Origin of the sequence: Acetobacter fabarum, assembly GCF_040702925.2 — a bacterium.
GTDB classification, from domain to species: Bacteria; Pseudomonadota; Alphaproteobacteria; order Acetobacterales; family Acetobacteraceae; genus Acetobacter; species Acetobacter fabarum_B.
Map to the genome: position 1 here is coordinate 1 of NZ_JBFCXX020000002.1, position 115343 is coordinate 115343.

The 115343-nt window shown below is 56.3% G+C and carries 101 protein-coding genes, 3 tRNA genes, 1 pseudogene and 3 riboswitches (1 of these 108 running past the window's edge); of the genes and pseudogenes, 46 read left to right on the forward strand and 59 right to left on the reverse strand.

Features of this window, described 5'->3' with window-relative positions:
- Positions 1-149: 149 nt before the first annotated feature.
- The 3 genes from AB2L51_RS02400 to AB2L51_RS02410 form a co-directional block, all read right to left on the reverse strand.
- Positions 150-776 carry a hypothetical protein gene (locus tag AB2L51_RS02400; RefSeq protein ID WP_395581446.1) on the reverse strand — a complete coding sequence of 209 codons (627 nt, stop codon included), beginning with the start codon at positions 774-776 and terminating at the stop codon, positions 150-152.
- A 15-nt stretch (positions 777-791) separates the two neighbouring features.
- On the reverse strand, positions 792-1556 hold the full coding sequence (locus tag AB2L51_RS02405) for a nucleotide-binding protein (protein WP_395581445.1): 765 nt from the start codon (positions 1554-1556) through the stop codon (positions 792-794).
- Between the two features lie 177 nt (positions 1557-1733).
- The gene (locus AB2L51_RS02410; RefSeq protein ID WP_395581444.1) at positions 1734-2219 is read right to left on the reverse strand and encodes a hypothetical protein; all 486 of its coding nucleotides are present in this window, start codon (positions 2217-2219) and stop codon (positions 1734-1736) included.
- Between the two features lie 841 nt (positions 2220-3060).
- Here AB2L51_RS02410 and mobF point away from each other — a divergent pair.
- Positions 3061-6129, forward strand: a complete 3069-nt coding sequence (mobF, locus tag AB2L51_RS02415) for a MobF family relaxase (protein WP_395581443.1) — start codon at positions 3061-3063, stop codon at positions 6127-6129.
- A 27-nt stretch (positions 6130-6156) separates the two neighbouring features.
- Here the strand turns inward: mobF and AB2L51_RS02420 are convergent, their stop codons facing one another.
- The 3 genes from AB2L51_RS02420 to AB2L51_RS02430 all read right to left on the reverse strand — a co-directional run bounded on the left by AB2L51_RS02420 (position 6157) and on the right by AB2L51_RS02430 (position 9288).
- Positions 6157-6504, reverse strand: coding sequence for a type II toxin-antitoxin system RelE family toxin (locus tag AB2L51_RS02420; RefSeq protein ID WP_395581442.1), 348 nt, complete (start codon positions 6502-6504; stop codon positions 6157-6159).
- Positions 6476-6751: a type II toxin-antitoxin system RelB/DinJ family antitoxin gene (locus AB2L51_RS02425; protein ID WP_395581441.1), complete on the reverse strand. Its 276-nt coding sequence runs from the start codon at positions 6749-6751 to the stop codon at positions 6476-6478. Before AB2L51_RS02425 ends, AB2L51_RS02420 begins: the two co-directional genes overlap by 29 nt.
- A gap of 743 nt (positions 6752-7494) precedes the next feature.
- Positions 7495-9288, reverse strand: a complete 1794-nt coding sequence (locus AB2L51_RS02430; RefSeq protein WP_395581440.1) for a ShlB/FhaC/HecB family hemolysin secretion/activation protein — start codon at positions 9286-9288, stop codon at positions 7495-7497.
- Positions 9289-9874: 586 nt separating this feature from the next.
- Between AB2L51_RS02430 and AB2L51_RS02435 the strand changes: the two genes are divergently transcribed.
- From AB2L51_RS02435 to AB2L51_RS02460, 6 genes are all read left to right on the forward strand, one after another.
- Positions 9875-10594, forward strand: a complete 720-nt coding sequence (locus AB2L51_RS02435; protein ID WP_395581439.1) for a hypothetical protein — start codon at positions 9875-9877, stop codon at positions 10592-10594.
- A 6-nt stretch (positions 10595-10600) separates the two neighbouring features.
- Positions 10601-11059, forward strand: a complete 459-nt coding sequence (locus AB2L51_RS02440; RefSeq protein ID WP_395581438.1) for a hypothetical protein — start codon at positions 10601-10603, stop codon at positions 11057-11059.
- A gap of 55 nt (positions 11060-11114) precedes the next feature.
- Positions 11115-11258, forward strand: coding sequence for a hypothetical protein (locus AB2L51_RS02445; RefSeq protein ID WP_395581437.1), 144 nt, complete (start codon positions 11115-11117; stop codon positions 11256-11258).
- Positions 11259-11313: 55 nt separating this feature from the next.
- The gene (locus tag AB2L51_RS02450) at positions 11314-14109 is read left to right on the forward strand and encodes a TraM recognition domain-containing protein (protein WP_395581436.1); all 2796 of its coding nucleotides are present in this window, start codon (positions 11314-11316) and stop codon (positions 14107-14109) included.
- A gap of 170 nt (positions 14110-14279) precedes the next feature.
- Positions 14280-14825 carry a hypothetical protein gene (locus AB2L51_RS02455; RefSeq protein WP_395581435.1) on the forward strand — a complete coding sequence of 182 codons (546 nt, stop codon included), beginning with the start codon at positions 14280-14282 and terminating at the stop codon, positions 14823-14825.
- 104 nt (positions 14826-14929) lie between these two features.
- Positions 14930-15757, forward strand: a complete 828-nt coding sequence (locus AB2L51_RS02460) for a hypothetical protein (protein WP_395581434.1) — start codon at positions 14930-14932, stop codon at positions 15755-15757.
- A gap of 186 nt (positions 15758-15943) precedes the next feature.
- On the opposite strand, the gene AB2L51_RS02465 is transcribed toward AB2L51_RS02460, so the two are convergent.
- From AB2L51_RS02465 to AB2L51_RS02490, 6 genes are all read right to left on the reverse strand, one after another.
- Positions 15944-16840 (reverse strand): hypothetical protein, encoded by an 897-nt coding sequence (locus AB2L51_RS02465; protein ID WP_395581433.1) that lies wholly within the window; start codon positions 16838-16840, stop codon positions 15944-15946.
- A 198-nt stretch (positions 16841-17038) separates the two neighbouring features.
- Positions 17039-17671: a hypothetical protein gene (locus tag AB2L51_RS02470; RefSeq protein ID WP_395581432.1), complete on the reverse strand. Its 633-nt coding sequence runs from the start codon at positions 17669-17671 to the stop codon at positions 17039-17041.
- A gap of 40 nt (positions 17672-17711) precedes the next feature.
- Positions 17712-18626, reverse strand: a complete 915-nt coding sequence (locus tag AB2L51_RS02475) for a hypothetical protein (RefSeq protein WP_395581431.1) — start codon at positions 18624-18626, stop codon at positions 17712-17714.
- 29 nt (positions 18627-18655) lie between these two features.
- Entirely contained in the window at positions 18656-19351 is a 696-nt protein-coding gene (locus AB2L51_RS02480; RefSeq protein ID WP_395581430.1) for a hypothetical protein, read from the reverse strand.
- A 57-nt stretch (positions 19352-19408) separates the two neighbouring features.
- A complete protein-coding gene (locus tag AB2L51_RS02485; protein ID WP_395581429.1) occupies positions 19409-19783 on the reverse strand; it encodes a hypothetical protein in 375 nt (124 codons plus the stop codon).
- A gap of 60 nt (positions 19784-19843) precedes the next feature.
- Entirely contained in the window at positions 19844-20389 is a 546-nt protein-coding gene (locus tag AB2L51_RS02490) for a hypothetical protein (protein ID WP_395581428.1), read from the reverse strand.
- Positions 20390-20561: 172 nt separating this feature from the next.
- Between AB2L51_RS02490 and AB2L51_RS02495 the strand changes: the two genes are divergently transcribed.
- Positions 20562-21146, forward strand: coding sequence for a recombinase family protein (locus tag AB2L51_RS02495; RefSeq protein ID WP_395581427.1), 585 nt, complete (start codon positions 20562-20564; stop codon positions 21144-21146).
- 271 nt (positions 21147-21417) lie between these two features.
- Here the strand turns inward: AB2L51_RS02495 and AB2L51_RS02500 are convergent, their stop codons facing one another.
- The 5 genes from AB2L51_RS02500 to AB2L51_RS02520 form a co-directional block, all read right to left on the reverse strand.
- Positions 21418-21951, reverse strand: coding sequence for a hypothetical protein (locus AB2L51_RS02500; RefSeq protein ID WP_395581426.1), 534 nt, complete (start codon positions 21949-21951; stop codon positions 21418-21420).
- A gap of 202 nt (positions 21952-22153) precedes the next feature.
- Positions 22154-23296: a DUF4238 domain-containing protein gene (locus AB2L51_RS02505; protein ID WP_395581425.1), complete on the reverse strand. Its 1143-nt coding sequence runs from the start codon at positions 23294-23296 to the stop codon at positions 22154-22156.
- A gap of 61 nt (positions 23297-23357) precedes the next feature.
- Positions 23358-23573, reverse strand: a complete 216-nt coding sequence (locus AB2L51_RS02510) for a tyrosine-type recombinase/integrase (protein ID WP_395581424.1) — start codon at positions 23571-23573, stop codon at positions 23358-23360.
- 66 nt (positions 23574-23639) lie between these two features.
- Positions 23640-24743 carry a tyrosine-type recombinase/integrase gene (locus tag AB2L51_RS02515; protein WP_395581423.1) on the reverse strand — a complete coding sequence of 368 codons (1104 nt, stop codon included), beginning with the start codon at positions 24741-24743 and terminating at the stop codon, positions 23640-23642.
- Between the two features lie 123 nt (positions 24744-24866).
- Positions 24867-24956: transfer RNA gene (locus tag AB2L51_RS02520), tRNA-Ser, on the reverse strand.
- A gap of 510 nt (positions 24957-25466) precedes the next feature.
- On the opposite strand from AB2L51_RS02520, the gene AB2L51_RS02525 reads away from it, so the two are divergent.
- The 4 genes from AB2L51_RS02525 to AB2L51_RS02540 all read left to right on the forward strand — a co-directional run bounded on the left by AB2L51_RS02525 (position 25467) and on the right by AB2L51_RS02540 (position 30241).
- Positions 25467-26597, forward strand: a complete 1131-nt coding sequence (locus tag AB2L51_RS02525; protein ID WP_395581465.1) for a CDP-glycerol glycerophosphotransferase family protein — start codon at positions 25467-25469, stop codon at positions 26595-26597.
- A gap of 78 nt (positions 26598-26675) precedes the next feature.
- Positions 26676-27776: a glycosyltransferase gene (locus AB2L51_RS02530; RefSeq protein WP_395581422.1), complete on the forward strand. Its 1101-nt coding sequence runs from the start codon at positions 26676-26678 to the stop codon at positions 27774-27776.
- A 425-nt stretch (positions 27777-28201) separates the two neighbouring features.
- Positions 28202-29185, forward strand: a complete 984-nt coding sequence (locus AB2L51_RS02535) for a DUF1852 domain-containing protein (RefSeq protein WP_395581421.1) — start codon at positions 28202-28204, stop codon at positions 29183-29185.
- Between the two features lie 27 nt (positions 29186-29212).
- The gene (locus AB2L51_RS02540) at positions 29213-30241 is read left to right on the forward strand and encodes a methionine synthase (RefSeq protein WP_395581420.1); all 1029 of its coding nucleotides are present in this window, start codon (positions 29213-29215) and stop codon (positions 30239-30241) included.
- Between the two features lie 183 nt (positions 30242-30424).
- Here the strand turns inward: AB2L51_RS02540 and metF are convergent, their stop codons facing one another.
- The gene (gene metF, locus AB2L51_RS02545; protein ID WP_395581419.1) at positions 30425-31531 is read right to left on the reverse strand and encodes a methylenetetrahydrofolate reductase [NAD(P)H]; all 1107 of its coding nucleotides are present in this window, start codon (positions 31529-31531) and stop codon (positions 30425-30427) included.
- Positions 31532-31642: 111 nt separating this feature from the next.
- On the opposite strand from metF, the gene AB2L51_RS02550 reads away from it, so the two are divergent.
- A complete protein-coding gene (locus AB2L51_RS02550) occupies positions 31643-32536 on the forward strand; it encodes a LysR family transcriptional regulator (protein WP_395581418.1) in 894 nt (297 codons plus the stop codon).
- Between the two features lie 128 nt (positions 32537-32664).
- Here AB2L51_RS02550 and AB2L51_RS02555 read toward each other — a convergent pair whose 3' ends face one another.
- The 3 genes from AB2L51_RS02555 to AB2L51_RS02565 form a co-directional block, all read right to left on the reverse strand.
- Positions 32665-33795 (reverse strand): glycosyltransferase, encoded by a 1131-nt coding sequence (locus AB2L51_RS02555; protein WP_395581417.1) that lies wholly within the window; start codon positions 33793-33795, stop codon positions 32665-32667.
- A 9-nt stretch (positions 33796-33804) separates the two neighbouring features.
- Positions 33805-34866 (reverse strand): glycosyltransferase family 4 protein, encoded by a 1062-nt coding sequence (locus tag AB2L51_RS02560; protein ID WP_395581416.1) that lies wholly within the window; start codon positions 34864-34866, stop codon positions 33805-33807.
- Between the two features lie 208 nt (positions 34867-35074).
- Entirely contained in the window at positions 35075-36208 is a 1134-nt protein-coding gene (locus AB2L51_RS02565; protein WP_395581415.1) for a glycosyltransferase, read from the reverse strand.
- A 423-nt stretch (positions 36209-36631) separates the two neighbouring features.
- On the opposite strand from AB2L51_RS02565, the gene AB2L51_RS02570 reads away from it, so the two are divergent.
- The 6 genes and pseudogenes from AB2L51_RS02570 to AB2L51_RS02595 form a co-directional block, all read left to right on the forward strand.
- Positions 36632-37975: a lipopolysaccharide biosynthesis protein gene (locus tag AB2L51_RS02570; protein ID WP_395581414.1), complete on the forward strand. Its 1344-nt coding sequence runs from the start codon at positions 36632-36634 to the stop codon at positions 37973-37975.
- A gap of 66 nt (positions 37976-38041) precedes the next feature.
- Positions 38042-38959, forward strand: coding sequence for a glucosamine inositolphosphorylceramide transferase family protein (locus AB2L51_RS02575; RefSeq protein WP_395581413.1), 918 nt, complete (start codon positions 38042-38044; stop codon positions 38957-38959).
- A 500-nt stretch (positions 38960-39459) separates the two neighbouring features.
- Positions 39460-42651, forward strand: coding sequence for an efflux RND transporter permease subunit (locus AB2L51_RS02580; protein WP_395581412.1), 3192 nt, complete (start codon positions 39460-39462; stop codon positions 42649-42651).
- Positions 42651-43856, forward strand: a complete 1206-nt coding sequence (locus AB2L51_RS02585) for an efflux RND transporter periplasmic adaptor subunit (RefSeq protein WP_395581411.1) — start codon at positions 42651-42653, stop codon at positions 43854-43856. Before AB2L51_RS02580 ends, AB2L51_RS02585 begins: the two co-directional genes overlap by 1 nt.
- Positions 43853-45394 (forward strand): efflux transporter outer membrane subunit, encoded by a 1542-nt coding sequence (locus tag AB2L51_RS02590; RefSeq protein ID WP_395581410.1) that lies wholly within the window; start codon positions 43853-43855, stop codon positions 45392-45394. The genes AB2L51_RS02585 and AB2L51_RS02590 overlap by 4 nt, the downstream gene beginning before the upstream one ends.
- A gap of 78 nt (positions 45395-45472) precedes the next feature.
- Positions 45473-45670: pseudogene (locus AB2L51_RS02595) on the forward strand (transposase); the annotation flags it as partial.
- Positions 45671-45832: 162 nt separating this feature from the next.
- On the opposite strand, the gene AB2L51_RS02600 reads toward AB2L51_RS02595, so the two are convergent.
- Both AB2L51_RS02600 and AB2L51_RS02605 read right to left on the reverse strand, forming a co-directional pair.
- Positions 45833-46414 carry a suppressor of fused domain protein gene (locus tag AB2L51_RS02600; protein ID WP_395581409.1) on the reverse strand — a complete coding sequence of 194 codons (582 nt, stop codon included), beginning with the start codon at positions 46412-46414 and terminating at the stop codon, positions 45833-45835.
- Positions 46415-46772: 358 nt separating this feature from the next.
- The gene (locus tag AB2L51_RS02605; protein WP_395581408.1) at positions 46773-48920 is read right to left on the reverse strand and encodes a heavy metal translocating P-type ATPase; all 2148 of its coding nucleotides are present in this window, start codon (positions 48918-48920) and stop codon (positions 46773-46775) included.
- Positions 48921-48995: 75 nt separating this feature from the next.
- On the opposite strand from AB2L51_RS02605, the gene AB2L51_RS02610 reads away from it, so the two are divergent.
- A complete protein-coding gene (locus AB2L51_RS02610) occupies positions 48996-49451 on the forward strand; it encodes a MerR family transcriptional regulator (RefSeq protein ID WP_395581407.1) in 456 nt (151 codons plus the stop codon).
- A gap of 424 nt (positions 49452-49875) precedes the next feature.
- Here AB2L51_RS02610 and AB2L51_RS02615 read toward each other — a convergent pair whose 3' ends face one another.
- The 6 genes from AB2L51_RS02615 to AB2L51_RS02640 all read right to left on the reverse strand — a co-directional run bounded on the left by AB2L51_RS02615 (position 49876) and on the right by AB2L51_RS02640 (position 55943).
- The gene (locus AB2L51_RS02615) at positions 49876-50691 is read right to left on the reverse strand and encodes an SDR family NAD(P)-dependent oxidoreductase (protein ID WP_395581406.1); all 816 of its coding nucleotides are present in this window, start codon (positions 50689-50691) and stop codon (positions 49876-49878) included.
- Positions 50692-51101: 410 nt separating this feature from the next.
- Complete coding sequence (locus AB2L51_RS02620; RefSeq protein WP_395581405.1) at positions 51102-52418, reverse strand: outer membrane beta-barrel protein; 1317 nt, start codon at positions 52416-52418, stop codon at positions 51102-51104.
- 210 nt (positions 52419-52628) lie between these two features.
- Positions 52629-53180 carry a flavodoxin family protein gene (locus tag AB2L51_RS02625; protein ID WP_395581464.1) on the reverse strand — a complete coding sequence of 184 codons (552 nt, stop codon included), beginning with the start codon at positions 53178-53180 and terminating at the stop codon, positions 52629-52631.
- Between the two features lie 131 nt (positions 53181-53311).
- Positions 53312-53950 (reverse strand): ubiquinol-cytochrome c reductase iron-sulfur subunit, encoded by a 639-nt coding sequence (gene petA / locus AB2L51_RS02630; protein WP_166112654.1) that lies wholly within the window; start codon positions 53948-53950, stop codon positions 53312-53314.
- Positions 53951-53973: 23 nt separating this feature from the next.
- Positions 53974-54750 carry a cytochrome c1 gene (locus AB2L51_RS02635; RefSeq protein ID WP_395581404.1) on the reverse strand — a complete coding sequence of 259 codons (777 nt, stop codon included), beginning with the start codon at positions 54748-54750 and terminating at the stop codon, positions 53974-53976.
- Entirely contained in the window at positions 54750-55943 is a 1194-nt protein-coding gene (locus AB2L51_RS02640; RefSeq protein ID WP_395581463.1) for a cytochrome b, read from the reverse strand. Before AB2L51_RS02640 ends, AB2L51_RS02635 begins: the two co-directional genes overlap by 1 nt.
- Positions 55944-56294: 351 nt before the next feature.
- A riboswitch (FMN riboswitch) is annotated at positions 56295-56442 on the forward strand.
- 121 nt (positions 56443-56563) lie between these two features.
- Here AB2L51_RS02640 and ribD point away from each other — a divergent pair.
- The 6 genes from ribD to AB2L51_RS02670 all read left to right on the forward strand — a co-directional run bounded on the left by ribD (position 56564) and on the right by AB2L51_RS02670 (position 63837).
- Entirely contained in the window at positions 56564-57616 is a 1053-nt protein-coding gene (gene ribD, locus AB2L51_RS02645) for a bifunctional diaminohydroxyphosphoribosylaminopyrimidine deaminase/5-amino-6-(5-phosphoribosylamino)uracil reductase RibD (RefSeq protein WP_395581403.1), read from the forward strand.
- On the forward strand, positions 57598-58200 hold the full coding sequence (locus tag AB2L51_RS02650) for a riboflavin synthase (RefSeq protein WP_395581402.1): 603 nt from the start codon (positions 57598-57600) through the stop codon (positions 58198-58200). Before ribD ends, AB2L51_RS02650 begins: the two co-directional genes overlap by 19 nt.
- Positions 58185-59525 carry a 3,4-dihydroxy-2-butanone-4-phosphate synthase gene (gene ribB / locus AB2L51_RS02655; RefSeq protein WP_395581401.1) on the forward strand — a complete coding sequence of 447 codons (1341 nt, stop codon included), beginning with the start codon at positions 58185-58187 and terminating at the stop codon, positions 59523-59525. The genes AB2L51_RS02650 and ribB overlap by 16 nt, the downstream gene beginning before the upstream one ends.
- Positions 59526-59578: 53 nt before the next feature.
- Complete coding sequence (ribH, locus tag AB2L51_RS02660; RefSeq protein WP_395581400.1) at positions 59579-60067, forward strand: 6,7-dimethyl-8-ribityllumazine synthase; 489 nt, start codon at positions 59579-59581, stop codon at positions 60065-60067.
- A 55-nt stretch (positions 60068-60122) separates the two neighbouring features.
- A complete protein-coding gene (locus AB2L51_RS02665) occupies positions 60123-61133 on the forward strand; it encodes a lysylphosphatidylglycerol synthase domain-containing protein (RefSeq protein WP_395581399.1) in 1011 nt (336 codons plus the stop codon).
- A gap of 109 nt (positions 61134-61242) precedes the next feature.
- Positions 61243-63837 carry an MMPL family transporter gene (locus AB2L51_RS02670; protein WP_395581398.1) on the forward strand — a complete coding sequence of 865 codons (2595 nt, stop codon included), beginning with the start codon at positions 61243-61245 and terminating at the stop codon, positions 63835-63837.
- Positions 63838-63976: 139 nt separating this feature from the next.
- Here AB2L51_RS02670 and AB2L51_RS02675 read toward each other — a convergent pair whose 3' ends face one another.
- The 7 genes from AB2L51_RS02675 to AB2L51_RS02705 form a co-directional block, all read right to left on the reverse strand.
- Positions 63977-65236 carry an NAD(P)/FAD-dependent oxidoreductase gene (locus AB2L51_RS02675; protein ID WP_395581397.1) on the reverse strand — a complete coding sequence of 420 codons (1260 nt, stop codon included), beginning with the start codon at positions 65234-65236 and terminating at the stop codon, positions 63977-63979.
- A 108-nt stretch (positions 65237-65344) separates the two neighbouring features.
- On the reverse strand, positions 65345-65581 hold the full coding sequence (locus AB2L51_RS02680; protein ID WP_166112634.1) for a DUF3297 family protein: 237 nt from the start codon (positions 65579-65581) through the stop codon (positions 65345-65347).
- Positions 65582-65663: 82 nt separating this feature from the next.
- Entirely contained in the window at positions 65664-68999 is a 3336-nt protein-coding gene (locus tag AB2L51_RS02685; protein WP_395581396.1) for an efflux RND transporter permease subunit, read from the reverse strand.
- A 55-nt stretch (positions 69000-69054) separates the two neighbouring features.
- Positions 69055-69825, reverse strand: coding sequence for a DUF4097 family beta strand repeat-containing protein (locus tag AB2L51_RS02690; protein WP_395581395.1), 771 nt, complete (start codon positions 69823-69825; stop codon positions 69055-69057).
- A 45-nt stretch (positions 69826-69870) separates the two neighbouring features.
- Complete coding sequence (locus AB2L51_RS02695) at positions 69871-70833, reverse strand: HlyD family secretion protein (RefSeq protein ID WP_395581394.1); 963 nt, start codon at positions 70831-70833, stop codon at positions 69871-69873.
- Positions 70834-70848: 15 nt separating this feature from the next.
- Entirely contained in the window at positions 70849-71049 is a 201-nt protein-coding gene (locus tag AB2L51_RS02700) for a DUF1656 domain-containing protein (protein WP_395581393.1), read from the reverse strand.
- Position 71050: 1 nt separating this feature from the next.
- Positions 71051-73135, reverse strand: coding sequence for an FUSC family protein (locus AB2L51_RS02705; protein WP_395581392.1), 2085 nt, complete (start codon positions 73133-73135; stop codon positions 71051-71053).
- A gap of 280 nt (positions 73136-73415) precedes the next feature.
- Here AB2L51_RS02705 and AB2L51_RS02710 point away from each other — a divergent pair, with 280 nt between their 5' ends.
- Together AB2L51_RS02710 and AB2L51_RS02715 are read left to right on the forward strand one after the other, a co-directional pair.
- Positions 73416-74564 carry a metallophosphoesterase family protein gene (locus tag AB2L51_RS02710; RefSeq protein ID WP_395581391.1) on the forward strand — a complete coding sequence of 383 codons (1149 nt, stop codon included), beginning with the start codon at positions 73416-73418 and terminating at the stop codon, positions 74562-74564.
- The gene (locus AB2L51_RS02715; protein ID WP_395581390.1) at positions 74561-77239 is read left to right on the forward strand and encodes an AAA family ATPase; all 2679 of its coding nucleotides are present in this window, start codon (positions 74561-74563) and stop codon (positions 77237-77239) included. Before AB2L51_RS02710 ends, AB2L51_RS02715 begins: the two co-directional genes overlap by 4 nt.
- Here the strand turns inward: AB2L51_RS02715 and AB2L51_RS02720 are convergent, their stop codons facing one another.
- Positions 77240-78700 (reverse strand): carbohydrate porin, encoded by a 1461-nt coding sequence (locus AB2L51_RS02720; protein WP_395581389.1) that lies wholly within the window; start codon positions 78698-78700, stop codon positions 77240-77242.
- A gap of 215 nt (positions 78701-78915) precedes the next feature.
- Here AB2L51_RS02720 and moaB point away from each other — a divergent pair, with 215 nt between their 5' ends.
- Both moaB and AB2L51_RS02730 read left to right on the forward strand, forming a co-directional pair.
- Positions 78916-79470 (forward strand): molybdenum cofactor biosynthesis protein B, encoded by a 555-nt coding sequence (moaB, locus tag AB2L51_RS02725; RefSeq protein WP_395581388.1) that lies wholly within the window; start codon positions 78916-78918, stop codon positions 79468-79470.
- On the forward strand, positions 79463-80041 hold the full coding sequence (locus AB2L51_RS02730) for a DJ-1/PfpI family protein (protein ID WP_395581387.1): 579 nt from the start codon (positions 79463-79465) through the stop codon (positions 80039-80041). The genes moaB and AB2L51_RS02730 overlap by 8 nt, the downstream gene beginning before the upstream one ends.
- A gap of 95 nt (positions 80042-80136) precedes the next feature.
- Here the strand turns inward: AB2L51_RS02730 and folE are convergent, their stop codons facing one another.
- From folE to AB2L51_RS02760, 6 genes are all read right to left on the reverse strand, one after another.
- The gene (gene folE, locus AB2L51_RS02735) at positions 80137-80745 is read right to left on the reverse strand and encodes a GTP cyclohydrolase I FolE (RefSeq protein ID WP_395581386.1); all 609 of its coding nucleotides are present in this window, start codon (positions 80743-80745) and stop codon (positions 80137-80139) included.
- Positions 80746-80763: 18 nt separating this feature from the next.
- Positions 80764-81234 carry a Co2+/Mg2+ efflux protein ApaG gene (gene apaG / locus AB2L51_RS02740; protein ID WP_086645538.1) on the reverse strand — a complete coding sequence of 157 codons (471 nt, stop codon included), beginning with the start codon at positions 81232-81234 and terminating at the stop codon, positions 80764-80766.
- 228 nt (positions 81235-81462) lie between these two features.
- A complete protein-coding gene (gene metZ / locus AB2L51_RS02745; protein WP_395581385.1) occupies positions 81463-82671 on the reverse strand; it encodes an O-succinylhomoserine sulfhydrylase in 1209 nt (402 codons plus the stop codon).
- 116 nt (positions 82672-82787) lie between these two features.
- Positions 82788-82867: riboswitch (SAM riboswitch) on the reverse strand.
- Between the two features lie 106 nt (positions 82868-82973).
- A complete protein-coding gene (gene mutT, locus AB2L51_RS02750) occupies positions 82974-83951 on the reverse strand; it encodes an 8-oxo-dGTP diphosphatase MutT (RefSeq protein ID WP_395581384.1) in 978 nt (325 codons plus the stop codon).
- On the reverse strand, positions 83944-85050 hold the full coding sequence (locus AB2L51_RS02755; RefSeq protein WP_395581383.1) for a Rieske 2Fe-2S domain-containing protein: 1107 nt from the start codon (positions 85048-85050) through the stop codon (positions 83944-83946). The genes mutT and AB2L51_RS02755 overlap by 8 nt, the downstream gene beginning before the upstream one ends.
- Before the next feature lie 113 nt (positions 85051-85163).
- Positions 85164-86033: an ATP-binding protein gene (locus tag AB2L51_RS02760; RefSeq protein WP_395581382.1), complete on the reverse strand. Its 870-nt coding sequence runs from the start codon at positions 86031-86033 to the stop codon at positions 85164-85166.
- A 131-nt stretch (positions 86034-86164) separates the two neighbouring features.
- On the opposite strand from AB2L51_RS02760, the gene yajC reads away from it, so the two are divergent.
- A complete protein-coding gene (yajC, locus tag AB2L51_RS02765) occupies positions 86165-86509 on the forward strand; it encodes a preprotein translocase subunit YajC (RefSeq protein ID WP_395581381.1) in 345 nt (114 codons plus the stop codon).
- A 23-nt stretch (positions 86510-86532) separates the two neighbouring features.
- On the opposite strand, the gene AB2L51_RS02770 is transcribed toward yajC, so the two are convergent.
- Entirely contained in the window at positions 86533-88770 is a 2238-nt protein-coding gene (locus AB2L51_RS02770; protein ID WP_395581462.1) for a primosomal protein N', read from the reverse strand.
- 132 nt (positions 88771-88902) lie between these two features.
- On the opposite strand from AB2L51_RS02770, the gene AB2L51_RS02775 reads away from it, so the two are divergent.
- The 3 genes from AB2L51_RS02775 to AB2L51_RS02785 are packed head-to-tail and all read left to right on the forward strand — an operon-like array spanning position 88903 to position 91816.
- A complete protein-coding gene (locus AB2L51_RS02775) occupies positions 88903-89892 on the forward strand; it encodes a tyrosine recombinase XerC (protein ID WP_395581380.1) in 990 nt (329 codons plus the stop codon).
- Positions 89893-89897: 5 nt separating this feature from the next.
- Positions 89898-90863 (forward strand): prolyl aminopeptidase, encoded by a 966-nt coding sequence (gene pip / locus AB2L51_RS02780; protein WP_395581379.1) that lies wholly within the window; start codon positions 89898-89900, stop codon positions 90861-90863.
- Positions 90860-91816, forward strand: a complete 957-nt coding sequence (locus tag AB2L51_RS02785; RefSeq protein WP_395581378.1) for a retroviral-like aspartic protease family protein — start codon at positions 90860-90862, stop codon at positions 91814-91816. Before pip ends, AB2L51_RS02785 begins: the two co-directional genes overlap by 4 nt.
- A 111-nt stretch (positions 91817-91927) precedes the next feature.
- Here the strand turns inward: AB2L51_RS02785 and AB2L51_RS02790 are convergent, their stop codons facing one another.
- The 5 genes from AB2L51_RS02790 to groES form a co-directional block, all read right to left on the reverse strand.
- Entirely contained in the window at positions 91928-92419 is a 492-nt protein-coding gene (locus AB2L51_RS02790; RefSeq protein ID WP_395581377.1) for a hypothetical protein, read from the reverse strand.
- 233 nt (positions 92420-92652) lie between these two features.
- The gene (arfB, locus tag AB2L51_RS02795) at positions 92653-93075 is read right to left on the reverse strand and encodes an alternative ribosome rescue aminoacyl-tRNA hydrolase ArfB (RefSeq protein WP_395581461.1); all 423 of its coding nucleotides are present in this window, start codon (positions 93073-93075) and stop codon (positions 92653-92655) included.
- A gap of 110 nt (positions 93076-93185) precedes the next feature.
- Complete coding sequence (locus AB2L51_RS02800; RefSeq protein ID WP_395581460.1) at positions 93186-94529, reverse strand: ammonium transporter; 1344 nt, start codon at positions 94527-94529, stop codon at positions 93186-93188.
- Positions 94530-94900: 371 nt separating this feature from the next.
- Positions 94901-96541, reverse strand: coding sequence for a chaperonin GroEL (groL, locus tag AB2L51_RS02805; protein ID WP_395581376.1), 1641 nt, complete (start codon positions 96539-96541; stop codon positions 94901-94903).
- A 52-nt stretch (positions 96542-96593) separates the two neighbouring features.
- On the reverse strand, positions 96594-96887 hold the full coding sequence (gene groES, locus AB2L51_RS02810) for a co-chaperone GroES (RefSeq protein WP_086645528.1): 294 nt from the start codon (positions 96885-96887) through the stop codon (positions 96594-96596).
- A gap of 212 nt (positions 96888-97099) precedes the next feature.
- On the opposite strand from groES, the gene AB2L51_RS02815 reads away from it, so the two are divergent.
- Positions 97100-97768 (forward strand): dienelactone hydrolase family protein, encoded by a 669-nt coding sequence (locus AB2L51_RS02815; RefSeq protein WP_395581375.1) that lies wholly within the window; start codon positions 97100-97102, stop codon positions 97766-97768.
- Positions 97769-97908: 140 nt separating this feature from the next.
- The gene (locus AB2L51_RS02820; RefSeq protein ID WP_025827469.1) at positions 97909-98112 is read left to right on the forward strand and encodes a cold-shock protein; all 204 of its coding nucleotides are present in this window, start codon (positions 97909-97911) and stop codon (positions 98110-98112) included.
- 23 nt (positions 98113-98135) lie between these two features.
- On the opposite strand, the gene AB2L51_RS02825 is transcribed toward AB2L51_RS02820, so the two are convergent.
- From AB2L51_RS02825 to efp, 4 genes are all read right to left on the reverse strand, one after another.
- A complete protein-coding gene (locus tag AB2L51_RS02825; protein ID WP_395581374.1) occupies positions 98136-101087 on the reverse strand; it encodes an ATP-dependent DNA helicase in 2952 nt (983 codons plus the stop codon).
- 61 nt (positions 101088-101148) lie between these two features.
- Complete coding sequence (locus tag AB2L51_RS02830) at positions 101149-101946, reverse strand: class I SAM-dependent methyltransferase (protein WP_395581373.1); 798 nt, start codon at positions 101944-101946, stop codon at positions 101149-101151.
- A 53-nt stretch (positions 101947-101999) separates the two neighbouring features.
- Positions 102000-102830 carry an inositol monophosphatase family protein gene (locus tag AB2L51_RS02835; RefSeq protein WP_166112713.1) on the reverse strand — a complete coding sequence of 277 codons (831 nt, stop codon included), beginning with the start codon at positions 102828-102830 and terminating at the stop codon, positions 102000-102002.
- A gap of 47 nt (positions 102831-102877) precedes the next feature.
- Positions 102878-103444: an elongation factor P gene (efp, locus tag AB2L51_RS02840; RefSeq protein WP_048853086.1), complete on the reverse strand. Its 567-nt coding sequence runs from the start codon at positions 103442-103444 to the stop codon at positions 102878-102880.
- Positions 103445-103592: 148 nt separating this feature from the next.
- On the opposite strand from efp, the gene AB2L51_RS02845 reads away from it, so the two are divergent.
- Positions 103593-103682: transfer RNA gene (locus tag AB2L51_RS02845), tRNA-Ser, on the forward strand.
- Between the two features lie 254 nt (positions 103683-103936).
- On the opposite strand, the gene AB2L51_RS02850 is transcribed toward AB2L51_RS02845, so the two are convergent.
- From AB2L51_RS02850 to AB2L51_RS02860, 3 genes are all read right to left on the reverse strand, one after another.
- The gene (locus AB2L51_RS02850) at positions 103937-104383 is read right to left on the reverse strand and encodes a hypothetical protein (protein ID WP_395581372.1); all 447 of its coding nucleotides are present in this window, start codon (positions 104381-104383) and stop codon (positions 103937-103939) included.
- A 50-nt stretch (positions 104384-104433) separates the two neighbouring features.
- Positions 104434-105075, reverse strand: a complete 642-nt coding sequence (locus AB2L51_RS02855) for a LysE family translocator (RefSeq protein WP_395581371.1) — start codon at positions 105073-105075, stop codon at positions 104434-104436.
- A gap of 475 nt (positions 105076-105550) precedes the next feature.
- A complete protein-coding gene (locus AB2L51_RS02860) occupies positions 105551-106375 on the reverse strand; it encodes a hypothetical protein (RefSeq protein ID WP_395581370.1) in 825 nt (274 codons plus the stop codon).
- Between the two features lie 467 nt (positions 106376-106842).
- Here AB2L51_RS02860 and AB2L51_RS02865 point away from each other — a divergent pair, with 467 nt between their 5' ends.
- Positions 106843-107226: a hypothetical protein gene (locus AB2L51_RS02865; protein ID WP_395581369.1), complete on the forward strand. Its 384-nt coding sequence runs from the start codon at positions 106843-106845 to the stop codon at positions 107224-107226.
- A 66-nt stretch (positions 107227-107292) separates the two neighbouring features.
- Here AB2L51_RS02865 and nfsB read toward each other — a convergent pair whose 3' ends face one another.
- From nfsB to AB2L51_RS02880, 3 genes are all read right to left on the reverse strand, one after another.
- Positions 107293-107943: an oxygen-insensitive NAD(P)H nitroreductase gene (nfsB, locus tag AB2L51_RS02870; protein WP_395581368.1), complete on the reverse strand. Its 651-nt coding sequence runs from the start codon at positions 107941-107943 to the stop codon at positions 107293-107295.
- Positions 107944-108134: 191 nt separating this feature from the next.
- On the reverse strand, positions 108135-109199 hold the full coding sequence (locus AB2L51_RS02875) for a GGDEF domain-containing protein (RefSeq protein ID WP_395581367.1): 1065 nt from the start codon (positions 109197-109199) through the stop codon (positions 108135-108137).
- Positions 109132-109932: a CHASE3 domain-containing protein gene (locus AB2L51_RS02880; protein ID WP_395581366.1), complete on the reverse strand. Its 801-nt coding sequence runs from the start codon at positions 109930-109932 to the stop codon at positions 109132-109134. The genes AB2L51_RS02875 and AB2L51_RS02880 overlap by 68 nt, the downstream gene beginning before the upstream one ends.
- Before the next feature lie 721 nt (positions 109933-110653).
- Between AB2L51_RS02880 and AB2L51_RS02885 the strand changes: the two genes are divergently transcribed.
- From AB2L51_RS02885 to AB2L51_RS02920, 8 genes are all read left to right on the forward strand, one after another.
- Positions 110654-111397, forward strand: a complete 744-nt coding sequence (locus tag AB2L51_RS02885; RefSeq protein WP_400920640.1) for a LexA family transcriptional regulator — start codon at positions 110654-110656, stop codon at positions 111395-111397.
- Between the two features lie 156 nt (positions 111398-111553).
- Positions 111554-111654, forward strand: a riboswitch (yybP-ykoY riboswitch).
- A gap of 87 nt (positions 111655-111741) precedes the next feature.
- On the forward strand, positions 111742-112329 hold the full coding sequence (locus tag AB2L51_RS02890; RefSeq protein ID WP_395581364.1) for a manganese efflux pump MntP: 588 nt from the start codon (positions 111742-111744) through the stop codon (positions 112327-112329).
- Positions 112330-112468: 139 nt separating this feature from the next.
- A complete protein-coding gene (locus tag AB2L51_RS02895) occupies positions 112469-113695 on the forward strand; it encodes a GTP-binding protein (RefSeq protein ID WP_395581363.1) in 1227 nt (408 codons plus the stop codon).
- Positions 113692-114027 carry a DUF6525 family protein gene (locus AB2L51_RS02900; RefSeq protein WP_395581362.1) on the forward strand — a complete coding sequence of 112 codons (336 nt, stop codon included), beginning with the start codon at positions 113692-113694 and terminating at the stop codon, positions 114025-114027. Before AB2L51_RS02895 ends, AB2L51_RS02900 begins: the two co-directional genes overlap by 4 nt.
- A 94-nt stretch (positions 114028-114121) precedes the next feature.
- A complete protein-coding gene (locus tag AB2L51_RS02905; RefSeq protein ID WP_395581361.1) occupies positions 114122-114373 on the forward strand; it encodes a hypothetical protein in 252 nt (83 codons plus the stop codon).
- 163 nt (positions 114374-114536) lie between these two features.
- Positions 114537-115022 (forward strand): xanthine phosphoribosyltransferase, encoded by a 486-nt coding sequence (gene gpt / locus AB2L51_RS02910; RefSeq protein WP_395581360.1) that lies wholly within the window; start codon positions 114537-114539, stop codon positions 115020-115022.
- Positions 115023-115080: 58 nt separating this feature from the next.
- A tRNA-Pro gene (locus tag AB2L51_RS02915) sits at positions 115081-115157 on the forward strand.
- 22 nt (positions 115158-115179) lie between these two features.
- A protein-coding gene (locus AB2L51_RS02920) for an ETC complex I subunit (protein WP_395581359.1) crosses the window boundary here: on the forward strand, positions 115180-115343 show its 5' portion. 142 nt of this gene lie beyond the right edge of the window; the window shows 164 of its 306 coding nt (coding positions 1-164); the start codon lies at positions 115180-115182; its stop codon lies off the right edge, out of view.

Genomic DNA, 115343 nt, shown 5'->3' on the forward strand with positions numbered 1-115343 from the left:
CGACTGTGCCTGAAATAGCATCTGGCTGGGTCAATTCCTGATGAAAAACCCGGGTCAGTTCTCAGTGAAAATCAACAGACAGCAGACAGAAACAGCGTGCCTGCGGCTATGTTCAGTCCTGTTTTGATGATTTTCATTGTCGTGACCTTTCAGTAATCGCGTTCGCGCTTGCCCCAACGGCGCGTCACATCGCGAGGAGGCAGAGCAAGCAGGAAGCGGATGACTGGGCTATTTGACGTCCAGGCGAAGGCAAGGCGGATCACGAAGAACGCGACCGTGCCGACAAGAATGAGGAAGTAAGGCGATTGCGCCTGAAGCCATCGATTTAACTGATCATCAGGCACATTAACGTAACCTTCGCACGCCATGCCCAGATACAGCCCGATCCCGAAAAGGATCGCGCCGCACGCCCACTGCGTCGTTTGGGCATTATCAAGTTTTGCGTCCGCACGTTTTTCAAGCGTTTGCTCGATCATAGTCGCAATTCGTGCAGACACGGTCTGAGCTAATTCAGTCGTGCGCGTCTCCAAACGTGCTTGCGCCGCAGATTCACTTCGCGCTTGAGCATCATTAAAATCACTGATCGCCTTGCCTGCTGACACAGCTAGGTCAGCAGACAGTTTCTTGATCTGCGAATTAAGGTGTTCCGTGATCAGAATGCGAACGACTTCTGGATCGTCAGGACTTAACCCAGAAGCGCCAACCACAGCCCACGCGCGATTGCGAGCATCGGGATCAACGGAGAGGGCTGCGGCAGTGTCGTTGAAAATGGTCATTGCATCATCCTCCCATCACAGACCGAGGAAGCCGGCGGCAGGCTCGATGGCCTTACGGAATCCGCGCAGAAATTGCGATGCGATCGTGCGTTCGGTGATCGTCAATTCAGGATGCCGGGCGCAGTCAGAATATTTCAGATTGAGCGCGTTGATCTTCGCCCGCGCTCCGACCTGCATGCCGGGCATGGAGACCTCGATACCACCCGCAGCCAGCAGGCGATCGCGTCCCTTGCCATAGCGCCGTTCGCCGCCGGAAGCGTAACCGAACCAGTAGGGGAAGTCGGCCTTCAGGTCGCGGCTCTCACGCATATTCAGAACGGCGACATGATCGACGGACTCAGTCCCGAAAGCGCTCATATATTGACCGACGCTTTGTGCGCTTTCGATCTCGTTATCGATGACATGCACGAGCGTCAGGCGAACGTCGTTCTCCGCTAGTGCGGCCAGAAATCCCTCGACCTGTTCCCCGTCGCCGTTGTCCACGATTTTGCTGATCTCAAAACGAGAGCCGCCGGGCAGATCGTGCAGAATCACATCCGCGTCTGACGCAATCGAATTGAGAAGCGTGACACGTTCTGCGTCCTGCCGAAGATCGTAGAAATTAACGCCTGCATCGTGATAGACGCGCACCAGTCCGCCGATCTGTCCGTCCGCGTCGAAGATCGCGGCTTTCGTATTGCGTTCACGATAGATGTCCGTCATCAGGCGGCTGAAGGTGGTCTTGCCGACACCGCCCTTTCCTGAGACGACGAGGACGAGACGCTTTGTCTGGTCTCCCATGTTTATGCACTCCCTGTTCCGTTGGAACGCGATCTGCATTCCTTAAAAACATTATAGTGTGCATTTTTGAAAACCCCGGATCGTTGCGCGATCAGGTGCGTCAACGAGACACAAAAAAAGCGAAACCGGGTCTCCCCAGTTCCGCTTTTAATAACGACAAACGCCGCTGATAACGTGTTAAGCGTCCAACGCAGGCGGTTTGCGCGACGTGAATCCTGCCATCGAGGGTGACGCAGATGACGCGGGCGCGGAATCAGGTTTCGGACGCGAAGCCATCTGTGCGCTGGAATCCTCTTTGGAATCCGAGACAGATGTGTTGACGCGAGAATCTGGTGTGGCGCGTCGGCCTTCTTCCGGTTTCGGTTTGCGTGCTGGGCGAGGACGAGAGCCGCCGCGCATTTCTTTCGCGATGCGTTTCATATACGTCGCAAATGTCCCCGCGCTGATGTCCACGCGGCGTTTCGTCAACATGTCGCAGATTTCAGAATCCGTGCGACCGTCTTGTTTCATTTTCAGGAGCGGTTCGTAAATCTGTTTAACAAGATCGTAAACCGTCTGCGGTTTGTGCGACAGCCACTCTTCATGTTCTTTTACAAGGTCTGCTGTCAGTTCCTCAACGGTCATTGTCAGATTTACTGCTGATCGTTTTGCTGCTCGTGCCATGACAAAAATTCCCTTCGCTGATTAAGAGGCTGATGCCTTGATTGATAGTATAACGCAATCACGCATCTCTATCAGACAATGACGCCAGCTTCGCTTTCTCACGTCATACTGTCTGCCTGACCATGCTACATCCCAGATCGATAAAGATAGACAGAAACGTAAACAGAAAGAAGCATTGATTCCGCAATTTTAGTTTCGCTCAAAACGCAGAATCATCTACAGAAAATCCTTATCTTATTCCCTCCCTATTCCCTCATTATTCACTCAAATCTCTCATTCACAATTCCATCTCTCATTTCCCATTCTCTCTCATAATTCACAGACAGATATGATTACAAAACACAGTCACGAAAACGAAACCCTTAAACAACATAAAAGATAGAATAATTTACAAACACACCACGCATCTTCGACGCCCGCAAGAACTCGGAACGGCAGTAAACCGCCATTCCTTCGCAAAACTGTCGGGAACAATCTTGACGATTGCCCGACAGGATTCCCCGTTTCGGAAAACAAATCTGGATACGAAAAATACGCACGTTCAGGACGGAATCCGGTCGTGTCTCAGGAACAGCGATCGTCGCGTTTCAGGACAATAAATCTAATAACGAAAGACCTTCGGGGGGTTGAGAACGAGGGCAGCATCCCCGGCTCCCGCCGGAATCCGTCCCAGTCACATCCCGTCATTCTCCCATCCCGATTCCGCGCGGAACGAAACTCTATCTGCGATTATCCGCCATTCTTATTCGTAACAGGAATTCTCGCCCCATGGGAACAGGAGCCTTTCACAAATCGGAATTACAATCAGTGAACAGACACACCCTATCAGGGAACGAGAATCATGTTCACATGCACACCGCTTTCAAACGTAGAATATTATATTGAGTCCGTGAATCAGAAACTCACAAATAACGCAGAAGATGGGCTTAATACGGATCAGAATCCAGCCGTTCAATCGCAATCAAGGAAACGCGGAGACTGGTCTGATCGTGACCGAGCCGCCTATTATCTGGATAACGGCACCGGAGAAAAACCGGGGGTGTGGTGGACAAATGTTCGCGCTGATGCGGGACAGGTTCTGCCGTTCGTTTTTCACGGAACGGAAGTTAAACCAAAGGATTTTAGGAACCTTGCATCAGGCCGCGACCCACTCACACAGGAAACGCTAATTCAGACGGGAAAGAAGCGGCGTGTTGGATATGATCTGCAATTTGCTGCGCCAAAATCGGTATCCGTTCTTTGGGTATCAGGTGACAGGAATCAACGCGATGCCATTGAAGATTCGCAACAGGAAGCGGTTTTTCGTGCGCTGGAACACGCACAGAAAAATGGTCTGATCGTAACGCGATGTGGCAGAAACGGGAACGATCGTCAAACGCCAGCGGAATTGATGGCCGGGACATTCTTGCACACGACAAGCCGCTCTGGTGACCCGCAGATTCACACTCATGCGGTATTGCTAAATGTGTGTCGGCGAGCAGACGGCACGACAGGAACTATCGACAATCTGGAACTCCTTAAACACCAGCAGGAAATCGGCGCCATCTATCGTCTGGCACTGATTGAAGGACTGGAGCGCAGGCTTGGGGTAAAGGCCGTCAAGGATGAAAGGAACTTCCGTATCGTCGGTGTTCCCGAATCAATAGAACGGAAATTCTCAAAGCGTCGAGACGATATTCTCTCAGAAGCCCGCGAGATGGGGATTGATACCGCATCTAACAGGGAAGCGTCAGATAATATTTCCCGGAACACGCGCGGATCAAAATCAGACCTGCCATCCCGAGCCGAATTGAATGAACGATGGGACAAAGAAATCAAAGAAGAAGGATGGACAAGGGAATCCATCTGGGAATCCGCATTAGCCGTTGCAGCAGAAGAGAGGGCCAAACCACGCGACAGCCAGACGGCATTTGAACGCGCATTACATCAACTGACCCAGACTGAATCGGTCATCGAAGATCGGCATCTGATCGGAACAATTCTTGAGCATTTTCAGGGACGATCTGTGAGCGTTGATGAAGCCATTTATCACGCACGAAACGCCCGCAATTCAAAACAGATTATCGAACTGACTGGTAACGACAAAAGCACATCACGAGACCTGTTTTTCGCAACCCCAGAGGTCATCGACGCGGAACGGGAAATCGTGCGTATTTCTGCCGGTCGGCGCAAGGAGCGGGTATTCGTATCGAAAGACGTCATCGATAAAGCGATTGCATCAAAAGAGACCATTTCTGAAGAACAGGCGGAACTGGTCAGACACGCACTGAGCCGCGATGGAATATCTGTTGTTGAAGGATCAGCGGGAACAGGCAAATCATTCTCGCTCGGGACTGCTGCTGAAGCGGCAAGGAACGCCAATCTTCGGGTCTGGGTGACAGCGCCGTCACATCAAGCGGTATCAGTCATCGCTAAAGACACGGACACAGATCAGACACAGGCGGCTGTTTTGCGGTCATTCCTGAATCGCATTTCCGACCCTGATCACAAACAGGGAATCAGGTTGTCGCGGGACGACGTCGTCATTGTCGATGAAGCCGGCATGGTCAGCACACGAGAGATGAATGAACTGCTCAGAGAAACAGCAAAAGCGGGTGCGAAGGTGATTCTGTCCGGTGACACTCGGCAACTCAAACCTGTGGCGCCGGGATCACCTCTGCGCCTAATTTCAGAAACAATTAACTCGTCACGAATCAACGAAATCCGCAGACAGAAAGTGGACTGGCAAAGAAACGCAAGCCGTGACTTTGCTTCGGGCGAAGTCGAGAAAGCGGTGACGGCATACGCAGACAAAGACCGGATCGTCATCGGGACAGGAACGGAACTGAGAGGGAGACTGATCGAGGACTATCTCAGTGACGTCAAACGCGACCCGACTGGGACACGCCTGGTTCTGGCCAGAACACATAATGAGGTTCGGAATCTGAATGCCGATCTTCGTAATCTGCTGCGCTTAGAGGGACGGATTGCGGGGTCAGATATTGAGATTGAAGCGTTGAGCCGAGGACTGAAACCCGTCGCAGGATCGTTGTCATTAGCAACAGGTGACCGTCTGATTTTCGGCGAGAATATCAAAGCGTCGGGGCACACGATCAGGAACAATGACGTTGCGACAATCAAAGACGTTTGCCGCGACAACATCGACGGTCAACCTGTTGTGACCCTGGCCTTCGATCGCGGTTTTGAGGTGACGACGAGGTGGTCTGATCTGGAACGGCTTTCTATGTCTAAAGGGAACGAGCCAGACACACGGCCGCTTCGTGTCCAGCACGCCTATGCCGTGACTGTCCATTCATCCCAAGGAGCCAGCGTGGACAGGACTTACGTTCTGAATGCTGCTGGGATGGACAAGGAATCCCTCTATGTGGGTATGACGCGACACAAAGAAGATTGTCACCTTTACGTTGATGCAACGCGCATCGGTCTGAATGTTCGGGACAACAGAATTCGCCGCGACGGGGTATCAGCATCAATCAGCGCAGCCGGACAACTTGAGGCCCCGGATGCGCTCGACAAAGATGATCCAGGGGACAAAGTCGATCGAGATGCGGTGATCAAGCAAATCATTTATGAAGGGGAGCAACCACGCGAAAAAGGGAATGCCGCTGATTTTTCTCAGCACCGGCAATTATGGGCATCAGCCCCGACGGCAGAACTGGCTGTGCAGGGCGAGATTGAGCGTAAACGGATTGAGATTGAGCGCAAAAAAGAGGATGGGTTATCGTCTGCTGAGATTGAGATCGAACGAATGGAAGAATGGATTTTGAGACCAGATGGGAGGGGCGCCAAGGAGTTTGTGAGTCCTGCTTCGTCGAACGAGGACGCTGAGAAGGCGGCGGCGGAGGCACGACGCAAAGCTGAAGAAGAGGCAAGGAAACGAGCACAGGAAGGGCCGGTCATGAGGCGTTGACCTTAAATCTGTTTTAGGGGTTTAGGGTCATTTTTGCCGGGACAGTGCTTCAGCATACACTTCACTGTCCTCGCGCCGGCCGACAGCTAAAACAAATATCACGATGCGGTCTTCTTCTATCGAATAGACAAGTCGATAACCGACGTCTCTCAACTTGATCTTATAATAGCCCGCCAAGCCCCCGGTAAGCGCATTGCCGGGGGAATAGGGATTATGCTTGAGTTTCTGTAATTTCTTTAGAAACTGCTTGCGAATGCTTCCGTCCAGCGCATCCCATTCTTCGAGGGCTTCGTCGTCAAATTCGACTTTATAGACCTTCTGTTCGTCATCTGATGAACCTGCGCGGTCAGTCATCGTGACGAGCGGCAAGTTCATCGAGCGTCATTGTGATCCGGGATGAACGCGGTTTGGCGGCTCTTTCACGGACGATCTTGAGCAGTTCAGCATCATCTTCACTGATAACGTGCCGCGAGACAGGGAGCCGCTTGTTCTCAACGATGTATTGCATCGTATCACGCAAGACATCAGAGAGACTGACCTGCATCTCATTCAACGCCTCGATCGTCGCATTTTTAAGGCCCCGGTCACACCGGAAGCTGACAGCATCATCAACGGCAGCCATGGTTGTCCTCCTGTTTTTCAGCGACCGTTTTACCGCATAGACAGATGTATTTCAAATGAAATACGCTGCGAATGGTTAGGGGCAATCTGAAGGGGGGCTTGAAGAAGCGAGGGGAATTGGGCCTGCTGCCGCCGGCCTTAGCGTTTAAGAAACAGCCGGTGTTATGAAAACGATAAACAGGGCGGCAGCCCTGCATCCTCCGCTGTCCTTCAGCGCCCCCTTCAGAATCTCGTAATCATGCCCCCTGTCCCTACATACCTTCCATCATGTAGGGACAGCAAAAAACAGCGGAAAATAGCCATTTTTTATGGGGTGTACCTACCGTACCTACATATTCTAAGAAATAGATATATTACGCGGGGATTTTTTGATTATTTTGATCAACGTCACGATCCGAGAAGGTTTATAATGTGATTTCTTATATATAACCGTCTGTTTCCCAGAATATGTAGGTACGGTAGGGACAGGCGAATTATTTCAAGGAATATCAAGGAGTTAGTTGTCCCTACACGCTCGTTAGATGTAGGGACAGATGTAGGGACAGGCTCGTTTTTATGTAGGGACACCCTTACCTCCCGCCACCTACCGCCCCACCCGATGCCTCCATTTTGCCGCCCGCCGCCAGTCTTTGTCGTTTTATGTAGGGACACCCATCCAGCCCGCCGCCCCAGCCACAAAAAAGGGGCCGAGCCATTACGCCCCGCCCCCATATCAGACCAACCCCAGCCTCAGCGCAGTGACTGTCAGAACCCCACAGTCACGGCGACATTGCCGAACGCGCCTTTGTCCCCATACCCCTCGTTCCGCCGTTCATCAGGCATCCCCTTCAGCCTCCACCCAACATTAAACGAGACATCCAGATAATCCCTGATTTTCAGCTTCGCATCCAAACCGACGCTCGCAAGATCAAGACCATTCACCCCTTGCGGAATCCGCTTCACCTGAGAGACATGCCCATAATCGACAAACACTCCGACCTGTTCCGTGTCCCATCCCTTAAACAGGTTCCAGGCCGGCGAGTGTAGTTCATTCTGAACAGTCACCCCCTGCGAACCATACGCAGACGATGTGAAATACCCTCGCGTTGTATAAAGCCCGCCCAGGCCGATCTGGTTCGAATACATCAAATTCGACGACGCGACTTGCCCCACAGCATCCATCGACCACGACATCCCGAGCGGCAAATATGTCAGCCGCGACAACGACATCGTGTCATAAACATACCCGCTCTTCGCCCCTGGCACGATGACGTCCATCGCTTTCTTTCCATTCCCCCCAGTCAGTCCGCCGGGCGAAAACGTCAGTGTATTCCTGAAAGTCGTCCTGCCCCATTTGTCCGTCTCATCAATCAGATAGGAAATAGGAAACTGAGCGACATCAGCATTTCCCGCGTAAACATTAACACCACCAAATTCGATCGAGTTATTCGTCGTCTTGAAGTCAAACCCGCCAGAAATCTGCTGTCTGATCAGGACGTCACCCACAAAGAACGGCCGAAAATCATGCAGATAACGGAATGACGCTTGGCCGGAATGGCCCTTTTCCGTCATTTTAATGGGCGTTCCAGCAATCGTCCCCAAGCTAATTTCGGGCCTCTCCCACGCATAGTCCCCAAAAACCTGTATCCGGTCGTGCCATGGCAACGTCATCGAGTAATTGATCGCATGTGCAGAGTATCGCTCAGAGACAGCGTGCGTAAACTGATACGACAGCACACCATCAAGCGGCAGGTTCCCGACCGCACCCCCAACAAACCACTCTTGCCGGCCGAGGATCGGCGTGCCGCCGGTATCGTAACCGGCATACCCCCTCACAGGCAGATGATCTGTCACTTTCAGCGTCACATCGCTCTGCCCGCGTTCGCCGCCTGGTGAAGCGACTGCGGCAGCCGACCGGAACGGATTGCTATTCAGCCGGTCTAGCGCCTCTTGCTGCCTCCCGAGTGTCATTTTTTGCCCGGCCCCAAGACCGGCGATCTGGATGAGATCGGGCGTCGAAAACCAGCGGTTCCCCTCAACAGACACATGATTCAGGGAATATTCATCGACAATAATTTTCAGATAACCAGCGCTGATCTTTTGAGCCGGAATAGAAACAAAAACATACGGTCGGCCCGCACGGCGATACACTTTATATATAGTGTCAACCACAGCGTTGATGTCAGACGTTGTCAGAGGCTTGCCCAGCCGTGTTTTCATCGCATCTGTAAACGCCTGATTTCTCAGTATGCCGTCAACGCCCTCTCCGACAAAAATACCATCAGGCACGCCACCCTCGGCGCCTGGGGCGACGATCGCAATCCCCCGCAACCCCCGAGCGACTTCACGATCTGAATCTGGCAGCAGATTCCGCGTGACGTGAGGTTCATTTGCCAGTGCCGGACGCTCTGTATCAAGCGCTCGGGGCGCAACGCGATTGTATGCCTGAGCATGGGCCTGCTGCGTCGAGATACCCATTCCGGCAATCAAAGCGAAGGCCGAGGCGGTCAAACTAAGATAACGGCAAGTCATTTGTGTGTTCTCCGAAAAGGCTATCAAGACAACAGACGTCTTGATCTGGCTTTTTCAGATATTTTAATTTGCATGACCGCCGCGACGGGTATCGCGCACCCATACTGACAAGCGACATCCGCAGGAAAATATAAATCTGTAGGTTTTTCAGATACTTATGAAACAACAAACTTCAGGCTCAGTCTGAATCGACGGGGAATCATACCTCGTCGATTCAATATTTTTCTTTATCCAGAAATATTTTTTCAAAAAAATGAATCAACGCGGAATCCGATTTGAATCCAGTCGGAATCCATTCGTCACGACACCCCAAAAACCGCAGAAAACCGCCATTCTTAAAAATAGGCATAGCGACGAACGAACTTCGGATTCATTTTGTTTTGGTTTTTCTAAAAATATTTTGTGGTATCCAGACATTTTACAAAGATCGTTATTTTTCAATACCTTAGATGCCGGCCTCCATTATCTCCTGACCACATCATCTCTTTTTCAAAATAAATATCCGAATGGAAAAATCATCGGGGCCGATGGGTGCGCGTAAAAGTGCGCGATCTGTGGTAATATAACAGTAGCGGCGATCGATACTCGTTTTGCCGAACTGTGGAGACTTTTCATGCAAGAGTTCCGAAAACTCATTACTCCCGGCCATGTCGCCGGGCATCGGGCAAAAGCGGCACTAGCGCCGTTTTATGCCCCGGCTTGTGTGTCGTATAGCGCCGGTATCATCCTCGCTCTGTGTGCATTCACAGGCGTCGGTGGACATGCTTTAACAATGCCTGCGTGGTTTGATCGCGCGTTTACTGCTGACGTCTCGGTCTATCAAAAAGCGGCCGATGCACGGGCAGCGGCGGCTCAGAAAGCGGCAGAAGACAAGGTCGAAGCTGAACGTAAGGCGGCAGAAAGCAAGGCTCCATCCGCTACGACTGCCCCGCTCTCCCAGACGTCTAATGCCGCGCCACAGGCAGCACCTGTTGTCGCCTCCGCGCCTCAAGCCGCGCCATCTGTTCCCGCCGATTACACTCCGTCGCCTGCGCTTCAGGAAGCAATTCAGACGGTCGGGCTGATGACGCACCCCTCGACTATGGCCGCATTCGTGCAGCAAGACGTAGCGATCAACGATGCAATGACGAAGCTGGTCAATGCTGACAAGGTCATTTCCGACAAGGTCGCGTCCGGTTTCGCTGCATGTGCAAAAAAGTCGCGTGACTTCAACGAGAAAGCCATCGCTGACGCCCCGAATCATATCATGCGCGGCGAAGCGCAGCAGGCGTTTTTTGACGTCAAGCGCGACTGTATCTCCGACCTACTCGCAAGTTTTGCAATGAAAGAGTGACCGAAAATGAAACGCTTTTTTTCAAAACCCGCCCCCTCGACCCGCCGCCTGATCGCGGCCTCATACAGCGCATCTTTGCTTCTGGCATTGTCCGCTTGCGGCCCGATCCATGTTGACGGACTGCCGCACGTTTCGCTCGGCGACGATGTTTCAGCATCAGCGCAGCCGCACCTTCTGGGGCAGTTCATTGATGACCGCATTCTGTCCGTGCCTGATTCCGCAAAAACTTACGGGCAGGCTCGCCAGAACGCAGACGCTGTCGATGCCGCATTGATCCAGCTTGCAGAGATGGAACCGTCAAAAGGCTCTCTGATCCGCGTCGGCATCTCTGAATGCACAAGCCGCGAAGAGAACCTGATCCACGGGGGCAAGGCGGTCACGACGTCACTCAGGATTCAGGCGGCACTGAAGCACGAAGCCTGCGCCAAGGGCATCGCCGCAGAAATCCGTCCCAGCCGCACCTGACGCCACACACACAATACACACTGCACACACAACGTATCGAGAGAGAGTCCTAAAAATGAACATTATCGCAATCATCGCAGCAGTCATCGTCGCCGGCGGAGCCGTGATTTCCGGCGGATCAGTCGCTTTCGCAAAGGCGGACGCTGTTTATGACCGCGCCGCGACGCAGTCTCGTGTCGCGGCCTTTCTGGGCAACTGATCCCAGACCCGCACGAACAGAACGCAACAAACCAAGTAAATAAGTGAGCAAAAAAATGAATATTTTCGGTCAAAATGACGTAAACGTCGCAAACGCACCGTCCCTCGACGACACGACTGCGCTCGTCACGTCACTCCTGCACCTTCCCAGCTTGCATACGTCGGGCGAAGTCGTCGTTGGGGGTGCATTGCTGGCAGCGTTCGCATGTTTCGTGCCGCTTGCGTGGCGCATCAGCGTTCGCACTGCTCGCGCCCCACGTCGGATCGCCAGTCGCATCTGGAGCCGGACAATCGACCGCTTGATTCCATCTGGCGTGCAGGAGCGTATCGATGCGTTCTGCTCGCCTGAACGTCTCGACAAATGGCTTGAGGCCCGAACCGCCGGCACGAATAGTCCTCTTCTGAATGGCGATATTCGCGCGGCGGCAAACGTAACGTGGCCTGAAGCCAAATACAGATGGCTTTACAAGGACATCCCCGCCGACCTCGTCCGTCCTCCGACCTGGGATGGCCGTCTTCCGGGTGGCGTGCCGGTTACCTGGCTTGCGTGGCGGCACATGACGATTCAGGCGATCAGCGAAATCTCTCGCGCTCAGATTCACCGGAGCGTCCGCTATTCCGCCGGCATGGCTGTCGTGTTTGTTGCGATCGCCTTTGCTTCTGTGTGCATTCAAGGGCTGCACGCAGGGATTGAATACCCAGAGTGGGCACGTTCAGGCGAATTGCACGCGATTATGCCCCAAGTCGCATGGTATATCGATGCTCTCATTACGACCGGCGTGAGTGCAGCGGGAACATTGCTCCTTGCCGCGCTGTCCGCCGCGATCATGGCACCCGGCCTTGCATTCTTTAACGTCTCACGCGGGCTTCAGTCGTATTTCGCACGGGCTTCGTCCGCACTGGCAACCCCAACCCGCGATTCAATCGTCGCCTATGCAAATCGCGCGGACATCCGAGCCACGGAACAGGAAGCGTATGCCCGTCAGGTCGATCTTGCTCTGATGAATCCAGACGCTCCCGTCATCGAAGTCGGCCGTGCGACTGGTATTGCTCGCGCTCGCGGCAGCATGAAATCACCGGGGGTTGGTCAGGTTGTGGCGCTCGATGCTGAATCAATCCGCCAGCATGTCATCGCGTTCGGTGGCACTGGCGAAGGCAAGACACGCGCTTTCCTCCAGCCCATGGCACGGCGGATTTTCGCGGCAAAATGGGGTGATGGCGCACGGATCGGCGGATATATCACAGACGGCAAAGGCGTCCTTTATAAAGACCTGGTCGAACTGCCGGAAATCGCGAGCCGTGGCGATGTTCGGGTTCTCGGGACGGACGAAGGACAGTATGGCGTCAATCTAGTCAACGGCATGACCCCGCTTGAGGTCGCGACGATGCTGAAAACGGTTTCAACTCAAGTCATCGGCGATCGTGAGGGGGATACGTTCTGGACTGAGCAGGCGTCGATCATTACTTATCATGCTGCGGTTTTGTGTCGCGTTCTCGAACTCTTGATTCCGCACCCGAACGCCGTTCCTGTTGATGTCTCCAGTGATAACGACGTCAAAACGGAGATTGATGCCTCGGCATCGTGGGAAGACCTTCTGGCGTCGGGTGCTGACATCGAAACGCTCACAGAAACAAAAGCTGAGACGACTGAAGAACAGAAGGAGCAGACCGCAGAAGACCCAATTTGGGAAAATTTCCGGCCATGGTCTCTCCAGGGCATTGCTTATCTCGCAACTGACATCAACGCTATCGATGCTTATTCGAAACGCATTCTCGCTGAAACGGGGCGCATCGCAAATTTAGAGCAAACCGCGAAACTCAGTGACGATCAGGAGAAACTGAAAGCGTTGGTGAACTCTAAAGAGGTTTTGAACTCTTGCGATTTCGCGACAGGCGAATGGAAAGATATGGCGCCTCAAACCCGTTCGAGCGTTATTGCAAACGTCTCTGCCATAACCGGCAAATTTGCCGGTGCGCCTCCTGTCGCCGCTCGTTTTGCTTCGGGCCTGCTGCCCGCAGATCAGACGACAGACGTCGATTTTGCACTGAATGGAGGGATTCTGGCCGTTGCAGTCGGCGAAAGTGAATGGGGGACTGTCGGACAGGTGGTCGCGGTCTGGCTCAAAACCCGGCTGTATATCGCTGCTCGCAAACGCCAGATCGCCGACCCTGATGCGGCAAAACGGCAGTCCGTAGCGCTTCTGGTCGATGAATTCCAGATGCTTGCCACCAAAGGCGGCTCTGAATCCGATGCCGAATTCTTCAATATCGCGCGTTCAACCGGCGTATTTATGGTGGCTGCGACACAGGGGGTTCCATCACTCCAGAAACGGTTAGGCGACAAACACACGCAAGACCTGCTGAACAATATCCGCACGAAACTGTGCTTGCGTATTGAAGAGCAGGAAACGCTCGAATTTTTCCAGAAGCTGACCGGCGAAACCCTGCGCGGACTGGTCGTTGACGACGATTATTTCGAAACACAGGGCGTTCGTGAAATTGAGCGTCCCGATGTGCCTGTCCCCGCGCTGACAGGGGCAGAGGTCATCAGCTTGTCGCCAGCAGCCCCCGTTTTCCACACTCACCCTATGCGCCCCCTGAAGCGGTTTGATCCCCGATTCATTCTTCAGTTCCGCAAAGACCGACACAGCAACAATGCTGACGCGGTGGTCGGGTCTCAGAAAGATGCGTTCTGGCGCCAAGAAGATAAAGAGCACGAGATGCGCGGGCAAGGTGTTGAAAACAAACCGCTTTTCAACGCCACAGACATTAAGCAGGGCGGCAATTTTGCGCTCGCTTACGTTCAGCGTGCAGGCGGGCATTCGATCGACGTGATCGACCTTGTCATTTGATTGATTGGTGCCCAGGCCCGGAGAAATACCGGGCCTGACACTGCCCCGTGATTTTTGAAAATCAGCTTATAATAAACACAGAATAAAAATCTCAGTCATCCAGACCGCCTGCCTCAACAATCGCGGACGGTCTGGATGCCCGAGAGGGTCTAGCAAGAAGCAGGAGAGGCATGATGTTGCCGCGCGAAGACGAATTTTTGAAGCGGGTATATCGCCGCCATTTTTACAAATCTGGCGATAACGATGTCGGATTCACGCCTGCATCGGCAGGGAATATCTCGCATCAACAGGCAGAGAAAGAGCGTTCAGACGAACGATATGCTCTGCATTTCATCACGAAGATCAGGTGTTACGGCGATGATGCGCGAGAAGATTACGAAGCACTGATGGCAATGCCGGATAGCGATCTTCAAAGAACAGTCGATGATCGCATGTTTGCCGTAAAACCGGACGAACCGTTTCCAAGCCGCGCCCATCTCCGTGCGCTGGCCGTTGGCGATGCGCGAGGCATTACTGATACATGGCGTCAGAACAGGTCGGAAACGACGGCGGCAATCATTGAACTGTGTGCCGAAGACAAGCCTGCCGCCAAACAGATGCCAGTTCGTGCTGCGCTGATTCTGCCACGCTATGCGTCTCCATTGCGGCGCATGGCCGCAGAGCAAGACGCAGCAAATGCAATGAACACCCAGCCGCGCCGTGCATTCTCACGCTGAAAATCAATGCCGGTTCCGATAGCGCCTGAATTTTTCAGTCATTGAGGCGCAATCCGAACCGGCAGCAATCACGGTGTCGATTCATTAAGAGAAGGACGAAAAAAGTGAACGATGAGCAAATCGAAGCGGATCGCAAACGTCTCGCTGCGTTAAGCAATGACGATCTCGTTTCGGAATTTAAGCGGCGCGGTGAAACGCTCGCTGAACGTGAGTATAATACAGAGGGGCTGGCTTCTGTATTGAGCAATCGTCTCGACAATAAAAATGAAGGAAAGGGACACTGGGAAGCAACGGAAAAAACAGCATCAGTCGTGCGTGAGATGAAATCTCTCGTTGCTGATGATTACACGTCACTTCGTAATTCTGTCGTTGAAATGAAGTCTCGCGACGACCTGAAAATCCAGGACGACGAACTTGCATCTCAATTCGACAATTACCGAAAATTCGGCGTCGAGCCGTTCCCTGACGCACAACAAACGATCGACAGGTCATTGTCGAAATTCGAAGCTGCGGCAAAAGAACGTGGCCTTGACCGCGATTCAAAATGGGAAGAAGGGGAGAAACGTCAAAATTTTAACGATGATTACGATCGCCGCGCCCAGGATCGTAATCAAACAGGTGGGCTAAAGCTGGGGCAAACTGAGCGCGATCACGCAGAACGACGTGATGATGCAAAATTCCTCGGTCGTGAGGCTGCTCATGTATTGCCGCAAGGTGAACGTGACCGTCAGCGCGACGAGGCTCGTCTAGCAAACCCTGAAGCGAAGCGTGATCTGGGACAGAAATTGGAGCCAGAGGCCGCGATGGGCGGTGGTGGTGGGGAGGCAAAAGCCGCTCCGAAAAGCGCTATGGAACGGAAGATCGAGGCGAGAGAAATGGAGCGTCAAAAGCGGACAGAGACAAGGAAAGATGCTGACGCTTACACACTCTGACGAGCAATAATGCGCCGCCCGTGGGGAGGTTACTTAATAACCTCCTTTCCCCATCATCCCAAAAGGGGGGCTGCTTCGCTGAGGTGGATGTCCGGTCTGCCGCCCGCTTGGCTGTTTACGTCAACACCGGCGGTAGCCGGACATTCCCTCGCCCCTTCAAGGCCCCCCTTCAGCCTTCCCTAAATCTCACCCCCATTTCGGCCGAGGACTTCTCGGCTTGATCCGTGGTGCAGGATGAACCAGAGCCGGGGCTTTTTTCTTATTCAGCCCGCCCGACGACACAGTGCTTCCAGACGCTCGGCTATTACCGGCCCCATTTACAGAAATCGACCTCGCGTTTTCCCACAGCGCCAAATCTTCTTCAGGTATTGTTGAGACAATACCATTCATACGCTCAATAATTTCCCCGCATCGATCGTCGAAATATTTGGACGTATTGTCTGCGTGCAGTCTTGCGGCTGTGATCTCGTGCAGCAAACTGACAAGCGCATAGACCAGGAGACGTTCCATCTTTTTGTCAGGATTAGAACGCCCAGTCGCTCGCAGCATGGCACAGACAATATCAGCCCAAGCCGGCACCTCATCTCGCGAAACGCCCAGATTTTCTCTCAGCGACATTGATACTGGAATCGCGGGCATAATGATCTTGTCATACGCAATGCAACGATATGTCCCGACCTTTTTTGATTCCGCGCCAATAAATACACGCATAGCGATGAGAGTAATATAAATGAGTTTCCATGACGGTTCTAGCCGCGCTTCTGACCACCGAAGAATCTTGATTTCTTGAAGCGTCAGTATTTCTCTCTCATCTTCGTAATTAAGGTCGCGTTCATCAGACAGGATAAACTCCTTATCTGAAATCCCGCAAAGCCTTTTATTGATGTCAGGAACATCGCCATCCATCGTTGACCAGATCGCGTCAACGAGAGATTTTCTGATACTCGGACGAATAAATTCACCGTCCAGGGCAATAAACAGCAGATCGAAAATGAAGTCTGATTCAGCGCGAGCGATACGGCTTTCATGGCGCTGCTGAATCGTTCTGGCATTGATGTGTGCCGGAGATGCACTGTTTGTCATGATACGATGCCTTCTTTGTTGAGAACAAAGAAGCGTACCGCCGATTTTGTCTAATCATGGGCCGAAGCCGGAAACAAAGCATATCAGAGGAACAACCCGCACCGGATAAACGGCGGTTTTCTGCCAAGGATCAAGATTTCGGATTGTCGTCGCAAGATTGAATCGGGTTGCATTATGCCCCCCGATCCATCCGCGTTTTTACGGGGTCAATGCAGCCAAGGACATGACCGTTTCAATGTTCGGTGAAAGAGCGAGAGGGCAGGTATTTATCACCCCCACGCCTTTGAGCGCGGTTTTGGCCGCTGCAACGCTCATGCCTAGTTTTCCCACTGATGGCCCGAAGACCTGCGCGACATAATCTGTCAGCCAGTTTTCGGCCGTGACCCGATCCGTGGTGACATATCCGGCAAAGTCGTCGCTCTTGTCCAGCATTGCGATAAACAAAGTGTCTCCAATCGTCTGACCGAAGACTGGCACAAGCAGAGGTAAAACGAACGCTGTGATTTTAGTTGCTCGATTACCCAGATAGTCATCAACAACATTTTGCATTATTTCGTCGAGCGTATCTGGATCAATCGCTTCATCTGATGCAAGCCTGCGTATATCAGAATTTATATAAACACCCGAATACCAATACGGGAATAGCACCGCGAAATCCGGCTCTTTACGCTGATCTTCAGCGTGCATTTCAGCCATGGAACAGATGAATTTCGCAATCATCTGGAGACAACGCCGCTTGGTTTCAGCCCCAAAGGGATAACACTGCCCGTCAACCGTCACCCACCCGGCATAGAGGCTCATTGGAGAGGACGTATGATCAGTCTGTGCCATGGTTATTCCCTTCATTTTATTCCGGTGTCAGGAGGATCAATCAGGTCTTGTCTCTTGGATCGTGACTTTTCTCTTGGATCGTGACGGGACGGGTCAGGAAATCGCCTCTGTGAGCGACAGGGCAATACGTGCTGACGAGGTGATCTGGGACATTATGGGCCGTCATCTCCCGCATCAGCGTTGCAAACCAAAGATACTCGCGCACGGTTAGAGGTTGACCGTCAGAGCGGCAATGCGACGCCAGGGGGTTATCCATCATGGAAGGCTTGCCCTGGGCCGCCCACAACCCGCGTGTCTGTTCCATCAAGGGCAATGCCGACAGGGACGCGGACAAAAGCGCCTCGTTGACCAGATGAGCGTTTTGAAAATCCTCAGAAAGCCTCAGATTCTGAGCCTCTTCCTCTTGCAGAGCGTGTTGGCTCCGCTCCAGATCAGATTCCAGGTCTTTGCATTTTTGTTCAAAATGATCAGCGGCAGACAGAAACGCAGCGTTGTCCTCATGAAGACGCTGACGATCGCTCTCTGCCGCAGAAAGTGCTGCCCTCAATTTTTCATTCTCTGCCTCGAGAGCCGCTACCTTCTGACGTTCCTGGGCGATGGTGGCGTCCTTCTGAGAACAGAGGGTCGTCTTGGCTTCTAGGTTGCGACTGGCAACGTCCAATTCGCCGGCGACACGCTCGCCGAATTCACCGCGAGCGTTGACTTGCCGCACTAATACTTCGATACGCTGGTCGAGGGTTTCGGCATACCGCTTCCAGCGCAGGTTCTGTTCTTGCGAGCGGCTTATGACCAGATGGTTCACCCTTACCAGTTCCGCATTAGCGTTCTCGAAATCATTGCGGCGACGGGCCTCCTGATTGCGGGCAACCATTGAGTGATACCAGTCTTCACCCGCACGAAATGTCGCGTTGATAAACTGGGGACTCATGATGATCGCTAATTCTTCAGGCCCCATGATACTGTCCCCTTATTCTTTACCGTTGATCAGTGTGCAATCGCGAGAGTGCCGTCGTCAAACTGCCGAAAAATCTCTTCCCACTTCTGGCAGGTGGAAATAGATGGCTTGCCTAGCCCCGTGCAAAAAAACCAGACCGGATGATCAAGGCTTTTAACCGCGAGAGAGATACCGTTTTCTTTCGCTGTTTTTGCTGCGTTAGAGAGATTTGCAGCGGTATCCTGAATCATACCTTGCAAGGCTACGCCTGGGGTGAAGCCGGATGTCGTCTGTTTTGCGGGATCATAGACACTCCACTCCCAGCGGCGGACATCACTCCATTTAAGTGTAACCATTTTGTTTTTCTGTAGAACGTAAAGAAATTCGCCGTCATAGCAGATTGCATTTACATAATTATCCGCATCGAGATCGGCGTCGATCTTGATCGGTGTGTGAGCGAATAAATCACCATACATCGCGCGGAATTTTGTTAGCGGATTACCGTGAATGATTCTGGACAAGACATTCACTATCAAGAGGTGCGGCATGGCAAAGGAGAATAAATTTATCACACCATAAATTACTACACCTGAGAATAGACAAAATGCCCAATCTTCGAGAAACCCTGAGTTTTGTGAAGATTTGACAGAAAATCCAGCGATAAAACTAGCGACAAAGAAGAATAGCACCAGAAAAAGGTAAGCTGACTTCTTGCCAAAATGAAGGCCAACGTCTTTGACAATCACAGCATAAACTCCGACATGATGTGTGTAACAGCAATGTTAAACGAGAGATCGGAATTCTTATTCTTCGTATTGGCTCCATTTTCCTTCGATCTTGACGTAATCAAGTTTCTCTTTCCGCTGATCTTCACCCACTTTGAAGGTCACATCGCAACGGAAGATTGGCAGTTTTTCACCGTGAAACTCGTAGGAACCCCGCGCTTCACACGTCCGTTGCGTGACCTTTATAACCGGCGGTGTCGGATGATTGTGCCCCAGAATATCTCCGAATGATCTGTTTCCTTCCACGGCATCCGCATAATTTTGAGAAATGATGGACTGAAGTTCTTCCAGCGAAGGGCCACTCTCGCCACACCCGACCAAGGGGAGCAGTGCGAGAAGGCCACATACAGGAGCAACCATTCTGGAGACGGTGAATATAGAGCGAGCGTTCATGATTCTCTCAGCAAATTTCGATTTAAGTGTGTGGCGAAAAGGTTAAAGGATGAGGTGAAATCACCCTTGGCAAACGCCGTCATCCAGCTTACAGGCAGCGGGGACGTTCTTCCCGTTCTTTGTCATGATTCCGGTCGCAAGGTCGTAAACATCGACTTCGACCGGCGTGGTGACGTATTTCCCGATATTGCGCGGAAATTTCAGTGTGATCTTGCTCCCGGAAATGGACGGCTTGGCAGTTGAGCAATTCCCGAAGAAAGGTGTAGGCGCCTTGATTCCGTTCGGCGTGACCTGAAGGATTGAATACTGAGCATCACAAGCCTGACCGCCAACGGACGTTAAAAGGACGACATCTGTGTCGCCGGATTCCGCGATTTTCTGGACAAAAAGCGCACTGTTGCCGGCAATTTTCGGCGTTGTGGCATGGCCGTTAATCAGCAAAGTGTTGAGAGGGCCATTACCAGACGCCAGTCCATAACGGGTCTGGTCTTCGCGCGGGGAGTCTGCCTTCGCAGGCGTCGAGAACGCTGCTCCACAAGATAAAACGGCGACTGTCATAATAGACAATCCTGCATGGCGGAATGTCTTCAAATCAAATGCGTTCATTTACTGACTCTCTCAAAAGAATGTGGCGTGGGCCGGAAATATGAAATCCGTCTCACGCCACGCTACACTGATTGTCATGAGCAGAATCCGTGGTTTTTGAACATCAGCTTGTCGTATTGAAACACGCCAAAAACCACTGATTGAATGCTGATCTAAAACGGGGGTTATGGTTATGAAGCGCTATGGCTATGCAAGGGTGTCAACTGAAGGTCAGACGAACGACCCGCAACTGCTCTCCTTGCGTCGCGAGGGTTTGTCAGACGATATGATCACTCAAGACATCATTTCTGGCGGTGTGCCAGCCATGTCTCGCCCCGGTATGTCATCTTTGCTGAAAATGCTGGAAGCCGGAGACAGCCTGATTGCTGCGAAGCTGGACAGACTGGGGCGGGATACTGTGGACGTGATTGGTCTCATTCGGATTTTGAATGAGCGCTGTATAAACCTGAGAATTCTTAACATTGGGGTCGAAACAAACACACCGAATGGCCGGCTATTCCTGACCATTCTTGCCGCTTTTGCTGAGTTTGAGCGGGAGATCATCAAGGAACGAACATTGGCCGGACTGGAAGCCGCACGAGCGGCCGGGAAACGGCTGGGCAGACGACCCAAACTGACAATCAGACAAAGAGGCCACGCTCTGACGATGTCAGCATCAGGGCATACAAACGGCCAGATCGCTGACATCCTGGGCGTTTCCATCTCGACGATTCAGCGCATCACGGCCCAAAATACTCTTCAAAAAGCCGCTTTTTGAACACTTAATGTTGCGAAAACATGATGAGTGCTTGACCGGAACCCGAAAACCACCCTTTTTGACTCGAAACGGGGATTGATGAGGGCAATTTAACGGTTCCGAAAGACTGACGGGGTTGCCTTGGGGGCTGACGGCATCCCGGCTGCCGCCGGGGTCGCGTCCACGTCATCTCACTCGAAGATCGTCACTACCCTCGCCATGGGCAGATGGATGTTATATTTCAATACAACATCCCTATGGAGACGCTTCAATGCAGTCAGGTCTGTTCCGCTCAGGAGGATGGTGACCCACTGGCATTTTCGTCTTTACGCTCCGCAAAAAGTTCCTCAAGCAGCGCATCGATCTTTTGCTGCGTCAAACCATAGCGGGCATTGATCGGCTCAATAATGCCGCTGAGGCACCTATCAGCAGAAGTAAAGGTGTCAGCGCAGCACTTAAATTCTTCGATCATCTGCTCGCGCCCCTGCTCAGTCGCGAACAAATTGATGTTATCCCGGAAATAACGATGAACCAAAAAATTCCTCTTTTCGGCCGCCAATTCTAATTTGACCTTCAAGTCACCCGAAAAAAATTCGAACTTCTTGAGTTTTCCCAAAAGAGGGCCAATAGGAAGTTTAGCGTTATCATTAAAAAAAGCGTCATAACTATCAGACCAATCTGTCTTCGTTATTAAATGGCTGGAATTCGTCGCCATGAAATCAAGAGTTACCAATGCATTGATTAAACCGCTTTCAAAGACCTGAGCCAAGTAAACTGCCAAACCATAATGAGCATAAACTTCTTTGTGGTGTTCGTCTTCGTTCATGTTTGTTCCTAAATGCAGTCTGTAACGCATAGGTATGCGGATAATGTGAATACTGTATCGCCAAAACCAAAGTGTTCTGCTGGCTATCCGCGACCTTGAGACCTGAGAATCTGGAATGATAGCACCGTATGATGATGGTCGATCTCCGTAGCGCCCAAAAACCGACAATCCATCTAGCTTCCGAAAGCTCAGGCCAAATCAATCATTCTACGAGGCTTTCTTGCGCCCTCATTTTTGCATCTCTGGTCGCTTTCTCGCGACGTTTTTGGAAACTAATCAACCTTTCATTTACCATCGAGGTTCGCCAAATATCTCGTGTCAGAGTATTTTTTTCCTTCTGCTTTCGCCGCCGGAAAGAATATCTGACCTGAACAGCGGGCGGCAATGGCTGCCTGCGTGTCTGTCCAGGCATATGCAAAAGGATACCGTTGCGACCGTCAGGTGCTTTGAATGCAGTTTCCGATACGTCAGGGCGCGCAACCCTAATGGCATCAGATTGCACTCGGAACTGATGCAGGGTTCGTTGAACGTTCGCTGCATTTGAAAAATAGACGTTCTCGTATGCGTTGCCAAACTGCGCTAAATTCAGGTCAACAATATCCTGTTCCCGACGCAGCAATGTTCTTCCATTCTGGTTCTCAACCGCGTAGGCTTTGGGGTCACTTAGAAATAAAATTGCTCTCGGGGATATTGGATACAATATTATCAATCCCGGAGATGCAAAACCAATCTTGCGGTCGGATGCTCTGCCCCCTGGCAGGCTATTGCATAGAACAACTGGATGATCGCTCGTCAGGAAATCTTCAGAAGTCTCGTTAAGGAATAGCGTGCACTCCAAATCATCAATTAGTGGCCCCATCAATAAATGCTGGCCAATGGAGTCCATCACCGCATCTACCGTCGAAATCTCAACCTTTGGCAGGTGTTCAAGCAATTTAACCTTTCCATTTCGCTCAAAATGATGACGAAGTAAGGACTTGCCGAATTGATTGGTTAGATGATCGGTTAGCACGACCGCAGATGCGGTTCGCCCGGCTTGAAACATTATTCCACTGGACAACTCACTTCGACGACGCGACCCAGGTTGGGGGGGGATTTCAGAAGAAAGTATTTCATCGAGAAGCAATTTCTGAATAACTTCAATTTTGGCAAATTCGTCTTCAAATAACGGGTTTTTTGTATAGAAATAATCACGCGAGCATTGCGACCTTATAGGTGCTGACGTTATCGTTTTTCCAGATTTTATATTGAAGAGCGATACCTCCCGGTCACTCCCTGAGCGAAACCGTCGCAGATAGCTGCGAGGGACAAAGTGGTTATTCTTTTTCTTTGATCCCGATGCCAAGGGCCACGTCTCCTGAATCGCTCTTCGTCACTCTTTTAGCTGTAATAAAATTGCCATAACCTCACCCCGCCGCCAACGCCCTTTCCCTGGCCCTGATTTGTGCGACACGATCAACGATACTGGGGTTGTAATACCGCATCAACATGCGTGGGTCTTTGTGTCCTGTGGTCTTGGCCAGTTCGAAGCAGTCTCGATGGAGTGGGGCAAGGCGTGTGCATCCGACATGGCGCAGATCATGGAAGGTCAGTTCGCCGGCGAGACCGACTCTTATGCACACAACGCAACCACGTCACGCACACTATAACTGACTGTCTCCAGCCACTCACGACCGTTAATTATCCCCTTACTGCCCCATTGCCTTGATCTTCCTCGCCGCCCGCCGCGCCCGAATGTCGTTTGCCCGTTCTTCTGGGTCAGGATTGTAATAGACTTTATGCAGCAGATTGACCGTCTTATGCCCCGTCGTCTTAGCCAAATCCATCGCGTCAACATGATCCTTCTTGAGTTCCGTAATTGCGACATGGCGTAAGTCGTGGAACGTGTATTTCTGGCTCAACCCATCTGGCTGCTTCATAGCCCAGGCGACGGCGTCGGCGAATTCCCGCGTAACGGCATGGAGCGTGATACCTCCCGCGCACATTGGTTGATCAGGATCGCCGAACATCCAGCGATCATTCCGGCGTGGCAGGTTCAGCCTGATCTGTTTAATGACTGCGGCGGCTTCCTCGGTCAGCGGGACATCTCGTGATTCACCATTTTTCGTCTCAGGCAGATGGATATGTGTCTCGAAGACATGATCCCAATGTATCCGCCGGATTTCAGACTGACGCATCGCCGTCTCGATCGCGATTGACGTAATATAAGGGAGCCATTTCGGGCCACAAATACGGCACGCTTCGATAAGTTTCGTATAATCAGATGCGGGCATGATAACCCGTCGCGCCGGGCGCATCTTCGGCCGCTTCAGACCTGTGATGGGGTTCGTGACTTTATATTGCCATTCGTTGATCGCGTAAGAGAACACGGCGGACAGAGTGTTCATAGCGTTCGAGACTGTCGTCGGGGCTTTACCCTCTTTTACGCGACCGTTGCGCCATTCAATAATGTGGGTCGGCGAGATCGATGCAATCGGCAGGGACGACCATTCCTGTTCGCGCCACATCCGCAACACACTGGTTTCTTGGCGGGCGCCCTTTTTCGTCGGAGTGACCTCTTCTTCGTAACGCCGAAGCAGATCGAGCAGTGTGGTCTCTTTCTCTCGAAGGGGATCGACATACACGCCGCCGTCGATCTCGGTGATCGTCTTCAGCCGGAAACGCTGGGCTTCGGCTAGACTATCGAATGTCTCGACGACAGTGCGACCCTTCCGTGCGATCTTGACTTGATACTGCATCTCGCCGCGCAGATAGATGCCCGGCGCCACCTTTTTCCAGACAGCCTTCGCCATCGCCAAACCCTTTGTGCAAATTATCCCTAAACGGTCATTTGCACGGATTTGCACAATAAATAAGAGGTATTTTTTCCAAGACTAAATTTGCACAGCCATTTTAGGGCTGTTTTCTGCGATATCTGGCGGAGAGGGAGGGATTCGAACCCTCGGTACGATTGCTCGCACAACGGTTTTCGAGACCGCCCCATTCGACCGCTCTGGCACCTCTCCGTGGGGATGCGTTATAGGTGTGCTGGCGCGAATACGCAAGCGTTGATCCGCACGAACATGAACCGGTTCCCTGTGCTGAATAACCAGCCTCTTGCAGCGCCTGTTCTGGTTGCGTTACCCCTACCTCATTAGGTCAGTCGTCACTGTCCTTCCGCCTCCTGCGGGCATGGTGGTCAAGATATGTGTCAAACATCCATATTAAGTGAGAGTTTATGTGTTTGTTCAGACCCTTACTGCGGGTGTTAGCGTCTTGACGCTGTGCGCTATCTGGTGCAAGTCAGCGGGCACTATAGATGTTCTTGCCAAACGCTGAATGGAATTGAGGTGTGTTTGTGGTAGCCGGGTTATGGTGCCCGCTGCCCAAGAGGAAAGAGCCGTAGCTTGACCTATGTGCCTGTGCAGCCATTTTTTTTCGATATGACAGACCAGCAGAAACACCTTCAGAGTCTGGGGCGCGGTCCTCATGGCGTGTCGGCACCACAGACACCGCCACAAAGCGCTCTTAAAACGCTGAAAGTGGTTTTCCTGCTGATTGCCCAGCCGCACCAGACGCTCCACTCGCTCCCCATCGCTTTTGAAATGGCAGCCCGCCACCCCAATGCGGATGTGCATGTGGCCTGCCCCACCCAGAGCCATCTTGATTATGCCCGCTCGCTAGGTCGGCTCTATCCGGCGGCAAAGGTCACTTACGACCTGCTCCCCATTCCTGCATGGCTTGGCAGGCTGGTCGAGCGTAATGGCCCCGGCCCGCTTGAGCGGCTGGCCTCCCTGTTTTTCAGCCGCCATTACTTCAATCAGTTTCAGGCTATTGTGGTGCCGGAGCGGACATCGCTCTACCTCAAGCGCATGGGTGTGACCAAACCCCTGTATATCTGGACACGCCATGGCGCGGGGGACCGGGCCATTGGATTTGCCGAGGACATCAAGCAGTTCGACTTTGTGCTTCTTTCAGGCAAAAAAGTGGAACAGAGGCTGCTTGAACGGGGCCTTATAACCCCCGGCGAATACCACATGGGCACCTATGCCAAGTTCGATATTGTGGAGCGTCTGCACAGGCAGCAGGCTCGCCTGTTTGATAACGACAAACCCATTGTGTTGTACAATCCGCATTTCTCACGCGGTCTGACATCATGGTACCAGTTCGGCGAGGCAATCCTGAACTATTTTGCCAATCAGGATCATTACAACCTGATCTGCGCACCGCATTACCGCCTGTTCAACGGCCACAAGAAACAGGCCGAAGCGCTGGCCAGGCGTTTTGCCAAATATCCCAATATCCTGATCGATACCGGTAGCACCCGCAGCATAGACATGACCTACACCATGGCGGCTGACCTTTATCTGGGGGATGTCAGCAGTCAGGTTGCCGAGTTCCTGATCCGGCCCAGACCGTGCATTTTCCTCAATGCCCATCACGCGCACTGGCAGAACAACAAGGACTACCGGTTCTGGACACTGGGGCAGGTGATCGACTCCCCAGATGAACTGGGCAAAGCGCTTTCTCTTGCCTTTACCCGTCAGGATGAGTTTGAGGGCAGGCAGCGCGCCTATGTTGCCGAAACCTTTGAACATCAGGACAAAAGCCCGACATCTCCCGGGGCTGCGGACGCCATTATGCGTTTTCTGCAAAAAAAGGCCTAAGCCCTTTCCCGCTTCCACGAGTGCGTCTGGAGTGCTTCTCCCTCGCTTATTGGTCTGATCCGTGCAAAAAACATGCCGATGAAAATCGCGTATATTATAAACTCCGTGGAAAGCGGTGGTGCGGCGCTGCCCGTTCCGGCCATTACAAAGGTCATGCGGGACGCCGGGCATCATGTTGAGGTTTTTGCCCTGACTCGGCGTAACGGTCTGGCTATTGAACCGCTGGAAAATGCCGGGCTTACACTCCACATCCGCCCCGGTTCCCGCAAGGACCACCTTGCAGCCCTGCTCTGGCTGCACAGGCAAATGCGCGCCTATAAACCCGATGTTATCTGGACATCGCTCAGCCGGGCCACGCTGCTGGGGCAACTGGTTGGCCAATGGCAGCACATTCCAGTTGTAAGCTGGCAGCATTCTGCACGGCTCAAACCCCTTAACGCCGCCCTGCTGCGCCGCTTTAAAAACAGAAGCGCCCTGTGGGTGGCCGATTCCTCCTGCGTAGCAGAGCAGACACGTCGCACACTGGGCGTTACCCCGGACAGGCTTGTGGAATGGCCCATTTTCAGGGCGGACCCCAATGTTCCTACCGCAGCACCCTGGCAACCCGGCACACCTGTCCGCATTGGCACGCTGGGCCGACTGCACCCGGTCAAGGGGTATGACACGCTCTGCGCGGCCATTGCCCTGCTGCAAACCCGCTCTGGTCTTCCCCCTTTTGAAGTGCTGATCGGCGGCGAGGGGGAAGAGCGCCCTCATCTTGAGGCACTGATTGCCCAAGGCAGGCTGCCCATACAGATCCTTGGCCATATTAAAGACCCATCGGTTTTTCTGTCCCGACTGCATCTTTATGTTCAGCCTTCCCTGTGGGAAGGTTTCTGTCTGGCTGCGCACGAAGCCATGCTGGCATCCCTGCCGGTTGTTGCTTCCAATGCGGGGGAAATCCCGTCTTCCATTACCCCGCAGATCGGCCGCATCGTGCCACCGCAGGATAGTGCGGCCCTTGCCAGTGCGCTGGAAGACCTGCTCAAGCAGCCCCAGCATCTGGCGGATATGGGCCAACATGCGCGTGCGACAGTACTGGCCCGTTTTGGCGCGCAGCATTTTGACCGGATCGGCCGGGACATTCTGGCCCGTGTTGAGCAGATTGTGGCCCGGAACGGTAAAACCGCAGCGGTCTGATGCTGACCTGAAGACTGCATTTCTATGCCATAAAATCCTGTCAGTTCCAGTGTCGTGCCGTTGAACGCATCCAGCGTGCAAGCTGGAGAATCATGAGGCAGAATAAAGCAGAAACCAGTTTTTCGCGTGCAGACCATATATCTGCGTCCGGCTGGCGTACTGGTAAACAGACACTCCATTGATGTTTTCTCGCTTTATCCCGTTCGGGTGCGATCCTGCTTATCTCAATCCATGAGTGGGATTTATGTTTTTATGAAATCAAATCATTTTTATTCACCATTATGCTCAGGCATAAAGCAGACACAGTGTTTGACGGCGGACATGATGAGTATCATCAACCGGGAAATCAGAAATGAAAGCCGGGGATTTTCTCAATCCCATAAATAAAATTCTGGTTTTCATAAGAATAGAAATGCAGGTCCACAATGGTTCAGGATTTTACATTCAATATCCATCGGCTTCGCTTCGATGAAAATTATCACCCATCTGACAGGACGCGCCTTACGACCAATTTTGCCAATCTGGCAAGAGGGGAGAGCCGTCAGGAAAACCTGCGGAATGTCATGCGCATGATTGACAATCGTTTCAATGATCTGGCGCGTTGGGATAATCCCATGGGGGATCGCTATTCTGTCGAGCTTGAAATTGTTTCAGTAGAAATGGATCTCGCCTTTGCGGGCAGGAATGACAGCTTTCCCCTGATCGAAGTTCTGTATTCTACAATCGTCGATAAAAACGACAGCAAGCGTATAGAAGGTCTCGCAGGGAACAGTTTTTCCTCTTACGTGCGGGATTATGACTTCAGCGTGTTACTGCCAGACTATAATAAAGATAAGTCCGAATTCTGCGTTCCGCATAATTACGGCGATGTACACGGCAATCTCTTCAAGAGTGTGGTGTACTCCCCGGCCTACCGGAAGAGTTTCAGGAAACTGCCTGTCATATGCCTCAGTGTTTCAACCAACCGGACCTATCATCGGACAGAAAATCAGCATCCTGTTCTGGGCGTTGAATACCAGCAGCATGATTTTTCTCTGACCGATCAGTATTTTGAAAAAATGGGCATGAAGGTACGTTATTTCATGCCTGCCAACAGTGTTGCACCGCTGGCATTCTATTTTTTTGGCGACCTGCTGTCTGATTACTCCACTCTTGAGCTTATCAGCACCATTAGCGTGATGGAGTCATTTCAGAAGATCTATCGTCCCGAAATTTACAACGCCAATGCTGCTGCGGCTGACTGTTTTCGACCCAGTCTGAAGTATCAGGATTATTCAAACACTCGCATTGTCTACGATCGGGTGGAACGTACCCAGTTGGCGACCGCGCAGGGCAAATATACGGAAGAGAATTTTATCAGACCATATCACGATATTCTTGAGCAGTGGTCTGCCAGTTATGTCTCCTGATCCATCAGAAACACAAGGTCATCTTTCATGAAAACACTGCTCCCCACTGCAACGGCTGGCAGCCTGCCCAAACCTTCATGGCTCGCACAGCCCGAGACACTCTGGTCGCCCTGGAAATTGCAGGGCGAAGAACTGGTCGAAGGTAAACAGGACGCACTGCGTCTGACGCTGGATGATCAGGATCGTGCGGGCATTGATATCGTCAGTGATGGAGAACAGACCCGTCAGCATTTTGTCACGACATTTATTGAACATCTCAGTGGTGTTGATTTCGAGAACCGTCAGACGGTAAAAATCCGGAACCGCTACGATGCAAGTGTTCCGTCTGTCATAGGGGCGGTGGCGCGCGAAAAGCCGGTTTTTGTCGAAGATGCGAAGTTTTTACGCACACTGACAAAGAAGCCCATCAAGTGGGCGCTCCCCGGCCCCATGACCATGATCGATACCCTCTATGACGCTCACTATAAAAGCCGCGAGAAACTGGCATGGGAATTCGCCAGAATTCTCAATCAGGAGGCAAGAGAACTGGAAGCGGCTGGTGTGGACATCATCCAGTTCGATGAGCCAGCCTTCAATGTTTTTTTTGATGAAGTGAATGACTGGGGCATTGCCACGTTAGAAAAAGCCATTGAGGGGCTGAAATGCGAAACCGCAGTTCATATCTGCTATGGTTACGGGATCAAAGCCAATATCGACTGGAAAAATGCTCTTGGGGAAGAGTGGCGTCAATATGAAGAGATATTCCCCAGATTACAGAAATCCAAAATCGATCTGATTTCACTGGAATGTCAGAACTCTCGCGTTCCGATGGATCTGATCGAACTTATTCGTGGAAAAAAAGTGATGGTGGGGGCCATTGACGTGGCGACCAGAACCATTGAGACACCCGAGAAAGTCGCGGATATCCTGCGCAAAGCGCTTCAGTTTGTCGATGCCGACAAGCTTTATCCCTGCACGAACTGCGGTATGGCTCCTTTGCCGCGCGATGTGGCGCGTGGCAAGTTGAATGCTCTGGCCGCAGGCGCGGAAATCGTTCGAAAAGAACTCTCGCTCTGACGAGTGCCTCGGCGAGATACCATCAGGAGGGCAGGACACTGTTCCTGCCTTTCATGACGCCAGAATTTTTGCGGGTGTCCGCAGTTCCGCCATGCCTGCTTCCCGCAGACCCTGCTCCTGTGAGTGTCTGAGGGAAAATCCACAAAACAGAAGAAAGGCTTACCTTCTGGTCATGCGGGAGGTTCACCTGAACTGGGTGCGCAGCATGAAGGGAGGGGCATTTTCCTGTGTCTGTGTCTGTGTCTGTGTCTGTCCGGTGGTGTCAAAATCTGTCGGGGCGTTTTGCTCATCGGTGATTTCAGCTGTTTCCGAACAGTTTACCCGCTTATACGCTGCGTGTTGCTCCGTGGGCCGTACCCCAAGAATATGGGCAATCGCGTAGGTAAGATCAGAACGATTCAATGTGGAGATATGAAATTCGTTGATTCCATAAGCCTGTAACGTGCGGATCTGCTCCACCGCCACAATACTGGCGATGATACGACGAAGCTCTGGGTTCTCTACGGTGCCTTCAAAAAGATGAGTCAGCCAGTCTGGTACCGTTACGCCACATAATGCTGAGAAACGGGCAATCTGCCCGTAGTCCGAGACTGGCATAATGCCGGGAATGATCGGTGCTGTCATTCCGGCCGCCAGACACCGGTCAAAAAAACGCAGATAAGTCTCTGCATCAAAGAAATACTGGGTTATGGCGCGTGTCGCTCCGGCATCGAGCTTGCGTTTGAGATTGTCCAGATCGGCTTGCGGATTCAGGGCGGCAGGATGCGTTTCAGGGTAGGCAGCGACGGAGATTTCAAAATCTGCAATGCGGCGCAGGCCCGCGACAAGATCGCTGGCATAGGCATAACCACCCGACTGCGGGGTGTCGTCAGCCGAGCCTGTAGGGGGATCACCCCGCAGGGCCACGATATGCTTGACACCTGCAGCCCAATAGCGACGGGCGAAGTCATCCACATCCCTGCGGGTTGCTCCGGTACAGGTCATGTGGGCGGCGGGGACAAGGTCAGTCTCCCGCCTCAGACGCAAGACGGTGGAGACAGTGCCGGTCCGTGTCGTTCCGCCAGCCCCATAAGTCACCGAGACAAAGCGGGGTGAAAGCGGCGCCAGACACTGGATACAGCGCCATAACCGCTGCTCCATCATGCGGGTTCCGGGCGGGACAAACTCAAAGGACATGACAGGCATCGGGGTGTCGAAGCTGCGCGAGGACAGGCCATTGATGCGTTTTTCAAATTCTCGCCCATGCTTGAATTCAATATGGCGAAGGTCGAAATTGTCGGTTGAGACCATGGAAAACTGTCCGAACGAGTTGTTAAGTCCTTAGGATAAAGGTTTGTAAAAATGAACTGAAATGATATATTTCTATCAGTATATGAAATTTGTGCATTTATTGGGCAAAGCATGAATATTCTGGAACGTAGTCATCTGACCATTATTCGGGAAGTCGCGCGGGAAGGCTCATTGACAGCCGCGGGGATGCGCCTGCACCTGACCCAGCCCGCTCTCAGCCATTCCATCCGCAAGATTGAACAGCAGCTTGGTGTCAAGATCTGGCGGCGGGAGGGACGTTCTCTTGTGCTCACTCAGGCAGGAGAATGGCTGCTGTCACTGGCGAACCGGCTGCTTCCGCAGTTTGAACTGGCGGAAGGCCGCATTGAGCAGTTTGCAAATGGCGAGCGGGGCACACTCCGTATCGGCATGGAGTGTCACCCCTGCTATCAGTGGCTTCTGAAAGTGGTCTCGCCCTATCTGGAGAGATGGCCAAAGGTCGATGTGGATGTGAGGCAGAAGTTTCAATTCGGCGGGATTGGTGCGCTGTTCAGTAATGAAATTGATATTCTGGTGACACCTGATCCGCTTTACAAACCCGGCCTGACATTCACGCCGGTCTTTGATTATGAACTTGTGCTGGCTGTTGGTCCGGAACACCCTTTACGGAATGCAAAATTTGTCCTGCCGGAGCAGCTTGCAGACGAAACATTGATTACTTATCCCGTTCCGTCAGAACGGCTTGATATTTACACGCAGTTTCTGCAACCAGCAGGGATTGCTCCCCGGCAACAAAAGCAGATCGAGACAACGGACATCATGCTGGTGATGGTGGCGCATGAAAGAGGCGTTGCAGCACTTCCACGCTGGCTTGTGGAGGAGTATGCCGCCCGCTTTGAACTTTATCCCGTGAAGCTGGGCAAAAAAGGTATTGCGAAACAGATATTTCTCGGTCATCGGGAAACTGATGCGGATATTAAATACCTTGCAGATTTTATAAAATTCGCGTCTGAACCCAGAGAGTAAAATGCCTGTTATTGAAGGCGGGCAGGGCGTTATGGGCTCGTGGCGACGGCAGTGTCGCCTCCAGCCGCTAAAGATGCGGAGCGGACCCCATGCTCAAGACCGGCTAACCGGCACTGTGGCTGTGCTGCTTATACCCGATCTGCGCGCATTTTGTTTTTTACGGCTGCAATATATTTCTGCGCACCAACGTTGATCCGAAAACGAGCCACGCGCTCCCCGGTCAGGCAGGTAATATCCTGTCCGCTCCGCAAAGCCTCAACCAGACCTTTGGCCAGAGCCTTCGGGTTGTTGGGCGGCACAACCCTGCCACAAACGCCATCGTCAAAAATATCATGTACGGCTGGTGTGCAATCCGTTGTTACCACATAACGCCCGGCTTCCAGCGCTTCCAGCAGCACCGCACCATATCCTTCCCGGCGGGAAGAAAGGACAAAAATGGCGTTTTTATCCAGATACGGCCGTATGTTCTGCACATACCCTACCAGCCTGACACAGTCCTCCAGTCCATACCGGCGGATAAGCTGTTCCAGCGCGGGTCTTTCCTCGCCTTCCCCGCAAATGGTCAGTCGGGCTTGTGGCAGCGTGTGCCGCACCTGTGCAAAAGCCCTGACAAGATCATCAAATCCTTTCTGTTCTGTCAGGCGGCCTGCGGCAACAACAGAGAGTGTTGCAGGTGGGGGCGTGGGAGGAGCACTTGTTTCACCCAATGCGGGCAGAGGTATGACCAGAGTGTCTGTCCTGTGCAGAATGGCGTTGCTCTGGCGTGCGCTCAGGCTATCCATGGCGACCACAAGGTCGCTCCTGTGCAGCAGATAGCGCATACGCATGTTAAAGAGCATCTGCTTGACCTGCGAACGACCGGGTTTGTAAATAAGGGAGCTGATCTGGGAGACAAGAACAGGCCGTACAGGTAGTGGCAGACGGGCCAGTTCATGCGTAACGGGCCAGTGATAATTACCCGGAATATAGCAAAAATCCACGGGGTGTTCGGCAAAATACTGCCGTGCCTTGCGTGCGAGCTGGTACATGCTGCCATAATGACGTGCCAAAACAGGGGAAGTGCAGACCACCCTGACGCCAGCGGAAAGGAGATGGTGCATTTCCCCCTGAACGGAGGCGCAGAACACCGTTACCGAAAACCCGTTTCTGGCCCAGTAATTTGCAAGTCTGATGGCTATTCTTTCCGAACCACCGAACTTGAAATCGTGAATGATCACACCAATGCTTGACAGTTCCGCACACTCCATGTCTTTATCCATGATATATTTTCAAACTTTTAGAAAATTTCTCCATTTTTCTATAATTTTATCAGGTGAGAACTGGCGGGAGCGCATTCTGGCTGCTTCGGAAAAACTGACACGCATGGCCCGGTCACCCATCAGGTCAAGAACAGCGCTGGCAAACCCCTGCGTATCATCCTGCGTGACAAGCAAACCCGTCTCTCCTGGTACAATAATTTCAGCAGGTCCTGTTTCGCAGTCAAAGGCGACAATCGGTATTCCCGCCGCCTGTGCTTCCAGCATGACCATGGGCAGGCCTTCATACCGTGAAGTGGAAACCAGAATACCGGTGCGCGCATAAACAGCACTGACATCATTCCGGGCAGGCATGAAGTCCACCCGCGCAAGGGATTCAGCCCTGCGCCGTAATTGGTCCTGTTCGGGGCCAGAGCCTATGATCTGCAGGGTCCAGCCTGTGGCGCGCCGATCCTGTATGATTTTTTCCCAGACAGCCAGAAGTCTGTCAAATCCCTTCTGATAAGTCAGCCGACCAATGGCGACAACATGGCGTGAATCCGGGTCATAATGCACAGGCGGCAGAGCAGGCACCATGTTGGGAATACAGACCAGCCTGGCTTTTGGAGCCAGTTTTTGACGCCATAAGGTTATGTCCCTGCTGGTCAGGGTTACAATATCATCCGCCCAGCGCGATGCTATCCATCGCCCCCAGCGGCGCTTGCGCTTGCCCATGTCCACGTTGCAGTTAAAATGCTCCCAGACAACGCAGCGAATTCCGGCCAGACGACAGGCCGCAACACCGTACAGGGCATGCGTGCTTTCCACCACGACCAGAGCATCCAGCCCCAATGCACCGATCTGTCTGTAACACTGCCAGACCAGACATGCCCAGTGGCTGAGCATGGGTACATGTCTGGTAAAAAGAGAGACGGTTTGCACTCTGGGGTCCAGCCCATACGCGGCAGGACCTTGAGACCAGAGTTCGATCAGGCATACGCTTGCATGCTCGGCCAGCCCATTCATAACAGCACAGGCGGTCCGTTCCGTCCCGCCCAGACCATTGATGTGCTGAATGAGAAAGCCTACGCGCATGTCATGCCGCCCTTGTACGCCCGAACAAGCAGGCACCCGACACAGCGTTAAGGGAGCATGCAATAATTATAGCTGCATTTTATTATCATTAGTGAGCAGTTTAGACCAATCCCCTTTCTGCACGGAGCAGAAGTTCACCAGAAGGTCACATAGTCAGGACCGGCATGCCGAAAGAAGACGTATATGCGTGGCGCTGCACCAGACGGGCCTATCCGTTCTGTCCTTCAGGCTCGGATAACAGCAGGGAAAGGTAATGCTGCCCTCCATGGGCCAGATGGAAGGTGCGTACGGTTTCGGCCAGTTTTTCACATGGCGGGGGTGGCTGGGCCTGCAGGCGTATAATGGCTTTTGCCAAGGCATACGGATCCCCCACGGATACGGCCTCCCCGATCCATGGAGCCTGCATCAGGTCCTGTAACGCAGGGGTGCAGCGGGTGCTGACGATCTGCCGTCCCGCCGCCAGAGCTTCCACCAGAACCGCGCCATAGCTCTCGGCGTAAGAGGACAGGACAAACATGCGGCACATATCCAGCCACGGACGGATGGATGCGACATAACCCGCCAGCACCACGTTGTCGTGCAAATCCAGAGTGCTGATCAGACTTTCCAGCCTTGGGCGTTCGGGCCCTTCGCCACAGATGGTCAGGCGTACTGTGGGGCACTGTTTTTTTACAAGGGCAATGGCCTTGATCAGCACATCAAATCCCTTGACCGGCACCAGCCTGCCTGCGGCCAGAATATTCAGTGCCGCATTGTCTGGTACAGGCACAAGATCGTGCTCCTCCCACACAACGGGCAGAGGAATGACCTTAACCTCCCTGTCTTTCAGCACGGTTCGGGTGTCTCTGGCCAGTTCATGGCTGACAGCTACGACATGATCGCTTGCACGCAGCAAAAACCGCATGCGCAAATTATACAGCCATTGCGACAGCGGGTTACGCATCTGCCGGAAAATGGGGGAACTGACCTGAGAGACAAGCGTCGGCCTGATCTGCTCAGGCAATTGTGCCAGCCGCCGGGTAATGGGCCAATGGCCATTGCCGGGCACATAACACGCCTGCACGGGGTTGGTCCGGAAATACCGCTTTGCCGCACGGGCTGTTTTTTCGCCCAGATGTTTGTCAGGAACAGTTGTCGGGATTGATGCTGAATGCACGGTAATTTCCGGGCAAAGCAGATCGCGCATTTCGCCTTCACTGCGCCCGGCAAATACGGTTACCGGAAAGCCTAGGCCGGACCAGTAGTTGGCAAGGCCAATGGCAACACGCTCGCTTCCGCCAAGCCTGAAGTCCCTAAGAACAACACCTATTTTAAAAAGATTCCGGCTTGCAAAACGTTCCATTATCGATATCTTTGTTGTGAGATATTTCCTGAAATTTCCGCTTGGTCTCCAAAAAATAGGATTTATGAAGGTTTTGTATAGAAACAAGAGAACTTAATTTCATCTATATTCTACACAGGCCAAGCGCAATATTGTCCGATTAAATTAAATTTATTTTTAACATTCCTGCAAGATGCGTATTTCCCAGGATGAAGAAGTATATATGTGGACTATATAAAAGGTAATACCCTTTATTTTGTTAATTTTCGTTGTTTATTTAACTTGTTTATAAATAAACAATCAATAAAAATATATGTTATCTGGGTATTTTTATAACAGAATACTTTCTGTGTGGGCGGGGAGTGCGCAGGTCTGAGCCTTGTTTTCCCCCTGCCGCCAATTGGTGTAAAAGCCGGAATTCGAGCCTTTGATATGTGAGATCGCATGGACCACAGCCACCATTCTGTTTTTGTTCGTATTCTGGGGAACACAGGAATCCTGATCGGCAGCCGTGTGATCAACGCCGTATGCAGTTTTGTCTATGTCGCTTGGGCAGCCCAGACACTGGGCTTGCAGGATTTTGGCGTCATGCTGCTTGTCATCACTTTTGCCGGCATGGTGTGTGATATTACGCACCTGCAATCGTGGCAGTCTCTTCTGCATTATGGCACCAGCGATTTTGAACAAAAGCGGTTTGACCGGTTTTATGATGTGCTCGTCTTCTGCATCCGTGCGGATTTTATCAGCGGGCTGGTCGGTATGGTTGTGGGGCTGGGTGGCGTAGCCCTGCTGGGTGGTTCCTTTATGGGGTGGAGCTCGCAGGTCCAGATTGACGCCGCCTTGTGCATGCTGACCATTTTTTTCATGAATACAGGCTGGTCAACCGGCATGCTGCGTTTGTGCAACCGCTTTAAACTTGTTCCTGTCTATGAATTTTTAACAACATGTGTGCGCACAGGTGGCACGGGTATTGGCTTTGTCTGCCATTTTGGCATTGGCTACTTCCTGCTTGTCTGGTGCCTGACCCAGTTGACCATGTTTGTGTCCTGTAGCTGTGCCGGGGTGTATCTGGTCAAGAAACAGACCGGTGGCTTTCCTTCCTTCTCCCATATTATTCTGGGCAGAGCGCGCATTGCGGGCATATGGTCCTACACGGTCAGGACTAGTGTGAATCAGGTTCTGGAATCCTTTTTCTCACAAGGTGCCACGCTGCTGATCGGCGGCAGGTTGGGGGCGAGCGAGGCCGCAGTGTACAAAGTGGCGCGGCAGATCAGCAACGGACTGGCCAAACCCGCGCAGTTGATGATTCCAACACTCTACCCGGAATTCATCCGCCTGAGGGATGCGCAGGACTGGCAGGGCATACGCACTGTTATCCTCAAGATATTTGGTCTCATCATTGCATTTTCAGCACTTTCGCTTGTGCTGACGGCAACGCTCGGTAACCGCCTGTTTTCTTATATGCTGCATGATGTCTGGCCCGGCCAGCAAACCATACTTCTGCTGCTTGTCGGTGGCTCCCTGCTGGACATCTGCCTGATCCCGCTGGAACCGTTCCTTGTCATGATCGACAGGGTTTCCATTCTCCTGCGGTGGCGTATTATTGTGATGTGCCTTTATTTTCCGCTTCTTTTTGTGTTCATGGCGTTTGGCGGCATCAAGGGCGCATCGCTGGAAACCCTTCTGGCTTCACTGATGATGTTTGTGGCCTGTGCGCTTCCCGTCCTGCGCCAGCTCAACGACAAGGTCGCCCGGTCCCGGCCCGTAGGCCAGCTTCCACCCGGCTAGGCAGAGCATGCCGTCCTTTTCAGGATGGCTTCAGGATCCGACCCGACAAGAAAGGAATACGTCACCATGGGACTGCGAAAAGACATCTGGCGCGTTGGTATTGTAGACAGCCCTCTCTCTGCCATTCTTGAACGTGGCACGCTTGAGGGTCTGCCCGTTGTCTGGACCCCTCCCATGCGCAGCTTCTGCTTTCGTGCAGACCCGTTTGGCCTGTGGCGTGATGGCAGGCTGTACGTGTTTGTGGAAGACTACGACCACCGCGTGCGTGTAGGGTCCATAGACGTCTTTATCTACGATGCGGCCTTTAACCTCAAGGAGCAGCGCAAGGCGCTCCAGACACCGTGGCACCTCTCCTATCCTTATGTTTTTGAAGCCAACGGGCAGACATGGATGCTGCCAGAGGCCCACCACTCGGGCAGGCTCACGCTGTATCGGGCCATCAGCTTTCCTGATCAGTGGGAGGAGGCGGCTGTTATTCCTCTTGGTGAGGATATTGCCGTGGACGCAACCCCCTTTTTCCATGAGGGGCTGTGGTGGCTGTTTTACACACCCGCCCGACGCCCGGCAGCCCCGGTGGGCGAACTCCACCTTGCCTATGCTCCAGACCTGCTTGGTCCATGGCAGCGCCACCCGTCCAACCCCGTAAGGCTGGACAACGCAAGCACCCGCCCCGGTGGCACTCCCTGCGTTGTGGGCGGCAAGGTTATCCTGCCCGTACAGGACTGCACCCATACCTATGGCGGGGCTATTCGCCCCCTTGTTTTTGATGAACTGACCACGCAAAAGGTGAGAACCCATGCCGGTCCGGCCATCCGCAGGCCCGCAGGTTATGCCCCCTATACCGAGGGCATGCATACGCTTGCAGCCGCAGGAAACGTGACGCTGATTGATGTTAAATACACCAACCTGTCACTTTACGGGCTGGGGTTGCAGGCATGGCGCGAAGTTAAAAAACTGCTCCACAAGATACCGCCACGGGCCTGAGTGGCCTGTGACCCCAGTGGCCCGTCCAGAAGCGGTATAGATGGCCAATCTGCACGGAGCCGCGTGTCATGCTCATTTATGATGCCGTGTGCATCAGGCTTGTGAAGAATGCCGAACAGCCGTGGCCGGGTCATCCCATTTACTCAGGGTTTAGGCAGGGCTTCTTGGTACCCTGATGGGCATGGCCGTATTCCGGCGATATGGCGGTCTGCCTGCTTCAGGGGGCTTGGGGTCAAATGCCGGATTGTTGACGAGGTGGGAGCAGGTTCCCGGTTGGTCATCAGGCCTGTCAGGTGTGCTGTCCTGTTTCCGGTTTTATGGAATCAGGAAATACTGATATATTTCATAGGTATTTCTAAAATTATTCCCTCAATACTAAAATAATATATACATATTAATTTTGTTTTTATATCAATAAAATTTTTTCTAACAGATTTTTGAATAAAAAATTCCTAGCTTCAGGCTAATCCCGACCACAATCCATCGAGAACTGGGAACGCATGAATGCTATCGTCATAACCGCATTGAAACGACCCTATACTTTTGTGGTCCTTTCTCTGCTCATTCTCGCATTTGGCGTCATGTCCGTACTGCGTGCGCCAACCGACGTGTTTCCCAACATCAAGCTGCCTGTTGTGTCTGTTGTGTGGACATATGGTGGCATGCTGCCAGAGGAGTTTGCCGGACGCATAACCTATAATTACGAACTGGCCGTGACCTCCACCGTGGAGGGCATAGAACACATGGAGAGCAGTTCGTATTACGGGCGCAGTATCGTCAATATCTACTTCCAGCCCGGAACGGATATTGGTGAGGCGGAAGCCGAAGTTACGGCTATTTCCCAGACAGTTATCAAACAGCTGCCAGACAATATTCCCGCCCCCATGGTCATGCGGCTGGATGCATCCTCGGTGCCGGTTCTGGCCTTGCAGGTCACATCGGACAAGCAGACCCCTTCAGACCTGTTCAAGATCGCAATGACGCGCATCCGCCCCATTCTTGTTACCGTGCCGGGCTCGGTTCTGCCGCAGGCTTACGGGGGGATGGACAGCTTTATCATGGTTGCGCTCAACCAGACGCAGCTTCAGGCACACCATCTTTCCGCCATGGATGTGCAGAACGCCCTGCGCAGGCAGAACATTGTTCTCCCTGCCGGGGATCAGAAAATAGACCGCACGGACTGGATGGTTCAGACCAACGCCACCCCGCGCTCCATGCAGGAACTGGGGGATATTCCCGTCAAGCGCGTGGGGAATTCGGTCATTTATGTGCATGACGTCGCCAACGTGTACCGTGGTGGCCACCCGCAGACCAACCTCGTGCTTGTAAAGGGCAAGCAGGGTGTTGAGGTCATTGTCATGAAAAGTGGTGATGCCTCAACGCTGGATGTCGTTTCCAGAACCAAGGAGCTGTTGCCGCGTATCCAGCAGCTTGTGCCGCCGGATGTGCATATTTCGGTCCTGAGCGATGCATCGGTTTTTGTGAAGGACGCCATCCGTGACGTCGTGCGCGAAATGCTGACAGCCGCGGTGCTGACTGGTCTGGTGGTGCTGTTATTCCTTGGCTCGTGGCGCTCCACCATTATTATCGCCACGTCCATTCCCCTGTGCATTCTGGCGGCCATTATCTGCCTGCTCTGGGCTGGCCAGACCATTAACGTGATGACACTGGGTGGCCTTGCTCTGGCGGTGGGTATTCTGGTGGACGATGCGACCGTCATGATCGAGAATATCGATACCCATCTGGAAATGGGCAAGGACCTGGAAACGGCGATTATCGATGCCGCCAACCAGATCGTTATTCCCACACTGGTTGCCACCTTGTGCATCTGCATTGTGTGGACCCCGCTGTTCCGCCTGAGTGGTGTTGCGGGGTGGCTGTTCATGCCCATGGCCGAGGCCATTGTTTTTGCCATGCTGGCCTCGTTCATCCTGTCGCGCACACTGGTGCCGACCATGGCCAAATATCTGCTGGCAGGGCAGGTGCATCCCGGTTTGCATGGGGATGAACATGAAGCTTTGCCCAAGGGTGTTTTTGGCCGGTTCCAGAACAGGTTTGAGCACGCTTTCCATGCCTTCAAGCTTCGTTACGGGCGGGTGCTGGAGCGTGTGGTAACCCGGCGTTACAGGTTTGTGGCGGTGTTCTTGGGCATGTCTGTTCTCTCCCTCGCCCTGTTTGCGGTGGTGGGGCAGGACTTCTTCCCCGAGGTCAAATCCGGTGCGTTGCAGATGCATATGCGCGTGCCCCTTGGCACCCGGATTGAAACCACAGGGCGCATAGCCAGTCTGGTGGATGACCGTATCGAGCAGCTTCTACCCGGTCAGGTGGAGGGGATCATCAACAACTGCGGTCTGCCGGAAGGCCCGCATAATCAGGCGTTCATTCCAACACCCACAATCGGTACGCAGGATTGCGATCTGAGCATCACGCTCAAGAACGAGCTTTCCCCCGTATGGGATGACCGCGCCCTGCTGCGGCGTGCGCTTTCGGCCAGTTTTCCCGGCACGGTCTTTACATTCCAGCCTGCGGACCTGACGGAAAAAATCCTTAACTTTGGTTCCCCCGCCCCGCTCGATATTCAGATATCAGGTCCGAATATCCGGGATAACTACCGCTATGCCCGCCTGCTGGTGAACCGCCTGCGGCACATACCGGGTGCGGTGGATACGGTAATCCAGCAGACCATGGCCACGCCAACACTGTTTGTGCAGGGGAACCGCACATTTGGTCAGGCCACAGGCATGACCGAAGGGGATATTGCCAGTAACGAACTCATGACTCTCTCGGGTAGTCAGACAGTCGACCCGCAATACTGGCTTGACCCCAAAACCGGCATTACCTTCCCGCTCAATGTCTATGTCTCTCAGGACCAGCTCACACATTACAACAACCTGCTGACGATCCCGGTTGATAAGGGGGATGACGACCCGGAAGGCAAGGATATGCAGTTGCTGGGTAGCATCAGCACCATCACGGCCATCGGCACGCCGGGGCAGGTGTCTCATTATAACTCCATGCCTGATATTGATATTTACGTTTCCACCGAGTTTACGGACCTCGGGTCTGTCCTGAGCCAGGTCAAGCAGGAAATCGCCGCAACACAAAGCGATCTGCCACGTGGTGTGGCGGTGGACATCCGCGGGCAGGCCACCACCATGCATGGCGCTTATGTGGAGCTTATTGCCGGTCTTGTTGTGTCGGTCCTGCTGATTTACATGCTGATTGTGATCAACTTCCAGTCCTGGATTGATCCTTTCATTATCATCTCGGCATTGCCGGGGGCTCTGGCGGGCATTGCGTGGAGCCTGTTCCTGACCCATACGCGCCTTTCCGTGCCTGCGCTAACAGGTGCGATCATGTGCATGGGAACAGCCACGGCCAATTCCATTCTGGTCGTGTCCTTCGCCAAGGAACGCTTTGCCATGCACGGCAGCGCCGCGACCGCAGCGATTGAAGCCGGTATTGGCCGTATCCGCCCGGTTATTATGACGGCTTCGGCCATGATTATCGGCATGGTGCCAATGGCCATCAGTAATTCCCAGAATGCGCCACTGGGCAAGGCGGTTATTGGCGGGCTGGTTGTGGCTACGGTTTCCACCCTGCTTTTTGTCCCCTGTGTTTATGCAATTTTCCACCATCGTCCGGCCCGGCCATCCAGCACGGATGCCGCTAACCAGCAGGAGACTGTCTGATGTTTGTTGCTAGCAAAGGCAGAATTGTCATTATTTTCTTCGCGGCTGTCATGGTGGCGGATATTGCGTATCTGCTGGTCCAGCGCGCCCATAATACCGTGCGCATCCAGCAGGATGCAGCCTACGACCGGGTGCCCGATGTTGCGCTGGTCAAACCCACGCCCGCACCACCAACAGTGACCATGTCTTTACCGGGTACAATCAGCGCATGGTACGAAGCGCCCATATATGCGCAGGTCTCCGGCTATGTGAAAATGTGGTACCGTGATTACGGCGCAGTCGTCAAAAAGGGTGATCTGCTGGCCGAAATCAATACGCCCCGGCTGGATGCGGAATATGCACAGGCGCAGGCGGACCTGAAGGTGGCGCAGACCAAATACGGCCTTGCCGCCATAACCGCCACACGCTGGCGGGCCATGGGTCAGTCGCAGGCTGTATCTGGCCAGTCTGTTTCCGTGCAGAACGCCAATGAACAGTCCGCCAAGGCAGAACTGGAAGCTGCCGAACACAAGGTGGCCCAGTATCAGGCCATGATCCACTTCAAGAGCATTGAAGCACCGTTTGATGGCGTGGTCATCGCGCGCAACATCAACGTGGGTGACTATGTGGGGGCCGGGAGCGGCAGCATGAACGCAAACGGCACAGCCAGTGAACTGTTTACCGTGGCGGACACCCATGCCATGCGCCTGTTTGTATCCGTGCCGGAAACATTTTCCTCCATTCTCCAGCCCGGACTGGTGGCGAAGGTTTCCGTTCCACAGTTCCCCAATACCGTGTTCGAAGCAAAGTTCCTGACGATTGCCAAAGGTTTTGACCCCAATACCCGTACGGTCATTACGGAGTTTTCAATCGACAATGCGGGGCAGAAACTATGGCCTGGCAGTTTTGCTTCCGTCACCCTGACAGCTCCGGCCCGCAAGGGGGTTTATACCATTCCCACCGGCGCACTGGTGTTTCAGGAGCACGGTATGCAGGTTGCCACGGTCAATGCGCAGCAGATTACGCATTACCAGAACATAACCGTGGGTCGCATGTCGGATGCCTATACGGAGGTCAGTGCCGGTCTTGCCCCCGATGACCGGATTATCAACAACCCGCCCGCCGATCTGATGGAGGGGGGAAAGGTCAGGCCTGTGGAACCGGCGCAGGGCTACCTCAGTACACCCGGCGCAATGGCAGAAACAAAGGGGGATGATGACGAATGAAACATATCTCTGCATATTTTCGTCCCCTGCCTGTGCGTGCTCTGGCGGCGCGGGCTGGCCTTCTGCTCTCCCTGAGTGCGCTGAGTGCGTGCGATCTGGCCCCCCGTTACGCGCCGCCACATTATGTTGTGCCAGCTTCCTGGCACGGGCAGGGGCCTTTTAAGGATGCGGCCCCCAGCACCGTGGCGCTGAAACCGGACTGGTGGACCCTGTTTGATGATACCGTACTCAACGGGCTTGAGCAGGAGGCACTGGCCAACAATGCTGACCTTCAGGCTGCTGCGGAACGTTTTTCGCAATCCCGCGCGATTGTCATGGAAGCGCGCTCTGACCTTTTGCCGCATTTTGGCATGGCGTTTGGCTCAAGTGACAACAAAAGCTCGGCAGACAGGCTGTTCCGCTATAAAGGCCCCATCACAGCGACGGATGAGTTCTATTCCGGCCTTGCAAGCTGGGAGCCGGATATCTGGTCTGGTATTCGTAACCGGGTAAGGGTGCAGAAATACTACGCTCAGGAACAGGCGGCAGACTATGCCGCCGCGCGGCTCAGCCTGCAGGCGGAACTGGCAACCGATTATTTTGCCCTGCGGGGGCTGGATGCCCAGCACGCCATTTATACCCAGTCCATTGCTTATTATCAGCAGGCGTTACACGTTACCCAGACACGACTGGATAACCAGAACGCCACCGGCATTGATGTTGCCCGCGCGCAGAACCAGCTTTACATGACACAGGCCCGCCTGCTGGATGTGCAGGCTCAGCGGGACGTGCTGGAACACGGTATTGCCGTGCTGGTGAATGAGCAGCCATCCACTTTTCATATCCAGCCGGTGGATGATCTGAGTCATGCAGAACCCGGTATTCCTGCGGGTCTGCCGTCTGACCTGCTGGAACGCAGGCCCGATATTGCCGCGTCGGAAAGGCGTATGGCACAGGCAAACCGGGCTATTGGTATTGCCCGTGCGGCGTTTTATCCGCATGTGTTTTTTAGCGCCAATGGCGGATTTGATTCCAATGGCTTCAATCTGGCCAATCTGGCCAACAGTATGTGGTCTTACGGGGCGTCGGTTTCCATGCCTCTGTTTGAGGGCGGGTTGCGCCGTGCCCAGTTGCAGCATTCCTGGTCCATCTACCGCGAAACGCTGGATCATTACCGCATGACCGTGCTCTCCGCCTTTGCGGATGTAGAGAACGGGTTTTCCATGACCAACCGTCTGCGGGCAGAAACAGAGCGTCTGGGACAGGCAGTAGGAACGGCGGAAAAAGCCCAGACCCTGACCATGACTTTGTATAAAGGTGGTGCTGATAATTATCTTGATGCGTTGATTGCTCAGGTCAATACGCTGGATGCACGGATTGACCGGGTGCAGGTTCAGGCCCGCGCCTTGCAAAGCACAGTCGGGCTGATCCGGGCTCTGGGTGGAGGCTGGCGGCAGAAAGACCTCCCCACGCCGGATGACACGATGACATTTGGTGTGATGCAGTATTCAGGCCTGCAAACACCATCGGATACGCTTCAGCAGCTTAATAAAAACTAAAACTTGTGTTATAACCTATTAATTTATTGAACTGAGCGAGCGGTTGTCACTCACAGGCTTACCGATGGAGGGAAGACTGTGAGTGCCATATTTTCCCTGTTTGAGCGCCAGATGGAACGGATCAGACCCTCTTTCCTTCTGGCGCATGGCGTTTCCCGTGTGGATGACCGGCGTGTTCTGAACGGGATCGTATATGTGATGCGTAACGGTCTTCAGTGGAAAGACGCCCCGAAAGCCTATGGTCCATACAAGACTTTGTATAATCGCTTCATCCAGCAGGGCTATAATCTCCCTATAAAAAGAGTGGATTTATTTTTTAAGGTTCACAGGAAGAAGCCGCATCTCAATGCCTATTCCACGACATATCCAGAGTGTTAACGTCGGAAAGTCCGTTATCCGGTCGCGGCTCTTCGATACCCCCGAACCACTAATTCCATATCATTTTCGGAATGGATTATGTAAATCAGTGTTATTATTATCCCAATAATCTTCTAAATATTCCCACCCTTTATTTTCAATAATATCTTTGTCTGAAATTGTTATCGGAACAACCCAAATTGTCAAAATTCCAATTTTTTCCATATTAATATCAAACTCTTCACTTCTATAGGCTGGTAATGTAAAATATATTCCACATGTATTATCATTCGGCCATATATGGTCTCTTTGATCAGGAAATAAAATGAAATTTCCTCTTTTTGGAAAAGGGATATGCCCCTCTATGAGCATTGAAACATAATAGTCCATCATGGATGCTGCATTTTCTGACGCCAATGCGCCATCAAACTCCATAAACCACTCAGCTTTTTGGGTATTGAAAATATTTAAATTACTCAACCCTAAGGTGCTTATGAACTGGATATCGCATTTTTTGTAATCAACTATCTGGACCTTATTATTTACATAATTTGTCATAGATCTTCTAATTTCACCAAATTCTTCTTCAAAAGAAAATGGGAGTTTATTTTTCAAGAATTTTGTCATTATTCCCCCATCTGCGATTGCAGCTTGGATACTCAAGACTTACTCATTCCCTGATAATGATCAATTATATCTTTTCGTTTGGAATTATAACCAAATTTCCTACCAGGCTCATGGATATGAGCGGCAGGATGTGAATCAGACATCCTTGATGAGACTGAAGATGAGTGACCTGTCTTGGCTGACGGACGAGCGATGGACCGTCCGAAGCCCTTTTTCCCGCAGAGCCGTGATATACCTCGGGTTGATGATCGTCGTGTGTGGTGGGGAGCTTTGCTGCATGTGCAGGCAGAGAACAAGGTCTGGCTGACTTTGTTCTCTGCCAATGCTGGCCCCGGTCTTTTGCTACCAGAGCACCAGAGCACCGGAGCACCAGAGGGCAGGGGGCTGGGCTGTCTTAAACCTTTTGTGCAAGCCCTGCGGGGTTTGTGCGTAAAAGCCGCAGGGCGTTCAGGGTTACAAGAACAGTGGCACCGGTATCCGCCATAATGGCCAGCCACAGGCCTGTCATGCCGATAATGGTCGTTACCAGAAAAATCCCTTTCAGGCCGAGTGCGATGGACACATTCTGCCGGATATTGCCCATGGTGGAACGGGCAAGGCGAATAAGGGCGGGAATGTCTGTAATACGGTTGCGCAGGATGGCGGCGTCTGCGGTTTCCAGCGCAACGTCTGTTCCCGATCCTATGGCAACACCAACGGTTGCCTGTTTAAGGGCTGGTGCATCGTTAATGCCGTCCCCCACCATCATGACCGGGCCACGCGCTGTCAGTTCACGGATGGTCTGCTGTTTCTGCTCTGGCAGAAGCTCGGCCTTGTATTCCGTGCGCAACAGGCCCGCAATGGCCGCGGCCGTGCGCTGGTTATCCCCTGTCAGGATAATGGGCGTAACCCCAAGGCTGCGGAGTTGCCGTATTGTTTCCTGCGCATCCTGCCTTGGCTCGTCCCGCAATCCGATCAGTGCCAGAGCCGTGCTGGTATAAAGGACAACAACCGTTTTGCCTTCACTTTCCAGAGCAGTAGCCTGTGCCGCGGCTGGGCTGGATAACGCACCATCCTGCATTGCGTGCCGGGGGCTGGCGACAGTCACGATCTGCCCGTCAGACACGGCAGACACACCCTTGCCCGGAATAGCGCGGCTATCCTGCACAGGTGGCAGAACCATGGCCTCCGCTTTGCGTACAATGGCCTGAGCCAGTGGGTGGTTCGAGGCTTTTTCAACTGCCGCGGCAAGAACAAGGGCTTCGGCAGCAGGGTATCCATCCAGACAGAGAATATCCGTTACCTCGGGCTGCCCCATGGTCAGGGTGCCTGTTTTATCCAGTGCGACCGTTCTGATTGCCGCCGTGGCTTCAATAACGGCACCCCCCTTCATAAGCAGGCCATGCCGCGCCCCAGCGTATAGAGCCGATGCAATGGCGGCAGGGACCGAGATAACCAGAGCGCACGGGCACCCAATAAGCAGCAGGGACAGGCCACGATAGACCCAGACCGACCACGCCTGCCCAAAAAGCAGGGGCGGGATAGCCACAACCAGTGCGGACAGAACCACAATGGCGGGCATGTACCAACGGCTGAAGCGGTCAATAAACCGCTGTGTTGGTGCGCGTGAGTCTTCAGCCTGCTCAACCAGCCGGATAATCCGGGCAATGGTATTATCTGCCGCGGCACGTGTTACCTGTACCCGCAGGGCTGTTTCGTTATTAATAGCCCCCGCAAATACCGGGTCACCCGGTCCGCGTGTTACGGGCATGCTCTCACCTGTTACGGGACTTTCATCAACACCGCCCGTGCCGGAGATGATTTTACCATCCGCAGGAATACGGTCCCCCGGCCGCACGATAACAACATCGCCGGGCACAAGCTCTGCTGCTGCGACTTCTTCCATCATGTCGTTTTTTTCGCGCAGCGCCGTTTTGGGCACCAGAGTGCTTAATGCCCGAATGCCATCGCGCGCATGGCTTACAGCAACACCTTCAAGCAGTTCGCCCACCGCAAACAGGAAGACAACCAGAGCCGCTTCCTGTGCTGCGCCAATAAACAGCGCGCCGGTTGCGGCAATGGTCATCAGCGCTTCAATGGAAAAAGGCTGCCCTGCACGGATGGCGGCAAAAGCCCGTAAGGCAATGGGGATAAGGCCCGTAAGGCACGCCACAATAAATGGCCAGTTCCCAGAAGCTGGCAGCAAAAAGGCCAGCCCCCATGCAACAGAGAGCAGGGCTGCGGTGAGCAGAACCAGATGCCCTTTTCCTGTCCGGTACCAAGGGGCGTCGGCTTGTGCCGCGTGCTCGTCAGCCCCTGTGTGCGGGGTAGGTACGCTGCCTGCCTGTGCAATGGCCTCAATGCCAAAGCCAAGGCTTTTTACCCGGCTTTCAATATCCGCCGGGAGCGTGGCGTGCGCTGTTGCCGTAACCCGGAGTTTTCGGGACATGACAGATATTTCAACTGCTTCAATGCCGGGTAACTGGCCTACGGCTCCTTTTATTTTTGCAGCGCAGGACGGGCAGTCCATCCCTGTTACGAGCCACTCATGTGTATCCGGCATTCTATTCTCCTGTCCCAATGAGAGAGAATAAGATAATTACATCCTCTAGTAACTAGAGGTTCAAGAGGATTCTGCATGTTGAGTATCGGAAAGCTGTCTGGGCTGACTGGTGTGAAAGTGCCAACCATCCGGTATTACGAGCAGATCGGACTGCTCCCCAAGCCGGAACGGAATGAAGGCGGGCAGAGGATATACGATAACACCAGCCGCGAACGCCTGAATTTTATCCGCCATGCGCGCGAACTGGGGTTTCCGCTGGACGATATCCGGGAGCTGCTGGCCCTGTCGGATGACCCTGACCAGAGTTGTGAGGCCATTGACGCCCTGGCAAAGCGCCAGCTTGCGGAGGTGGAGCACCGCCTTGTCCGGCTGAACGCCCTGCACAAGGAACTTGAGCGCATGATAGCGCAATGCACCTGTGGCACTGTACAGACATGCCGGGTTATTCAGGTTCTGGGCGACCATGGTCTATGCGAGGCAGAGCATCAGAAGATGACGTCTCATGACATTGAGCGGGAATGTCTCACATAGCGGGTTCGCCAAACGCTCTCCTGCAGGTATTTTCGTGCGATACAAACATTCGGCTGGATTATGGCCTGATGAACCGGCCTTTATCATGAAGCAGGCATTTCTGGATTGAGCGTTTGGGAAAAAGACGGAGCAACCCGTCATGTTCCTCTGCTTAGGAGCGTCTCGTCCGCTCTTTCCTCAGGCAGACGCATGGAGCGGCTTACGGCCGGTAATGTTACGCCGTGTCATGTTGTTGCCGTTACTGCGGCAGCAATATCAGAAGTTACATGGCTGTAGCGGGGGATCAGGGGAGAGAGCGCGTATAATAGCTGACTCTGCTGCATTGGGTAATGAAGGGTCACACGGATACAATCATTCCTGTGGCCTGCCTGACCTGTCTCTGAGGGAGAGGTATCGTGCCAAAGGGGGAGACGGGCTGTGCTTATTAAGTGTTCCGGTCACTTTTTCTGTAATGTGCGCGGCGGGATTTGGCCCATGCCGTCATCAGTGGCAGGCAGAGACGCAGGAAAGCAGGTGACCACAGGAAAACACTGCAAAACAGGCGGTCAAAGCTGGATGGGAAGTTTTCTACATGGTTCCGTACATGGGAGGAAAGAATCCATGTGGCTATCGCTTCCGGCTCCTGTGGAGCGGACATGAAGTTCAGGACCGATCCGCCATGCTCCATTTCTGTTGCCAGCATGGGCGTATTCACGCTGCCCGGAAAGACGGAAGAGACCCGAATATGGCGTGGTTTGAGTTCCTGCTCCAGTGCCAGAGCAAAGCCGCGCAGGCCGAACTTGGAGGCAGTATAGACGCTGCTTCCCGCCAGAGGGAAAATGCCCGCCATGGAGTTGGCGTAAATAATATGGGAGTCTTTTGCCATTGTCGGCAGAATGGCGTTGGTCAGCAACATAACGCCGAGCAGATTGGTCTGGATCTGCTCAATAACCGGGGCATGTTCCAGAGTTGCGACCGGCTGCGGAGAAATAACCCCGGCGCAGAATATAAAGAGGTCAATGCTGGCGCAGGTCTGCCCGATTGTACGGGCGGTTTCATGAATGGACTGTGAATCGGACAGGTCGCATGCCAGCATGCAGTCAACATAAGATGTCTCTGCTGCTGGAGCCTGCTGGCGTGACAGGCCAATGACCCGGTATCCCCGCTGGCGCAACTGATGGCACAAAGCACGCCCGATGCCACCGGACGCACCGCTGACGACAGCTACTTTCTGACGAGTTTCCCTGCTTTTTTCAAACAAACCAATTGCCTATCTCAACAATTCCCAATTTGACATATATGCGGACAGGCCATGGTGATGCCGTCAGCAATTACGTTTTTCGTGTAACATACCTTCTCAGCCTTGTCTTCCTTGATCGACGTTACGTTAATCCGGTACAGATTAGAATAACGCAGGCTTCTCTCTCATAGGTGTGACAGAGTTAAGACTTAAAGAGCCTTTACCTCAAATACTATAAAGTTTTTGAGTGCAAAGTGGCGATTATTTTTTAATTCTTTAATATTGGGTAAGTTATCAAGGCAGATGCCAGATGCGCAGCCTATGGGCCGGGCTTAGGGTAATCACGACTGCTTCATGTGGAGGGGCAGGGTAAAATCAGGCAGGCATGCCTGCTTCTCTCATGGAGAGCGGGCATGCCTGTGATGTATTGCTTAAAAGCCGATAACCGCGTCGCCACCAAAGGTGAACATGCCGTCGTTGCGGCCACCGTTAAAGGGTGAGGTGGTGTTGAGCGCACGGTCAAACCGGATTTCAGGACGAAGCTGGAAGATACGGATGTGGTTGCCCAGATCGGGGCGGTAAGCAACGTTGAGCGAGAGATCGCCATAGGTAGTACCATGCCCGCCCGGGCCGGTCATTGTGCTGTAGGGGCGTCCTGCGATGGCATTCATGTAAGAATTGTTGGTGGTAAAGGTCGCAACCATTAGGTTGTTGTTGTCGCGGTAGATTTCACCACGATAGTTGAAGGTGAAGTCCTTGTTGATCTTGTAGCTGAGGAAGCTGACAAAGCTCTCGGCATCCGCACCGCGGAACTGACCATCGGGGCGAGCGCCGTGCAGGCCTTCGTCATGCAGGTAGTTGAATTCCGCGGTCAGGCTCAGCTTGTCGTTAACCTGATAGGTCGCGTTAATATCGTTCCAGAAGCGCTGTGCGTGGTCTGCCTCGTAATGACCAACGCTCTTCCATGAATTTTCAGGCCCTACGCGGCTGAGTTCCACAATACGGAGCTTGCCGCCGAGCAGATTGTTCAGGTTGAAGCCAAAATATCCGGCGGGGCGGCTGTTGTTGTCCGATGCGCCAAAGCTTGTCTGGTTCCCCGTATCAATCCCGAAAGTGACGTCCAGAATGGGTGTAACATGCCAGTTGAACATGGCGCCAATATGCTGGAACGGAACGGAATATTCAGACGTATAAGCCAGCGTGTAGAATGCGCGGGAGGCGGGGTCCAGCCCTTCCACACCCATGGGGGCCTGTAGAATACCGGCCTGCATATCCAGCCCGCCAGAGGTCAGCCACGGCAGATGTACGTCCACGTGGGCCTGTGCGGGAATAAGCTGGTAGCGGGCCTTCCATTCCTGATCGGATACGCCAACCAGATGGTAGTAGCGGGCGTCCGAGCCATAAAGACCTTCAAGCGTAAAGCCGACCTGATAGGTGTTTTTGCTGGCATCAATGGCTTTGGAGAGCGTGAACTCCGCCTGATTCAGCTGGACCTGATTGGCATGGTCGGCCAGAAAGTCGCCAAAGTTGTAGCCGGGGTTGGGGCGGGCCGGGTTGGCCATGATGCCGCCTTCAATCTGACCAATGAGGGTCACGTCCGACAGCCAGTGTGACAGGTCGGAACCGCTGCTTGAAAAAGCTGAAAAAGGGTGAACCTGCGCCTTTGCTGATTTAAGGGGAACCGCTACCAGAACCGAAGCAACGCTCAGGGCAACGGCAAGGCCTGATTTTTTTCCGGACAGATTCATTACTCATTTTCCCGCACTTTATATTGTATTTATATGTGCTGCAAAGGTGGTTGACTGCTCCGATAATTAACATTCCGATTTCACAATGAAACGGCAAAAACGACCGGCGGGTATCACACTTTCGTGATACCCGCTGACCATGTGATTTTTATCTATATTTTTTAATAATAAGCAGGACATGCGCAATTTTATGTCGTATAATGAGGTTTTTCATGCAAATTGTTCTGTAATTTCGGCAATACGCGTGCCAAATGCTGTCGCCGTGTCCAGCCCGCCTTGCGGAATTTCGTCCACACTGGCGTCAGACGGGCTTTGTACCAGCAGGCCGGTGGAACCGCCCAGAGCGTTCAGGTCCGTGTTTTTGGCCTCTTTTGTATTGGAAGGCAGCATGCCAAGGCTGATCCATATGCCACCATGCTGGCCTGCAAGGGTTTGCAGCCATGCCAGTGTCAGGCCCTTGTCGCCCGCCGGGCTTGCGCTGTTGGTAAAGCCTGCGAACAGCTTGTTCTGCCAGCCGCGCATGAACCAGATTTTGGATGTGGCATCGGCGAATTTCTTAAACTGCCAGCTTGCATTGCCCATATAGGTTGGTGCGCCAAAGACAATGGTTTTGGCTTCGGCCAGCTTGTCCCATGCGCTTTCGGGCAGGTCCCCATTGTCATCAATGGCAATCAGCTCGGCTTTGGCGCCGCGCGCAAGGTATTCGGCCACTTTGCGGGTGTGGCCATAACCTGAGTGATAAACAACAACAATCCCTGACATATCAGCAACTCCCTGTGGGCCGGGCTGGAGCAGACCGGCTTTGAACAGGTCGAGCATGGCGCAGTCCGCTACGGCTGATAAGTTGCCTTTGGGCAAAAGTATCTCACATCAGGGGTGTGAGATTTGCAGGGTCAGATCTGCTCTATGGTGGAAAAGTCGAAACTTTCCCCTTTGGGGTTTTCCCCTAGCCGGATGACGGTGGCGGAGGGCATGACATAAGGTGGTACGGGCAGGTTGTAGGGAGCCGGTGCGCCTTTTTGCACCCGCCCCGCCAGATCAAACTTGGAGCCATGGCAGGGGCAGCCGTACCCGCCAGATGCTTCCGGCCCGGAACCCTGTGGAGGAGTGTAGGTAGGTACGCAGCCCAGATGCGTGCAGATGCCCACATAAACCCCATATTCGGGCACAATGGAGCGGTGCCAGTTACGGGCATAGCCGGGCTGCTGGTTGGCGGTGGAGCTGGCATCCTTGAGCAAGGCACTCAATTCCGCATTCTGCAGGCTTGCCAGTTCTTCTGGTGTGCGGCGGATAATAAAGATGGGCTTGCCCTGCCATACGGCGACCATCTGCTGGCCGGGGGCCAGATGGGCAATATCCACATCAACCGGCAGGTGTGCGGCGGCGCTGTCCTGCGGTTGCAGGCTTTCCACAAACGGAATGGCGCAGGCCGCAAGGCCTGTGACCGTGCCAGCTGTGGTGACCATGCCCAGAAAGTCACGGCGGCCGGGAGCCTGTTCGGGAGCTGGGGTGGTGTCAGTCTCGCGTGTCATGGTTCTTGCGTGCTTTCTGTTCTTCACTGCGTTTTCAGGCGTTTCCAGATTTTGCGCTTCCATGCAATGGCCAGTGCAAGCAGCGCGGCCAGATAGATCATAACGGCCTTGCCAATGCTGTGGCGGTCATTGCGATGCGGGTCGGATGCCCAGACCAGAAAAGTGGTCATGTCGCGGGCCTGCTGTTCCACCGTGGCGGGGGTGCCATCGGGGTACTGGATCATACCGTTCATGAGCGGGGGGGGCATGCCAATCATGTGGCCTGCGACCCAGTCATTATAAAACTTGCCGGGCACCATGGGGGCATCGGCTGGTGGAGGCATGCGGTAGCCGGTCAGGAACGCGTACAGCCAGTCCGGCCCGCCCGGATGGGTCATGGCAAGGCGGGACTGATCGGGTGGGGCCACACCGCCCATCATGGCCGCGGCTGCCGCATCGCTGGGGAAGGGGGAGTTCAGGTGGTCGTCGGGCAAGCCAGGCCGCGTGGTGGGCTGGCCCATGGCGTCCGGTGCGCCGGGTTGTGGTTTGGTTTTTGCGGTTTCTTCAATCTGCTGGCGGGTCAGGCCGATGCCTGCCAGATCGTTATAGGTCAGGTTGCGCATGCCGTGGCATGTGGAGCAGACGCGCTGGAACACCAGAAAGCCACGTTGCAGGCTGGGCTGGTCATACTGGCCTAGTGGCCCTTCAAAGCTCCATACCTGATGGGGCGGTGCTTTGTCTGGTGCGTGAGCCAGCGCAACACCAGGCAGGCCGAGTGCGAGCAGCAGGCCAGCGGCGGGTCGGGAAAAAGAACCCTGCATCACTGATCTCCTTCCGCAGCGGCTATGGAGGTGGGGAGGGGGCGCGTTTTTTCCTTGCGTGAGGCAAGGGGGAGCAGCACCACAAAATAGCTGAAGTAATAGAGGCCCGCCAGACGCGCCACAATCAGCCACCCGCCCTGTGCGTGGTGCTTGCCAGCAACGGCCAGCAGAATAAATGCGGCCACCAGCCCGAACAGGCCAATACGGCAGAGCGGGCGGAAGCGCATGGAGCGCACGGGTGAGCGGTCCAGCCAGGGCAGGGCAAACAGGATCAGCAGCGATGCGGCGGAAGCCAGCAGACCACCAAATTTGGAAGGCACGGACTGGAGCAGGCCATAAAACGGCAGAAAATACCATTCCGGCTCAATATCGGCCGGTGTCTGCATGGGGTCGGCGGGAGTGTAGTTGTCCGCCTCGATCAGCAGGTTGGGCCAGAAGAACATAAGGGCTGCAAACACCATGGCGAATACGATCAGCCCCACCAGATCCTTGCTGATATAGTAGGGGTAGAACGGTACGGTGTCGCGCGGGGTACGCGGCTCAATGCCCAGCGGGTTGTTGGAACCGTTGACGTGCACAATGGTCACATGCAGCCCCACAACCCCAACGACCAGAAAAGCAAGCAGGAAGTGCAGCACAAAAAAGCGGTGGACGAAAACATCGCCCAGATGGTCGCTCCCGGTCATAATATGTTCAAGGCCGGGGCCAATGCCCGGGACGGCACCTACGGCCTTGGTAATCACGTCCGCGCCCCAGTAGGACATCTGGCCCCATGGCAGCATGTAACCGGCAAAGGCGGTGGCCATGACCATAACCAGCAGCACAAGCCCGCTCAGCCACAGCAGCTCCCGCGGGGCCTTGTAGGAGCCGTAATACAACCCACGGAAAAGATGCACATAGAGCGCGGCCAGAAACAGGTTGGCCCCGGTCATATGCATGGCCCGGAGCAGCCACCCGCCGGCAAGCTGGCGGTCTATCGCCTCAACCGACAAAAACGCCCCCGCACTGGTTGGGGTGTAGTTCATGGCCAGAAAAATGCCGGTCGCCAGCATAAGCAGCAGAACAACGGTCAGGATGGCCCCAAAATTCCACAACCCGTTCAGGTTACGGGGCAGGCGGAAGTCAATATATTCGGCCCGGAAGGCAGAAATAACGGGCAGGCGCGCTTCAACCCACCCGGCAAGACCGGTCATGGCTGCGGGCGGGAGCGTGGTCCGGGGTGCCGGGTCTGGCTGGGTCATGGCTGGTCCATGCGGTTTGGGAGAACTCCAACATATGATGCATATGCACCCGCAAAGCAGGAACGACAGGCGCGCGCGGGAACACCCTGTCCGCTCCTCGGGGTGCAAAAAGCTGCCCGACTGATCCGTGCCTCAAGTCAAGGCAGCCTGTCCTCTCTCATAACAGTGTCGGAATGTTAGGCAAGGGGGAATGGCTTTTTGGGCGGCTCCGGAGCGACCATAAGCAGATGTGAAAAGTTTTATCCTTGCAACACGCGGGGGTTGGGGCCATCATATTAACAGAGCACCCGTTTTGTGCGGGTGTGACGTTCTCAGGGCAGGGTGTAATTCCCTACCGGCGGTAAAGGGGTGGTGCGCTACCCCAAGCCCGCGAGCGCCTGCTTCGGCAGGGTCAGCAGATCCGGTGTAACTCCGGAGCCGACGGTCATAGTCCGGATGAGAGAGAACGGGAAAGAGAGACTCGTTTTTTGTCCGCTAAGCCGGAGTGCGGCTTGCGTGCATAAAGCGTGAAACCCTTTTTGATGCCCTGAGTCCGTCTGTCATGAACAGGTATGGACTAAAAGAGACGCAGGGTGAACAGCATTTCTCAACCTTTTCCCCACACAATGCCGGAGCATGTTGGTGCGGCCTTTGATATGGCTGTGTCCGAAGCATGGCGTTTTGCCGGGCAGACCGCGCCAAACCCCGCCGTGGGGTGTGTGCTGCTGGATGCGCGGGGGGAAGTGCTGGTGATTGCTGCCCACCACAAGGCAGGCGCATTGCATGCCGAGCGTCTGGCTGTGGAGCAGGCGCGGGCACTTGGCGTGGTGGAGCGGATTCATACCGCTGTGGTTACGCTGGAGCCATGCAATCACACTGGCCGCACCCCGCCATGCACAGAGGCGCTTTTATCCACACCCGTACAGACGGTGTGGATTGGCTGCGCGGACCCCAACCCCCATGTGCCCGGTGGCGGCGCTGCGTATCTGCAGGCCAGAGGGCTGGATGTGCAGTGGCTGGCCCACGCTCCCAACGGTGGTGCCTGTCTGGCGCGCTGCAAGGCTCTGCTGGCCCCGTTTGCGTGGCGCATGGTGCATGGACGGCCATGGATTACGGTCAAACAGGCGGTTAATGCACAGGGCAATATGGTGCCCCCGGTTGGCAGCACAACGTTTACAACCAGACAATCGCTCGAGTTTGCCCACGCCCTGCGGCGCGTAACCGATGGTATTGTCACAGGTACAGGCACAATACAGGCCGACCTGCCCGCTTTTACCGTGCGGCATGTGCCAGACCATGCCAGCAGGCGGCGGGTGCTGGTGGTGTGTGGTGCGCCCAATAAGGTGCCCGCACACTGGCAGGAGCAGGCACAGGCGCGCTTTGATGTTCTGTTCTGCCCCGACTGCGCCGAGCTGCCCGCAGTGCTGGCCAGCACGCCCGCCTTGTGGGTCATGGTCGAGGCTGGCCCCACCCTGTTGCGCGCCATCAGCACGCAGGGATTGTGGGATGACTGGCTGCATATCAGGCAGGACGCACAGGGGTGCGACCACTTTTCTGTTTCAACCCGACACGACATCTCCCCCCTTTCCCTTTTTCCGCAATGGGCGCGATGCACGCAGGAGCAGGCATGTTTTCCGGTATTATAGAATCTCTAGGTCAGGTCCTTGCCGTCGAGCAGGGTGCGCGCTCCCTTATGCTGGAAGTGCAGACCGGTCTGACTGACGTGGCCGAGGGCGAGAGCATTGCCGTCAACGGTGTCTGCCTGACAGCCGTGGCTCCGGCGCAGACCATGCCCGTGCGCTTTTTTGTCAGCAGTGAAACGCTGGACCGCACCATGCTGGGCACACTTGTGGCCGGGTCCCGGGTTAATCTGGAACGTGCGGTAACGCCTTCCACCCGCCTGTCCGGCCATATTGTGCAGGGGCATGTGGATGGGCTGGGCAGGTTTGTGGGGGCTACACCTTCGGGCGATGCCCGGCGCGTGGAGTTTGATATTCCCGCAGAGCTGCGCCGCTACATGGTGGAGAAGGGCTCGGTCGCGCTGGATGGGATCAGCCTGACCCTGAACGAAGTGGGGCCGGTACAGGATGGCCTGTTCCGCATCGCCCTCATGATCATTCCGCACACATGGGACCACACCACGCTGGGTACGCTCAGGGTGGGGGATGCCGTGAATGTGGAAGTGGATATCATTGCAAAATATGTGGAGGCACAATGTCAGGCAAAATGACACAGGGGCAGACCGCACCGCTCCAGCCTTCCGAGCGTCTGCTGCGTGCGCTGGATGCCGTGCGGGCGGGCCGCATGGTTGTGATGGTGGATGATGAAGACCGCGAAAACGAGGGCGACCTTGTCATGGCGGCGCAGTTCATGACCCCGCAGGCCATGAACTTCATGATCACCCATGCCCGTGGGCTGGTCTGCCTGCCCCTGACCGCCGAGCGTGTAGAGCAGCTTGAACTGCCCATGATGGTGCGGCAGAGCGAGAATACCGCGCAGTATGGCACGGCGTTTACCGTGTCGATCGAGGCGCGTGAAGGGGTCAGCACCGGCATTTCCGCTGCCGATCGTGCCCAGACCGTGCTCGTCGCCACGGCAGATGAGGCCACACCGGCGGATATTGCCTCCCCGGGGCATATTTTCCCCCTGCGGGCCGAACCCGGTGGTGTGCTGGCGCGCATTGGCCATACCGAAGGCTCGATTGACCTGCTGCGCCTTGCCGGGCTCAAACCCGCCGCCGTGATCTGCGAAATCCTGAACGAGGACGGCACAATGGCCCGCCGCCCTCAGCTGGACGTGTTTGCCCGGCAGCATGATATGCCCATTATTTCCATTGCCGAACTGGTGGCATGGATTGGCGCGCATGGTCTGGCGCCGCTGGAGCCACAGCCCGCGCAGGTCGCAGCCCCCGTGGTGGAAGAGAGCGTCCCCGATCTGGCCAGAGCCACCCTGCCCAGCGTGTATGGCGGAAATGAGCTGGTTATCCACGCCTTCCGGGACGAAAAAGGCGTGGAACATGTCGCACTGGTCAAAGGGGATGTCCGCACCAACGGCCCGGTGCCGCTGGTGCGCCTGCATTCCGAATGTGTCACCGGTGATGCGCTCGGCTCCCTGCGGTGTGATTGCGGGTCCCAGCTTCAGGCGGCATTGCAGGCCATCGGGCAGGCAGAGTGCGGCGTGCTCGTTTACGTGCGTGGGCATGAAGGGCGCGGTATTGGCCTTGTGAACAAGATACGCGCCTACGAATTGCAAGATGCCGGGCTGGATACGGTCGAAGCCAACCACAGGCTCGGCTTTGCAACCGATGCACGCGACTGGCATGCGGCGGCGGGCATACTGCGCAGCCTTGGTGTGGGGCAGCTCGACCTGCTGACCAACAACCCCGAGAAAGTCCGGGCACTGGAAAGCCGGGGCTTTGTGGTGCGTAAAAGACTGGGGCTGGAAATTCCGGCCAACATGTTCAACCATGCCTACCTACATGCCAAACGCAAGCGCATGGGCCACCACCTGAGCTGCGATGCACCGTCCCCCGCAATGCACAAGATTCCTGCCTGAGCAGTCTGTATTCAAGATTCAAGACGCAGTGATTCAAAAGGATAAGACAACCTATGGGTACCCGTTCTCCCGTTACTCTGCCGGACCTCAAGGCCCTTTCCCCCGCTCCCCGACTGGCGCTGGTTGTCAGCCGGTTTAATGAGACGGTGACAGGCGGCCTGCGGGATGGCGCCATTGCATGGCTGGGCGAGCACGGCATTGCCGTGGCTGAAGGCGATGTGTTTGCAGCCCCCGGTGCGTTTGAAATGCCGCTGCTGGCGCAGGCTCTGGCCCGGACCGGGCGGTATGAAGGGGTGATCTGCCTTGGCTGCGTGGTCAAGGGTGATACCGCGCATTTTGAATTTATCAGCCTTGGGGCCACTCTGGGCATCGTGCAGGCCAGCCTTGCAACCGAAGTGCCGGTGGCGTTTGGTATTCTCACAACCTACACAGAAGAACAGGCAACTGTGCGTTCTGGAGATGATGTGCATAATAAAGGGCGTGAAGCCGCCGCCGCCTGTGTGGAATCTCTTGCCCTCCTGCGCCAGATCAGGGAGGGATAAAAGGAGCGGCATGCCGGAGGAAGCGCCAGATCGGGCATGAAAATGAGGAGACTGCATGAAGCGCATCACTCTTGTGGCCGGTATTCTGGGGCTGGGGCTGACGTTATGGATGCTCTCGCGCTTTGGCGCGCAGGCCATTTTTGCGCTTGTCATGACTGGCGGCTGGGGAATCCTTGCCGCCATTGTTTTTCATGCCGTTCAGGTGTCGCTCTCCGCTCAGGCATGGCGCATAATTGCGCGTCGTGACCTGCTGCCCCATCTGCCCCTGCGTGATTTTTTCATGCTCCGCTGTGTGCGTGAGGGGGTGAACAACCTGCTCCCCGTGGCTCAGGTGGGTGGGGAGGTGGTGGCCAGCCGTCTGCTATCCCGGCGGGGGCTGGGTTTGCGCCGCGCGGCAGCGGCGACAATCTGTGACCTTACGATTGAACTGCTCAGTCAGGTTCTGTTTACGGTGTCGGGGCTGCTTTTGCTGCTTGTTCTGGTCCAGCGTTCGGCTGTGACCGACAGGCTGCTTGAAAGTGCCCTTGTTCTCGCCGTTATTGGCATAGCCGTATTTGCCAGCCAGTGGCTTGGCGCCGTTGCTCTGGTGGAAACACTGCTTGAGCGGATTGCCGCTCATCTGGGCTGGGGCGGGGTTGAGGGTATTCGCGGGATTCATCAGGAAGTGCTGGGTTTGTACAAAACCCGCAATAATGCGGTGAGCAGCCTGATCCTCCAGTTTGCCGCATGGGCACTGGGGGCGGTGGAAGTCTGCCTGATCCTGCATTTTATGGGTCATGACTGCTCTTTGGCGACCGGCTTTGTTATTGAAGGTGTGGGGGAGGCCGCCAAATCCGCAGGGTTTGCCGTGCCCGGAGCACTGGGTGTGTCGGAAGGGGGCTATATGGTGGTCGGCGGGCTGTTTGGTATTGCCCCGCCCGTTGCCATTGCACTCTCGCTGATCAAACGCCTGCGTGAAATTGCCTGGGGCGTGCCTGCACTGGTGCTGTGGCAGTGGCTGGAACACGTATGGTCTGACCGCCGGAATGGCCCGGAAAAATCCCAATTTCCGCATTCGGGGCGGTAAAAGAAGGGTGGCTTGCGCAGATAGTCACTTGCATCGTGCGAAACGGTTGGGCAAACCAAGGCGGTTTTGTGCCTGACGCCATGACTTTTCTAGGATCCTGTCGTTTATCATGCTCTTTGCACCCATAGGTCGTTTTATCACCCTTTGTGCGCGCCATGCGTGGCTGGTTGTGGCACTCTTCTGCGTGCTGTCAGGCGCTGGCGTTTATGCGGGCATGACCCGGCTTGGCGTGACCACGGATACGAGCAAAATGCTCTCCCCCCGTTTGCAGTGGAAGCAGCGCTCGGATGAAATGGCCCGCCTGTTCCCACAAAAGGAGAACCTGCTGGTCGCGGTGGTGGAAGCCGACCTGCCAGAAGAAGGGCAGGAAACCGCACGCAAACTGGCTGAAAAGCTGGCAGCGGACCACAAACACTTTGCCTTTGCCAACCGGCCGGATGCCAACCCGTACCTTGAGCGCAACGGGCTGATGTTTCTGGAGCCCAAACCTCTGGCGGGTATCCTGAACGACACGATTGCCGCGCAGCCGTTCCTGTCCGCCCTTGCGCAGGACCCTTCCGCCCGTGGGCTTTTTGGCGCGCTCTCCCTGATTGCAGAAGGGGTCAAGACCGGGCAGGCCAATCTGGCAGGTTTTCAGGCCCCGCTGACCGGTTTTGCCAATACGCTGGAAAAAGCGGCGGATGGTCAGGCATCCCCTCTTTCATGGCAGCGCCTGCTTGGGGGGCAGTTATCTGACCTTGCCGGGCGCTACCAGTTTGTCATGACCCAGCCCATTCTGGACTATGGCTCCTTCCAGCCCGGGGGTGAGGCCACGGACGCCATGCGCGCTGTGATCAAGGACCTTGAATTCGTGCGCAGCGGCCACGCCAAGGTCCACCTGACCGGGCAGGTCCAGCTTGATGATGAAGAGTTCGCAACCGTGGCCGAAGGCATGGTGGCCGGGCTTGTGGGGTCTTTGCTGCTGGTGACGCTGTGGCTTATGCTTGCCGTGCGCTCCTGGCGTGTGGTGTTGCCTATTGTGGTCACGCTGGTTGTGGGGCTGCTGCTGACCACGGGCTTTGCCGCTGTGGCGGTTGGCACGCTTAACCTGATCTCGGTCGCATTCGCCATTCTGTTCGTGGGGATTGCGGTGGATTTTGCCATCCAGTTTTCTGTCCGTTTCCGCGCACAGATACCAGCGGCCACGGGTAAGGAGGGCATGTACGAAGCCCTGCGCATGACGGGGGAGGAAACGGGACACCAGATTCTGGTTGCCTCTCTTGCCACGTCCGCAGGTTTTCTGGCGTTCACGCCCACGGCTTTTCTGGGTGTGGCCCAACTGGGGCTTATTGCAGGGATTGGCATGCTGGTGGCCTTTGTCTGCACGACCACCTTGCTGCCTGCGCTGCTGTGCATCTGCCATCCGCCGCTCAACTGCCCCAGCATGGGGTATGTGTGGATGAAGCCGGTGGATGTCAAAATCCGTCAGCATCGCAAATGGCTGCTGGCCTTTTTTGGCATGGTGGCCGTTATCGGGCTGGCGCTGGTACCGGCCTTGCAGTTTGATGGCGACCCGCTGCACACCAAAAACCCCAATTCCGAAGGGATGCGTGCCCTCAGCCTGCTGATCGACAACCCGCAGACATCCCCCTACAGTGCGGAACTGCTGGTGACGTCTCTGGCCGATGCGGAAAAACAGGCCGATCGTCTGGGCGAACTGCCCGATGTGCATGATGTCATGTGGCTTGGTTCGTATGTGCCGACGCAGCAGCCTGAAAAACTTGCCCTTATTCAGGATGCCGCCTCCCTGCTGCTGCCAACGCTGATCGTGCCTGACCCCAAACCCGCGCCAGATGCCGCTGCCCTGCGTGCAGCGGCGGCCAGCACCGCCAAAGCCTTGGCCGAAGTGCAGGACAAGCTGCCCGCCAACGACCCGCTGCGCAGGATTCAGGCTGCTCTGGCCCGTCTGGCCACGGCTCCCGATGCGACACTTGAGGCCGCCAACACCGCTCTGGTACGGTTTCTGCCGCCAGAGCTGGACCAGTTGCGGAGCATGCTGCAGGCCGGGCCTGTTACCATGCGTGACGTGCCTCCAAGCATTGCCAACGACTATCTGCTCCCCGATGGCCGCGCCCTTGTGGAAGTCCACCCCAAAGGGGTGATGAGCAGCTCAGGTGCTCTGCGCAAGTTTGTCGGGTCCTTGCAGAAGGTTGAGCCCGACATGGCCGGTACGGCGGTGGATATTGTGGAAAGTGCGCGCTCCATTGTGCGTGCGTTCGAACAGGCCGCCGGGGCTGCCGTGGTCATGATCGCCATTATCCTCATGATCGCCCTGCGCCGGATCAAGGATATGGCGCTAGTGCTGGCCCCGCTGCTGCTGTCCGCGCTGATGACGGTTATTCTGGTCGTGCTGCTGCCAGAAACACTCAACTTCGCCAACATTATTGCGCTGCCGCTGCTGCTTGGTGTGGGCGTATCCTTCAACATCTATTTTGTCATGAACTGGCGCGATGGGGTTCAGTTCCCGCTGGCATCCCCTACGGCGCGGGCTGTGCTGTTTTCTGCCCTGACCACGGGCACGGCCTTTGGCTCGCTTGCCCTTTCGCACCACCCCGGCACAGCCAGCATGGGGCGTTTGCTACTGCTCTCTCTGGCCTGCACGCTTCTGGGGACTTTGGTGTTTGTGCCAGCCCTGCTCCCCAAACGCGCTATTGATGAGGATTGAGCCAGAGGCACTTCGGCCACATATGGCAGTTGTCCCTGAGCATAAAAAAACCTCCCCGGTTACGGGGAGGTTTTTTTATGGGCTTATTCACACCCCCTGCCGCACGGGTTGAACCCGGTACGGCAGGGGGTGATGCGTATCAGTCCCTGGACCATTCCGGGTGGTGCGGCATTTCAATGTCGCGGCCCTTGAGCATCATGTCCCAGTAAACATGGGGGAATACAGTGGTTTTGAGGAACCATGCAAACCGGCTGGGCTTACGCTGGTCGTAGGGGAAGCTCGGAGCAGGCTTGCCACCGTACAGGAATTCAGCCAGCACGATCTTACCGTAAGCCACGGTCAGCGGGCATGCGCCGTATCCGTCATATTGCGCGCTCAGTGGGCGACCATCCAGAGACGCCAGAACATTGCTGACGACCACAGGGGCTTGCGCGCGTGCGGCGGCCATGGTTTTGGCGTTGGAGGTGTTCGTGACATCCCCAATACCAAAGATGAAAGGATATTGGGCGTGCTGGAGCGTTGTCGCGTTGACATCCAGCCAGCCAGCGGCATCGGCCAGCGGGCTTTTTTTAACGAAGTCAGGAGCACTCTGGGGCGGGGTTACGTGGAGCATGTCAAACTCCCGCACAATTTTGGTGACTTTGCCATCGGGGTCTGTGACTGCAAAAGTTGCCTTGCGTTCGGGGCCGTTCACGGCAATCAGATTCTGTTTGTAATGGAGGTTGATGCCGTAATAATCCACGGCCTGCTGCAGGGCTGGGCGGAAATAGGGCACGCCAAACAGGACATCGCCCGCAAGGCAGAAATCTACATTGGTACGGTTCAGTGTCCCCAGCTTGCGCCAGTGATCGGCGGCAAGATAGGCAATTTTTTGCGGAGCCCCCGCGCATTTGATCGGCATGGGCGGCTGGGTAAACAGGGCTGTACCCCCGGCCATGGACTGGATGCAGGTCCAGGTATATTCCACCGTATCTTTGGAATAGTTGGAGCACACGCCATTACGGCCCAGTGTTTCGCTCAGGCCTTCAATCTTGTCCCAGTCAAGCTGCAGGCCCGGGCAGACAACCATGCGGCCATAGGCGACGGTGCGTCCGTCCGTCAGGGTCAGGGTGTTGCTCTCGGGTTCAAAGGTGCTCACGGCAGCCCGCAGCCAGGTGCAGCCTTTGGGAATAAGACCCCCTTCCTGTTCCAGTGTGTCACGCAGCTTCATGGCCCCGGCGCCAACCAGTGTCCAGCCGGGTTGGTAGGCGTGGGTTGTGGCGGGGTCAATAATGGCGACATCCAGTGTAGGACGTTCGCGTAGCAGGCGGGCTGCAACCGCAATGCCAGCGGACCCACCGCCAACAATAACAAGAGTGTGCCGGATATCGGCTTCCGTGCGCGGGGCTGTCTGGGTCATGGCATGGTGTTCCTTCTGGTCTGCCCTGAAATGGTGTGTGACACTATTCCAAACACTGACAATTAAATAAAGTATTTAATTGTCAGTGTGCCATGTGCTGAAGGCAGGTCAGTCCTTAAGCCAGACTTCAACCGGGCCATTCAGCTTCATGGTCAGGGGGTTTCCATGGCGGTCCACTGTTTTGCCAACAGCGATCCGCACCCAGCCTTCGCTGACGCAGTATTCTTCAACATTGGTTTTTTCCACGCCTTTGAACCGCACGCCAACGCCGCGTTCAAGCAGGGCTTCGTTATAGAACGCGCTGTTGGGGTTGACGGAAAGGCGGTCAGGCATTGCATCGGACATAACGGGAATTTCCTTGGTAAAACGATTGTGCGAACGGTGTTTTAAAAGCTTTTGAGCAGAAAGGCCATGCAAGTCCGCCGTGTTATGGCGCAGTCTTGGGGCGTGTGCCTGCCCGCCCTGCCAGTTTGAACCGGAGCCACGCAGCAGCTTTGCGTGCAAAGGCTGCCAGCCGGTGCATGAGCAGATACACAACAGGCGTGGAATACAGGGTGAGCAACTGGCTGGTGGCCAGACCACCCAGAATGGCGACCCCGAGGGGCAGGCGCAATTCCGCCCCATAGCCGTGCCCTGCAACCATGGGGATGGCGGCAAAGGCGGCGGCCATGGTGGTCATGAGAATGGGGCGGAAGCGGGTCAGGCAGGCCGTTCTGATGGCCTCATGCGGCGGGAGGTTCCGGGTCCGCTCGGCATGCAGGGCAAAGTCGATCATCAAGATGGCGTTCTTTTTCACAATGCCGACCAGCATGATGACCGCGATCATGCTGATCAGCGAGAACGGCTGCCCGCATAGCCAGAGCATGAGTACGGCCCCAAAGGCGGCCGAGGGCAGGGTGGAAAGAATGGTCAGCGGCTGAATGTAGCTTTCGTACAGAATACCCAGCGTGATGTACATGGTGGCGATGGCTGCGACAAACACCAGAGCTTCGTTCACCAGATCCTTGTGCAGATCTCCTGCCTCGCCCGAAAAATCACCTTTCAGGCTTTCGGGGGCATGCAGATTACGCATGGTCTGGCGAATTTCGGCCTCGGCCTCGCTCAGCGAGTGACCGGCTGCAAGGTCGAAGGAGAGCGCACCAGAGACAAAACCGTTTTCGTGGCTGACCTGTAGTGGAGTGGGGGCGCTGGCTATGCGGGCAACCGTGGGCAGGGGCACCATAGTCTCGGATACCGCGGAAACGGCGGAACCACTGGAAGCCCCGGCCCCCCCCCCTGCCAGCCGGTTGGCGATGGCGTTGCGGAAGGACTGCTCGGAAAGGCTGTCGCTGCGTGCGGCAGGGGCGTCGGCTGGTTTGCGGACCCGTATGGTGTTGGAGGCCACAGCCCCCGACGCCGTGCCACCTGCGGCGGATACCCACAGGGTTTTCAGCATTTCCGGGTTGTCACGGAACTGCTTTTGCACCTCCATGATCACGTAATAAGTGGTGAGCGGGGTGGAAATGCTGGATGCCGTGCGCTGGCCATATGCATCGTAAAGGGCATTGCCAATAAGCTGGGGGGTAATCTGGTAGCGGGCGGCATTGTCCCGGTTGATCCGCACATGCAGCGCCATGCCATGCCCAACCGTATGGCTGCTGACCCCGCTTAAGACCGCACTGTTGCGCAGGGCTTCGGTTATGCGGGGCACCCACTGGTCAATATCGGCTTCGTTTTCGCTGCGGAAGACAAAACTGTAAGCACCTTCATGCACACGCTGGCCTCCGCCGTTAATATCGCCCGCGTTGGAAATGCTGGCCGTAAGCCCCGGTATGGCGCGCACGCTCTGCTGTATGGTGTTGGCAATGGCTTCTGGCGTTTGCGTACGCTGGTTTTTGGGCTTGAGCTGGGCATAGACCTCCGCTTCGTTCGCGGCATCTTCGCCCGTAAAGCCGAGCACGCCTTCCACCCCCGGAGCGGCCTGCATGGCATCAAGCACCTTACGGGTCTTGGTGGACATGGCAGAAAAGGAGGACGTCTGGTCCACGCTCAGATACCCTTGTAAAAAGGCTATATCTTCTGCGGGCAGAACGGTTTTGGGGATGATGAAGATCAGCCCGATGGTGGCCATAAAGCTGAGCGGGAGCGAAAGCAGCGTCAGCCACGGGTGACGCAGGGCAACGTCCAGCGTGGAGCGATAGAGCCGTATCATCCATGCCATGGCGAGGTCCGTGGCATCGGCCAGCAGGTGGGCTCCCCGCACGAACGGGTTGGAGGATGCCTGCACGGGAGTCTGCGGGCCGGGATGCACGTCCAGAAACCGTGCGCACATCATGGGCGTGAGCGAGACCGCCAGAAAGAACGAGACCGAGACGGCGATGGTCAGGGTCATGGCGAATTCAAAAAAAATCTTGCCCGCAATGCCTCCCATCAGCAGCAGGGGCAGAAAAACCGCAATCAGGGAAATGGTGATGGACAGAATGGTAAAACCGATTTCCTGCGCACCGAGCAGGGTAGCCTGCATGCGCTCCATGCCTTCTTCCATGTGGCGGGCAATATTTTCCACCACCACAATGGCGTCATCCACCACAAAGCCGGTGGCGATGGTCAGCGCCATGAGGGAGAGCGTGTCGAGCGAGAAGCCCAGCAGGTGCATGAAGGCCAGAGACCCCGCGAGCGAGACCGGCACTGTCACGGCGGGAATAAAGGTGGAGCGCCAGCTCCGCAGAAACGCCAGCACCACCAGCACCACCAACAGGACGGAACCGAGCAGGGTTTCCTGCGTGTCCTCCAGAGCGCCACGGATGGAAATGGAACGGTCCGAGACCAGCGTAAAGGCAACATCCGCAGGCAGGGCATTGCGCAGGAGGGCCGCGCGCGTGCGAATGGCGTCGGTGACTTCAATAACATTGGTGCCCGGCTGTGCGCGGATAATGGCCAGCACGGCGGGCTGCCTGTTGTACCACCCGGCCGTGCGCTCATTCTGCGGGCCGGAGCGCACGGTCGCCACGCTGCTCAGCCGCACGGGCCGGTTATTGCGGTAACCGATTACCAGATCACGGTACTGTTCGGGGGTGTGGGCCTGATCATTGGTCTGGAGCGTCAGCCGCTGGCCTCCGGTTTCTATGAACCCCTTGGGCGTATTGGCGTTGGCCGAGGCCAGAGCTGAGCGTACATCCTCAAACCCGATCCCGTACTGGTAGAGAAGCTGGGGGTTGATCTCCACACGGATGGCGGGCTTGTCCGAACCCACCACATCCACCCAGCCAACCCCCTTGACCCCGGCCAGCATGGGTTTGAGGTGTGTTTCCCCCAGATCCCGCAGGGCGGTGGCATTGCGTGTGGCCGATGTAAGGGCCGCAATCATGATCGGGCTATCCGATGGATTGGCCTTGTAATACTGGGGCTGGTCGAGCAGCGTGTGGGGCATGTCCGCCCTTGCCGCACGCAGGGCGGCCTCCACGTCCCGCGCGGCACCATTGATGTCTCGGTTATTGTCAAAGAACAGCAGGATGAACGCGCTGGAATCCGTTGTGTCCGAGCGCATGCTGCTGACGCCTGCAATCTGGCCAAGCCTGCGTTCCAGCGGGGTAGTGACTGCACTGGCGAGTTGCTGGGGTGAACTGCCGGGCTGCGTGGCGATAACGTAAATGACCGGCACGGAAATATTGGGCAGGTCCGCCACCGGCATGGCGCGGTAGGCAAAAAGACCCGCCACCATAAAGGCAACCGCCATAAGGGTTGTGCCAACGGGGCGCATGATGAACAGCCGACTGAAAGACACCGGCAGGGCTCCTCTGGCTTTGCGGGGTAGTCAGGTGTGTGTCTACCCGGCCGTGCTAGTTCTGCTGCGTGGGGGAGGCATCGGGTAAGTTGATGTCAATCCGCCCTTTGCCATCGCGCTCCGTTGCCACGATGCCGGTGGCTTTGTGGACACTGATGTTGCCACTCCCCAGCACATGCAGGGCCGCAACATCCGTTGTGCCGCCAAAACTGGCATTCCCCTTGCCAGCGTTGGTGATGTCCAGCGCCTTGAGTGTTCCCGCAGGCGCACTCAGGCTGGCTGTGCCAGCAAGATAGACGGCCAGAGCCGGAGCCTTGATCTGGCGGATGGTAATGGGGGCGGAGGTGGTGGAGCGCAGGCGCGCCGGGCCTGCCAGTGTGTCAATGCGGATAGGCCCCGAGGAGTCCGATGCCAGATCAATCGGTCCGGTCAGGCCCAGCTCAATACCCCCCGAACCGGACTGGATGGACATGGAGCCTTTACGGTCATCAATGACAATACGGGTCGCCTGCGGGCTGTCTATGGCCAGCGGCATGGCCGATGGTGTGTGCAGTGCAAGGTTCTGCCCGCTGGTGCAGCCCGTCTGTGTCAGCGTTATGGTGCCATCCGCTGCGGTGGCGCTTTGCAGGCCAGTGGGCCATGCCCCCGGAATGTCCACTCCGTCAGACAGGGTGCTGTCGGTTACAACATGCAGGCTGCTCAGGCAGGGAGCACTGACCTGTACGCGTTGGCCGGGTAGGGGCCGCGCCTGTGCGCCCGCGCTCAGGCACAGGGCGAGGGCGCAGAACACGGCGGTACGGCGGGGCAGGGCAGGGGAATGGTGCATGCCTGCGTTTGTGCCAGCATGGGGGGCGGGCGTCCATACTCTATCCTAATGCCGGGCGCCGTTCCCGCCTGTGCCGCCCATCAGGGCGTCATGCAGCCTGTCCAGTGCTTCGGCCAGCGAATCATGGGCGCGTTTGCCCTTGCTGCCAACAATGGTGACTGTGGTGGTCATGCCCGCGGCAAGCTGGGTGCCGGGGGGAATGCTGTCGATCTGTACCCGAACGGGAATACGCTGCGCCAGCCGCACCCATGTATAGACCGGGTCCACCGATGGCAGGCCCTGTGTGGAAGGCGTTGCATTGGGGGTGGCAATCCCGCGTGTAATGCTGGTGATATGCCCCCACATGGGCTGGCGGTAGCCCATAAGGTCCAGCCGGGCGCGGTCACCGATATGGATGGAGCGGATTTTGGTTTCCTCAAAATATCCGTCCACCCAGTAGGAGGAGGCATCAATGACCTGAACGTTCGCCTTGGCCGCGGTGGCATAGTCCCCCACACGCATGATCAGGTTGTTGACGTAACCGGTTACGGTGCTGCGCACATGGGTTCGGTCAAGGTTGATATTGGCCTGCGAAAGAGCCGCCATGGCCGAGGCATACTGCGCTCTGGCAACTTCCGCCGTAGCCTGAAACACCTGTTTTTCCTCGCGGGAGGCAGCTGCGTCGGTCAGGTTGTTGCGCCGGTTTTCCTGCGCGGTCCTGAGCACCATGTCCGCCTGCCGCTCATTAACCAGAGCGGTGGCGGAGGCCACAGCCACCTTGAAGTCAAAGGGATCAATATCGTACAGAACGTCGCCTGCATGGACAAACTGGTTGTCGCGCACCCTGATGTCTATGATCTGCCCGGAAACACGCGGCGCAATATCGGCCACCTGTACGCGTACCTGCCCGTTACGGGTCCATGGGGCGGCGGTATAGTAATCCCACAGGACAAAGCAGACCACGGCCGCAATGGCCAGAATAATGCCGGTCGTCACAAATTGCAGGAGGCGGCGCGCGCGTTCAAACACGGTGGAAAAGCTCTTTCACAGAAGGATGGTGTAAAGGCCGACAAGGCAGATCAGAATGCCAAATTCGGCCAAGGGCAGGTTCCACACCACACGGCGGGCGCGCACCTTCGCCAAAAGCGGGTTGAGCGCCAGCAGGGTGGCAATGGCCAGCCCCGCATGCACCACAAAGGACGACACCAGCAGGCCGCCAATATCCAGAACAGGTTGAAGCTGCATGTTAGCGGGCCTTCCACTGCTGGTCCGGCACGGGCAGCAGGTCATACAGGTGCAGGGCGGAGCGGTTGTGCTCAAGCAGCCGGATTGCGCCCACCATGGCGGATACGGCGGCAAGGGCCGTGGCCATCTGTCCGTGGGGCAGGCCTATGGCGTGGTCGAGCAGAATGCGGGCCTTGTGCCGCATACGCACCAGAGCGGCATCCACGTTGTAGATAATGGTGGAGCGGTAGGCGGATTCCGCATCCAGCCGGATAGCGGGAATGGTGGCGGCGCGTTGCAGGTGGCGGCGTGCGCGGGCCAGTTCAAGGTTCAGGGTATCCAGGCTGGCAAGGCGGGCAAAAACACGCTGGCGTGCCTTGTTGGCGGGCAGGTAACGGTTCCATTCCAGAATACGGCACAGCCGGTCGTAGTGGCGGCTGATCAGTGCGGAACCTGCCTGCTCACCATGTCCTTCAAACTGGAGCAGCAGGTCGTGCCCGATGGTAATGCCTACCCTGAACCGCCTGCGGGATGCGGAGGGGGGCAGCAGCAGCACGAGTGAAATAAAGATCAGGATCGCGGCGAACAGATACAGCACATTGCGGTCAATAAAGCTGGATGGCTCGTAATTCTGCTGGTCAGCGACCCCCAGAATAACAAAAAAGAACACCCCGGCGTTAAAGCCGACCGTGGCGGTTCGAGGGTGCATGAGCAGCAGGCAGCCGCCAAAAATAACGGGAATGATGGCCATGGCCAGAAAAGGCATGTCCGCCCCGTGGGGAAGTACGCCAAAGTTCAGCACCGCGGCCACAATAATGGCCAGTGGCGTGCCCAGCAGTGCCCCCATGCCAAAGCCGCGCACATTGTAGGTTGTGGCGGCAAGGGTCAGGATAATGGCCACCTGCGACAGCGCTGAATACGTGGCCGGAATATCGGAAATAATGCATAGCCCGGCCGCTACGGAAAAGCCGATAAGCGTGCGCAGGCCGTTGAGCAGTGCGGCAATGACGTCGTCATGCTGTTCAATCTTGAGTTCGGGGGCCTGTGTGCGCGCCCGCTGGCCATGTTCAAACGCATCTATGCCATCCACCGCCCAGCGCGTGTCGGACAGCAGGGCCATGGAGCGTTCGATCAGCCAGGCTTCATCCAGCGTCGGGCCAAGGCTGAGTTCGTTTTTATGCGCCTCGCGCGCAAGGTCTTCCAGATCACGCACGGCCTGCGCGGGGGAGTCAACTGGCGTGCCATCACCAAAGGAATCGCGGATGTGCCTGAGCACTGTGGCCGAAACCTCTCCCGTGCGTAGCACAAGGGCAATGGCCTGACTGCACGAGAGCATTTCCAGCAGGGCCACCATGGCCGAGCGCGCGCCCGCAAGCCGCAGTCTTGCATCGGGCAGTTCGGTCTTGGCGAAGGAGATCTGCGATGTCAGGGCAATAATTTCCCCTGCGAGACCCGCGCAGGTCATGCTGTCGGGAATGCTGTGGCCAGCCAGTGCATCCTTGGCAATGCGGCGCACCATGTCCGATGTGCGGCGCAGGTTGGCGGTCAGTTTTTCAAACGCGGTGGGGGAGCCAAAAATGTCATTGATCGCGGCGGTGGAGGCAATGCCCACCACAATGCAGGATACGCGGTTGAGCGTGACGTCAAAAATCGCTGCCGGGTTATCAATGCAGCTGATCCCGACAATGGCAACCGTATAGCCCGAGAGCATGGCCGCATAAGCCCGAAAGTCGCGCTCCAGCGTGCCCATAATGGTGCATAATGTTAGCCATAGCGCCACGCCCCCCAGGAAAACCCCGCGTTCCTGATTAAAGCAGGCGGTCAGGAAAAGGGCGACAAACGCACCAATAATGGTGCCTGCCAGGCGGTACAGTGCTTTGGAGAGAACCTGCCCACGCAAGGGCTGGGCCAGAATCATGACCGTAACCGCCGCCGTACCGGGGGAGGAGAGCTGGAGCCAGAACGCCGCGCTCAGTGCCAGTACGGCAGACAGCCACGTACGCAGGCAGAACAGGAACCAGCCCGGAGAAAACACGGAGGGCGGGAGCTGGAGGAACCAGCCCTTCCATCCCGGTCTGTGTAGGAAAGCTGTTTTCTCAGCGGTCATCTGGGTCTGCTTTTGTTGTGGCCACTGAGGTGGGACTGCTCCCGAATCCGTCTTGTCGGGTGCATATTAAAATAAAATATAATGTTTAAGGGAAGTTCTGCCCATAGTCTGGCATTGCGCTCAACGCGCAGCAGACCTGAAGAGTAAGCCTGCAAACTATAATGGGCCTAATCAATTGCGGATCAGGCGCATAGCGCAGTGTCCTGCTGCGGCTCTGTGCTGGCCGTCATGCCATATTCGATCTTGCCGGGTGACTGGTGGTGCGGGCACAACAGTGTGTATGAAAATTGTTCATACCTCTGACTGGCAGATAGGCCGGACCTTCAGCTTTGTGGATGATGATGCCTTGGGCGCGCTGCAGGCCGAGCGGCTGAATGTGATCGAGCGCATAGGCATGCTCGCACGGGCGCAAGGGGCTGCCCATGTGCTGGTCGCAGGTGATGTGTATGAGCACGAAACCCCCTCGGGGCATACATTGCGCCAGCCCATGGAGCGCATGCGTCAGTTTGCGGATATAAGCTGGCACCTTATTCCCGGTAACCACGATGCCCATACCCCTCAGGGCGTATGGACCCGCCTGCAACGTGAGAACGCAGTGCCAGCCAATGTTAAGCTCCACCTTGCCTCCGCACCGGTTGAACTGGATGGCGCGCATAATGCCTGGCTGCTGCCTGCCGTCTTGCAGCGGCGGCACACCCTGTCGGACCTGACGGCGTACATGGATGATGCCCCTACCCCTGAAGGGGTTTTGCGCATAGGCGTTGCCCACGGCTCGGTCGTGGGGTTCGGGAATGAGGAAGAAGCCCAGAACAACCCCATAGCCATTGACCGGGCCACCCGGGCGGGGCTCGCCTATCTGGCACTGGGGGACTGGCACGGTTTTAACAGGATCAATGACCGCACGGTGTACGCGGGCACGCCGGAGGTGGACCGGTTTGGCACCGGGGGTAATGGTGGGGGAGAATGCGTTGTGGTGGCGTTTGATGGCCCCACAGCTCCGCCACGGTTGAGCACGCACAGAACAGGCCGCTTTACATGGAGCAAGTTTGAAAACGTGGTGCTGACCAGCAGCGCGGACATTCATGCGCTGGAAAGCCGCGTGCGCGCCATAGCCCCCGAGCAGCCTCATACCATTCTGGCATGGCTGGAGGTTGGCGGCATGCTGGGGGTGGACGATCTGGCGCTTTATGAGAGTCTGATCGACCACCGCCTGCGTAGTGCGCTGGCCTGCCTGCGGCTGAGTGGTGCCCCCGGCCTTGCCGCCGGGGCGGATGATCTGGATATGCTTGGTACATCCGGGCCAGTGCGTGCGGCTGCCGCTGCCCTGCTGGAACAGGTGAATGCCGGTGGGGCTGAAGCCAGTGTTGCGCAGGAGGCGCTGCAAAGGCTCTTCCTGCTCTGGGGTGAAGTGCGGAGGGCAACGCCATGATCCTGACAGATATCCAGATTGAAGCCGTGCGCCGTTTTGCCTCCCCCGTTCGGGTGGAAGGGCTGGGCGCTGGGCTGAATATTCTGGCCGCCCCCAATGAGGCCGGTAAATCCACCGTGCTCAAGGCGCTGCGCACCGCGCTGACCCTGCGGCACACTTCCAAAGCCCAGCCGTTCAAGGACCTGCTGCCTTATGGTGGGGGTTCACCCCATATTGGCGTGGCCTTTACATGGAAAGGCCAGTCTTGCTGGCTGGAAAAAAAATTTGGCAGCAGCTATCTCGCCCGGCTGGATCTGGGCGCTGAACGGTTTGATGGGGAGGAGGCGGAGGAACGCCTGCAAGCCCTGTTCGAGCTGGAAAAGGTCAGCAAGTTCGAAGCCGCGGGGCTGTGGAACGCCCTGCTGGTGGAGCAGGGTGAAAGCTTTGCCCAGCCTGCGCTGCAAGGGGGCGGGCGGGCCAGCCTTCAGGCCTGTCTGCAACAGAACATACAGGGCGTAACCGGCACGGCCGAGGCCAGCGCCATGCTGGCTCTGGTAAGCAAACGGCTGGCCCAGTACCAGACCGCAACAGGCAAAACCAGCCAGCGTATGCGGCAGGTGCAGGAGGAGGGCGAGCAGGCCCGTGCTCAGGTCGCCACCCTTCTGGCCCGCAAGGAGGCTTTGCAGGAGGATATCAGCGCGCTGGAGCAGATCCGGCGCACGCTGGCCCAATGCAACAACCCCGAACGGCGCAGGCAGGACGAGGCAAAACTCGTGGCCCTGCGGCAGACACGTGAGCAGTTGCGCGGGCTTGTGGCGCAGGAGCAGGCAGCGCAGGCGCAACTGAGTGCAGCCGAGCAGAACGTGCAGTATATTCAGGCCGAGCAGGAACGCCGCCAGACCCGCCGGGCAGATATTGCCCGGCTGGAGCAGGTTCTGGCCGATGCCCAAAGTGGGCACACCCAGCTCAGCCTTGCTGCGGGGGAGGCAGACCAGAAACTGGCTCAAGCACAGGCCAGCCTTAAAGCCGCCTTAGGTCGGCACCAGCAGGCGCACACTATGGTGTCGCGCGTCATGCACAAGGCTGCGCTGGCGCATAACCAGCAGGCCATAGCGCAGGAGCGTGCTGCGTTTGAGCGGGCGAATACCGCCTGTGCAAGGCTGGAAAAAGCACAGGCGGCCCTGCGCATCATGCCTGTGGATGCGGCTTTCATGCGCCGTCTGGCCAAGGCCGTGCAGGCGGTGCATCAGGCACAGGCCAGCATGCAGGCGCAGGCCACACGGTTTGAAGCAACCCTGCTCCCCGATGCAGCCGGTACGGTATGGCTGAATGGCAACCCCTGCCCGGTTGGTCCCCAGTCCCTCACCGATGTGAGCGAACTGGTGGTGGATGGTGTGGGCCGCTTTACCATAACCCCCTCAACCCAGCAGAGTGACGCGCTGCATGCAGCCCTTGCCACGGCCCAGAGCGCGCTGGATAGTCTGTTGCAAGAGGTCGGATGCCACGGCGTGGAGCAGGCTGAAAGCCAGCACGAGGCCCGCAGGCAGGCCGAGCGGGACGTGGAGCAGGCCAGTGCCGAGTGTATGGCGCTTTTATGTGTGCCCCAGCCCAGCGATATTGCCGCTGCTCTGGACGCATTGCGGCAGAAGCTGAACGAGCGGGAGGCCCTTTTTGCCAGGGAGCAGACCGCTCAGGCGGATTGCCCCGAAGATGAAGGCGCTCCGCCGGATGTGGAGCAGGCCCGTGCGCAGGAGCAGGATGCGCTTATGGCGGTGGAAGCCGCCCGCCAGCAGGAGCAGGAAGTGCTTACCCTGCACCGCACGGCCCATACCCGGCTGGAGCAGGCTCTTGCCCAGTTTGCACAGCAGCAGCAGGCGCTCCAGCGCGACCGGCGTGAACTGGATGTGTGGGTTGAGCGCGAACCCGACCCGGCTCTGCTGACCCGCGCCATCCGCAGCGAGCAGGACAGGCAGCGCGCACAGGCCGAACTGGCCCGGATTGCCCACATACGCCAGCAGGAGGAACCGCTAAGCGTGGTGGAGCAGGGTATTCTCCGCCGCGAACAGGCTATGGAGCACCTGCGCGAGCAGATTACGCGCCTGTCCATGGACCAGATGGAGCGCGAAACACGGATCCGTCAGGCGGAAGGGGATGGGCTGGATGAGCAGCTTGCCAGTGCGGAACGCCACGCAGCACAGACGCAGGGGGAGCTGGAGGCATGGGAGCGCGAGCGCGCAGCCCTTGCGTTGCTGGAGGCCACGCTGCTTCAGGCCGAAACCACACAGACCGAGCGGTATCTGGCCCCGCTGGTGCAGGCCATGCAGCCCGCTTTTTCCGCCCTGTTCCGTGGCGCGACACTGGAGGTGGATACGCAGTTCGCCCTGACCGGCCTGACCCGCCAGCGCGCAGAGGAGGTAAAGGACCTGTCGGATGGCACACGCGAACAGATTGCCGTGCTGGTCAGGCTCGGATTTGCGGAACTGCTGCACAAACGCGGGGCCCCCGCCATTCTGGTGCTGGATGACGCGCTGAGTTTTTCAGACTCCCAGCGGCTGGAAACCCTGTTTGATGTGTTGTCCGATGCCGCAACGCGTGTGCAGGTCATACTGCTGACCTGCCACGCGGAGCAGTTTACCCCCCTGCAGGGCAGGATGCTGAGCCTGCGCCCGATGGAGCGGTTTGTCGTTCCGAACTGATTACAGAACCGCGTTGAACTGAAGCCCCATAACGGCCGCATCGTGGAACACGGTGCTGCCACCGGGGCGGTTGATGTACTGGAAGTCCGGCTGTAACGAAATGCCGGGCGCTACATGGGCGTTATAGAACACTTCGTAAATATTTTCGTGCGACTGAATGCCCCATACCTTGCCCCACTGGTTGGAGGGGAAGGGAACACCGGCCATGCTTGCGGCTTCCTGCTGCAAGGTGGAGGCGCGGCTCATCAGCTCCCACTGGTACATGATCCCCACGCTATCCATCGGGCGGCCCCATCTGGCCCCGGTTTCCACCATGCCAGCCCAGATATGGTGGGACATGGCGGTGGTGTGCCCGTCGGACCACATCCAGCCCGCCAGAGCAATCAGGCCGTTGGTCGGACCATCGCCATTGCGGATAAGCATCTGGTCGGCCATGACCCATGCGCTGGCACGGCCTGCGCGGTAGCGTTTGGGCATTCCGGTTTCAATCCACGCATTGCCATGGATGTCATCCACCAGGTCGGGGTAGCTGGAATTGTCATAGCCAAAACCGGCCTTGTAGTGCCCGTTCAGGTGGTCTTTGCCAAATTTGGGCAGCCAGCCCACTTCCACGGGGGAGGAGAACTTGCCCAGACCATCCTGCGCCCATGCCCAGCCGGAAATGCCGCCGTTAAACGCATGGGGGGAAACAGCAAACAGCGCACCCATGATGTAGGTATTGCTTGTGGGCATCACGCGCACCACAAAACCAAGATTGCCCGAAGGCCAGTCACGCGAGCCTTCAGTGTATTTTGTGGGGGCGGGGTTACCGCACATGGCCACGTTCATGTACATGCAGAACAGGGGGGAAGCGGCAAAAAAGCTGCCCGGCGGGATCCAGCCAGCACTGACATCCACACGGTTTTGGAAAAACGAGTGCTCGGCATACAGGTAGACAAGGTGGGCCACCACGTTACCACGTGCGCCATAAATCTGCTGCACGCCACCAATGGAGTCCCCGATATAATCGTTGCTCAGGCTCCGCCCATGGCCGTTGACGACCATCATATGGGTCCACAGATTCCTGAACAGGTCCGTATTGGTCAGCTTGCCCCAGTCCACATCCAGTTCAACACCGACCTGACCCGCATTGGTCACGCCCTGCCTGCGTCCCCCCCGGAAGTTGCCTGCCAGTTCCTCATGCACATCGGCCAGAATATGGATGCCGTGGCTGAGCAGCCAGGGTTGCGCACCACCCCAGTTGCCAAAAAAATGGTCCTTGCCATAAGGAGCAGAAAACAGGGGGCCGGGGTCTTCAACCAGATTGGCCTCGTTATCAACTTCCAGACTGGGTAAAAGACCAATAGAACTGTTGCCACCGGGCAGAAGCTGCGCCCGGGCGGGAAGGGCCGAAGCCACAAAGAGTAAAAGGAAGGCAAAAAGCCAGAAGGTGCGAAAAGGAAAAAAAATACGTTTGGTCATGATCCCAATTTTTTTTGTCTTTGGATTGACCTTGCGCGTGAGCAACAGGATCAATCATGGTTTATCGGGGTGTAACAACTCCAGTTCCTAAATGTTTTTTAGGGCCGATGCAGGCAAAAGGTTGCCTTTGAGGGCTTATTTTCTGCCTCAGACGGCTATTATTCATTCCCCTGATGCGTTTTTGCATCATAGTTGCGGAGATATAACAGTCAGCCATGTCCAAGATAGATACGAACCGACCGTTCTTGCCTGTGCGTATAGCTGTTATGACTGTTTCGGATTCGCGCACAGTGGAGACGGACACCTCCGGCGCAGCCCTTGTGGCCCGGATCGAGACCGCAGGGCACACAGTAGCAGCACGCACCATTGTTTCGGATGATGCGGACCTGATTGCAGCGCAGTTGAGCGCATGGATTGCGGACCCGCTGGTGGATGTGGTCATCACCAACGGCGGCACCGGTGTTACCGGGCGCGACGTAACGCCAGAGGCGTTCGAGCGCGTTTTGGAAAAGCGGATTGAAGGGTTTGGCGAACTGTTCCGCATGCTGTCCTACCAGAAAATCGGCACATCCACCATTCAGTCACGCGCCGTGGCAGGTGTTGCAGGTGGTACCTACCTGTTTGCGCTCCCCGGCTCCACGGGTGCGGTCAAGGATGGATGGGACGATATTCTGGTGTTCCAGCTCGATAGCCGCCACCGTCCGTGTAACTTTGTGGAACTGATGCCCCGCCTGCGCGAAGGGCTGAAGGAAACCTCGCACCATGACTGATGATGTAAAACTGCTGATGCTGGCGGGTGACTACGTGGAGGACTATGAGATCATGGTCCCGTATCAGGCCCTTTCCATGCTGGGATATACGGTGGATGTGGTCTGCCCGGGCAAAAAGGCGGGGGACAAGGTTCTGACCGCCATCCATGATTTTGAAGGGGCGCAGACTTATAGCGAAAAACCCGGCCACGCCTTTACGCTGACCGCGGATTTTGATGCGATCGACACGGATGATTATCTGGGCCTTATCGTTCCCGGTGGCAGAGCGCCTGAGTATCTGCGGCTTAACCCAAGGGTGCTTGAGATTGTGCGCGCCTTCGCGGACCGGCCTCTGGCGGCGATCTGCCACGGCGCGCAGTTGCTGGCAGCGGCTGGGGTTATCAGGGGGCGCAAGGTTTCAGCCTACCCGGCATGCAGGCCGGAAGTGGAACTGGCGGGCGGCATTTATGCCGATATTGCCGTGACAGACGCCGTAACGGATGGTGAGCTGGTCAGCGCTCCCGCATGGCCTGCCCACCCGGCATGGCTTGCCCAGTTCCTGAAGGTGCTTGGCGCAAATATCAGCATTTAAGCCACGCGGCGCATGACCTGACCCTGTCATGGGGGTGCGCTGGTCTGGCCCGCGCAGGTCCCCGGCTCCGTATGGGTGCCGGGGCTGCTGGCAGTTTAGTAGCCGTTGACGGCGGGGCGGTTGAGGATGGCCATCAGCTCACGTCGGGTATCGGAATTATCCCGGAACACACCCAGCATGGTGCTGGTGACCATGGACACGCCGGGTTTGTGCACGCCGCGCGTGGTCATGCACTCATGCGCGGATTCAATAATCACGGCTACACCATGGGGTTCAAGCACGTCATTGATGGTGTTGGCGATCTGGGCGGTCATGCGTTCCTGAATCTGGAGGCGGCGGGCATAGGCATCCACCACGCGGGCCAGTTTGGAAATACCGACAACCCTCTGGCGCGGCAGGTAGGCAACATGGGCCCGCCCAATAATGGGGGCCAGATGGTGCTCGCAGTGGCTTTCAAAGCGGATGTCGCGGAGCAGAACAATCTCGTCATACCCTTCGACTTCGGAAAAAGTCCGGCGGAGCAGGTTGGCCGGGTCAATGGCATAGCCTGAAAAAAAGTCGGTATAGGCACGGGCGACACGGGCAGGTGTGTCCAGCAGACCTTCACGCGTTGGGTCATCGCCTGCCCAGCGCAGCAGGGTACGTACAGCCTGTTCGGCTTCCTGTTGGGTGGGGCGGTCCGTGTTGTGCTCAGGCACGCTCATGCCGGTCTCCTGCTTTGGTTATTGGAGCTGGTGGTTCTGGAAAGGGCTATCCAGGCTGAAGGCGGGAATGGTCACGTCAAACCGGGTGCGGTCCGTGGTGGCCTGCAGCAGGTAGGACCCGCGCATGAACCCCCCGGGCGTGGAAAGAGACGCGCCAGATGTATATTCGTAAAGCGTGCCGGGCTGGATAATGGGCTGTTCCCCTACAACACCCTGCCCATGCACATGCTCCGTGCGGCCGGATGTGTCGGTAATATGCCATGTCCGTTCAAGCAGTTGCACCGGCCTGTTGCTGTCGTTGCCAATGCGGATACGGTACACCCAGCAGTAACTGTGCTCATCCGGCTCGGACTGGTCAGACAGCCAGAACACCTGCACCAGCACACGAATGCCATCGGTGACGGCTTCGTACACAGGGAGGGGGGAGAACAGTTCGTTCAGAGCTTCTTCCGGGGATTGTGGAAGGGGGGCGACGGCCCAGTCGGCCATGGGTCTCCAGCTCCTGCAAAATGGAAAAGGGTTCGGCCCAGATCAGCCGTTCCGTGTGCTAGGTCCGCATTGGGTGCGAGAGCGTGCCAGTATCATGAACATGGGGGTTGTGCAAAGCTGCATCCAGTACAGGGAGTACAGGCCATGCCCCTCTGGCGCCCCTTTGGCCATGGCCCTTGTCCCTGAGTGGAAGGGGGCAGGCCATGGCCGGGCAGGCGGGTGTGGTGCTTACAGCGCCTTGAGTGCGGCAACGCCGCGCGCCAGATCGTCTATCAGGTCCGCGCTGTCTTCAAGGCCGACGGAAAAGCGGATGGCACCATCCGTAATGCCAAGGGCTGCGCGTTCTTCGGGGCTGATCTTGGAATGCGTGGTGGTGGCCGGGTGGGTCACCAGCGAGCGGGAATCCCCCAGATTGTTGGAAATGGCGATCAGTTGCAGGGCGTTCATGAACGCAAAGGCTTCCTTCTGTCCGCCTTCCACAGCAAACGCCACAAGTGTGCCGTTGCCGGTCATCTGGCGCTGGGCCAGTTCGTATTGCGGGTGGTCCTTGCGGCCGGGGTAGCGCACCAGTTTGATACCCGGAGCCGATGCCAGATAATCCGCCACTGCGGCGGCGTTGCGGGCCATGGCTTCCACACGCAGGGACAGGGTTTCCAGCCCCTTGAGCATGACCCATGCGTTAAAGGGGGAGAGCGCATTGCCGGTGTTGCGCGTAAAGGGCTGGAGGGTTTCGGTTATCCAGTCCTTGCGGCCCAGCACTGCACCACCCAGCACACGGCCCTGACCATCAATGTGCTTGGTACAGGAATAAACCACCACATCCGCGCCGAGTTCGAGCGGTTTCTGGAAGATGGGAGAGGCAAACACATTGTCCACAATCACAATCGCACCCGCTTTGTGGGCACGTTCGGAAATGGCCGCAATGTCGAGAATATCGAGCATGGGGTTGGAGGGGCTTTCCAGCAGCACCGCATCCGTGGGGACAGACAGGGCTTCGTCCCATTCCGCCAGATTGCCACCATCCACAAACACGGTTTCCACGCCGTAGCGGGGCAGCAGGTGGTTTACAATCCAGTGGCAGGAGCCAAACAGCGCGCGGGAGGCCACAACACGCCCACCTGCCGTAACGTGGGAGAGCAGGGCGGAGGACACAGCCCCCATGCCCGTTGCCGTGGTTATGCACGCCTCGGCCCCTTCCAGATCCGCCAGACGGCGCTCAAGGGCTGCGGTGGTGGGGTTGCCAAAACGGCTGTACTGGTAGTGCTCCACCTCACCTGTAAAGGTTTTGGCGGCCTGTTCGGCGCTGTCGTACACAAAGCCTGATGTCAGGAAGAGGGCTTCGCTGGTTTCACCATATTCGGTGCGTTCCAGACCGGCATGGAGCTGGCGTGTGGCAGGGCGCCACGCCTTGGAAGGGGATGTCTGGTTATCACTCATGGGACTTGTATCCGGTTCTTTCGTGTCTGATCCATACCGTGGGGCAGGCGCAGGGCATGCGTCCAGCCGTGGGAGTGCATCTCTCAAATTGACCGTGGAAACCATGACGTCGGGTTATGCGCGCCGTCAAAGCCTCTTTAGCGCGTTTCTTTTACCTCGCCGCAAGCCGGCCTAACAAATCACGAGGGAAGGTTTCTTGCAGAAACATTCTGCCTTCTGGTTAGTCCCGCTTCTTATCATTCGTCAAGAATGTATTTTAACGTTTTGCAGGCACATTCCACAAAGCAGAGCTGTGGTTTTGGCTAGAGCAGGGCTTGCAGCAGGGGAATAAACGGCAGATCAGCATCAGGCATGGCGTAGCTGCGCAGGTCAGCCGGGGCAACCCAGGCCAGCTTCTGCCCTTCACGCGCGGTGGGGGTACCATGCCAGCGGCGGCAGAGATACAGCGGCATCAGCAGGTCAAAGCCGGGGTAGGCGTGCGAGGCAAATGTAAAGGGTGCCAGACACGCGCGCGACATATCCAGCCCCAGTTCCTCGTGCAGTTCGCGCACAAGGGCGGCCTCTGGTGTTTCTCCCGCTTCCACCTTGCCGCCGGGGAACTCCCATAGACCGGCCATGCTTTTGCCCTCCGGCCTGCGGGCGAGCAGGATACGGCCCTGTGCATCTATTAACGCGGCGGCGGAAACCAGCACCAGCTTGCGCTGTGTGGTGGCGGGGGCTGTGCTCATGTCCAGATCAGTCCGGTTGGCTTCCATCATGGCAACAGGCAGTTCCGTGCCACGGGCGGTAAACATCTGCCGGTCAGTGCCGCAATGGCGGAAGCCTGCGTGTTCAAGAACGCGGATGGAGGCAGGGTTATCCTGTGCTGCCGTTGCGCGCAGGGCGGTAATATCCAGATGGGCCAGCGCCCAGCGCGTCATGCGGGTGGCGGCATGGGTGGCAATGCCCTGCCCCCAGTAGGGGCGGCCAACCCAGTAGCCCAGAATACCCACACGCCCCACCTGCGGCATGGTGTGGATACGCACCCCAATACAGCCCATAAAAGCCCCGTCGGGTGCGGTTATGGCAAAATGGTAGCCTTCGCCGCTGGCCTGCATCTGGCAGGTGGAGGCGATCCAGCTATCCGCCAGATCCCGGGGGTAGGGGAAGGGCAGGCGGCTGAGCATGCGCACCACCTCCCAGTCATTGACCAGGTGGTGCAGGGTTGTTGCATCATCAGGGTGGAGCGGGCGCAGGCGGCATGGACCCGCATCCAGTAACAGTGGTCCGGTATCAGGCATGAGACTCGCTGGCAGGAGGAATGCCACATTCAACCAGCAAAGCCCGGAGCGCGTTAATCACGGGGAAGACCTCCACATTGTGGTCCCCGCCCAGTTCGCGCCATGCGTTCTGCTCCAGTTCAACAATCTCGCGGTCTTCGGCAAAAATCCGCTCGGTAAAGGCAACAAGCAACGGCCATGCCATATCCAGAATGCCGGGGATTTTGGGGCGTTTGACCGAGAGCAGGCCAAAGGTCCGGTTGGTCAGTTCATCAGCGCTCTGGGGGGTGTACACAATCCACAGGTCCATCACCGGGTCTTCATCCCCGGTCTGGATGCGCAGGGTCTGGTAGGGGTAGTCCGTGCGGATGGTCATGACATCCCGGTGTTGGAATTTTTCCGACACGTCACGCCGCTCGCCAAAAATCAGGGCTTCGCCAAAGGGCTGTTTGCCCCCTGTGCGCGCAAAGCTGTAGCGGGCTTCCACCAGACCGGGCTCGCGCTTCTGGCCCAAAAAGCGGGGCTTCATCTGGCCCATCTGTTTGGAGTGCATGAACTGGTGGTTCATATCCATCAGGTTTTCATGCATGAAGCTGTAGTGGCAGCCAACGGTGCGGCCAAAATAGCGGGTTTTGTAGGCGGGGCTATCCGCCCTTGCCAACTGCGGGGCCAAGGGCACGCTATCGGCTTTTTCCGGGTCGCCGGGAAAAACAAAGATCATGCCGTTCTGTTCGCGGCAGGGGTAGGTGCGTACCCCGTTGGGCAGCTTGCCCTTGCCCAGATAAGGTACGTCAATGCACCGGCCGGAGCGGCCATAGGCCCAGCCATGGTAGCAGCATTTGACCGAACTGCCCGCGACAACCCCTTTGCTGAGTGGCACCTGCCTGTGGGCGCAGCGGTCTTCCAGCGCAAAAATGGAGCCGTCCACCGGGCGCACCAGTGCTATGGGCTGGCCAGCGTAACGCGTGCCTATGGTTTTTCCGGGCTTGAGTTCGCGCGACCATGCAACCGGGTACCAGTAGTCCGGGTTGGAGCGTACCCTGCGTATGTCCGTTGTGTCCGAGCGTGTTTCGGCCCCAAAGGACGTATCATCAGAACTGGGCGGTACTGTCTGGTTCATGTCGCCTCGAATCAGGGGGACCTCCACGGCATCGGGTCGATGCCGCCATTTGCGAACGCTATCTCAACTTATACCCATGTGGGATGCAAGACCATAAGGGCCGGTTGCGCAAATTAATGCGCCGCCAGCTCGGCTGTCAGGGCCTCTATGAACTGGTATGCTACACGGCCCGAGCGGCTGCCACGGGTAATGGCCCATTCATTGGCGCGGGCCAGCAACACATCGGCCGAAATGGGCAGGTCGCGGGTCTGGGCATAGGTCTGGACCATATCGGTATAGGTATCCTGCTCGCAGGCATGGAAGCCAAGCCACAGGCCAAACCGGTCGGAGAGGGAGACTTTTTCCTCCGTGGCTTCGGAAGGGTTGATGGCGGTTGAGCGCTCGTTTTCTATCATGTCACGCGGCATCAGGTGGCGGCGGTTGGATGTGGCGTAGAACAGAACATTCTCCGGCCGCCCGGCAATGCCGCCATCCAGCACGGATTTGAGAGCTTTATAATCCCGGTCTTCTTTTTCAAACGACAGGTCATCGCAGAACAGAATGAAGCGGCGGTGATTTTCACGCAGCAGGCTGAGCAGCAGGGGCAGGCTTGTCAGGTCCTCGCGCTGGATTTCTATCAGCGCGACCCGCCCCTGCCCCGGCGTGCAGGCTTTGCCGTCCACCTGGTTGACCAGCGCATGCGCCCCCTTGACCAGAGAGGACTTGCCCATACCGCGCGCTCCCCACAGCATGGCGTTGTTGGCGGGCAGGCCGTGGGCGAAATGGCGCGTGTTTTCCAGCAGAATGCGCCGTTGCAGGTCTATGCCCTGCAACAGGTCCACGCTGACATGGGCCACATGGGGGATGGGCAGCAGCCGCCCGCGTTCTGGCAGCCAGACAAAAGCATCCGCCGTATCCACCCCTTCCAGCGTCGCGGGGGGAGGGGAGAGGCGCTCCAGAGCCGCGGCAATACGGTCCAATGCTGGCAGCAGGGTCTGGTTCATCGGCTTTTATTCCTTATTAGATGGTCTTTCTGGCGGTCTTTCGTCAGCATGGGAGCTTGACGCGGGAGGATTGAAAATTATGGTCACTTCTTCTGTTTTCGCAACCAGCCATTGTTGAAGGTCTGTACCTTATGTCCAATTTTCTTATCCCCGCTGCTTACGCCCAGACAGCCGGAGGCTCTGGCGGTGCTTCGGGCATTATGTCCTTTTTGCCGTTCGTGGCTGTTTTTGCCATTATGTACTTTCTGCTCATCCGCCCCCAGCAGCAGCGCCAGAAGCAGCTTAAATCCGAGCTTAAGGCCCTGCGCCGTGGCGACCGGATTGTAACAGCCGGTGGTGTTATCGGTGTTGTGCAGCGCACCAGAGAAGAGTCGAACGAAGTGGAAGTGGAAATTGCACCCAACGTGCGCGTTATGGTCATGCGTGAAACCATTTCCACCGTGCTGACCAGCACAGCCAAACCCGCCAACGACTGAGCCCCAGCCGGGGCCGGGTACCGTTACAGGAACGAGACGGGGTCTATATCGACCTCAACGCGTACGTGCCTGTCCAGTGGAACCAGCCCCAGCCAGCGGTGCAGGATAGGTTGCACCGCAATGCTGCGCCATGTGCGGAGCAGCAGGCGGCGGCGGTGCCGTCCGCGCAGGATGGCAAGCGGGGCCGGAGATGGCCCCAGTACCTGAATCCCCTCCCCATAGGGAGCGGTGCGGCCAAAGCGGGCTGCTGCATCATCCGCCGCCTGAGGTGTATCCGCGCTGATGATCAACGCCGCCAGTCGTCCATATGGTGGCCAGAAGCCGGGGCGGCGCTGTTCGGCCTCCTGCTCCATGAACTGGTCAAAATCGCCCGAAAGCAGGGCCTGCATAACAGGGTGTTCGGGTGTGTAGCTTTGCAGCACCACCCGCCCCGGTGCGCTGGCACGGCCCGCGCGGCCTGCAACCTGATGCAGAAGCTGGATCGTGCGTTCCCCAGCCCGCAGGTCCGCCCCCCCAAGCCCCAGATCGGCATCCACAATGCCTACCAGTGTCAGATGGGGGAAGTGCCAGCCCTTGGCCACAATCTGGGTGCCGATAATCAGGTCCACTTCACGGCGGGCAATTCTGGCAACCGCTTCTGCCGTGGCGGCAGGCCCCCCAAGCGTATCGCTCGACATGACAAGAATACGCGCATCGGGGAAGTTCTGGCGGGCTTCCTCTGTTATGCGCTCAATCCCCGGGCCAATGGCGGTCAGGCTATGCTCGGTTTTGCAGTTCGGGCATACGGGGGGCATGGGCTCCGTATGGTCGCAGTAGTGGCAGCTGAGCACCTGACGGTTGCGGTGCTCCACCAGCCATGCGGTGCAGTGCGGGCATTCCATGCGGTGGCCACAGGTGCGGCACAGCGTAAGAGGGGCATATCCCCGGCGGTTGAGGAACAGCATGGCCTGCTCCTCCCGCCCTAATGTGGCGGCTATGTCTTCCACCAGTCTGGGGGAGAGGAACAACCCACGTTCAGGTGGAGCCTCCCGCATGTCCAGCAGGTGGGTTTGCGGCAGGGATGCGCCGCCGTGGCGGGTGGGCAGCACAACGCGCTGGTAGCGCCCTGCCTGTGCGTTGGCCAGAGTTTCCAGACTGGGGGTGGCGGACACCACCACAGCGGCAAACCCTGCCAGTCTTGCACGCACCACCGCCATGTCCCGCGCGTTGTAGATCACGCCTTCTTCCTGCTTGAACAGGGATTCGTGCTCCTCATCCACAATAATCAGGCCGAGGTTGCAAAAAGGCAGGAACAGCGCCGAGCGCGCGCCCACAACCACCGTGGCGGACCCATCGGCCGCTCCCAGCCATGTCTGGCGGCGGGCCTTCTGCCCGATTTCGGAGTGCCAGACGGCGGGGCGCACGCCAAAGCGGCGGGTAAACCGGTCCATCCATTGGGCGGACAGGGCAATTTCGGGCAGGAGCACAAGGGCCTGCTGCCCCTGTTCCAGACAGGCGGCTATGGCTTCGAGGTAGATTTCGGTCTTGCCCGAGCCTGTTACCCCTTCGAGCAGGGTCACGGAAAATCTTTTATCCTGCACGCTGTGGCGCAGGGCTGTAGCAGCATCTTTTTGTGCCCCTTCCAGCACAGGGAGGTGGTGCAGCGGGTCGGGCTGGGCAAAGGGGCTGGCAGGTTCAAGCAGAACCGGGCGTAGTGCTCCTGCATCCGCCAGTCCTTTGACCACGCCAGCACTCACCTCCGCCGCACTGGCAATATCGGTTGTGGTGCGGGGGCTGCCATCCGCCATAAGGGCGAGCACCTTCTGCCGCGCGGGGGTTATGCGCAGTTCCTTAGGCGGGGTGGGGGGAGCGATCCAGCCCATGGCGGGGGCAGGTGTGGCGCCTTTCATGTGCAGGCGCAGGGTCATGGCCAGCACCATACCGGGGGGGGAGAGCGTATAGGCGGCCACCCAGTCCACAAACCGGCGGAGTTCGGCATTAAGCGGGGGGAGTTCCAGCCGTTCGGCCACGGCGCGCAGGCGGTTATCGGCCACTGTTTTGGCGGGTGTGGGGTGGGCAAGGTCCGGTGGCAGGGTGGTGTGTGTGTCCCAGACCACGCCGGTCTGGCGGCGGTTACCCAAGGGTACGCTCACAATATCGCCCGGTTTGAGCGCCATGCTGGCGGAGGCTTTGTAGTCAAACGGGCCGGTAAACGGCATGGGCAGCAGGACGGGCACGCGCAGCCCACCCGTTGCGGGCTGGTCCGTGCCGGAGGCATGCATAAAAGGGAGGGAAGGAGCCACTGCCATGCCCCTATGTTTAAGCGCGCAGCAGCGCAAAGAACAGGGGTTGTCTGTTGGGCTTTTTGCCCGAACGTAGGATAGAAGGGGGCAGAAGGCAGGAGGCACATGGGCATGACGGCCGAAGACGCGGTGCAAAAATTTCTGGCATGGATGGCGGTGGAAAAGCGGGCCTCCCTTTTGACCATAGATGCCTATCGGGGAGATCTGGCCCGTTTTCTGGCTTTTATGACCACACATCTGGGTGGCCCACCGGCCATGAGCGGGCTTGCCAGCATAACCCTGCGCGACCTCAGGGCATGGCTTGCGCACGAGGTGGCACAGGCGCAGGCGCAGGCCAACCGCCCCCATGCGCGCCGGAGCACGCCAGACCAGGCAGCTCGCACCCGGGCGCGCCGGGTTTCTGCCCTGCGTTCATTTTTTAAATATCTGGCGCGAAGGGAGGGGGTGGAGAATCCGGCTGTCTCGCTGTTGCGCCTGCCCCGTACCAAAAAAACACTGCCCCGCCCTCTGGCGCGCGAAGATGCGCTGGCCGCCCCGGATGATATTGCCAGTATGGCCCACACCGCCATGGAGGAGCAGCGGAACGCCACCCTGTTTCTGCTGCTATATGGCTGTGGACTGCGGATCTCTGAAGCACTGAACCTGAATATTGCTGACCTGCACACCATGGAAGGTAGTGGCGTCCTGCGGATTCACGGCAAAGGGGGCAAGGAGCGGCTGGTGCCTGTGCTCCCTGCCGTGTGCAAGGCGCTGGAAGCATGGCGCAAACGCCATCCAGCCCCCGCGCCGGACAGCCCGTTATTTGTCGGGGTCCGTGGGGGGCGCCTGCACCCCGCGATTGCCCAGAAGGCCATGCGGGAATGGCGGGTCAGCAACGGGCTGCCCGAGCACGTAACCCCCCATGCCCTGCGGCACTCCTTTGCCACCCATTTAATGGAAGGGGGGGCAGACCTGCGTGTTATTCAGGAACTGCTAGGCCATGCCAGCCTGTCCACAACACAACGTTACACACTGGCGGATGAGGCACGGCTGCTGGATGTCTGGACGCGTGCGCATCCACGTGCGCAAATGGAGCACAACGCCCATAAAAAAGAAGGTTGAGGGTTATGATCACCACAGCATACCGCACCCCGTGGCCGGAAATAGAACCCTACGCTCAGGGGTATCTGGATACCGGGGAGGGGCATCAGGTTTACTGGGAGCAGTGTGGTAACCCCGATGGCATTCCGGTTGTGTTCCTGCATGGTGGGCCCGGTGGCGGGTGTTCGGCAGCGCAACGCCAGATGTTTGACCCGGCCCGCTACCGCATTGTGCTGTTTGACCAGCGCGGGTGTGGGCGCTCGCGCCCGCACGCCTCGCTTGAGGCCAATACAACATGGCATCTTGTGGCTGATATTGAACGCCTGCGCACTTTGTTCGGGCTGGAAAAATGGGCTGTTTTTGGCGGATCATGGGGGTCCACGCTGGCTCTGGCCTACGCCCAGACCCACCCTGAGCGTGTGAGTGCTCTTATGCTGCGCGGCATTTTCACCCTGCGTAAGGCCGAACTGCTCTGGTATTATCAGGAAGGGGCCTCCTGGCTGTTCCCCGATAAATGGGAGGATTTTGTGGCCCCCATCCCCCCCGAAGAGCGGGGAGACATGATGGGCGCCTACCGCAAACGCCTGATTTCGGACAATGCGGAAGAGCGGCTGGCCGCCGCGCGGGCATGGAGCCTGTGGGAAGGGCGAACCCTGACCCTGCTCCCCTGCCCGGAAATGGAACACCAGCATGATGAGGCCGATTACGCACTGGCCTTCTCACGCATAGAAAACCATTACTTTGTTCATGGCGGCTGGCTTGCGGAAGGCCAGCTTATCGCCAATGTGGCGCGCATCCGCCATATTCCCACCGTGATCGTGCAGGGACGGTACGATATGGCAACCCCGGTGCGCACGGCATGGGACCTGCACAGGGCGTGGCCCGAGGCGGATTTTCAGCTTGTCGATGCCGCAGGCCACGCCCTGTTTGAACCCGGTATTCTCACCGCGCTGCTCAACGCCACAGACCGTTTTGCACAGGAACTGGCATGACACATCGGCCCGGCAGGCAGAAGGGGCAGTGGGGGTGGCGGCACTATGCCGCCGCTGCGGCTGTTGTTGTGGGCATGGAGGCGGGGTCTCATGCCGCCAGTGCCCAGTCCTGCCATAAGCTGATGGCGCGTGTGGCCTTGCGCAATGATCTGGGTTTTTTGAATAGTCCGGTCAGCCTGAACAGCCATGCCGTACGCATGATTGTGGATACAGGCTCGGAAGGGAGCCTGCTCTCGCCCGAGGCCGCAGCCCTGTTTGATACGCAACTGGACCGCTCCATGCACACAATGGTGCATGGTACGGGTGGTGCGGGGCGTATTGTGCCCAATGCGGTGGTGCGGTCTTTTAAAATGGGAGGGCTGGAGTTCGGCCCTGTCTCCATTCCCGTGGATGCGCTGCCTGCTGTGCCACGCACGGAACCAGCGGTGGAAGGGCTGGTGGGGGGGGACCTGCTCTCACGCTATGATGTGGAGTTTGATGTGGCACAGGGCACGCTCTCCTTCTGGTCCGCAAGCGCGCCCGGCTGTTCCGGGCCGGAGGGGTGGCGCTATATCTACCGCGCGGTTCCGTTGCAGAATGCGGGAGAGCGGGTTATTGCCCGCGTGGAACTGGATGGCCATGCCCTGCAGGCGCTGGTGGATAGTGGGGCGCGTTCGTGCATTGTCTCAACTCAGGCGGCAGAGCGTATGGGTGTAAGCCAGCACATGCTGGCTACCGACCCCGGCGGGCTGACAACCGGCGTGGACGGCCACCAGCAAACCTACCACTGGCACAAATTTGGGATGATGCAGATTGGGCAGGAGCAGGAAAAATCTCCCGTGCTCACAGTCGCTCCCGTGCAGGATACGGTAGATATGCTGCTGGGTGCGGACTGGTTTGCCGCCCACAGGGTATGGATTTCATACCGCACGCACATGCTCTACGTCATGCCCGTAACGGGCCGTACCCGCTAGGGCCCGGTCTGACGTGTTGATCATCACAGGCGTTGATCGGGCAGCCTGTTATAGGCCGCCATCAGTGTTGGGGAGGCTTCCCTCCCCAACACTGAACGGGGTTTGGGGGCGTTATTCGCCCTTGAGGCGTTTGTTGCAGACGCTGTAATAGCCGCCGCCTTTTTCAATCCACTTCAGCCCGCCATTGGCGTTGCTGGCCTTATTGGCGTTGTACTGGTCAAGGCAGGTCTGCATACGGGCCTTGCCAGCGCTGAGTTTGGCGTATTGCGGAGCAACTGCGGTAGGCAGGGTTGCGCTGGTGGGGGCGGCTTCCGTGGCGGCTGCGCTTTTGGCAGGTTTGGGCGCTTCAGCACTGGCAGGTGTTGCCGGTGTGGCGGCCGGTGCCGGGGCTTTGGGGGCGGCATTTGCCGGAGTGGTGGCAACATCGCACGAACCGGCCTTGAATTCCTTGAAGGACTGGCCCTTGAGCGTGTTGGCGGTTTTGGCCTCCTTGAACTTCTCGTGGCACTCCTTCACCGTCATGGCGTGGGCGCTGGGGAGGGAAAGGGCTGTGGCACAGCCAAGCAGCAAAGCGGCCAGTCCGGTGCGGGCTACAACAGTCATGAATAGACCTCATGCAAGGAGGATAATAGAGCGGCAGCCCCATGCTGCCAGCATTCTATCAATATCATGAAAAATCATACGCAAGAAATACAAGCCTGAGGCTTTTTACACGCAGCAGAAAATTAATATCAGAATGTGCTGGTGCTGGTGCTGGTGCTGGTGCTGGTGCTGGTGCTGGTGCTGGTGCTGGTGCTGGTTCGTGTTCGGCGGGTTTGCCTGCCCAGAGTGCGCGTCTAGTCCTCAAACCGGGCTGAGCGGGTGCGCTTTATGCTGGCGCGGTGGGCTTTGCCGTCCAGCCTGCGCTGGCGCGCGGCCCGTCCCGGACGCGTGGCAACTCTGAAGGCTGGGCGATGGGCCGCCTCGCGGATCAGGGTCACCAGCCGTTCTATGGCATCCTCACGGTTGCGTATCTGTGTCCTGAAGCGCCGGGCGGTTATGACAATAACGCCCTCCCGTGTGGCGCGGGTTCCGGCCAGTTCCAGCAGCCGCACACGGATCCGCTCGGGGAGGGAAGGGGAGTGTGCAGCATCAAAGCGTAATTGCGCGGCCGTTGCGACCTTGTTTACGTTCTGCCCACCGGGGCCGGATGCCAGAATATAACTGACCTCCAGCTCGGATTCAGGCAGGGAAAGCGCGGGAAGGATCGGAATGGCCATAGGTGGGGCATAGCATGGTTTGCCTGCCAGTGTGTGCCCCGCATCCATAAAAAAAGCCCCCATGCCAGAGCATGGAGGCTTTTTGCCCAAAAGGCGGAGGGGTTAACGGATCAGTTGTTAATCCGCTCACCATGCAGGGACATATCCAGCCCTTCCAGTTCCTGATCCGCGGTTACGCGCAGACCCATAACCAGATCAATCGCCTTGAGAATGATGAAGGAGGCAAAGGCGCACCAGACAATGGTCACCAGCACCGCTTCGCCCTGCACAATAAGCTGGTGCAGGGAGCCAGTAACACCCGAAGGATTGGCATCGGTCGCGGAAAGCGGACCATAGGCCAGCACACCGGTCAGCAGCGCGCCAACAATGCCGCCCACACCATGCACGCCAAAGGCATCCAGGCTGTCGTCATACCCCATCATGTGCTTGAGGGATGTGGCACCCCAGTAGCAGACGACGCCGGTGACCAGACCAATTACCAGAGCGCTGCCCGGCAGCACAAAGCCTGCTGCGGGGGTAATGGCGACCAGACCGCCAACAGCGCCGGAGATTACGCCCAGAACAGTCGGTTTGCCCGAACGCAGCCATTCCGCCAGCATCCACGATACGCCAGCACCAGCGGCGGCAATCTGGGTTGCAGCCATGGCCATGCCTGCACGGCCGTTGGCACCAACAGCGGAGCCTGCGTTAAAGCCAAACCAGCCAACCCACAGCAGGGCTGCACCAATGACGGCGTAGGTCAGGTTGAAGGGGGAAAGATCATCCTGCCCGTAACCCTTGCGGCGGCCAAGCACCAGAGCGCAGACCAGACCGGCAACACCGGCGTTGATATGGACAACCGTACCACCTGCAAAGTCAGCCGTACCAAGGCCAGCCAGCCAGCCGATCGGGCTCCAGACCCAGTGCGCAATGGGGGCATACACCACCAGCGACCACAGGATGGAGAACAGGCACATGGCGCTGAACTTCATGCGTTCCGCGTAAGCGCCGCAGATCAGCGCGGGAGTGATAATGGCAAAGGTCATCTGGAACATCATGAAGATGCTCTCAGGAATGGTCATGGTGGTGGCATTGGGGCTATCCGCACCCAGTATAAAGCCAACATCCGCACCATTATGGATATGCGCGCCAATACCGTTGAGCAGCACGCGGGAGAAGCCACCAATCCACGGCGACCCGGTTGTAAAGGCGAGGGAATACCCCGCGACCATCCATACAATGGACATGATGCAACACAGGGCAAAGGACTGCATGAGCGTTGCCAGCACGTTTTTCTTACGCACCATGCCGGCATAAAACAGGGCAAGACCGGGGATGGTCATCATAAGCACCAGTGCGGTGCTGGTGAGCATCCATGCCGTATCCCCCGTGTCTATGGGGGGGGTGGCAGCATCTGCGGCATAAGCCTGGGAGCAGCCGAGGGCTGCTACAAGACAGGCCGACAGAACAGCCATGGTCTTGCGAATAACTGGACCTCTCGCCGGATTGACAGCTTGGAAGGGTCGCGCTGACATGATGATGCGTTCTCCTTAAAATACGCAGCCATTGACGCTCGCCAGATTCGTGTAAGGAGCGATGGGCCTAATCTTATTGTATCTATTCCGGAATGACCGGGGTGGCAATCCAGTTTGATACCGAATTGTTTCACAATCTGATTTATGGCTGAAAAAAGCCACAAAAAAAGAGGTCTCTGCGGCGGTAAGTTCAAATAAAAAAGGGCGTGCAAACCATAATGGTCTGCACGCCCTTATACCAGTTCCGGGGAATAACGGAGGCGCTGGACGGGCCAGTACCTCCAAAGCCCTTAAAAACCGGTTTGGGTCACTTAGAAGTCCATGCCACCCATGCCGCCCATGTCAGGACCGCCAGCAGGGGCTGCCTTCTTTTCGGGGCGTTCTGCAACCATGGCTTCCGTGGTGATCAGCAGGCCAGCAACAGAAGCTGCATCCTGCAGAGCGGTACGGACAACCTTGGCCGGGTCAATAATACCGGCTTCAACCAGGTTCTTGTATTCGCCAGCCTGTGCGTCGAACCCGAAGTTGTAGTCTTCGTTTTCGAGTACCTTGTTGGCAACCACGGCGCCGTCTTCACCCGCGTTCAGGGCAATCTGGCGCAGGGGAGCCTGCAGGGCGCTAAGGATGATGTTGCCACCAACGCGCTGGTCGTCATTGTGGTAGTGCAGGTGGGCCAGAGCCTTGGTTGCACGGGCCAGAGCCGTACCACCACCGGGAACAATGCCTTCTTCAACCGCGGCGCGGGTTGCGTGCAGGGCGTCGTCCACGCGGTCCTTGCGTTCCTTCACTTCAATTTCCGTGGAGCCGCCAACGCGGATCACGGCAACACCGCCAGCCAGTTTGGCCAGACGTTCCTGCAGCTTTTCACGGTCGTAGTCAGAGGAGGTTTCCTCGATCTGCGCACGGATCTGCTTGACGCGGCCCTTGATGTCGTCGCCGTTGCCAGCACCGTCAACAATGGTCGTGTTTTCTTTGTCGATGTGAACCTTCTTGGCGGTGCCAAGCATGTTCAGCGTAACCGTTTCGAGCTTGATGCCGAGGTCTTCGCTGATAACCTGACCACCGGTCAGGATGGCGATGTCTTCCAGCATGGCCTTGCGGCGGTCACCGAAGCCAGGAGCCTTGACAGCAGCAATCTTGAGGCCACCGCGCAGCTTGTTGACAACCAGGGTTGCCAGCGCTTCGCCATCAACATCTTCCGCAATGATCAGCAGCGGACGGCCGGACTGAACAACGGATTCCAGCAGCGGCAGGATCGGCTGAAGAGAAGAGAGCTTCTTTTCATGGATCAGGATGTAGGGGTTTTCCAGATCGGCCGTCATCTTTTCCGGGTTCGTCACGAAATACGGAGAGATGTAGCCACGGTCGAACTGCATGCCTTCAACCACGTCCAGTTCAGTCTGGAAGTGCTTGGCTTCTTCAACGGTGATAACGCCTTCGGAGCCAACTTTCTGCATGGCTTCGGAGATCATCTTGCCGATTTCGGATTCACCGTTGGCAGAGATGGTGCCGACCTGAGCGGTTTCCGCCGGGGTGGTAACCTTTTTGGCGTTCTTCTTCAGTTCTTCAACAACCACGGCAACGGCTTTGTCCACACCGCGCTTGAGGTCCATCGGGTTCATGCCAGCGGCAACGGCCTTCAGGCCTTCGCGCACAATGGCCTGAGCCAGAACGGTTGCAGTGGTCGTGCCATCACCCGCAACGTCGTTGGTCTTGGAGGCCACTTCGCGCAGCATCTGTGCGCCCATGTTTTCGAACTTGTCAGCCAGTTCGATTTCCTTGGCGACGGAAACGCCGTCTTTGGTGATGCGGGGTGCGCCGAAGCTCTTGTCCAGAACAACGTTACGGCCTTTGGGGCCCAGCGTTACCTTTACGGCATCAGCCAGAATGTCCACACCGCGCAGCATGCGCTGGCGTGCGTCTGCACCAAACTTTACGTCTTTGGCAGCCATTGAATTTCTCCTGTGAAGATCTTTTGTAAGTTTACGGTCGGATCAGTGCGGATCAGGCTGCAACAATGCCCAGAATGTCGCTTTCCTTCATGATCAGCAGCTCTTCGCCGTCGATCTTCACTTCCGTGCCGGACCACTTGCCGAACAGAACGCGGTCACCAGCCTTGACATCAAGCGCCACAATCTGACCCTGCTCGTTGCGCGCACCCGCGCCAACAGCAACCACTTCGCCTTCCATAGGCTTTTCTTTGGCCGTGTCGGGGATGATGATGCCACCGGCCGTCTTCTGTTCGCCTTCAAGGCGCCGTACAACTACCCGGTCGTGTAAGGGACGAAACTTCGTCATTATGGATCACTCCACATTCATTTGCTGTGATGGCGCCCTTTGTCAGAAAGCAGCGCCACCCGTTTGAACCGCGCGTAACAGAACGCCGCGTCGCGTTAGCACTCCCCTATCAGGAGTGCCAAGGCAGAAAGTAGGTACGCCTCATGGGGGTGTCAAGGAATGGGGGAAAGTTTCTTTTTGTTTTAACGTCATTCCAGACAGGGAGATTGAACATGGGACAGATACGCACGTTGGAAGCCGCCGATGGCCACCAGTTTACCGCGTGGGAGACCGAACGCGGCACACACCCCTACGCTCTGGTGGTGTTGCAGGAAATTTTTGGCGTAAACCACCATATCCGCACGGTATGCGAGCGGTTTGCCCAGGCGGGTTTTCATGTGATTGCCCCCGCTTTGTTTGACCGCGCAGAACGTGGCGTGGAACTGGAATACACAACAGATGGCGTGCAGAAGGGGCTTGCCCTGCGTGCGCGGATTCCCACCGCCAGAACCCTGCTGGACGTACAGGCCGCAGCCCGTGCGTTAAAGGCCCGCAAGGTCGGGGTGATCGGGTATTGCTGGGGTGGTACTCTGGCGTGGGAGGCTGCAACGGGCACGGAGGATTTTGCCGCAGCCGTAAGCTGGTACGGCGGGGGCATTGCTGCCCAGAGGGAGGAGACTCCACGCTGCCCCGTGCAATTACATTTTGGTGAGCGGGATACGAGTATCCCCCATACTGATATAGCCGCCATCCGGGCTGCTCAGCCCAATGTTGAGCTTTATGTTTATGACGATGCGGAACACGGTTTTGGCTGTGAGGAACGTGCATCTTACAATGCGCAGGCCTTTGTACTGGCACAGGAACGCAGCCTTGCCTTCCTCAAAAGTACGCTCAATCCGTAAGGTGTCCGGGCGGAAGGAATTGGGGTGCAGACTGAATTGTGATTGACAAGCGCCCCCGGTCGTGGGGGAGAATGTTACTTCTCCTCGCGGCGCGTCGTGTGCAGGAGGAGTAACTGGCCGAAATAAGGATGACTTCGCTCATGTCGACAGGTACCGTTAAATGGTTCAACGCCACCAAAGGGTTTGGTTTTATTGCCCCCGATGATGGAGGAAAAGACGTGTTTGTGCATATTACCGCTGTACAGGCAGCCGGTCTGCGCGCGTTGAATGATGGACAGAAACTGTCCTACGACATGGTGGAGGAACGCGGCAAGCAGGCGGCCACCAACCTTAAACCGCTCTAATCAGGCGGTCTGGGGCGGGCTGGTCAGTTCTGTCCGGCCTGCTCCGCCAGAAAAGCGGTGATCTGGCGTGCCGTCTGCGCAAGGCCACACCGCTCGACGGCAACCCCGTTGGGGAAGGCGCTTAAAAGCCTCGTGGGTGTGCGCCGGTCCAGCAGGACAAACACCCCGCGGTCTGACTGTCGGCGAATCAGCCGCCCAAAGGCCTGCCGTAGCCTGAGCCGGGCTATGCGGTCATCAAACCCTTTTGGGTCTCCACCAGACAGGTGAATCCGCCGCTCACGGTGCAGAATATCTGGCCGGGGCCACGGTACGCGCTCAAATACAACCAGACGCAGGGCATTGCCCGGAACGTCCACCCCATCTCGCATGGCATCCGTGCCTAGCAGGCAGGCATGTTCCTCGGTCCGGAAAATATCAACCAGCGTGTTGTTGTCCATTGCATCCACATGCTGGGCGTAAATGGGCAGGCCCTCTTCCTCCAGTGTGGGGGCTATGCGGTCATACACACCGCGCAGGCGGGAGATGGCGGTAAACAGGCCAAGCCCGCCGCCACCAGAGGACTGGAAAAGGGTACGAAACGCCGCAGACAGGTCCACAAGGCTGCTATTGTCCACATCCGTTACAATAAAGGCGCGGGTCTGGCGGGCATAATCAAACGGACTGGCCAGACTGGCCCGCAGGGCAGGGGAGGGGAAATGATTGGCTCCGGTGCGGGCTTCGGCCGCTTCCCACGCGGTTTCAGCCTCGTCACTCTCTGTTCCACTGCCTTGCTGGTCACGCAGGGTGGCGGAGGTCATGAGCATGCCTTGCGCGGGCATGGCCATAATGCCCGCAAAGGGAATGGTCGGGTCCAGCCAGTGGCGGTAAAGCCCCACGTCCTGTTCGTTCATGCGCTGCCTGTCGCGCCGTTCAAGGCGAATGAAGTGGATGTGCGCAGGCGTGCTACCCGGCTCTGGTGGCTGGTCCAGTGCGGCAAGCATGGTAATCCATGCATCCAGCCGGGATATGGCGCGGCGGCGCAGGGCGCGGGTCATGGCCTCTATGCGGCCACGGGTTGTGGTGTCCAGCGTGTCCGCATCCTCTTCCAGCCGGGCTTGCAGGCGTTCGCTCAGGGTGCGCAGAGGCTCTACAATCCGGCTGAGCGCGCGGGCCAGTTGCTGGCCTGCCTCGGCCATGTCGGGCACAAGCGGGTGCAGGTCGCATTCCATGGCCGTGTGGATGGACTGTTTGCCCCCTTCGGCCGTGCGGGCCATGGCCTGCTGGCGTAACAGGCGTAAAAAGGCTTCTGTCGGGTTTTCCATAATCGGCTGGTCTGCCGGAGGTTCGGGCGGGAACAGGGCATTCAGTTCCATGGGCTCGGGGGGGGGGGGCGTGTTTGCCGCCTCTGGCGCCAGACGTGTGGACCAGCCCGGTGCTGGCAGGGCCGTGGCCGCCAGCAGGGCGGCATCCAGCGGGTTTTCGAGCTTGGGGTGGCCGACAACCAGATCATCCAGCCGGCGCTTGAGACCCCTTGCGCGTGAGCGTCGGCCTTCCGCCCCCAGAAGCCAGCGCCGCAGTTCGGCAGTTTCCAGTCCCGAAAGCTCGGCGGAGAAAGCACTGTCTGCCGCATCGGCCAGATGGTGGCCTTCATCAAATACATAGCGGGTGGGAATGTTGCCCTGCTCGCCTGCCTCGTCATCATCACTCATGCCAGCCTGAGCGTAGGCGGCCTGTGTCATGACCAGCGCATGGTTGGCAATGACCAGTGCGGCATCGTGCGCACGGCGGATGGAATGTTCAACAAAGCAGCGTTGATAATGCGCGCAGGCTCCGTGGATGCATTCCCCCCTGCGGTCGGCGACACCGGCAAGGTTGCCGTGGCTGAACAGGTCTCCAAACCAGCCGGGCAGATCCCCGCCAAACAGGTCTCCATCTGCTGTAGCCAAGGCCCAGCGTGCGAGCATGCACAGGGCAATGGTAATGCCAGCGGGGCGGGAGGCAGCGGAGTTGACGGCTTCCTCCATGTTCAGCAGGCACAGGTAGTTTTCACGCCCTTTGCGCAGCACCACCTTCTGGCGGTGTGTTGTGGGGTCGGGGTAGAGGCGTTTTGTTTCCTGCTCGATCTGGCGTTGTAGGTGGCGCGTATAGGTGCTGAGCCACACCGCACCGTCGTTACGCTCCGCCCACAGGCTGGCCGGGGCTATGTAGCCCAGTGTTTTGCCGGTGCCTGTTCCGGCTTCGGCCAGCACAATGGCGGGGTCGCCGCGCATGGTGCGGGGGGCAAACGCCTCGGTTGAGACACTGGCAAAATCCGCCTGCCCGGACCGGACCTCAGCATCGCTCCCCAGAATATTGATCAGCCGCTCACGCGCTTCCGTCGGGCTGATGGGGTGGGAGGCAGGAGGAGGGCGTTGCGCGCTTTCTTCCCATTTGGGCAGGTGCCGCCACATGCGTAGGGCATCTGCGGGCTGGGTGGCGTCTTCTGCCAGCCTGCCGTTGTTGGTCAGTCGGCTGTGCAGGTCTATGGTTTCCGCCACAGTGCCGGTCCATATCCAGCCTGCCTGCCCCAGCCGGACCGTAAAGGCCGCCAGAAGTTCAATCTGCCCGCTTCTGGCCTGCCGTGCCAGTTCACCCAGCAGGATGGACAAAAGGTTGGGCAGCAGGTCTGCCTCTGCCCGGTCAATATTCTGCTCGTCCAGCCCAAGGGCCAGGGCAAGGCCACGGGGAGTGGGGGCCACAGGGCGGGCGGGATACACGAATGTAAAAAGTTCCAGCAGGTCCAGCCAGGGGGAGGGCTGGCCTGTGGGTGGGAGGTCCAGCTTGCGGGCCAGTGCCGGGGCATGCACCACCAGTGGACACGGCATGGCGTGCAGCCGCTCGCGCACCTCGGCAGCACTCAGGCTGAGCAGTTCTCCATCTTCTGTCAGGAGCGAAAACCGCCCTTGATAGGGAACAAGGGCCGGGGCTTCGTGGGCTGAGGGGAAGGATGGCTGCATGGTTTACTTTACATGAGCTATTCTTGCGGCAAATGCCAGAGCCGAGTCTTTATGGTGTGGGTCAGGAATTCTTGCGCCGGAAAATGACCGAGTGGGCTGGCGTATAGGTTTTTATGGTTTTGTGCAGGGCAAAACCGTAGCGTTCAAAAATCAGGCAGAGATTGCGGTGGTTGAAAAACTGCAAATGTTCGGGGGGGCAGATATCCGCCCATGATGGAAGATCCTGTGGCACGGCGGGGTGCCCCACATCAGGTGCCGAGATATAGACAAAGCCATTGGGGCGGGTAATTGCGGCCAGTGTCTGCATAAACTCGTTTGGCCCGGCCACATGTTCCAGCACTTCGGAGCTGAAGACAAAGTCAAACGTCAGGCCACGCTGGCGGAAGGAGGTTGACTCTTCGCAGTAGAATCTGGCCTGAGGGAAGTGGTGCCTGGCGTAGGCAATGCTGTTCTGGCTGATGTCCAGACCCGTCGCGCGTGCGCCCAGTCGGCTGAATGCCTCGGCCATAAAACCGCCGCCACACCCAAAGTCCAGAACATCCCTGCGCCAGACATAGGGCAGGAACTGGAGGCTCCGCCACCCTGCGCGCCAGCGGCGGCTGAAGGCTTTGGGGTAAAAACCGGCCGATGCACCGCGATACGTCGTTTGGTAAAACGTGCGGAGTTTGGCGATATCGGGATAGGGGTGAACGAACAGAAAATCACAGTCTGGGCAGCGGAACAGATCGTAGCCATTTTTGCTGAATGCAAAAGCAGTTCCCTGTGCGCGGCAGAGTGGGCATTCTGTTGCGGTATGGGGGGATGCCAAACCGGACTCTGGACCCGCCGGGGTTGTGTGGGGAGGTAAATGCGTAGTCATGCAGTGTCATTCTCCCCAGCTCAGGCGTGGTCCGGAGGCTGGTCGGCGGAGCGTTATTCCGGGTTTTTCAGGCTGTCGGCAACAATGTCGAGCAGTTTGCCGTGCATGTTGCCATTGCCTGCGACAATCATGATATCATCAGGCAGGTCATCAAGTTCCGTGCCATCGGGGGCTGTAACCTGACCGCCTGCTTCACGCACGATCAGAATACCTGCGGCACAATCCCACGGCTTGATGCCGAATTCCCAATACCCTTCGTACCGGCCTGCCGCGACCCATGCGAGGTCCAGCGAGGCCGCGCCAAAGCGGCGCACGCCAGCCACGCGGGGCATAAGGTTGCCCAGTACGCGGGCAAAAGGCAGGCGCTGGCGGGCAGGCACCTTGGCAAAGGGAATACCCGTGGCAAACAGGGATTCGGGCATTTCCCGCCGGGCGGACACACGAATGCGCCGCTCGTTCAGGAATGCGCCACTCCCCTTTTCGGCCCAGAACATTTCACCCGCTGCGGGGTTGTAGATCAGGGCCGCGGCCAGTTCCACCTTGCCATCGGGCAGGCGGCGCTGGAGGCCAATGGAAATGGCCCAGTGCGGAATGCCATGCAGGAAGTTGGAGGTACCGTCGAGCGGGTCAACAATCCAGCGCCATGTCCAGTTATCGCTACCCGATTCCCCGGATTCTTCCATAAGGAAGGCGTAGCCCGGACGGGCCCGCTCCAGTTCTTCGCGCAGGGTCTGTTCTGCACGGAGGTCCGCCTGGGAAACAAAGTCACCCGGCCCCTTGATGCTTACCTGAAGCTGCTCGACTTCGTTAAAATCGCGCAGGAGACGCTTGGCCGCCTTCTGGGCTGCGGTTTGCATCACCATCATGACGGGGGAGAGACGCATGGCCACTGTAATTAAGTCCTGCTCTGGAGAGAAAAAAACTGAAAAAATCAGTCCTTGGCGCGTTCGACGTAAGACCCGTCTTCCGTGCGGACCACAATGCGTTCACCCGCTTCGATAAACGGCGGGACCATGGTTTTTACACCATTGGACAGCATGGCGGGCTTGTAGGAGGAGCTGGCAGTCTGGCCTTTTACAACCGGATCAGCTTCAACCACTTCCAGCGTCACATGCGGGGGCAGGTCAATACCAACCGGGTCCCCTTCAACCAGATGCAGGTTGATGGTCATGTTATCCTGAATGAAGGGAGCCTGATCGCCCAGCAGATCGGTGGGGACAGAAAGCTGTTCAAAGGTCTCGGGGTCCATCAGAACCAGCAGTTCGCCATCTGTATAGGAATACAGATATTCGCGGTCTTCGGTCATCAGCCGTTCAACCGTATCAGCCGTGCGCCAGCGTTCGTTGGTTTTGTTGCCGGTCTTGAGGTCGCGCATTTCAACCTGAATGAACGCACCCCCCTTACCTGGGGTAATGATCTGCTGTTTTAAGACCGTCCAGCGACGGCCATCATGCTCAATCACCTGACCGGCGCGGATCAGGTTTGCCTGCTGTTTCATACTTGGTTCCTGAGAGGAATGGCTATTCTGTCTGGGGCTTGTACAGTTCCAGGGCAGGAAGGGCAAGCGCTGCGCGGAGAACGCCCCGCTTTGTCCCGCTGGACAGAACCGTTGCATCCTGTTTATAAGGCTGCACCTGAACAGGTAAGGAAGGGTGGCCGAGCGGTTTAAGGCACCGGTCTTGAAAACCGGCGTGCGTGAGAGCGTACCGTGGGTTCGAATCCCACCCCTTCCGCCATGACAGCAAATACTCGACGGCTATTTTGCTCTGTCTGTAGGTTGTTTTTTATTTCTCGTGCCAAATGTTAAAATTATTTCCAGAGATGGACCCCGGGGTTCGCTCGTTATGGAATGATAAAGCGCGATGAAAATCAAAAATCTTTGGCTATCGTTTTTTCAATGAGTTAGATGAATTTCTCTAATCGGAAGAATGAGGTTTAGAGTTCTGTAATTTATTTTGTTAAACCTATTGAAAATTCAACATATACACATTCAGTCAGAACTTGATCCTATAAAAACCAAAGAGAAATTATTTCTTACAAATAAAAATCCAAAATCCCAAAAAACGGGATAGTATGGATGTCCATCCTTGATATGAAAAGAGTAAATTCCTGTAGATGATGAAATTATTTTGTTTAGTGATGTTGTGAGATCCCTGAGTAATGATTTGAATTGATGTGATTTTATATTTTCTTGTGAGGGGCCTGATCCTTCGTCTCCAGCGTACATTAAAGATGACGTGACCGTATGTAAAATTTCCGGTTTTTCTACGGTATTTATTGTATAAAAAGCAATATTTCTGTTTAGAGTCTTACATATAATATCTTCATTGGTGAGTGTTTTTTTATGCTGTGACGTAAATATTCCGAGGGATACAGAGTAATTACAAGAATTTTCATTTAATATTTCTGCAATTTCATTAAGCAATTCTTGTTTCATTTTTTATTTTCCACTTATATGAATTGGTGGTTTATAGAAAAACTGCCACTTCAGGCTGGTGTGCGTTCCGTTACAAACCGCAACCCAAGCCCCATGAAGGTTATTCCGGCACAGCGGTCAATCCAGCGTCGATTCTTCAGAAAAATCGCTGAAACGTGGTCAAGACTCAAAAGTGTTGCAACGCATGCGAACCAGACAATCGCGATCATGAACATGGAGGCAACACAGGCCAGCCCCAGATAGATGGGGGCATGTTGTGGCATCGAGGCGGCAAACAGGCTGGATGTAAAAACGGGCGCCTTCGGATTAGCCAGATTGGTGAGCAGGCCAGCAAAAAAGCTGTTGGAGCGTTGTTCCGCATGTGGTGTGGTTGCTTCTGCGGTTGAGTCCTTTTTCCAACTGTTGATCAACAGCTTTGCACCAAGGATTATCAGGTAAAGCCCGCCACCGATTTTAAGCGTGAGATACAGCCATGGGGCGGCAATAAAGAGTGTGCGAATACCAAAAAAAACCGCAATACCCCAAACGGCTATGCCTGCTGCAATCCCAAGGGTTGCCTGTAGGGCAACGGCTCGCCCCTTCATGACCGCCAGACGTGTGACGAGCATAAAGTCCAACCCCGGTACCATCATGGCGATTAACCAGAAGGCGGAGATTGCGGTAATGACGGATAAATCCTGTGCCAGATTCATAAGGATGGATTTTCCCAAAAATTAAAAGCCGTGACTATACTTTCCAGTATTGCGTTTCTTTTCAGGTAACATCTTGCGCAACTGAAAATAGATGATCTTCCGGTTTCTCTGTCATGCAGTCTCTGAAACATCTGTATTCGGGTTACAGGACGGAATGCGCAATACCCGGAGTGACTCCAGGCTAAATACGTTTTGGACGAGCAGGTTACTCACCGCCCGAAAGGAGTGCTCAGTCTGTTCGCTGTTGCTCTGTAGCCAGACAGCCGTGCCGCATGCATTTGCGGTGTTGGAACTCTCCGCTACCATCCCATGACCGCTGGCGCTGCCATGCTCCCCATTTATGCCCGAAGATGCGGCAGATCATGCTTGTTGCAAACCATCTCATGAGTTTTTCTTAACTGCTTTTTTCGGGAAAAGTCCAGAGAGACTGTTTTTCCATTCCCCCGTCTGTTTTGTATGTCAGTCTGTGCTGTGGTTATTGCCCGCTCAGGAGCGGGATCATCTGATCCACGGCTTCAAGAGCATTCCGTGTGGTCTGAAGGTCGGCATCGGCTGGGGCATCCGTTTTCTTCTGGTGGTGTCTGCTGGTTGGAAGAAGTGTTTTAATCTCTGCGGCCACTCCCCGTACTGTTTGTGCAAAATCCTGATCTTCGCTGCTTCTTGTGGCTGTGACGTGAGCAGATGAGGTTGCGGCCTGTGTGCTATCCGGCGTGCTGCTGCTCTGGGGCGCGTCCGCATCGCTCTGTTGTGTTTGTGTGGCGGGGTTACTTTGCTCAGGGATATCCTGTGTATTGGACGGCTCTTGTGTTGTGCCCTGTGGTGCTGCCAGCAAGGCATTGCCTATGGCGGCATTGCTGCCGCCACTTTGCGTATATTGGGCAACCGCAGCAGCCAGTTGCCGCGCAAGCTGTGCCAGAGCCTGCGCCAGTGCTTTGGGCGACATGAATGCTTTGAACTGCATAAGCTGGCGTATCTGCGCCTTGAGACTATTGACCTGTTCTTCTGCCTGCTCTTTAGCGGAAGCATGGCTTGATTTGGCAAGTTGATCCAGCCTGCTCAGCGCTTCCTGCGCAGAGGCCAGATACGCGCTGGTCGCAGAAGATGACTGTGCTAAAAACTCAATCCCGGCCTGAGATAGTGTTATTTGCACAGACTCTTCTATGCCCGACTGATCCGCCGTAGTGGCACTGTCTGCGGTGGTCGTGGGGGCTGTCGTGTGCGTGTTGAGTGCCGCATTGTAGGACCCGGTCGTGTGGGAGAAGCCCCTATTGGCGGCTTGGGCCGTGTTGAGAGTTGTCATGGGAGGATCCTGCTATACGTCAACATCGTACAGAATGGCCGGAAGGGATTATTAAAAGGTTAAAAGTGCTGGGTGGCGGTGGCTGGGGAGTTTGAGCGCATGCGCGGGCAACCAGAGTGTTGATGGATACAAACCCGGTCAGACTCATCCGTGATGACATGAAGCAATGTGGGTGCATGGGTTTTCTGACATGGCAGGATATTGCGCACGCTATGTCAGCGGGGGAGGTTATGCCTGTCATGGTAACCCTTGCATGTATGCTTGATGCGCTGCCACAAACGGGAATGCTTATGCCTGCCTGAGCGGGAGGGCTCTCGTGGTATGCATTGTGTGGTCCTGTGCTGGTTTTGTCTGGTGCATACATGCTCTGTGCGCCAGCAGGTCCCTTCGGTTAGGCAGGTCATGGTGGGGTATGGTATTCTTGGTGACCATGCGCCTATGGGGCAGGAATATGGAAGGCACGGACCATGCGTAAACAGCTTATCAGTCTTGTTCTTGGCGGTGTGCTCGCCGTGTGCTCGGTTCCTGCCAGCGCGCAGGATAATGAGGAGGACGGGGACTATAAGGCGTTGATGCAGAAGACGACCAATAACGCCAACGGGATTTGTATAGATTACCTCAATTCCGAGCATGAAGACTATTCAGGCGATAAAATGAGTGAGTCCCGCCCACCAGATGAGGTGACAAAAGGCTTATCCAAAGCCATACGGGACGAGTGCCAGAAACACCCCAAGGAGCGGGTGGGCAAGGCTGTCACCAATGTCAAAGCAGCCTATGCGCATGAACTGGCGCAGATCATTAGAAAAATGAAAATCAATGATGACCCGATCAGCACCAGCGGCGGGTCATGATCTGCTCCATTTGCGGGAAAATACCCCTCCTGATCAAGGTGTTTCAGACGCAGGAGGGGAGTGCTGTCAGATATGGGAGAAGATGGCTTTCTCGGGCAGGCGGGATTTGGGGAGCTTGGCATTGAAGTCAGCATCCGAATGGTAGCCAAGGGCCACAAGAACGGCTGGTGACAGGCCTTTTTCCTCCAGTTCCAGTTCCTTGCTCAGAATGGCGGCATCAAAACCTTCCATGGGAGTGGCATCCACGCCAAGAAGTGCTGCAGACAGAAGCAGGAAACCCTGTGCAATATAAGTCTGTTTTTGTGTCCATGCGGGCAGGTCTCCTGCCTGCTCATGCAGCCCGACAAACCCTGAGCGGCCTTTATGGGACAGTGCGCGGGCATCCGCATCGACATAGCGGCCATCGGCCTGTTCCTGATCCGCAATGGTTTGCAGGTACTCTGGCGGTAGCGTGTTGCGTGCGCTCAGTACAATAACGTGTGAGGCATCCATGACACGAGAGATATTAAAGGCAAAGGTACCGCTGGTGGATTTGGCAATACGGGCTTTGCCTTCGTCCGTGTCGGCCACAAAAAAGTGCCACGGCTGGGAGTTGACGGAGGAGGGGCTGTAACGCAGGGCTTCCAGCAGTTGCGCTACAATGGGAGCGGGTATTTTGCGGTCTTTGTCATATGCCTTGGTTGTATGGCGATGCTTGAGAATATGCAGAAGGTCCATGAACTTTTTCCTGTGTTTCCCGTTATTGTCCTGCGTATCGTATGCCGCCTGACATGGTGGCCGATGCTACATTGCGGTAGCCTGACGCGTCAGACGGTATTCTGCTCCGGCTCAGAAGTGGGTTGGATCGGGCGGGAGATCAAGAGGGCGGGAGGGTTTGCGCTCCGGTATTGTCGCGCATGTGGCAGATGTCAGCCGACAACAATACGATCCCGCCCGTCTTTTTTGGCCTGATAAAGAGCCGCGTCAGCCTTGCGGATAATGGCGGTTGTTTCTGTTGGTAAGGATTTGTCCCACGTGGTCACACCGAATGACATGGTGATTTTGCCCAGAGCCTGACCATTATAATGCAACTCCAGCCGCGACAGGTTCAACCGCAGGTCTTCCACCCGCTGGATGAGCGAGTTCAGCGGGTGATAGGTTGTAATAATCAGGAACTCCTCTCCACCAAACCGGCATACAATGTCATTGCTTCTGAAAGAGTTCTGGATTTCATTGGCAAAGGTGCGCAGGACCATGTCCCCCGCATCGTGCCCGAACTCATCGTTGATGCGTTTGAAATGATCAATATCGGCCATAATCAGGCTTAGCGGAGTATTGTTCCGGCTGGCTGTGGCAATTTCTGCGTTCAGGGCGTCTTCCATGTAGCGGCGGTTGTATAGCCCGGTTAGCGGGTCATGGATTGTCTGTTCAAGCAGGTCTTTCTGCAGGTTCTGGTTAACCAGAGCAGAGGCAATGTTTTCCACCAGTGCAACAAGGCGGAAGCGGTTTTCTTCCGCCACATGGCTTTGCAGATACAAAAGCCCTACAACTTCGCCACTCGCGAACAGGGGTTCGCAATGGTAGATGCAGATATTGCTATCAACATGCTGGCAGATTACATCTCCGCCGGGAGAGTTGACGGAGTGACTCTGCCCCAGTCGCAGCGCCCAGCACGACGAAGGGTGCAGGCCATCACGACCGACGGGCGTACGGCTGCCCCAGTGTGCAATGCGTTCAAGCTGGTTGGTGGTGTGGTTATGTGTGTATAGCGCGCCGGGGATGCCGGGCAGTACGCGGGGCACAAAAGCGCAGATAATGGCAGAAAGTTCGCTGCTGGTGCGGGCAGCCTGAAGGCGGTGAGCCATTTCCCCCAGCAGTTCCATGGCTTCGTTGTTGCGTTTGAGTTCGGCATTGGCCTGAAGCAGCTTATAGTCGCTGGCTTCCTGCGCCTGCATGGCTGGCATCCAGCCGTTCGGCCATGGTGTTGTAGCCATGGGCCAGAATATCAAACTCCGTGCAACCCATCTGGGGGTCCACACGTACGGTGCGGTTGCCATTCCCGAAGTCGGACATGGCGCGCGTAATCTGGCTGACGGAACGGCGCATGCCATTGAGCACAAAATACAGAAGGCCGTTTACCAGCAGGACAATAATCAGGCATCCACCAATGACCAGATTCCTGTTCCATGTTGCGTGCGCTCTTGCCGTGGCTTCCCGCGCAATCAGTAGCTCCTGTTCTGCCTGCCGGATTTCATCGGCCTTTTGAGCAATAATGGCCATGTCTACACGCCCCTGCCCGACGATAACCCGTGACCGCGCCTCATCAAACCGGCCCTGACGGGCCAGAGCGATCTGTTTGGTCAGGGTATCCAGCCGCTCATTGGTGGCAATTTGCAGGCTTTGTGCCCGTTCATGCTGGATGGGGTTATCCTGCACCAGCTGTTCAAGCAGATTGACCTTGGCGAAGGCAGCGGCAACGCGATCGTCAAAACCCTTGGCGAAGGAAGGGTCCGTGGTGAGCAGGTAGCCACGTTCCTCAGCCTGGGCCTCTCGCAGATCAGACAGGGTTTCGGTGACAACTTCGGTAATTTTTTGTCTGTGGGCATTCCATTCAAAGCTGGAGATCATGCTGTTGGAGGCGGAGAGCAGCAGTACGGAAAGACAGATCAGATTAACGCTGACGATGAAACCGACAAAGATGATCCGAGATGCGAGGGAATGGAGCAAAATAATCTCTTTTATTCCTAAGACTCTATGCAAAATAGAGAAGATGTTAGAATTTTTCAATTACGGTTTGGGAACTCTGCAGGAATGTCGTGCGATTATACACCATAATTTCATTCATTATTGCAGAACGGATAAAGATTATGTGTATAGATGGAGTCTGCGCAGATGTTCACGCGTGTGGGAAAGAAGGGTGAAAATACTCTAACGCCGGGTAAGGCATTATGTCCACGGAAACGGCAACCGCACGCCATGCTATGCATCCGGGCTCTCAACACGCGGACGAAGCAGGTGCTCCGTACGTATGGAACTGGTCCCGATTCCAACCCTCGCAAAGGGCTTTACCCTGAGGGGAGGCAATTTCCTTTTTATAAAACCAGAATGCCCGGAGTGACTGATTCTGGAGCTCACGGAACTGAGCTTCTTCCCCATGTAACGGGGGAGTGTAACGAGAGATTTAAACCACTTACGAAGTTTGGCGTTAATATCCTCTGCGTGCATCCCTGATGGCTTTTGTGCCATAAGTGGACTCCCTGAGTTTTGAGGTCGGTTGCCCCCCGGCCTCTTTTTTTCGTCCAACCGCGCCTGTTATGAACGGAGGAACTAACGTGAAGATAGCGACACACCGAATTACGTCAATCGTTTTCGGTTGGTGCCTACGCATTTTCAGTGGATATCTTGTGGATAAACACTGGAAAGCGTCAGAAACCTCACAAAAATGAGCATGAAAAACACCGAAATCGGTGATTTTCCAGAGGTGGACCGTAAGCGGGATGATCTTTCACGTTTTTTGCGCCTGAAGCAGGCTGTAAAGAACGCTGGGGGACTGGCTCATGTCGCTGTGGCGGCAAACGTCGGTACGACCACTCTTAGCGGTTACATGAACGGAAGAGAGTGGAAAATCGGGATCGCAGAGCAGATCGCACAGGCATGCGATGTGGACCTGCAATGGCTGCTGTTCGGCGATCAGCCCAATGCATGCCGTAACGACGTGGCATGTAGACAAAAAACACCTTCAGAACTCATGCATATCCCCGGCTATGACATAGAGTTATCAATCGGGCATGGTGTTTCTTCAGTCTATGCCGAAGAAAGCATATCCTTCCAGATAAGCGCCTCTCTTTTACCGGAACATCTTAAAACCAGATCACGCAGACTGGTCAGTTTTACCGTGCGTGGAGACAGCATGGAGCCTGCGATATTTTCTGGCGACAGTGTTGTGTTTGATTTGATGGATAAAGACATTTTTACAGGTGGTGTCTATGCTTTGAGAGTCGGGGACCAGCTTCTGGTAAAAAGACTTTCTCTGCGTGCAAATGGTAATCTGTTGGTCATGAGTGATAACCCGCGTTATCCCACCGATGAGATCAACGCTCAGGAAGCACAGCAGATAATCCGGGATGGCAGCTATCCCGTCCGGATTGTTGGTCGCGTTGTGTGGCGTGGTGGTGGACTGTTTACAGAGTAAAGGGGGGGGGCAATCCGAAGGGGCTGTCCCTCCCCCTCGGCCGGTACGGGCTTTAATATATTATCCACAGATTCTGAGGATGCTTGCGTGGGTAAGCCTGTGGATGAAAAGCGGATAAACACAGGGTTGCAATCCTGCCCGGCACTTGGTAGGCATCGCGCAGTCCTTGGGGAGTAGTTACCCTCAGTTTTGAGGGGCCTTCATCAACATACTTGGCCTTAGGGCCATGGTGGAGGCAGCGTTTTGCAAAAAACGCCAGGCAAGACCAACGGCGGAGGAAGTCCCAGTTGTGGCCGGGGGATTTCTGTCTGCTGTTTGTGTTTCTTGCGGCCCGTGGACTTCTCATGACTGGTTTTTTCACGCTGGGCGTTCTGGGGCTCAGCCTGTCGGTGGATGCCTTTGCCGCGGCTGTTGGCAAAGGGGCAAGCGAGCAGAATGCCCGTTTGAACGACGCCGTGCGTATAGGCGCGGTCTTTGGTTTTTTTGAAGCCATAACACCAGTCATCGGCTGGGTTCTGGGGTTGGCACTCAGCACATGGATTGCAGCGGTTGACCACTGGATTGCCTTTGGCCTGCTGCTGGCCATTGGTGGCAACATGATCCGCCTTGCCGTGCGGGGGGGAGAGCAGGCCCAGCCAGAGCAGGTTGTGGATCAGGCGCCGCCGCGGCGTGGGGTGCTCGGTCTGGTCACAACCGCACTGGCCACCAGTATCGATGCAACGGCTGTTGGGGTTAGTCTGGGTGTCATGCAGGTGAATATTCTGTCCGCCTGTCTGGTTATTGGCGGTATTACAACCGTTGTGGCCACAATGGGGGTGATTATTGGCCGGCATGCCAGTGTGTGGATTGGCCGTTACGCAGAAATTCTGGGCGGGTGTGCGTTGATCGGCATAGGTTGCTCTATTCTTTATACGCATCTCAGCGCGCCATAAAGCGGGTATAGGCGGGCAGGGCATGGCTGCATGGGCCTGCTTTGCCTGCGGACAGGCGCTTTAATTGCAAGCTTTAATTGTAATGTTATATCATAACGTATATACCGGAGGGAGTGTGCCGCAATAATAAGGTCCTCCCATGCCCGTCAGATTGCCTGTTACCGTTTTGTCCGGTTTTCTTGGAGCCGGAAAAACAACCTTGCTCAATTACATTCTGAATAACCGCACGGGCCGCAGGGTCGCGGTCATTGTGAATGACATGAGCGATGTGAACATAGACGCTGATCTGGTGCGTGGTGGGAGCAACCTCTCCCGCACGGATGAAAAACTGGTGGAAATGAGCAACGGCTGCATCTGCTGTACCTTACGTGATGACCTGTTGCAGGAGGTACGCAGGCTGGCTGAAGATGGGCGGTTTGATTACCTTTTGGTGGAATCAACCGGTATTGCGGAACCTTTGCCTATTGCCGCCACGTTTGAGTTCCGCGACGCAGCCGGTGCCAGTCTGATGGACATAGCCCGGCTGGATACCATGGTAACCGTTGTGGATGCGGTTAACCTTCTGAACGATTACGGTTCAACCGATTTTCTCAAGGATCGGGGGGAAATCGCGGGGGAGGACGATGCGCGCGCTCTGGTTTCCCTGCTGGTGGAGCAGATTGAATTTGCAGATGTTGTTGTGCTCAACAAGGTTTCCAGCGCTACGCCCGAACAGCGCGTAGCCGCCCGCCAGATTATTATGAGCCTGAACCCTGATGCCGATATTGTGGAAACAGACAATTCCGTGGTGCCGTTGGACAGGGTTTTGAATACGCACCGATTTGATTACGAAAAAGCTCACAAAAACCCATTATGGTATAAAGAGCTTTATGGGTTTGCAGACCATGTGCCCGAAACGGATGAATACGGTATCCTCAGTTTTGTTTTTAGGGCGCGCCGCCCGTTTATTCCTGAAAAATTCAAGGCTTTTATAGATCATGCCTGGCCGGGTGTTGTGCGCGGAAAGGGGTATTTCTGGCTGGCGACCAGACCCATGTGGGTGGGCGAACTGGGGCAGGCTGGTGCTCTGGTGCAAACACAGGCCGCCGGGCACTGGTGGGTTGCCATTCCTCCTGAGCATTGGCCGGAAGATACGGAATGGCAGGAGATGCTGGTTTCCAGATGGGACCGGGTTTTTGGCGATCGCCGGCAGGAACTGGTGTTTATCGGCACGGTCGATATGGACGAGGCCGCCATGCGCGCTGCATTGAACGCCTGCCTTGTGCCCGATATCGGGCAAGCTCTTTTCGACGGAAGCATGTTTGCAAACCTGCCAGACCCGTTCCCTGCATGGCAGATGGAGCCCGCGGAGCCCTTGGAGCCATGACCCGCGCGCCAGCCCCCAGTAACGAACGCACTTTACGGCACGAGGTCTGGCGCAGGTATGACGGCAATGACTGGCAGGCGTTGGATGCCTTGCCCCCCAGCATACGCCAGCGCGTAACCCGGCATAGTTACGATGTATGGTCCGTGAATGTGCTTATGCTCTGGCGGCATTACAAACGGAGTTATGGCCGCACGGCACGGGCTGAAAAAGCATTGATCCGTTACTTGGATTATTGTGAACGGCTGGAGCGCGATGTGTTTGCCGCACGGTACGGGGAGCTGTATGGCATGCCGCTCCCCCATATGGCGGCTGGGTGCACCGTACAACGGTAACAACATGCTTATTGGCTGCGTGTATTATCGCCTTTGCCAAGCGCTGCATATGTGATAGAACAAACAAAGAACGCATTGCGTGTGGAAGGCTAACATGGCGGTAGCAGAGCGGATCGTGTTTCAGCCATTTGTATGGCAGGGCGGGGTATTGCGGGCCGGAGCACCCATTGTGTGCCCGAACGTGGAAGATGCGCGCAGGCGTGTGGATAAAATCCGGGCCGGTATCCTGCATGTTGCCGGGGCTGTGGTCGTGCGCATGGATGTGGATGAAGACACAGGCGATTACGGCGAACCCGAATATCTGGAACGGATCGGTGATACCCCCGGTGGGGAGGATGAGGACTGATCCGCCCTGCCTCTATGCAACTCTGGTTTTGACCGGGGTCTGACAAAGGGGTGATTGCGGGTGTGCAACACTCTGTAGGAACTGGTGCATCTTCCTGCTAAAGAGGGCGCATAAAGGCAGGGGGCAACCCGGCCTGCGGCGTGATTGTTAAAGGATGGTGTTTATGGCTGTGCATTATGCCACGGTAACATGGGAGCAACTGCATAGGGATGCACGGGCGCTGGCGGCGGCCCTTATGCCCAGAATGCCCTTTAAAGGTATTGTGGCGGTTACCCGTGGCGGGTTAATTCCCGCAGCCATTGCTGCCCGGGAACTGGGGTGCCGGTTGATCGAGACCATCTCCGTCGTGACCTATGACGAAGAAGAAATGGGCCGGCCCCAGATTATCAAGGCACCAGAGGCCGCAGGAGATGGGGAAGGGTTCCTGATTATTGATGATCTGGTCGATTCCGGCGTCACTGCACGCTTTGTGCGCGAGTGTCTGCCCAAAGCCTATTTTGCCTGCCTGTATGCCAAACCTGCCGGTAAACCCTTGACTGATCTGTTTATTACGGAAGTTCCGCAGGATACGTGGGTTCTTTTTCCGTGGGATACGGCTCCGCTGTTCGTGCCGCCTCTGGTCAGCAATAAAAAAGAGTGTGCGGAGTAATTTTTTTAGCGCAACAGGGTTGCCAGTTTATAATTAGACGCCTAGTTTCCCGCTTGTTCGGGGCGTGGCGCAGCCTGGTAGCGCGCGTGTTTTGGGTACACGAGGCCCCCGGTTCGAGTCCGGGCGCCCCGACCATAAATAAAGCGGGAGGCACGTAATGCCAGCGCGTATTTATCAGCAGTCCAAGCCAGCAGGGCAGTCCGGTCTGGCAGGCACTCGTAAATGGGTGTTTGAATACGGTCAGGGCGCTCCACGCAGGCAGGATGCCCTTATGGGGTGGACCGGTAGCGCGGATACCCGTTCCCAGCTCCGCCTTCTGTT

What these genes read in the sequence shown, in the direction of transcription:
- AB2L51_RS02400 (WP_395581446.1), bottom strand. Translation starts at nt 776, where the DNA reads ATGACCATTTTCAACGACACTGCCGCAGCCCTCTCCGTTGATCCCGAT.
- AB2L51_RS02405 (WP_395581445.1), bottom strand. Translation starts at nt 1,556, where the DNA reads ATGGGAGACCAGACAAAGCGTCTCGTCCTCGTCGTCTCAGGAAAGGGC.
- AB2L51_RS02410 (WP_395581444.1), bottom strand. Translation starts at nt 2,219, where the DNA reads ATGGCACGAGCAGCAAAACGATCAGCAGTAAATCTGACAATGACCGTT.
- mobF (WP_395581443.1), top strand. Translation starts at nt 3,061, where the DNA reads ATGTTCACATGCACACCGCTTTCAAACGTAGAATATTATATTGAGTCC.
- AB2L51_RS02420 (WP_395581442.1), bottom strand. Translation starts at nt 6,504, where the DNA reads ATGAACTTGCCGCTCGTCACGATGACTGACCGCGCAGGTTCATCAGAT.
- AB2L51_RS02425 (WP_395581441.1), bottom strand. Translation starts at nt 6,751, where the DNA reads ATGGCTGCCGTTGATGATGCTGTCAGCTTCCGGTGTGACCGGGGCCTT.
- AB2L51_RS02435 (WP_395581439.1), top strand. Translation starts at nt 9,875, where the DNA reads ATGCAAGAGTTCCGAAAACTCATTACTCCCGGCCATGTCGCCGGGCAT.
- AB2L51_RS02440 (WP_395581438.1), top strand. Translation starts at nt 10,601, where the DNA reads ATGAAACGCTTTTTTTCAAAACCCGCCCCCTCGACCCGCCGCCTGATC.
- AB2L51_RS02445 (WP_395581437.1), top strand. Translation starts at nt 11,115, where the DNA reads ATGAACATTATCGCAATCATCGCAGCAGTCATCGTCGCCGGCGGAGCC.
- AB2L51_RS02450 (WP_395581436.1), top strand. Translation starts at nt 11,314, where the DNA reads ATGAATATTTTCGGTCAAAATGACGTAAACGTCGCAAACGCACCGTCC.
- AB2L51_RS02455 (WP_395581435.1), top strand. Translation starts at nt 14,280, where the DNA reads ATGATGTTGCCGCGCGAAGACGAATTTTTGAAGCGGGTATATCGCCGC.
- AB2L51_RS02465 (WP_395581433.1), bottom strand. Translation starts at nt 16,840, where the DNA reads ATGACAAACAGTGCATCTCCGGCACACATCAATGCCAGAACGATTCAG.
- AB2L51_RS02470 (WP_395581432.1), bottom strand. Translation starts at nt 17,671, where the DNA reads ATGGCACAGACTGATCATACGTCCTCTCCAATGAGCCTCTATGCCGGG.
- AB2L51_RS02475 (WP_395581431.1), bottom strand. Translation starts at nt 18,626, where the DNA reads ATGGGGCCTGAAGAATTAGCGATCATCATGAGTCCCCAGTTTATCAAC.
- AB2L51_RS02485 (WP_395581429.1), bottom strand. Translation starts at nt 19,783, where the DNA reads ATGAACGCTCGCTCTATATTCACCGTCTCCAGAATGGTTGCTCCTGTA.
- AB2L51_RS02490 (WP_395581428.1), bottom strand. Translation starts at nt 20,389, where the DNA reads ATGAACGCATTTGATTTGAAGACATTCCGCCATGCAGGATTGTCTATT.
- AB2L51_RS02495 (WP_395581427.1), top strand. Translation starts at nt 20,562, where the DNA reads ATGAAGCGCTATGGCTATGCAAGGGTGTCAACTGAAGGTCAGACGAAC.
- AB2L51_RS02500 (WP_395581426.1), bottom strand. Translation starts at nt 21,951, where the DNA reads ATGAACGAAGACGAACACCACAAAGAAGTTTATGCTCATTATGGTTTG.
- AB2L51_RS02515 (WP_395581423.1), bottom strand. Translation starts at nt 24,743, where the DNA reads ATGGCGAAGGCTGTCTGGAAAAAGGTGGCGCCGGGCATCTATCTGCGC.
- AB2L51_RS02530 (WP_395581422.1), top strand. Translation starts at nt 26,676, where the DNA reads ATGAAAATCGCGTATATTATAAACTCCGTGGAAAGCGGTGGTGCGGCG.
- AB2L51_RS02535 (WP_395581421.1), top strand. Translation starts at nt 28,202, where the DNA reads ATGGTTCAGGATTTTACATTCAATATCCATCGGCTTCGCTTCGATGAA.
- AB2L51_RS02540 (WP_395581420.1), top strand. Translation starts at nt 29,213, where the DNA reads ATGAAAACACTGCTCCCCACTGCAACGGCTGGCAGCCTGCCCAAACCT.
- metF (WP_395581419.1), bottom strand. Translation starts at nt 31,531, where the DNA reads ATGGTCTCAACCGACAATTTCGACCTTCGCCATATTGAATTCAAGCAT.
- AB2L51_RS02550 (WP_395581418.1), top strand. Translation starts at nt 31,643, where the DNA reads ATGAATATTCTGGAACGTAGTCATCTGACCATTATTCGGGAAGTCGCG.
- AB2L51_RS02555 (WP_395581417.1), bottom strand. Translation starts at nt 33,795, where the DNA reads ATGGATAAAGACATGGAGTGTGCGGAACTGTCAAGCATTGGTGTGATC.
- AB2L51_RS02560 (WP_395581416.1), bottom strand. Translation starts at nt 34,866, where the DNA reads ATGCGCGTAGGCTTTCTCATTCAGCACATCAATGGTCTGGGCGGGACG.
- AB2L51_RS02565 (WP_395581415.1), bottom strand. Translation starts at nt 36,208, where the DNA reads ATGGAACGTTTTGCAAGCCGGAATCTTTTTAAAATAGGTGTTGTTCTT.
- AB2L51_RS02570 (WP_395581414.1), top strand. Translation starts at nt 36,632, where the DNA reads ATGGACCACAGCCACCATTCTGTTTTTGTTCGTATTCTGGGGAACACA.
- AB2L51_RS02575 (WP_395581413.1), top strand. Translation starts at nt 38,042, where the DNA reads ATGGGACTGCGAAAAGACATCTGGCGCGTTGGTATTGTAGACAGCCCT.
- AB2L51_RS02580 (WP_395581412.1), top strand. Translation starts at nt 39,460, where the DNA reads ATGAATGCTATCGTCATAACCGCATTGAAACGACCCTATACTTTTGTG.
- AB2L51_RS02585 (WP_395581411.1), top strand. Translation starts at nt 42,651, where the DNA reads ATGTTTGTTGCTAGCAAAGGCAGAATTGTCATTATTTTCTTCGCGGCT.
- AB2L51_RS02590 (WP_395581410.1), top strand. Translation starts at nt 43,853, where the DNA reads ATGAAACATATCTCTGCATATTTTCGTCCCCTGCCTGTGCGTGCTCTG.
- AB2L51_RS02605 (WP_395581408.1), bottom strand. Translation starts at nt 48,920, where the DNA reads ATGCCGGATACACATGAGTGGCTCGTAACAGGGATGGACTGCCCGTCC.
- AB2L51_RS02610 (WP_395581407.1), top strand. Translation starts at nt 48,996, where the DNA reads ATGTTGAGTATCGGAAAGCTGTCTGGGCTGACTGGTGTGAAAGTGCCA.
- AB2L51_RS02620 (WP_395581405.1), bottom strand. Translation starts at nt 52,418, where the DNA reads ATGAATCTGTCCGGAAAAAAATCAGGCCTTGCCGTTGCCCTGAGCGTT.
- AB2L51_RS02625 (WP_395581464.1), bottom strand. Translation starts at nt 53,180, where the DNA reads ATGTCAGGGATTGTTGTTGTTTATCACTCAGGTTATGGCCACACCCGC.
- petA (WP_166112654.1), bottom strand. Translation starts at nt 53,950, where the DNA reads ATGACACGCGAGACTGACACCACCCCAGCTCCCGAACAGGCTCCCGGC.
- AB2L51_RS02635 (WP_395581404.1), bottom strand. Translation starts at nt 54,750, where the DNA reads ATGCAGGGTTCTTTTTCCCGACCCGCCGCTGGCCTGCTGCTCGCACTC.
- AB2L51_RS02640 (WP_395581463.1), bottom strand. Translation starts at nt 55,943, where the DNA reads ATGACCGGTCTTGCCGGGTGGGTTGAAGCGCGCCTGCCCGTTATTTCT.
- AB2L51_RS02650 (WP_395581402.1), top strand. Translation starts at nt 57,598, where the DNA reads ATGTTTTCCGGTATTATAGAATCTCTAGGTCAGGTCCTTGCCGTCGAG.
- ribB (WP_395581401.1), top strand. Translation starts at nt 58,185, where the DNA reads ATGTCAGGCAAAATGACACAGGGGCAGACCGCACCGCTCCAGCCTTCC.
- ribH (WP_395581400.1), top strand. Translation starts at nt 59,579, where the DNA reads ATGGGTACCCGTTCTCCCGTTACTCTGCCGGACCTCAAGGCCCTTTCC.
- AB2L51_RS02665 (WP_395581399.1), top strand. Translation starts at nt 60,123, where the DNA reads ATGAAGCGCATCACTCTTGTGGCCGGTATTCTGGGGCTGGGGCTGACG.
- AB2L51_RS02670 (WP_395581398.1), top strand. Translation starts at nt 61,243, where the DNA reads ATGCTCTTTGCACCCATAGGTCGTTTTATCACCCTTTGTGCGCGCCAT.
- AB2L51_RS02675 (WP_395581397.1), bottom strand. Translation starts at nt 65,236, where the DNA reads ATGACCCAGACAGCCCCGCGCACGGAAGCCGATATCCGGCACACTCTT.
- AB2L51_RS02680 (WP_166112634.1), bottom strand. Translation starts at nt 65,581, where the DNA reads ATGTCCGATGCAATGCCTGACCGCCTTTCCGTCAACCCCAACAGCGCG.
- AB2L51_RS02690 (WP_395581395.1), bottom strand. Translation starts at nt 69,825, where the DNA reads ATGCACCATTCCCCTGCCCTGCCCCGCCGTACCGCCGTGTTCTGCGCC.
- AB2L51_RS02700 (WP_395581393.1), bottom strand. Translation starts at nt 71,049, where the DNA reads ATGCAGCTTCAACCTGTTCTGGATATTGGCGGCCTGCTGGTGTCGTCC.
- AB2L51_RS02705 (WP_395581392.1), bottom strand. Translation starts at nt 73,135, where the DNA reads ATGACCGCTGAGAAAACAGCTTTCCTACACAGACCGGGATGGAAGGGC.
- AB2L51_RS02710 (WP_395581391.1), top strand. Translation starts at nt 73,416, where the DNA reads ATGAAAATTGTTCATACCTCTGACTGGCAGATAGGCCGGACCTTCAGC.
- AB2L51_RS02715 (WP_395581390.1), top strand. Translation starts at nt 74,561, where the DNA reads ATGATCCTGACAGATATCCAGATTGAAGCCGTGCGCCGTTTTGCCTCC.
- AB2L51_RS02720 (WP_395581389.1), bottom strand. Translation starts at nt 78,700, where the DNA reads ATGACCAAACGTATTTTTTTTCCTTTTCGCACCTTCTGGCTTTTTGCC.
- moaB (WP_395581388.1), top strand. Translation starts at nt 78,916, where the DNA reads ATGTCCAAGATAGATACGAACCGACCGTTCTTGCCTGTGCGTATAGCT.
- AB2L51_RS02730 (WP_395581387.1), top strand. Translation starts at nt 79,463, where the DNA reads ATGACTGATGATGTAAAACTGCTGATGCTGGCGGGTGACTACGTGGAG.
- folE (WP_395581386.1), bottom strand. Translation starts at nt 80,745, where the DNA reads ATGAGCGTGCCTGAGCACAACACGGACCGCCCCACCCAACAGGAAGCC.
- apaG (WP_086645538.1), bottom strand. Translation starts at nt 81,234, where the DNA reads ATGGCCGACTGGGCCGTCGCCCCCCTTCCACAATCCCCGGAAGAAGCT.
- metZ (WP_395581385.1), bottom strand. Translation starts at nt 82,671, where the DNA reads ATGAGTGATAACCAGACATCCCCTTCCAAGGCGTGGCGCCCTGCCACA.
- mutT (WP_395581384.1), bottom strand. Translation starts at nt 83,951, where the DNA reads ATGCCTGATACCGGACCACTGTTACTGGATGCGGGTCCATGCCGCCTG.
- AB2L51_RS02755 (WP_395581383.1), bottom strand. Translation starts at nt 85,050, where the DNA reads ATGAACCAGACAGTACCGCCCAGTTCTGATGATACGTCCTTTGGGGCC.
- AB2L51_RS02760 (WP_395581382.1), bottom strand. Translation starts at nt 86,033, where the DNA reads ATGAACCAGACCCTGCTGCCAGCATTGGACCGTATTGCCGCGGCTCTG.
- yajC (WP_395581381.1), top strand. Translation starts at nt 86,165, where the DNA reads ATGTCCAATTTTCTTATCCCCGCTGCTTACGCCCAGACAGCCGGAGGC.
- AB2L51_RS02770 (WP_395581462.1), bottom strand. Translation starts at nt 88,770, where the DNA reads ATGCATGCCTCCGGCACGGACCAGCCCGCAACGGGTGGGCTGCGCGTG.
- AB2L51_RS02775 (WP_395581380.1), top strand. Translation starts at nt 88,903, where the DNA reads ATGACGGCCGAAGACGCGGTGCAAAAATTTCTGGCATGGATGGCGGTG.
- pip (WP_395581379.1), top strand. Translation starts at nt 89,898, where the DNA reads ATGATCACCACAGCATACCGCACCCCGTGGCCGGAAATAGAACCCTAC.
- AB2L51_RS02785 (WP_395581378.1), top strand. Translation starts at nt 90,860, where the DNA reads ATGACACATCGGCCCGGCAGGCAGAAGGGGCAGTGGGGGTGGCGGCAC.
- AB2L51_RS02790 (WP_395581377.1), bottom strand. Translation starts at nt 92,419, where the DNA reads ATGACTGTTGTAGCCCGCACCGGACTGGCCGCTTTGCTGCTTGGCTGT.
- arfB (WP_395581461.1), bottom strand. Translation starts at nt 93,075, where the DNA reads ATGGCCATTCCGATCCTTCCCGCGCTTTCCCTGCCTGAATCCGAGCTG.
- AB2L51_RS02800 (WP_395581460.1), bottom strand. Translation starts at nt 94,529, where the DNA reads ATGGCTGTTCTGTCGGCCTGTCTTGTAGCAGCCCTCGGCTGCTCCCAG.
- groL (WP_395581376.1), bottom strand. Translation starts at nt 96,541, where the DNA reads ATGGCTGCCAAAGACGTAAAGTTTGGTGCAGACGCACGCCAGCGCATG.
- groES (WP_086645528.1), bottom strand. Translation starts at nt 96,887, where the DNA reads ATGACGAAGTTTCGTCCCTTACACGACCGGGTAGTTGTACGGCGCCTT.
- AB2L51_RS02815 (WP_395581375.1), top strand. Translation starts at nt 97,100, where the DNA reads ATGGGACAGATACGCACGTTGGAAGCCGCCGATGGCCACCAGTTTACC.
- AB2L51_RS02820 (WP_025827469.1), top strand. Translation starts at nt 97,909, where the DNA reads ATGTCGACAGGTACCGTTAAATGGTTCAACGCCACCAAAGGGTTTGGT.
- AB2L51_RS02825 (WP_395581374.1), bottom strand. Translation starts at nt 101,087, where the DNA reads ATGCAGCCATCCTTCCCCTCAGCCCACGAAGCCCCGGCCCTTGTTCCC.
- AB2L51_RS02830 (WP_395581373.1), bottom strand. Translation starts at nt 101,946, where the DNA reads ATGACTACGCATTTACCTCCCCACACAACCCCGGCGGGTCCAGAGTCC.
- AB2L51_RS02835 (WP_166112713.1), bottom strand. Translation starts at nt 102,830, where the DNA reads ATGCGTCTCTCCCCCGTCATGATGGTGATGCAAACCGCAGCCCAGAAG.
- efp (WP_048853086.1), bottom strand. Translation starts at nt 103,444, where the DNA reads ATGAAACAGCAGGCAAACCTGATCCGCGCCGGTCAGGTGATTGAGCAT.
- AB2L51_RS02850 (WP_395581372.1), bottom strand. Translation starts at nt 104,383, where the DNA reads ATGAAACAAGAATTGCTTAATGAAATTGCAGAAATATTAAATGAAAAT.
- AB2L51_RS02855 (WP_395581371.1), bottom strand. Translation starts at nt 105,075, where the DNA reads ATGAATCTGGCACAGGATTTATCCGTCATTACCGCAATCTCCGCCTTC.
- AB2L51_RS02860 (WP_395581370.1), bottom strand. Translation starts at nt 106,375, where the DNA reads ATGACAACTCTCAACACGGCCCAAGCCGCCAATAGGGGCTTCTCCCAC.
- AB2L51_RS02865 (WP_395581369.1), top strand. Translation starts at nt 106,843, where the DNA reads ATGCGTAAACAGCTTATCAGTCTTGTTCTTGGCGGTGTGCTCGCCGTG.
- nfsB (WP_395581368.1), bottom strand. Translation starts at nt 107,943, where the DNA reads ATGGACCTTCTGCATATTCTCAAGCATCGCCATACAACCAAGGCATAT.
- AB2L51_RS02875 (WP_395581367.1), bottom strand. Translation starts at nt 109,199, where the DNA reads ATGGCTACAACACCATGGCCGAACGGCTGGATGCCAGCCATGCAGGCG.
- AB2L51_RS02885 (WP_400920640.1), top strand. Translation starts at nt 110,654, where the DNA reads ATGAAAAACACCGAAATCGGTGATTTTCCAGAGGTGGACCGTAAGCGG.
- AB2L51_RS02890 (WP_395581364.1), top strand. Translation starts at nt 111,742, where the DNA reads ATGACTGGTTTTTTCACGCTGGGCGTTCTGGGGCTCAGCCTGTCGGTG.
- AB2L51_RS02895 (WP_395581363.1), top strand. Translation starts at nt 112,469, where the DNA reads ATGCCCGTCAGATTGCCTGTTACCGTTTTGTCCGGTTTTCTTGGAGCC.
- AB2L51_RS02900 (WP_395581362.1), top strand. Translation starts at nt 113,692, where the DNA reads ATGACCCGCGCGCCAGCCCCCAGTAACGAACGCACTTTACGGCACGAG.
- AB2L51_RS02905 (WP_395581361.1), top strand. Translation starts at nt 114,122, where the DNA reads ATGGCGGTAGCAGAGCGGATCGTGTTTCAGCCATTTGTATGGCAGGGC.
- gpt (WP_395581360.1), top strand. Translation starts at nt 114,537, where the DNA reads ATGGCTGTGCATTATGCCACGGTAACATGGGAGCAACTGCATAGGGAT.